Source organism: Mesosutterella porci (assembly GCF_022134585.1).
In the GTDB taxonomy this organism is placed as follows: domain Bacteria; phylum Pseudomonadota; class Gammaproteobacteria; order Burkholderiales; family Burkholderiaceae_F; genus Mesosutterella; species Mesosutterella porci.
Window position 1 is genome coordinate 55,368 of sequence record NZ_JAKNCT010000001.1, and the last position, 112,913, is coordinate 168,280.

The 112,913-nt window shown below is 63.1% G+C and carries 103 protein-coding genes and 2 tRNA genes (2 of these 105 cut by a window edge); 57 read left to right on the top strand and 48 right to left on the bottom strand.

What is annotated here, in order from left to right; all coding sequences use genetic code 11:
- Positions 1-1,223 carry the 3' portion of a polyamine export protein PaeA gene (paeA, locus tag MAF45_RS00280; protein WP_237977551.1) on the top strand. It extends 121 nt beyond the left edge of the window, so only the last 1,223 of its 1,344 coding nucleotides appear in the window; the start codon falls outside the window, past its left edge; it ends in the stop codon at positions 1,221-1,223.
- A gap of 488 nt (positions 1,224-1,711) precedes the next feature.
- Here the strand turns inward: paeA and MAF45_RS00285 are convergent, their stop codons facing one another.
- Positions 1,712-4,429, bottom strand: a complete 2,718-nt coding sequence (locus tag MAF45_RS00285) for a M16 family metallopeptidase (protein WP_237977552.1) — start codon at positions 4,427-4,429, stop codon at positions 1,712-1,714.
- A 394-nt stretch (positions 4,430-4,823) separates the two neighbouring features.
- Here MAF45_RS00285 and MAF45_RS00290 point away from each other — a divergent pair, with 394 nt between their 5' ends.
- The 3 genes from MAF45_RS00290 to MAF45_RS00300 all read left to right on the top strand — a co-directional run bounded on the left by MAF45_RS00290 (position 4,824) and on the right by MAF45_RS00300 (position 9,357).
- On the top strand, positions 4,824-5,462 hold the full coding sequence (locus tag MAF45_RS00290; RefSeq protein WP_237977553.1) for a septation protein A: 639 nt from the start codon (positions 4,824-4,826) through the stop codon (positions 5,460-5,462).
- Positions 5,463-5,480: 18 nt separating this feature from the next.
- Positions 5,481-6,263, top strand: coding sequence for a peptidylprolyl isomerase (locus tag MAF45_RS00295; protein ID WP_237977554.1), 783 nt, complete (start codon positions 5,481-5,483; stop codon positions 6,261-6,263).
- Between the two features lie 655 nt (positions 6,264-6,918).
- The gene (locus MAF45_RS00300) at positions 6,919-9,357 is read left to right on the top strand and encodes an autotransporter outer membrane beta-barrel domain-containing protein (RefSeq protein ID WP_237977555.1); all 2,439 of its coding nucleotides are present in this window, start codon (positions 6,919-6,921) and stop codon (positions 9,355-9,357) included.
- Between the two features lie 140 nt (positions 9,358-9,497).
- Here MAF45_RS00300 and MAF45_RS00305 read toward each other — a convergent pair whose 3' ends face one another.
- Complete coding sequence (locus tag MAF45_RS00305) at positions 9,498-10,145, bottom strand: LysE family translocator (protein ID WP_237977556.1); 648 nt, start codon at positions 10,143-10,145, stop codon at positions 9,498-9,500.
- Between the two features lie 111 nt (positions 10,146-10,256).
- Positions 10,257-14,219 (bottom strand): phosphoribosylformylglycinamidine synthase, encoded by a 3,963-nt coding sequence (gene purL / locus MAF45_RS00310; RefSeq protein ID WP_237977557.1) that lies wholly within the window; start codon positions 14,217-14,219, stop codon positions 10,257-10,259.
- Positions 14,220-14,524: 305 nt separating this feature from the next.
- Between purL and MAF45_RS00315 the strand changes: the two genes are divergently transcribed.
- Positions 14,525-15,748 carry an NAD(P)/FAD-dependent oxidoreductase gene (locus tag MAF45_RS00315; protein ID WP_237977558.1) on the top strand — a complete coding sequence of 408 codons (1,224 nt, stop codon included), beginning with the start codon at positions 14,525-14,527 and terminating at the stop codon, positions 15,746-15,748.
- 73 nt (positions 15,749-15,821) lie between these two features.
- On the top strand, positions 15,822-17,393 hold the full coding sequence (locus MAF45_RS00320; RefSeq protein ID WP_237977559.1) for an NAD(P)H-hydrate dehydratase: 1,572 nt from the start codon (positions 15,822-15,824) through the stop codon (positions 17,391-17,393).
- A gap of 220 nt (positions 17,394-17,613) precedes the next feature.
- Here the strand turns inward: MAF45_RS00320 and ltrA are convergent, their stop codons facing one another.
- The 11 genes from ltrA to MAF45_RS00375 all read right to left on the bottom strand — a co-directional run bounded on the left by ltrA (position 17,614) and on the right by MAF45_RS00375 (position 28,387).
- Positions 17,614-18,855, bottom strand: coding sequence for a group II intron reverse transcriptase/maturase (ltrA, locus tag MAF45_RS00325; protein ID WP_237977560.1), 1,242 nt, complete (start codon positions 18,853-18,855; stop codon positions 17,614-17,616).
- Between the two features lie 614 nt (positions 18,856-19,469).
- Positions 19,470-21,389, bottom strand: coding sequence for a SurA N-terminal domain-containing protein (locus tag MAF45_RS00330; protein ID WP_237977561.1), 1,920 nt, complete (start codon positions 21,387-21,389; stop codon positions 19,470-19,472).
- Between the two features lie 97 nt (positions 21,390-21,486).
- A tRNA-Asp gene (locus MAF45_RS00335) sits at positions 21,487-21,564 on the bottom strand.
- 50 nt (positions 21,565-21,614) lie between these two features.
- A tRNA-Asp gene (locus MAF45_RS00340) sits at positions 21,615-21,692 on the bottom strand.
- Positions 21,693-21,818: 126 nt separating this feature from the next.
- Entirely contained in the window at positions 21,819-22,793 is a 975-nt protein-coding gene (locus tag MAF45_RS00345; RefSeq protein WP_237977562.1) for an alpha/beta hydrolase, read from the bottom strand.
- An 88-nt stretch (positions 22,794-22,881) separates the two neighbouring features.
- Entirely contained in the window at positions 22,882-23,685 is an 804-nt protein-coding gene (locus MAF45_RS00350) for a MetQ/NlpA family ABC transporter substrate-binding protein (protein WP_237977563.1), read from the bottom strand.
- Positions 23,686-23,863: 178 nt separating this feature from the next.
- On the bottom strand, positions 23,864-24,646 hold the full coding sequence (locus MAF45_RS00355; protein WP_237977564.1) for an amino acid ABC transporter ATP-binding protein: 783 nt from the start codon (positions 24,644-24,646) through the stop codon (positions 23,864-23,866).
- Entirely contained in the window at positions 24,643-25,527 is an 885-nt protein-coding gene (locus tag MAF45_RS00360) for an amino acid ABC transporter permease (RefSeq protein ID WP_237977565.1), read from the bottom strand. Before MAF45_RS00360 ends, MAF45_RS00355 begins: the two co-directional genes overlap by 4 nt.
- Positions 25,528-25,637: 110 nt before the next feature.
- Positions 25,638-26,519 (bottom strand): ABC transporter substrate-binding protein, encoded by an 882-nt coding sequence (locus MAF45_RS00365; protein ID WP_237977566.1) that lies wholly within the window; start codon positions 26,517-26,519, stop codon positions 25,638-25,640.
- Positions 26,520-26,587: 68 nt separating this feature from the next.
- On the bottom strand, positions 26,588-27,400 hold the full coding sequence (locus MAF45_RS00370) for a nitrilase-related carbon-nitrogen hydrolase (protein WP_237977567.1): 813 nt from the start codon (positions 27,398-27,400) through the stop codon (positions 26,588-26,590).
- Positions 27,401-27,424: 24 nt separating this feature from the next.
- Positions 27,425-28,387 (bottom strand): substrate-binding domain-containing protein, encoded by a 963-nt coding sequence (locus MAF45_RS00375; protein ID WP_237977568.1) that lies wholly within the window; start codon positions 28,385-28,387, stop codon positions 27,425-27,427.
- A gap of 481 nt (positions 28,388-28,868) precedes the next feature.
- On the opposite strand from MAF45_RS00375, the gene htpG reads away from it, so the two are divergent.
- The gene (gene htpG / locus MAF45_RS00380) at positions 28,869-30,776 is read left to right on the top strand and encodes a molecular chaperone HtpG (RefSeq protein ID WP_237977569.1); all 1,908 of its coding nucleotides are present in this window, start codon (positions 28,869-28,871) and stop codon (positions 30,774-30,776) included.
- Between the two features lie 136 nt (positions 30,777-30,912).
- On the opposite strand, the gene MAF45_RS00385 is transcribed toward htpG, so the two are convergent.
- A complete protein-coding gene (locus MAF45_RS00385) occupies positions 30,913-31,833 on the bottom strand; it encodes a universal stress protein (RefSeq protein WP_237977570.1) in 921 nt (306 codons plus the stop codon).
- A 210-nt stretch (positions 31,834-32,043) separates the two neighbouring features.
- Entirely contained in the window at positions 32,044-32,322 is a 279-nt protein-coding gene (locus MAF45_RS00390; RefSeq protein ID WP_237977571.1) for a hypothetical protein, read from the bottom strand.
- 379 nt (positions 32,323-32,701) lie between these two features.
- Between MAF45_RS00390 and MAF45_RS00395 the strand changes: the two genes are divergently transcribed.
- The 6 genes from MAF45_RS00395 (at position 32,702) to MAF45_RS00420 (ending at position 39,377) form a co-directional block, all read left to right on the top strand.
- Positions 32,702-33,061: a hypothetical protein gene (locus tag MAF45_RS00395; RefSeq protein WP_237977572.1), complete on the top strand. Its 360-nt coding sequence runs from the start codon at positions 32,702-32,704 to the stop codon at positions 33,059-33,061.
- 11 nt (positions 33,062-33,072) lie between these two features.
- Complete coding sequence (locus MAF45_RS00400) at positions 33,073-34,872, top strand: sensor histidine kinase (RefSeq protein ID WP_237977573.1); 1,800 nt, start codon at positions 33,073-33,075, stop codon at positions 34,870-34,872.
- Complete coding sequence (locus tag MAF45_RS00405) at positions 34,869-35,525, top strand: response regulator transcription factor (protein ID WP_237977574.1); 657 nt, start codon at positions 34,869-34,871, stop codon at positions 35,523-35,525. The genes MAF45_RS00400 and MAF45_RS00405 overlap by 4 nt, the downstream gene beginning before the upstream one ends.
- A complete protein-coding gene (locus MAF45_RS00410; RefSeq protein WP_237977575.1) occupies positions 35,522-36,919 on the top strand; it encodes an FAD-dependent oxidoreductase in 1,398 nt (465 codons plus the stop codon). Before MAF45_RS00405 ends, MAF45_RS00410 begins: the two co-directional genes overlap by 4 nt.
- A gap of 221 nt (positions 36,920-37,140) precedes the next feature.
- Positions 37,141-38,850 (top strand): FAD-dependent oxidoreductase, encoded by a 1,710-nt coding sequence (locus MAF45_RS00415; RefSeq protein WP_237977576.1) that lies wholly within the window; start codon positions 37,141-37,143, stop codon positions 38,848-38,850.
- Between the two features lie 122 nt (positions 38,851-38,972).
- Entirely contained in the window at positions 38,973-39,377 is a 405-nt protein-coding gene (locus MAF45_RS00420) for a cytochrome c3 family protein (protein ID WP_237977577.1), read from the top strand.
- Positions 39,378-39,529: 152 nt separating this feature from the next.
- On the opposite strand, the gene MAF45_RS00425 is transcribed toward MAF45_RS00420, so the two are convergent.
- From MAF45_RS00425 to MAF45_RS00435, 3 genes are all read right to left on the bottom strand, one after another.
- A complete protein-coding gene (locus MAF45_RS00425; protein ID WP_237977578.1) occupies positions 39,530-40,510 on the bottom strand; it encodes a LysR family transcriptional regulator in 981 nt (326 codons plus the stop codon).
- A gap of 39 nt (positions 40,511-40,549) precedes the next feature.
- The gene (locus MAF45_RS00430; protein WP_237977579.1) at positions 40,550-41,287 is read right to left on the bottom strand and encodes a GntR family transcriptional regulator; all 738 of its coding nucleotides are present in this window, start codon (positions 41,285-41,287) and stop codon (positions 40,550-40,552) included.
- Positions 41,288-41,451: 164 nt separating this feature from the next.
- Entirely contained in the window at positions 41,452-42,882 is a 1,431-nt protein-coding gene (locus MAF45_RS00435; protein ID WP_237977580.1) for a DASS family sodium-coupled anion symporter, read from the bottom strand.
- Positions 42,883-43,317: 435 nt separating this feature from the next.
- Between MAF45_RS00435 and MAF45_RS00440 the strand changes: the two genes are divergently transcribed.
- Positions 43,318-44,598 (top strand): M20/M25/M40 family metallo-hydrolase, encoded by a 1,281-nt coding sequence (locus MAF45_RS00440; RefSeq protein ID WP_237977581.1) that lies wholly within the window; start codon positions 43,318-43,320, stop codon positions 44,596-44,598.
- Positions 44,599-44,705: 107 nt separating this feature from the next.
- Here MAF45_RS00440 and MAF45_RS00445 read toward each other — a convergent pair whose 3' ends face one another.
- Positions 44,706-45,803, bottom strand: a complete 1,098-nt coding sequence (locus MAF45_RS00445) for an amidohydrolase (protein WP_237977582.1) — start codon at positions 45,801-45,803, stop codon at positions 44,706-44,708.
- A 270-nt stretch (positions 45,804-46,073) separates the two neighbouring features.
- On the opposite strand from MAF45_RS00445, the gene queC reads away from it, so the two are divergent.
- On the top strand, positions 46,074-46,781 hold the full coding sequence (gene queC, locus MAF45_RS00450) for a 7-cyano-7-deazaguanine synthase QueC (RefSeq protein ID WP_237977583.1): 708 nt from the start codon (positions 46,074-46,076) through the stop codon (positions 46,779-46,781).
- A 6-nt stretch (positions 46,782-46,787) separates the two neighbouring features.
- On the top strand, positions 46,788-47,384 hold the full coding sequence (locus MAF45_RS00455) for a BspA family leucine-rich repeat surface protein (RefSeq protein WP_237977584.1): 597 nt from the start codon (positions 46,788-46,790) through the stop codon (positions 47,382-47,384).
- 30 nt (positions 47,385-47,414) lie between these two features.
- On the opposite strand, the gene MAF45_RS00460 is transcribed toward MAF45_RS00455, so the two are convergent.
- Entirely contained in the window at positions 47,415-47,999 is a 585-nt protein-coding gene (locus MAF45_RS00460; protein WP_237977585.1) for a DJ-1/PfpI family protein, read from the bottom strand.
- A gap of 424 nt (positions 48,000-48,423) precedes the next feature.
- Here MAF45_RS00460 and MAF45_RS00465 point away from each other — a divergent pair, with 424 nt between their 5' ends.
- The 3 genes from MAF45_RS00465 to MAF45_RS00475 all read left to right on the top strand — a co-directional run bounded on the left by MAF45_RS00465 (position 48,424) and on the right by MAF45_RS00475 (position 51,698).
- Positions 48,424-49,827, top strand: a complete 1,404-nt coding sequence (locus tag MAF45_RS00465) for a flavocytochrome c (RefSeq protein ID WP_237977586.1) — start codon at positions 48,424-48,426, stop codon at positions 49,825-49,827.
- A gap of 125 nt (positions 49,828-49,952) precedes the next feature.
- Positions 49,953-50,666: a Crp/Fnr family transcriptional regulator gene (locus MAF45_RS00470; RefSeq protein ID WP_237977587.1), complete on the top strand. Its 714-nt coding sequence runs from the start codon at positions 49,953-49,955 to the stop codon at positions 50,664-50,666.
- A 141-nt stretch (positions 50,667-50,807) separates the two neighbouring features.
- Positions 50,808-51,698, top strand: coding sequence for a DMT family transporter (locus MAF45_RS00475; RefSeq protein ID WP_237977588.1), 891 nt, complete (start codon positions 50,808-50,810; stop codon positions 51,696-51,698).
- Positions 51,699-51,747: 49 nt separating this feature from the next.
- On the opposite strand, the gene MAF45_RS00480 is transcribed toward MAF45_RS00475, so the two are convergent.
- On the bottom strand, positions 51,748-52,521 hold the full coding sequence (locus MAF45_RS00480; RefSeq protein WP_237977589.1) for a hypothetical protein: 774 nt from the start codon (positions 52,519-52,521) through the stop codon (positions 51,748-51,750).
- 322 nt (positions 52,522-52,843) lie between these two features.
- On the opposite strand from MAF45_RS00480, the gene MAF45_RS00485 reads away from it, so the two are divergent.
- Positions 52,844-53,812, top strand: a complete 969-nt coding sequence (locus MAF45_RS00485) for a LysR family transcriptional regulator (protein ID WP_283206939.1) — start codon at positions 52,844-52,846, stop codon at positions 53,810-53,812.
- Here MAF45_RS00485 and MAF45_RS00490 read toward each other — a convergent pair.
- Complete coding sequence (locus tag MAF45_RS00490) at positions 53,760-55,091, bottom strand: sensor histidine kinase (RefSeq protein WP_237977591.1); 1,332 nt, start codon at positions 55,089-55,091, stop codon at positions 53,760-53,762. The genes MAF45_RS00485 and MAF45_RS00490 overlap by 53 nt on opposite strands.
- Positions 55,092-55,112: 21 nt before the next feature.
- A complete protein-coding gene (locus MAF45_RS00495; protein ID WP_237977592.1) occupies positions 55,113-55,784 on the bottom strand; it encodes a response regulator transcription factor in 672 nt (223 codons plus the stop codon).
- Between the two features lie 160 nt (positions 55,785-55,944).
- Between MAF45_RS00495 and MAF45_RS00500 the strand changes: the two genes are divergently transcribed.
- The 3 genes from MAF45_RS00500 to MAF45_RS00510 all read left to right on the top strand — a co-directional run bounded on the left by MAF45_RS00500 (position 55,945) and on the right by MAF45_RS00510 (position 59,903).
- Entirely contained in the window at positions 55,945-57,606 is a 1,662-nt protein-coding gene (locus tag MAF45_RS00500) for a phosphoethanolamine transferase (RefSeq protein ID WP_237977593.1), read from the top strand.
- Between the two features lie 42 nt (positions 57,607-57,648).
- Positions 57,649-58,863 carry an MFS transporter gene (locus MAF45_RS00505; RefSeq protein ID WP_237977594.1) on the top strand — a complete coding sequence of 405 codons (1,215 nt, stop codon included), beginning with the start codon at positions 57,649-57,651 and terminating at the stop codon, positions 58,861-58,863.
- 80 nt (positions 58,864-58,943) lie between these two features.
- Entirely contained in the window at positions 58,944-59,903 is a 960-nt protein-coding gene (locus MAF45_RS00510; RefSeq protein WP_237977595.1) for a phospholipase D-like domain-containing protein, read from the top strand.
- A gap of 37 nt (positions 59,904-59,940) precedes the next feature.
- Here the strand turns inward: MAF45_RS00510 and MAF45_RS00515 are convergent, their stop codons facing one another.
- Both MAF45_RS00515 and MAF45_RS00520 read right to left on the bottom strand, forming a co-directional pair.
- Positions 59,941-60,594, bottom strand: a complete 654-nt coding sequence (locus MAF45_RS00515; RefSeq protein WP_237977596.1) for a ferric reductase-like transmembrane domain-containing protein — start codon at positions 60,592-60,594, stop codon at positions 59,941-59,943.
- Between the two features lie 100 nt (positions 60,595-60,694).
- Positions 60,695-62,104, bottom strand: a complete 1,410-nt coding sequence (locus tag MAF45_RS00520) for an MATE family efflux transporter (RefSeq protein ID WP_237977597.1) — start codon at positions 62,102-62,104, stop codon at positions 60,695-60,697.
- Positions 62,105-62,408: 304 nt separating this feature from the next.
- On the opposite strand from MAF45_RS00520, the gene MAF45_RS00525 reads away from it, so the two are divergent.
- The 4 genes from MAF45_RS00525 (at position 62,409) to MAF45_RS00540 (ending at position 64,097) form a co-directional block, all read left to right on the top strand.
- On the top strand, positions 62,409-62,588 hold the full coding sequence (locus MAF45_RS00525; protein ID WP_237977598.1) for a hypothetical protein: 180 nt from the start codon (positions 62,409-62,411) through the stop codon (positions 62,586-62,588).
- Between the two features lie 172 nt (positions 62,589-62,760).
- Entirely contained in the window at positions 62,761-62,934 is a 174-nt protein-coding gene (locus MAF45_RS00530; protein ID WP_237977599.1) for a type 1 glutamine amidotransferase family protein, read from the top strand.
- Between the two features lie 48 nt (positions 62,935-62,982).
- Complete coding sequence (locus MAF45_RS00535; RefSeq protein WP_237977600.1) at positions 62,983-63,366, top strand: winged helix-turn-helix transcriptional regulator; 384 nt, start codon at positions 62,983-62,985, stop codon at positions 63,364-63,366.
- Positions 63,367-63,566: 200 nt separating this feature from the next.
- Entirely contained in the window at positions 63,567-64,097 is a 531-nt protein-coding gene (locus MAF45_RS00540; RefSeq protein ID WP_237977601.1) for a DUF805 domain-containing protein, read from the top strand.
- Positions 64,098-64,137: 40 nt separating this feature from the next.
- On the opposite strand, the gene MAF45_RS00545 is transcribed toward MAF45_RS00540, so the two are convergent.
- Together MAF45_RS00545 and MAF45_RS00550 are read right to left on the bottom strand one after the other, a co-directional pair.
- Entirely contained in the window at positions 64,138-64,869 is a 732-nt protein-coding gene (locus tag MAF45_RS00545; RefSeq protein WP_237977602.1) for an acid phosphatase, read from the bottom strand.
- A 30-nt stretch (positions 64,870-64,899) separates the two neighbouring features.
- Positions 64,900-65,910: a LysR family transcriptional regulator gene (locus tag MAF45_RS00550; RefSeq protein WP_237977603.1), complete on the bottom strand. Its 1,011-nt coding sequence runs from the start codon at positions 65,908-65,910 to the stop codon at positions 64,900-64,902.
- A 213-nt stretch (positions 65,911-66,123) separates the two neighbouring features.
- Between MAF45_RS00550 and MAF45_RS00555 the strand changes: the two genes are divergently transcribed.
- From MAF45_RS00555 to MAF45_RS00570, 4 genes are all read left to right on the top strand, one after another.
- Entirely contained in the window at positions 66,124-67,023 is a 900-nt protein-coding gene (locus MAF45_RS00555; RefSeq protein WP_237977604.1) for an EamA family transporter, read from the top strand.
- A gap of 322 nt (positions 67,024-67,345) precedes the next feature.
- On the top strand, positions 67,346-67,579 hold the full coding sequence (locus tag MAF45_RS00560) for a hypothetical protein (protein WP_237977605.1): 234 nt from the start codon (positions 67,346-67,348) through the stop codon (positions 67,577-67,579).
- 85 nt (positions 67,580-67,664) lie between these two features.
- Positions 67,665-68,759 carry a threonine synthase gene (locus tag MAF45_RS00565; protein ID WP_237977606.1) on the top strand — a complete coding sequence of 365 codons (1,095 nt, stop codon included), beginning with the start codon at positions 67,665-67,667 and terminating at the stop codon, positions 68,757-68,759.
- A gap of 15 nt (positions 68,760-68,774) precedes the next feature.
- On the top strand, positions 68,775-69,914 hold the full coding sequence (locus MAF45_RS00570; protein WP_237977607.1) for a DSD1 family PLP-dependent enzyme: 1,140 nt from the start codon (positions 68,775-68,777) through the stop codon (positions 69,912-69,914).
- A 67-nt stretch (positions 69,915-69,981) separates the two neighbouring features.
- Here the strand turns inward: MAF45_RS00570 and MAF45_RS00575 are convergent, their stop codons facing one another.
- Genes MAF45_RS00575 through MAF45_RS00585 form a run of 3 tightly spaced genes read right to left on the bottom strand, consistent with a single transcriptional unit; the run spans position 69,982 to position 70,992 of the window.
- Positions 69,982-70,365, bottom strand: coding sequence for a C45 family peptidase (locus MAF45_RS00575; RefSeq protein ID WP_237977608.1), 384 nt, complete (start codon positions 70,363-70,365; stop codon positions 69,982-69,984).
- Positions 70,365-70,838 carry a C45 family autoproteolytic acyltransferase/hydrolase gene (locus MAF45_RS00580; protein ID WP_237977609.1) on the bottom strand — a complete coding sequence of 158 codons (474 nt, stop codon included), beginning with the start codon at positions 70,836-70,838 and terminating at the stop codon, positions 70,365-70,367. The genes MAF45_RS00575 and MAF45_RS00580 overlap by 1 nt, the downstream gene beginning before the upstream one ends.
- Before the next feature lie 4 nt (positions 70,839-70,842).
- A complete protein-coding gene (locus MAF45_RS00585) occupies positions 70,843-70,992 on the bottom strand; it encodes a hypothetical protein (RefSeq protein WP_237977610.1) in 150 nt (49 codons plus the stop codon).
- A 218-nt stretch (positions 70,993-71,210) separates the two neighbouring features.
- On the opposite strand from MAF45_RS00585, the gene MAF45_RS00590 reads away from it, so the two are divergent.
- From MAF45_RS00590 to MAF45_RS00610, 5 genes are all read left to right on the top strand, one after another.
- The gene (locus MAF45_RS00590) at positions 71,211-73,424 is read left to right on the top strand and encodes a molybdopterin-containing oxidoreductase family protein (protein ID WP_237977611.1); all 2,214 of its coding nucleotides are present in this window, start codon (positions 71,211-71,213) and stop codon (positions 73,422-73,424) included.
- A 3-nt stretch (positions 73,425-73,427) separates the two neighbouring features.
- Entirely contained in the window at positions 73,428-74,063 is a 636-nt protein-coding gene (locus tag MAF45_RS00595) for a 4Fe-4S dicluster domain-containing protein (protein WP_237977612.1), read from the top strand.
- Positions 74,064-74,155: 92 nt separating this feature from the next.
- Positions 74,156-74,752: a TorD/DmsD family molecular chaperone gene (locus tag MAF45_RS00600; protein ID WP_237977613.1), complete on the top strand. Its 597-nt coding sequence runs from the start codon at positions 74,156-74,158 to the stop codon at positions 74,750-74,752.
- A gap of 242 nt (positions 74,753-74,994) precedes the next feature.
- Entirely contained in the window at positions 74,995-75,189 is a 195-nt protein-coding gene (locus MAF45_RS00605; protein ID WP_237977614.1) for a hypothetical protein, read from the top strand.
- Positions 75,190-75,239: 50 nt separating this feature from the next.
- On the top strand, positions 75,240-75,428 hold the full coding sequence (locus tag MAF45_RS00610) for a hypothetical protein (protein WP_237977615.1): 189 nt from the start codon (positions 75,240-75,242) through the stop codon (positions 75,426-75,428).
- A 55-nt stretch (positions 75,429-75,483) separates the two neighbouring features.
- Here the strand turns inward: MAF45_RS00610 and MAF45_RS00615 are convergent, their stop codons facing one another.
- Positions 75,484-75,957, bottom strand: coding sequence for a NanQ anomerase/TabA/YiaL family protein (locus MAF45_RS00615; protein ID WP_237977616.1), 474 nt, complete (start codon positions 75,955-75,957; stop codon positions 75,484-75,486).
- A 121-nt stretch (positions 75,958-76,078) separates the two neighbouring features.
- On the opposite strand from MAF45_RS00615, the gene MAF45_RS00620 reads away from it, so the two are divergent.
- The 4 genes from MAF45_RS00620 to MAF45_RS00635 all read left to right on the top strand — a co-directional run bounded on the left by MAF45_RS00620 (position 76,079) and on the right by MAF45_RS00635 (position 78,860).
- Positions 76,079-76,876: an aspartate dehydrogenase domain-containing protein gene (locus tag MAF45_RS00620; protein WP_237977617.1), complete on the top strand. Its 798-nt coding sequence runs from the start codon at positions 76,079-76,081 to the stop codon at positions 76,874-76,876.
- A 16-nt stretch (positions 76,877-76,892) separates the two neighbouring features.
- Positions 76,893-77,195: a hypothetical protein gene (locus tag MAF45_RS00625; protein WP_237977618.1), complete on the top strand. Its 303-nt coding sequence runs from the start codon at positions 76,893-76,895 to the stop codon at positions 77,193-77,195.
- Between the two features lie 184 nt (positions 77,196-77,379).
- The gene (locus tag MAF45_RS00630; RefSeq protein ID WP_237977619.1) at positions 77,380-78,384 is read left to right on the top strand and encodes an alpha/beta hydrolase; all 1,005 of its coding nucleotides are present in this window, start codon (positions 77,380-77,382) and stop codon (positions 78,382-78,384) included.
- Positions 78,385-78,443: 59 nt separating this feature from the next.
- A complete protein-coding gene (locus MAF45_RS00635; protein ID WP_237977620.1) occupies positions 78,444-78,860 on the top strand; it encodes a MarR family winged helix-turn-helix transcriptional regulator in 417 nt (138 codons plus the stop codon).
- 92 nt (positions 78,861-78,952) lie between these two features.
- Here the strand turns inward: MAF45_RS00635 and MAF45_RS00640 are convergent, their stop codons facing one another.
- Together MAF45_RS00640 and MAF45_RS00645 are read right to left on the bottom strand one after the other, a co-directional pair.
- Entirely contained in the window at positions 78,953-79,714 is a 762-nt protein-coding gene (locus tag MAF45_RS00640) for an amidohydrolase family protein (RefSeq protein ID WP_237977621.1), read from the bottom strand.
- A gap of 868 nt (positions 79,715-80,582) precedes the next feature.
- The gene (locus tag MAF45_RS00645; protein ID WP_281069855.1) at positions 80,583-81,152 is read right to left on the bottom strand and encodes a ferritin family protein; all 570 of its coding nucleotides are present in this window, start codon (positions 81,150-81,152) and stop codon (positions 80,583-80,585) included.
- Positions 81,153-81,851: 699 nt separating this feature from the next.
- Between MAF45_RS00645 and MAF45_RS00655 the strand changes: the two genes are divergently transcribed.
- Positions 81,852-84,251: a DMSO/selenate family reductase complex A subunit gene (locus tag MAF45_RS00655; RefSeq protein WP_237977622.1), complete on the top strand. Its 2,400-nt coding sequence runs from the start codon at positions 81,852-81,854 to the stop codon at positions 84,249-84,251.
- Positions 84,252-84,271: 20 nt separating this feature from the next.
- Positions 84,272-84,883: a DMSO/selenate family reductase complex B subunit gene (locus MAF45_RS00660; protein ID WP_237977623.1), complete on the top strand. Its 612-nt coding sequence runs from the start codon at positions 84,272-84,274 to the stop codon at positions 84,881-84,883.
- Positions 84,884-85,042: 159 nt separating this feature from the next.
- Here MAF45_RS00660 and MAF45_RS00665 read toward each other — a convergent pair whose 3' ends face one another.
- The gene (locus tag MAF45_RS00665; RefSeq protein WP_237977624.1) at positions 85,043-85,960 is read right to left on the bottom strand and encodes a reverse transcriptase domain-containing protein; all 918 of its coding nucleotides are present in this window, start codon (positions 85,958-85,960) and stop codon (positions 85,043-85,045) included.
- 28 nt (positions 85,961-85,988) lie between these two features.
- Between MAF45_RS00665 and MAF45_RS00670 the strand changes: the two genes are divergently transcribed.
- Positions 85,989-86,132: a hypothetical protein gene (locus tag MAF45_RS00670; protein ID WP_237977625.1), complete on the top strand. Its 144-nt coding sequence runs from the start codon at positions 85,989-85,991 to the stop codon at positions 86,130-86,132.
- A gap of 273 nt (positions 86,133-86,405) precedes the next feature.
- Here the strand turns inward: MAF45_RS00670 and MAF45_RS00675 are convergent, their stop codons facing one another.
- Positions 86,406-86,846, bottom strand: a complete 441-nt coding sequence (locus tag MAF45_RS00675; protein WP_237977626.1) for a hypothetical protein — start codon at positions 86,844-86,846, stop codon at positions 86,406-86,408.
- 55 nt (positions 86,847-86,901) lie between these two features.
- The gene (locus MAF45_RS00680) at positions 86,902-87,726 is read right to left on the bottom strand and encodes a bifunctional hydroxymethylpyrimidine kinase/phosphomethylpyrimidine kinase (RefSeq protein WP_237977627.1); all 825 of its coding nucleotides are present in this window, start codon (positions 87,724-87,726) and stop codon (positions 86,902-86,904) included.
- Between the two features lie 226 nt (positions 87,727-87,952).
- Between MAF45_RS00680 and modA the strand changes: the two genes are divergently transcribed.
- The 3 genes from modA to MAF45_RS00695 are packed head-to-tail and all read left to right on the top strand — an operon-like array spanning position 87,953 to position 90,275.
- Positions 87,953-88,687 carry a molybdate ABC transporter substrate-binding protein gene (modA, locus tag MAF45_RS00685; protein ID WP_237977628.1) on the top strand — a complete coding sequence of 245 codons (735 nt, stop codon included), beginning with the start codon at positions 87,953-87,955 and terminating at the stop codon, positions 88,685-88,687.
- A gap of 22 nt (positions 88,688-88,709) precedes the next feature.
- On the top strand, positions 88,710-89,546 hold the full coding sequence (modD, locus tag MAF45_RS00690; protein ID WP_237977629.1) for a ModD protein: 837 nt from the start codon (positions 88,710-88,712) through the stop codon (positions 89,544-89,546).
- A gap of 24 nt (positions 89,547-89,570) precedes the next feature.
- A complete protein-coding gene (locus MAF45_RS00695) occupies positions 89,571-90,275 on the top strand; it encodes a molybdate ABC transporter permease subunit (protein ID WP_237977630.1) in 705 nt (234 codons plus the stop codon).
- 60 nt (positions 90,276-90,335) lie between these two features.
- Here the strand turns inward: MAF45_RS00695 and MAF45_RS00700 are convergent, their stop codons facing one another.
- Positions 90,336-91,562 (bottom strand): M20 metallopeptidase family protein, encoded by a 1,227-nt coding sequence (locus MAF45_RS00700; protein ID WP_237977631.1) that lies wholly within the window; start codon positions 91,560-91,562, stop codon positions 90,336-90,338.
- 124 nt (positions 91,563-91,686) lie between these two features.
- Between MAF45_RS00700 and MAF45_RS00705 the strand changes: the two genes are divergently transcribed.
- Positions 91,687-92,673 carry a LysR family transcriptional regulator gene (locus MAF45_RS00705; protein WP_237977632.1) on the top strand — a complete coding sequence of 329 codons (987 nt, stop codon included), beginning with the start codon at positions 91,687-91,689 and terminating at the stop codon, positions 92,671-92,673.
- A 43-nt stretch (positions 92,674-92,716) separates the two neighbouring features.
- Here MAF45_RS00705 and MAF45_RS00710 read toward each other — a convergent pair whose 3' ends face one another.
- From MAF45_RS00710 to MAF45_RS00720, 3 genes are all read right to left on the bottom strand, one after another.
- Entirely contained in the window at positions 92,717-93,529 is an 813-nt protein-coding gene (locus MAF45_RS00710) for a hypothetical protein (protein WP_237977633.1), read from the bottom strand.
- A gap of 8 nt (positions 93,530-93,537) precedes the next feature.
- Entirely contained in the window at positions 93,538-93,729 is a 192-nt protein-coding gene (locus MAF45_RS00715; RefSeq protein WP_237977634.1) for a hypothetical protein, read from the bottom strand.
- Positions 93,730-93,860: 131 nt separating this feature from the next.
- Positions 93,861-94,271 (bottom strand): cupin domain-containing protein, encoded by a 411-nt coding sequence (locus MAF45_RS00720; protein ID WP_237977635.1) that lies wholly within the window; start codon positions 94,269-94,271, stop codon positions 93,861-93,863.
- 480 nt (positions 94,272-94,751) lie between these two features.
- On the opposite strand from MAF45_RS00720, the gene MAF45_RS00725 reads away from it, so the two are divergent.
- Together MAF45_RS00725 and MAF45_RS00730 are read left to right on the top strand one after the other, a co-directional pair.
- The gene (locus tag MAF45_RS00725) at positions 94,752-95,900 is read left to right on the top strand and encodes a porin (RefSeq protein WP_237977636.1); all 1,149 of its coding nucleotides are present in this window, start codon (positions 94,752-94,754) and stop codon (positions 95,898-95,900) included.
- Positions 95,901-96,095: 195 nt separating this feature from the next.
- Positions 96,096-96,353: a hypothetical protein gene (locus MAF45_RS00730; RefSeq protein WP_237977637.1), complete on the top strand. Its 258-nt coding sequence runs from the start codon at positions 96,096-96,098 to the stop codon at positions 96,351-96,353.
- A 24-nt stretch (positions 96,354-96,377) separates the two neighbouring features.
- Here the strand turns inward: MAF45_RS00730 and MAF45_RS00735 are convergent, their stop codons facing one another.
- Both MAF45_RS00735 and MAF45_RS00740 read right to left on the bottom strand, forming a co-directional pair.
- Entirely contained in the window at positions 96,378-96,821 is a 444-nt protein-coding gene (locus MAF45_RS00735; RefSeq protein ID WP_237977638.1) for a peroxiredoxin, read from the bottom strand.
- A 42-nt stretch (positions 96,822-96,863) separates the two neighbouring features.
- Positions 96,864-97,814 (bottom strand): LysR family transcriptional regulator, encoded by a 951-nt coding sequence (locus tag MAF45_RS00740; protein ID WP_237977639.1) that lies wholly within the window; start codon positions 97,812-97,814, stop codon positions 96,864-96,866.
- A gap of 183 nt (positions 97,815-97,997) precedes the next feature.
- On the opposite strand from MAF45_RS00740, the gene MAF45_RS00745 reads away from it, so the two are divergent.
- Both MAF45_RS00745 and cuyB read left to right on the top strand, forming a co-directional pair.
- Positions 97,998-99,398, top strand: a complete 1,401-nt coding sequence (locus tag MAF45_RS00745; RefSeq protein WP_237977640.1) for an aspartate ammonia-lyase — start codon at positions 97,998-98,000, stop codon at positions 99,396-99,398.
- A gap of 158 nt (positions 99,399-99,556) precedes the next feature.
- Complete coding sequence (gene cuyB, locus MAF45_RS00750; RefSeq protein ID WP_237977641.1) at positions 99,557-100,672, top strand: cysteate racemase; 1,116 nt, start codon at positions 99,557-99,559, stop codon at positions 100,670-100,672.
- A 1,137-nt stretch (positions 100,673-101,809) separates the two neighbouring features.
- On the opposite strand, the gene MAF45_RS00755 is transcribed toward cuyB, so the two are convergent.
- The 4 genes from MAF45_RS00755 to MAF45_RS00770 form a co-directional block, all read right to left on the bottom strand.
- A complete protein-coding gene (locus MAF45_RS00755) occupies positions 101,810-102,019 on the bottom strand; it encodes a hypothetical protein (protein WP_237977642.1) in 210 nt (69 codons plus the stop codon).
- Between the two features lie 331 nt (positions 102,020-102,350).
- Positions 102,351-102,686: a hypothetical protein gene (locus MAF45_RS00760; RefSeq protein ID WP_237977643.1), complete on the bottom strand. Its 336-nt coding sequence runs from the start codon at positions 102,684-102,686 to the stop codon at positions 102,351-102,353.
- Positions 102,687-103,018: 332 nt separating this feature from the next.
- Positions 103,019-103,690, bottom strand: coding sequence for a protein-disulfide oxidoreductase DsbI (gene dsbI, locus MAF45_RS00765; protein WP_237977644.1), 672 nt, complete (start codon positions 103,688-103,690; stop codon positions 103,019-103,021).
- 15 nt (positions 103,691-103,705) lie between these two features.
- Positions 103,706-104,368, bottom strand: coding sequence for a thiol:disulfide interchange protein DsbA/DsbL (locus MAF45_RS00770; RefSeq protein WP_237977645.1), 663 nt, complete (start codon positions 104,366-104,368; stop codon positions 103,706-103,708).
- Between the two features lie 208 nt (positions 104,369-104,576).
- Between MAF45_RS00770 and MAF45_RS00775 the strand changes: the two genes are divergently transcribed.
- Both MAF45_RS00775 and MAF45_RS00780 read left to right on the top strand, forming a co-directional pair.
- A complete protein-coding gene (locus MAF45_RS00775) occupies positions 104,577-105,551 on the top strand; it encodes a LysR family transcriptional regulator (RefSeq protein ID WP_237977646.1) in 975 nt (324 codons plus the stop codon).
- 248 nt (positions 105,552-105,799) lie between these two features.
- Positions 105,800-106,357, top strand: a complete 558-nt coding sequence (locus tag MAF45_RS00780) for an integrase core domain-containing protein (protein ID WP_237977647.1) — start codon at positions 105,800-105,802, stop codon at positions 106,355-106,357.
- A gap of 586 nt (positions 106,358-106,943) precedes the next feature.
- On the opposite strand, the gene MAF45_RS00785 is transcribed toward MAF45_RS00780, so the two are convergent.
- The gene (locus tag MAF45_RS00785; protein WP_237977648.1) at positions 106,944-108,785 is read right to left on the bottom strand and encodes an aryl-sulfate sulfotransferase; all 1,842 of its coding nucleotides are present in this window, start codon (positions 108,783-108,785) and stop codon (positions 106,944-106,946) included.
- A gap of 379 nt (positions 108,786-109,164) precedes the next feature.
- Between MAF45_RS00785 and MAF45_RS00790 the strand changes: the two genes are divergently transcribed.
- The 4 genes from MAF45_RS00790 to MAF45_RS11375 form a co-directional block, all read left to right on the top strand.
- Positions 109,165-111,504 (top strand): molybdopterin-dependent oxidoreductase, encoded by a 2,340-nt coding sequence (locus MAF45_RS00790; RefSeq protein ID WP_237977649.1) that lies wholly within the window; start codon positions 109,165-109,167, stop codon positions 111,502-111,504.
- 83 nt (positions 111,505-111,587) lie between these two features.
- Entirely contained in the window at positions 111,588-112,154 is a 567-nt protein-coding gene (locus MAF45_RS00795) for a nitrilase-related carbon-nitrogen hydrolase (protein WP_237977650.1), read from the top strand.
- Positions 112,151-112,690 carry a YbaK/EbsC family protein gene (locus MAF45_RS00800; protein WP_237977651.1) on the top strand — a complete coding sequence of 180 codons (540 nt, stop codon included), beginning with the start codon at positions 112,151-112,153 and terminating at the stop codon, positions 112,688-112,690. The genes MAF45_RS00795 and MAF45_RS00800 overlap by 4 nt, the downstream gene beginning before the upstream one ends.
- A protein-coding gene (locus MAF45_RS11375) for an RluA family pseudouridine synthase (protein WP_237977652.1) crosses the window boundary here: on the top strand, positions 112,687-112,913 show its 5' portion. It continues 1,036 nt past the right edge of the window; only the first 227 of its 1,263 coding nucleotides appear in the window; it begins with the start codon at positions 112,687-112,689; its stop codon lies beyond the right edge, outside the window. The genes MAF45_RS00800 and MAF45_RS11375 overlap by 4 nt, the downstream gene beginning before the upstream one ends.

Genomic DNA, 112,913 nt, shown 5'->3' on the forward strand with positions numbered 1-112,913 from the left:
AAGGAGATTCCCGGGCCCGCGAGGTCATCGCTCTGAAGGCGAAGCCCGGAGCCATGTTCTCCATTGTCGAGATCGGCGTCAACGCCCTCGCGCTCGCGGGCGGCATCCTGGGCCAGGCGGCCTTCATTCCTCCCTTCACAAGGCTCTACAGCATGGTGGCTTCCCCCGAGGCCACGCACACCCTCGCCTTCTGGAGCGCCTACCTTCTCGCCACGCTCCTGTTCGTGCTCTTTGCAGACCTGATCCCGCGGCGCATGGCCATGGCGATCCCCGAATCCTGCGCGGTTCTCATCGTGCGGCCGATCTCGTGGCTCAACCAGGTGCTGCGTCCCATCGTCTGGTTTCTCAATACCATCACCACCCAGGTGATGAAGCGCACGGGGCTGCCCATCCACGCGAACGACCACGTCACCACCGCCGACGTGATGGCGACAGTCAATGCGGGCGTGCGCGAAGGGCTCATCGATCCCACCGAACGCTCTGTGATTGAAAACATCTTTTCGCTTGAAGACCGGACCGCAGGCACCGTGATGACCGACCGCGAGGACATCGTCTACTTCCTGCGCAGCGACTCCGACGAGAGCATCCGCCGCAAGCTGGCCGAGCATCCCCACCACCAGTTCCTCGTGTGCGACAAGACGCTCGACAACGTCGTGGGATACATCGACAGCAAGCAGCTGCTGCGCTACCTGGTCGAAGACAAGAAGCTCGACCTCGGCGAAAAAGGCATTCTCTCGCCGGTGAAGCTCATCCCGGAAACCCTTTCCATGTCGGAAGTGATCGAGGTGATCCGCAACACCTCCGCAGACTTCGTCGTGGTCATCAACGAGTACGGCGAAGTGGCGGGCCTCATCACGCTGAACGATGTCATGAACACCGTGATGGGTGAAATGGTCGGCATGGACGAGGACTCCCAGATCATCCAGCGCGACGAGTCCTCCTGGCTTGTGGAAGGCTCGACGCCGATCTACGATCTGCAGAACTACTTCGACCTGGACCAGATCGAAGACAACCCGCCCTATGAGACGGCGGGCGGCCTCATCATGTACCTGCTGCGCCGGATCCCGAAGCGGGCCGATAAAGTGCTTTTCAACGGCTACCGCTTCGAGGTGATGGACATCGACAAGAACAGGGTCGATCAGATGCTCGTGACGAAGCTGCCGGTCAGGCCCGCGGTCGAGGCCCAGGCCGCTCCGGCCGATCCGCCGAAAACAAACGGCTGAAACCGCTGACTGCGTTCTCAATAAGAAAAGCAGCGGCTGCGCCCGGCTCGGTTCTGGCGCAGCCTTTTTTTGCCTCGGGCTTTTCTGCCTGGGGCTTTCCGCAGGCCCCCGGGCTCCTCTGCCGCCGCGTCTTGTGGCGGACGATCCTTCGAAAAAGGAATCCTGCTCCCCTGCTCTGACGCTGACGAAGAAGCCCCCAAAAAGAAGAACCACGCCCGGGGTCCTCCGTGCGGTTTCTCCGCCGCGAGGGCTTTGTGCCGCCGGCATTTAACGCGCCATTCCCCTCGAGGGAATTCCCGCCTGGACGCCCGCTTTAAAAACGATCCGGCGGAATGCTCTGACTCAAAGCGCCTGACGGCGCTGCCTGCGCGTTTTTTTCAGCCGCCCGCTTTTAAACAATAAAAAAAGACGCCCTTTTGCAGAGCGTCTTCAACGGATCCCGCTGCGAAAGGGGGGCGCGCGGGCGCCCCCCGTTTAAGTGAACGCGGTCAGGGCATGGCGTCAAAAGGCTTGCCGGCCTTCTTTGCCTTGTCCTTGTCGCCCGCAAGAACGAAAGTCATTTCCGAGGGGACGATCATGCGTTGCACGGCGCGGTTCACGTCCTCAGGCGTGAGCTTTGCGATCGCCTCGTCGAGCTTCTTGCTCTTGCTCCAGTCGGCGCCCTCCTCCAGGTAGGAGACCCAGCCGCCGGCGATCATGTCGTCCTGGGAACGGTTGACGGCGCGGGACTGAAGCAGGCCCTTCTTCGCCTCCTCGACCTCCTTGGCCGTCACTCCCTCGCGCACGATCCGATCCATCTCTTCGCGCATGTCTTTTTCAGCGTGCGAGAGGTTCTGCGGCGCTGTGATCGCAAGAGCGATCCAGGAGGCGCGGTTGCCGAACGGGTGCAGCGACACGGAGCTGTACACGCTGTAGGACAGGCCGTCCTTCTGGCGCAGCCTCGTTGCCAGCCGGTTGGACAGTCCCGAGCCGCCTCCCATGATCCAGTCGGCGGTGATGAGCGCGGCCGCATCCGGATCGTCCATGTTCGCGGCGAAGTCCCGGCGCGCAATGATAAAGGCGTTCTCCTTCTGCGGCGCATCCATCACGATGCGGGCAGCGGCGACCGGCCGGTACTCGGCGTCGATCCTCTTGTACTGCACGGGAGCCTTCCTGGTGAAGGAGCTCTCAATCACGCGCCTGACCTCCTCGGGGTCGAAGTCGCCGACCACGGCGATATCGGCCTGAGCGGTCTGGAAGATCTGCTGATAGAGGGACTCAACATCAGAGCGCGTGAGCTTCGGTATCGCCTCGAGCGTCTCCTTCTTAGTGAGACGGGTGCGCGGGTCACCGAGCGGATAAGTCCTGAAGTGCATCTGCAGGGCATCGACCGCCATGCTGGTGGGATCGTCAAGCTTCGACTGCAGCGACGTGCTGATGACGCGCTTGAGCTTGTCGAACTCGGACTGGGGAATCGCAGCGCCGTTCATCACCCGCGCCACAAACCGGAGCGCCTCGGCGATATGCTCCCGGTCCGTAGTGAAGGACGTGACGTCGCCGTCGATCTTGAGCCGCGCGAACTCATCCGTAATCTGCTCGTAGGTGAGATCGCGGGTCCCGCGGGTCAGCATCGACTCCATGAAAAGCTTGGGCACCTGCCGGCCTTCCAGGGATTTCAGGTCTCCGCAGCGCGGCTTGATTTCAACCGTGACTACGCCGCCGCGAGTTTTTTTCGGCAGAAGCGCCATGCGAAGCGCGCCGGCGCGGACGACCTGGGTCTTCGCGTTGATATTGTCCTGGGAGGAGTCGAAGGCATCGACCGCCTGGCCTTCGGACTTGAAGGTATGCGAGGCGATGAGCTTCGGGATGGAAACCGGGGCGGGCATTTGAGCGCGCTGCGGCTTGTCTTCAGGCAGAAACATCCCGACCACGCGGTTGTCGCGCACGAAATAGCGCTGAACCGCTTCAGCCACGTTCTTCTCGTTGAGCTTCGCGAGCTCGTCGCGGTTCACAAAAAACAGCCGCCAGTCGCCCATGCCGATGTACTCGGACAGCTCAACGCCGAAATTCTCGGGATCGGAGAAGAGCCTGTCGTAGCCCGTGCGCTCATCCTGAACGGCGGTCTGAAGCTCCTGAGTGGTGATCGGCTTTTCGGCAAACGAGGACTCCAGCACTTTCAGCATCACCTGCTTCACCTTCTCCTCGTCGCCGTCCTTTTTCAGCTTGGCGCCGATGAAGACAAAGCCGGGGTCCTTGGCCGCAATGGAAAAGCCGAAGACCTGGCCCGCAAGCCCCGTATCGACGAGCGCCTTGTAGAGGCGTCCCTTGGGGCTGTCGGTCAGGATGGACAGGCCCAGGTCAACCTTGACGAAGTCGGGGCTGCTCGCTGCCGGGACCCGGTAGCCCACGGCGACCAGCTTCGCCTCGCCCGGGCGGCGGACGGTGAAAAAGCGCTCCCCGTCGGCGGTGGGCTCCACGGTCCACTCGTGAGGCAGCTTCCGCGCGGGCTTCGGGATCACACCGAAAATCCTCTCGATCTCGGAGAGGACGGCCTTCGGCTCGAATTTTCCGGACACCGTCAGAACCGCATTGTCCGGCTGGTAGTAGCGGTGATAAAACGCCTGGAGATTCTCTATCTCCACGTTCTCGATGTCGCTTCTCGCACCGATCGTGGGCTTGCCGTAATTGTGCCAGTCGAAAAGCAGGCACTGCATGCGCTTGAGCACCACGGACACGGGGCTGTTCTCGCCCATCTCGTACTCGTTCCGGACCACGGTCATCTCAGAGTCGAGGTCCTTGCGCGAGATGAAGGAGTTCACCATGGCGTCGGCCGTCCAGCGCAGCGCCCAGTCCATGTTGTCGTCGTTAGCCGTGAACGACACGTGGTAGTTGGTGCGGTCAAGCCAGGTCGAACCGTTCATGCGGAAGCCGCGGCGGGAAAACTCCGCCGTGGGCGTGGGGAAATTCTTGGATCCCTTGAACATCAGGTGCTCGAGCAGATGGGCCATGCCCGTCTCACCGTAGGATTCGTTCCGCGACCCGACCTTATAGGTCATATTGACGGTCGCCGTGGGCTTGGACTGATCAGGGAAAAGAAGCACGGAAAGCCCGTTGGAAAGGCGGTATTCCGTAATGCCCTCAACGGTCGCCACCTTGACCGCTGCAGGGGCGGGAGCCGCCCCTGCGGGTGCTGCGGCGAGTCCCGCAGCCACTGTTCCTGTAACCATGATGATTTTTAAAAATGAATTCTTCACTGTTAATCACGCCTCATCGGTGTAAATTCAGCCTGCGGATTCTGTGCAGCCGGGGCCCGTCAGACCGCCTCTGCGGTGCGCAGGCCGGCCGCGGACACAGAAAACTTCTGGAATTTTAAGTGTGAAGACGTGTATCCGGAAGTTGAAAATGTTACCGCAAGTTTTACACCGCCATGAGCGGCTGCAGGGCAGGAAAAGCACCCGGAACGCCTGAAAACAGGATCGGGGGCCCCGGCAGCCCGGCGCATGAGAGGCACAAATGCGGGGTTCCCGAGCCCATGCAGCCCCGCACTGATTGTGCTAACTTTCAAAAATCTCAAATCAGGTCCGGGCGTTTTTTTTCCGCCTGCCAAATGAAAGGACTGTCGTGAAGCTTTTATTTGACCTTTTTCCGGTCGTCCTGTTTTTCCTCACCTTCAAGGTGGCGCAGATTAAGATCGACACCGCCATGTCGGTCACGAACGCGCTGCTCGGAGGCGGCATTGATCCTGCTCAGGCCCCGGTGCTGTGCGCTACAACCATCGCCATCGCGGCCTCCGTCATTCAGGTCGCGACGGTGCTGCTGCGCGGCCGCAGGGTCGAGATGATGCTGTGGCTCTCCCTGGGCATCGTCACCATTTTCGGCGGGCTTACGCTCTGGCTGCACAACCCGCTTTTCATCAAATGGAAGCCCACCATTCTCTACTGGGTCTTTGCCGCCATCCTCACCTTCGGCAGCCTCACGCGCCGCAACTTCATGGAAAAAATCATGGGCCGGCAGATCGAGCTGCCCGGCAATGTCTGGGAAACGCTCCAGAGGGCGTGGATAGGCTTCTTCGCCGTCGTGGGCGTCATCAACCTTCTCGTTGCCTACAGCTTCTCGACTGAAACCTGGGTCAATTTCAAACTGTTCGGACTTCTGGGCCTCACCTTCGGGTTTGCGCTCATCATGGGGATCTATATGGCCAAGCACGCGCCGGAGGAAGCCGCGCAGGGTGCTAAAAAGCCTGTTCAAGACAACAACTGACTGATGGAAAACTCAATCATGCACAAGAAACTGGTAGTTCTCGCCGCGGCAGGCGTCCTGGCCGCACACAGCGCCCTGGCCGCCGTGACCGACGTTACGGTCAACGGCACGAAGATCTCTGCCGCGGCCCAGGAAAAAATCATTCAGGCCGCCATGGCCCAGGGGCAGGAGCGCACGCCCCAGCTCGAAAAGGACGTCCGCGAGCGCCTGATCGGCGAACAGCTTCTGGTGGATGCCGCTCTCAGCCAGAAACTCGACAAGGAGCAGCCTGTGATCGAGCTCCTCGCACAGAGCCGCAGCAACATCCTGGCAGGCGCCGCGCTCAACCGCTACCTGAAGAATCATCCTGTGACGGAAGCGGAAATCCGCGCCGACTACGACCAGAAGAAAGCGCAGTACGGCGCCACCGAATACCATGTCCGCCACATCCTCACGCAGACTCAGAAAGAGGCTGAAGACGCCCTGAAGCGCATCAGGGCGGGCGAAGACTTTGCCAAGGTCGCCCGGGAAGTGTCCATCGACAACGGTACCAAGGACAACGGGGGAGACCTCGACTGGGCCTCGCCCTCCTCGATGGTGAAGCCCTTCGCCGATGCAATGAAGGCGCAGAAGGTGGGAGAAGTCTCGAGCCAGCCAGTGAAGAGCGAGTTCGGGTACCACATCCTGCTGGTCGAGGCGACGCGCCCCGCCGAGCTTTTCCCGGCCTATGAGCACGCTAAGCCGACCCTGCGCCAGGAGCTCGTCCAAAAAAAGGTGTTCGAGTACATCGAGTCGCTTCGCAGCAAGGCGAGCATCCATTAATCCCCGCGCAGGAACGAACCTGCCCCGCGCTCATCCCGCAGCGCCCGATGCTCCCGCCGGAGCGCTCCCGGGGGGCTTGAGAGTTCAGGCGGGAGAGGCGGGGCCGGAAGCGGCGTAAAACACTCCCGCTGCTTTTTTTTGCCCTGGCAGCCGACAGCGAGGCAGGCCGGCCCACAGCCCGGAGCCGGGTTGTCTCAGGTCCCGAACCTCCCGCGCGCCTCTCGCAAAACTAATCGCCGGGGGCCCCGCTGCCTCAGGCTTCTTTCGCTCCCCTCCCCCAGAGCTTTGCACGCCCCTCCTCCGGCACTTCAGCTGCTTGTCTTTCTCTTCTTTCGGCTTTTTAAGCCATCCCTCCCTCTTTCGCGGCTCCTCATCCGTTTTGGCGCATGATCGTTAACACGAATATGATCATTGACGATGGAAATTTACAATCGTAAGAACTGGTTTACAAAGAGGAGAGCCTCTGAGGCCCACTTTCCTCAGTACCTGTTGAGCAAGGAACAAGCGCTCGCCACCTTCTCTTTATAGACCTTTATAGACAGCCTCGGAACTGTCTGACCGAGACTGTGCGGAGCCCCCAAACTCCTGAACAAAGTCCCTTCCAACTATTCCCTTACAAGATAAAAGCTTGATTATGATCAGATTCCACGAAAAAATGACAGCAACCCCAAGCAAGCCCCTGCTTGCGGCGGCGCTTGCTGCGGCGCTTTGCATTCTCTCCGCGCCGGCCTCGGCCGATTTCTCCTATTCGAACACCATCTCCAAGCCCACGGATCTTCCGGGGCATTACTATTTCGGATACCTGCCCGGCAAGGACTACCAGCTCGGAGCGGAGAACGGCACCTACCTGGCTGACCTGAAGATCAAGAACGGCTTCGTCGACAAATATGAAGAAACAACCTATTACCTCGCGAACTTCATTAAAGGCAACCTCCAGCAGGGCGGCGACGGAACCTTTCATTTCTCAGAAATGAACCTGAGCCTCACTGGCGACATTGTGAACGACAAGAAGTGGAAGAACGGCGTTGAGGATGAAAACGGCCGTGTGACGCCGGTGCGCACCGGAGGGCTGTACATCCGCTACTACTGGCGGGAAAGCGACCTGAAGCAGGCAGTCTTCAACATCGACAAATACAGCGCGAACCTTGACGTTTCGCTCAAAGGCTACCACATCAACCCCAACGCGCTCGGCGTTATCAATGACGGAGGCTATGCTCCTGTCACCGTCAATGTCGGCGACCTCAACATCCGCAGCATCGTCCGCGTCGACAGCGACTGGCAGGACAAGGCCGAGGTGGCCAACAACGGCGTTTACGCTTCCGGCACCGGCATTTTCGTCAACCTCAATGGCAACACCTACGTCAACACCAACCTGGTTGACGGCCTGGCGGAAGCCTACAGCTCCGACTACGGCCCCGGCATGAGCAAGAACGACGCCCTGTCGGCCAAATACGGCGGCACCGTCAACGTGAACCAGGAAGGCGGCCATACCGTGCAGCTGCTCGGCAACCTCGACGTGAAGAAAGGCACGATGAACGTGAAGCTCGACAACGCCGAATCCTACTGGCACGGCCACGGCACGAACCTCTCGGATAAGAGCAGCCTCACGGTCTCGCTCTCCAACGGCGCCCAGTGGGTTCCTGACCTGCCGGTTGAAGTGATGCAGAACCTCGAGGTCAAAGACGGAGGCATCGTCAACCTGCACGGCTTCAACCGCCACACGGGCAAGTCCGGCCTCACCCAGCAGCTCTCCATCTCAAGCCTCAAGGGCGAAGGCGGCGTTTTCCTCATGGACCTCACGGCTGCGAACAAGAGCGGCCCGCTCAAGGAGCCGGGCTACGAAGTCTCCGACAGCGACTGGGAGGGGAAGGACGCGAGCCACACAGCAGCGGAAGGCCAAAACGACTTCCTCTACGTGAAGTCCGGCAGCGGCTCCTTCAAGATCCTCCCCGTGGATCGCACGAAGCTTGAAGGGGTGAGCCTTGAGAACCCGATCTGGTTTGCCAACACGCCCTCCAGCGTCGCTTTCAGCGCCTACACCGAAAAAGCCGAGCTCTCCGACGGCTTCGTCTACGACTACACGCCGATCGTGGGCCAGGACGTCAACAGTACGGACGAAAACAAATACGGCACCAACTGGTACATCGTGGGGTTGCAGAAGGATCCCACTCCGGCCACCGAAGTCGTGATCGCCGACGCCTCGCTCAACTACGCCGCGGCCACTTCGTTCCTGGAGCTCGACACGCTCAACAAGCGCCTGGGCGAGATTCGCCGCTACGGCGCCGGCACCGCGGGCGTCTGGGTGAGGACCAAGGCCGGCCGCATGACGTCTAACGCGAACGGCAGCTTCCGCAACAACTACCAGTTCTACCAGCTGGGCGCCGACTACGCGTTCCGCCCGAAGAACGGCAATGGAACCTTCATTCTGGGCGGGGCCGTGCACACGACCGACAACGACCCGAAGTTCAAGAACGGTTCGGGCGACCTCGACTCCGTGGGTGCCTCGCTTTACCTCTCCTGGAGCAACGACGTAGGCTGCTACGCCGATATCATCGGAAAATACACGCACCTCAAGGACGACTACACGATCACGAGCGGCGGGCAGAAGGCCGATGCCTCCTACAGCAACAACGCGTGGTCTTTCTCTCTCGAGGGTGGCAGACGCTTTGACCTCCCCCACGGCTTGATGATCGAGCCCCAGGCCCAGCTCGTCTACACCTATCTCGACAGCGCGAACTACGGGCTGAGCAACGGCATCCGGGTCCACCAGGACTCCACCGGCAGCGTGATCGGAAGGCTGGGCGTGCGCTTCGGCCGCGACTTCCGGTTCTCCGAGTCGCTCGCGCCTTCGAAGGTCTACCTCAAGTTCGACCTCTACCATGAGTTCTCAGGCGACCGCAGCGTGGTGCTCACGGGCCGTGACGCGGTGTACCGCCGCGAGGCTGACGGCGGCGACACGTGGGTGAGCTACGGCATCGGCGCGGACTTCACCCTGCGCCGGAACGTCTTCCTCTACGCGGACCTCGAAAAGAGCTCGGCGGGCGACATCAAGACCAAGTGGCAGATGAACGCGGGCCTGCGCTGCGCCTTCTGATCTGCCCAAGGCCGGGGGCCGCATGGCCTTCCGCCTTAAGACCAACGGCCGGGGCTTCTTAGCAGAAAAAAAGAAGCCCCGGCCCTTTTTATTCGCCCGTCCATGCACCGCCGGCAGGAAAACTCTCTCTGCGGCTTTGCTCAGGCGACCCGCTGAACCATCTCCCAGAGGGCCGAAGTGGCCAGGAGAACAAAAACCAGCGCGGTGCCTCGGTTCATGAACTTCTGCCGGCGGGGATTGTTGAGCTTTGCGGTGAGAGCCCCGGCGAAAAAGGCGATGGCCGAAAACACCGCCAGAGTGCATGCGATGAATGTGACGCCCAGGACCGCCATCTGGCCCCATACGGGCCAGGCCTTTGCTCCCTGATAGAGGAACTGCGGGAAGAAGGCAAGAAAAAAAATCTGGACCTTCGGATTGGTGATGTTCATGATCGTGCCGCGCCGCCAGGCCCCCGCGGGCGTGAGAGAGACCGAGCGGGGCGAAGAGCCGGCGCCCTCGGCCGACACCGGAGCGTGCCAAGCGCCCCAGGCGAGCCAGAGGAGGTAAAGGGCGCCGGCCGCGCAGATCACGCCGAAAAGCCAGGGGCTTGCAGCCACGACCGCGGCAAGGCCGAGCGAAGCGCACAGGGTCTGGAACACGAGCCCCGTGCACAATCCGGTTACGACATAGAAGCCTGCGCGGAAACCGAAGGCCGCGGACTGCGTCATCACAAAAATATTGTCCGGGCCAGGCACGAAACTCAGAAAAAGGCTCGCGGACAGAAAAGCGAGCCATAAAGAGAAATCCATCAGGATCTCCTTAAAAAGGGAGGCCGCTGGATTCACCTCTTAATGACGGCCTTCCCCTTTCCACAAAGGGGAAGGCTGAACCGTCAGCTTCGGTTCTGAAGGGCGGTTATTCTACCCCACCCAGCGCCGGGCGTTCCAGAACATGCGCATCCACGGGCTCCACTCGCCGTCGAGCTCGGAAGAGCCCCAGGACAGCTGCACGGCCCTGTGCGAGCGCTCCGGGTGCGGCATCATCGCCATGAAGCGGCCGTCGGGCGTCGTGACCGCCGTGACGCCGGCCTGGGATCCGTTCGGATTGAAGGGATAAACTTCCGTCGGCTCGCCCTTGGGGTCCACGTAGCGCGCCGCCACCAGAGCCTTCGAGGCGTCCTCTTCGGAGCGCCACAGCACGCGGCCTTCGCCGTGCGCGTTCACGACCGGCATCGAGGAGCCCTCCATTCCCTCAAAGAAAATGGAGGGGCTCTTCTCGACCTTGACCTGAACGAGCCTCGCCTCGAACTGTTCGGAGAGGTTGCGGACGAACCTCGGCCAGTGCTCGGCGCCCGGGATCAGGGAGCGAAGCTCGGAGAACATCTGGCAGCCGTTGCAGATGCCCAGCCCGAAGGTGTCCCTGCGCTCGAAGAAGCGGGCGAACTGCTCGGCCAGCTTTTCGTTGAAGAGAATCGAGCGGGACCAGCCGCCGCCCGCGCCGAGGACGTCGCCGTAGGAGAAGCCGCCCGCCGCAGCGATGCCCTTGAGCCCGTCGAGCTGGACGCGCCCGGTGAGCAGGTCGGTCATGTGCAGGTCGCAGACCTCGAAGCCCGCATGCATGAAGGCCGCGGCCATCTCATGCTGCGAATTGACGCCCTGCTCGCGAAGAACCGCCATCCTGGGCTTCGCGCCGGTATTGATCATCGGGGCGGCGACATTGTTCTGCGGGTCGAAGTGCGTCTCGATGTAAAGGCCGCTGTCAGCAGGATTGTCGATGCGCGCGTACTCGGCGTCAGCGCAGGCAGGGTTGTCGCGGTTGCGGGCAATCTGCCAGGAGACCTCGCTCCAGGCTTTCTGGAGGTCGGCGCGGGTATCCGAGTAAAGTTCCTTGCCGTTGGCCAGAATGCTGAGGCGGTCATCGTTCTTCGGGGCCCCGACAAACACGGCCGCATGGTCGAGCCCGGCGGCGCGGAAGCGCTCCATCGCGATCTCCGCGTCCTCCTCCCGCACCTGCAGCAGCGCGCCCGCCTCTTCATTGAAGAGCGCGCGCAGCACCGACTCCTCGGAGCGGTCTCCGCCGCGCAGCAGCGGGGCGACGTCAAAGGACAGCCCGCAGTGACCCGCGAACATCATTTCGGCGACGGCCGCGGCAAAGCCGCCGTCAGAACGGTCATGGTAGGCGAGGATGCGGCCCTCGGAGGCGAGGGAGCGGATCACGCCGACTAAAGCCCGGAGCTTTTCCGGATCCTCCATGTCGGGGCAGTCGTCTCCGAAGCTCTGAACGACCTGAGCGAGGATGGAACCGCCCAGCCGGTCGCGCCCTTCGGACAGGTCCACTGCGATCAGCTTCGAGGCCGTCTCGGGATGCAGCTGCGGGGTGAGCGTGAGCCGGATATCGCCGACAGGCCCCGAGACCGAGGCGATCATGGAAACCGGAGAGGTCACGGACTTAGCCTCTCCCTTGTCGTCGGTCCAGCCCGTCTTCATCGAGCAGGAATCCTTGCCCACCGGGATGGAAACGCCCAGCGTGCGGCAGAATTCGCTCGTCGCCTTCACCGCGTCATAGAGCTTTGCGTCTTCTCCCTCGCTGCCGCAGGAGGCCATCCAGTTGGCGGAGAACTTCAGCGTGGAGATATCGATGTCAGCCGCCGCGGCATTCGTAATGGCCTCGCTGAAGGCCATGCGGCAGGCCGCCGGCGCGCTGATCACGGCCAGCGGGGTGCGCTCGCCGATCGCCATCGCCTCGCCCCTGTTGCTCAGGAAGGAAAGCGCGGTCACGGCGACATCGGACACCGGGACCTGCCAGGGTCCGACCATTTGGTCGCGGCACGTCAGGCCGCCCACGGCCCTGTCGCCTATCGTGATCAGAAAGGACTTGGAGGCGACGGTCGGATGACGCAGCACATCCTTCATTACCCCTGCCAGGGTGACTCCCTTGAGGGAAACCGGAGCGAGGGTGCGGCTCACGTGCCGAACGTCCCTGTGCATGCGCGGCGGCTTGCCCAGCAGGACGTCCATCGGCATGTTGACCGGGTCCTGGGTCCCGTCGCCGCGCGAAACGATGAGGCGCTGGTCGGAAGAAATGCGGCCGATGACGGCGTAAGGGCAGCGCTCGCGGCGGCAGAACGAATCGAACCGCTCCAGATCCTCCGGCAGGACCGCGATGACATAGCGTTCCTGAGACTCGTTGCACCAGATTTCGAGCGGGCTCATTCCGGACTCTTCGACCGGAATCTTCCTCATGTCAAAGCGCGCGCCGCGGCCTGACATCTCGGCAAGCTCCGGCATTGCGTTGGAGAGGCCGCCCGCGCCGACGTCGTGGATGGCGAGAATCGGGTTGCTCTCCCCGCAGGCCCAGCAGCGGTCGATCACCTCCTGAGCGCGCCGCTCCATTTCGGGGTTGCCGCGCTGCACGGAATCAAAGTCGAGAGCCGCAGAGTTGGAGCCGGTCGTCATCGAGGACGCCGCCCCTCCTCCCAGGCCAATGCGCATGCCCGGACCACCCAGCACGATGAGCAGGGCGCCTTCAGGCACCGGCAGCTTCTTCGTCTCATCGTCGCGGATGTTGCCGATGCCGCCCGCGAGCATGATGGGCTTGTGGTACCCATAGCGGATGCCGCCCACGTTCGCCTCGAAGACGCGGAAATAACCCGCAATGTTCGGGCGCCCGAATTCATTGTTGAAGGCCGCCGCCCCGATCGGCCCCTCGGTCATGATGGAAAGGGGCGAAGCGATGCGCGACGGCGCTCCGTACACGCGGCTCGTCTTCTCGCCGCTCACCACATCGGAGTCGTTCTCCCAGCGCTGGGGCGCATCCTTCAGATGAAGCGCTGAAACCGTGAAGCCGCAGAGCCCCGCCTTCGGGCGGCCTCCGCGTCCCGTGGCGCCCTCGTCCCTGATTTCTCCGCCGGAGCCGGTGGCCGCGCCCGGGAAGGGGGAAATGGCCGTCGGATGGTTGTGGGTCTCCACCTTGAAGACCGTGTGCGTGAGCTCGTTTTTTTCGGTGAAGTACTGGCCGAAAGGCGTGCCCTCGCCCGGCCTCGTGTAAAGGCGCGGAACCTGCGAGCCTTCATAAATGGCGGCGTTGTCGGAGTACGCCGTGATGGTGCCCTGCGGATGGGCCTTGTGGGTCTCGCGGATGTAGCCGAAAAGCGTCTGGTCCATCGGCTTGCCGTCGATCGTCCAGGTCGCGTTGAAAATCTTGTGCCGGCAGTGCTCGGAGTTCGCCTGCGCGAACATCATGAGCTCGGTGTCGGTCGGCCCCCTGCCCTCGGCCGCGAAGGCGCGGGCGAGGTAGTCAATTTCTCCCTCGGAAAGGGCGAGCCCCATTTCCTTGTTTGCACGCCGCAGCTCCCTGTGCACCTCCTCGGGGGTCGAGGCGTCAATCACGCTCATCGGCTTGCCGGGGAGCTCGGTGAAGAGCTTCTCGGGAGAAAAATCGGCGGGTACAACGGATTCAGTCATCCGGTCGTGGAGAACGGCCGTGAGCCGGGTGAGCGCAGCCTCGTCCGGTACAGCTCCCGAAAAGCTGATGCTGTAGCGGACGCCGCGCTCGATGCGCAGCACGCGCTCAAAGCCGCAGTTGTGGGCGATATCCGTCGCTTTCGAGGCCCACGGGCTGATCGTTCCCAGGCGGGGAATCACGAGAAAAGAGGCGTCTGCCCGCACATCGGGAGACTCAAAGCCGTAGGAAAGAAGCTGCGAGAGGCGGCCCCTGTCGGCTTCATCCATGGGCTCGGAGGCGTGAATGAAATGGACGTAGCGACCGCTCACGGCCGTGGCCCCAGGGCAGATGCCCTGAATCGCCGTCAAAAGCCGCTTGGCGCGGAAGTCAGAAAGAGCGCTCGAGGCTTCGAGCTTAAACATGCAGCCGGATGTAGTCATCGACAAAGCCTTATGCCGGCACCTGCGCAGAAAATCAGGCAGCCGGCGTGCAAGTGAGGGAAAATCAGAGGTTCCATTATAGATTGCCGGCCTGCGGTTCTCCTAGTGTCTTTGGGCGATGGCGGCCGGGCGGATCGTGTTTTCCGGCTCCGCACCGCAGCCCGCCCCGGCCGCCCTTTCAGGCGGCGCTCCTCCTGTTTCCTTCGGGCCTTCTTTCCGGCCCCGCCCCGAGTCCAAGCCCGCACCGCCCTCAGCCTTTAGAATGTTTCCTGTTTTTGTCTTTTTATTTGCTTTGGACATTCACCATGCATGCTGCAGTCGTGGGAGCAGGCATTTCCGGCATTGCCGCAAGCGCGGTTCTCGTCTCCAAAGGCTGGAGTGTTACGCTGCTCGAACAGGAAAAGGGCCCGAACCAGAGGCTCTCCTTTGCGCCGGGACTCCTCCAGGGGAGGGCGGTCGCGCTGCTGCGGAGCCTCGCGCCGGAGCCCGGAGTGCCGTTTGAGGCGAGCTTTTCCTCAAGGTTGCAGAACAGGCGTTTTCTGAAGAATTTAAGATATTTTGCAAACAAAGCAAATAAAAACAATAGTATTACAGAGAGTTTCTTCAAGTTTTCCTGCAATATTCTCAAATCGATGCTCGACCGCTTCGGCGTGGAGGACGAACGCATTGACGGACTCTGGGTGCTTCTCGGAGAGGCTGAGGAGCGAAGGCTCTCGGAGCCGCCCGAGGGGGTCGACGTCCTCAGCAGGCTGGAAGCGCTCGAGCGCGAGCCGGCCCTCTCAGAGGAGGTTCCCTTTTCTGCCGCCCTTTTCATGCCGGACGCGGGCTCGAGCAACGGCACCTTTCTGTCGCGGCAGCTGCTCGAGCAGCTTCTGGCCGCAGAGGGCGGGCGCTTCAGCTTCCGCCCCGGCAGCCGCGTAGCCGAAATACTGCAAAAAAGCGGCAGAGTGGCCGGCGTCAGGCTGGAAAAAGGCGGCGAGCTCCCCTGTGACGCTCTGGTGCTCGCCAACGCACGGGGAGCCGCGGAGCTTTTAAAGCCGCTCGGTCTGGAACTGCCCGCCGCGGGCCTCACGGGCGTCACCTTTACGGCAGAGGTTCAAAACGCGGAGTGCCTGCCTGCCAGCAGCATCGCTCTTCCCTCCTCGCCCTTCGTCCTGTGCCGGACCGACTCCCGCATCCGGGCCTGCGGCCGTTTCTTTCTGGGGGCGCAGACCGAAAAAGAGAAGAAGGCTGAATGCAACCGCCTCTACGATTCGGTGCTCGGCAGCCTCCTCAACATCAGGCTCGTTCCTGAATCCATCCGCTTTTGGAGCGGAGAGGTCGACGCGCTGCCCGACGGGCTGCCGGCGGCAGGAACGACCCGGGCCCTTGAAGGCCTCGCCCTTTCCGTCGCGCACGCAGACGGCGGGCTCTCGGGCGCCTGGGGCGCGGCTGCGATCTGCGGTGCAGCCCTCTCGGGAGGCTCTGCAGGATCCCCTGCCGCCGAAGCGCTGCAGAAGGCCTGCAGCCCGGACCGCTTTGCAAACTGAAAATGATCACAAGCAGGGGCGCTTCCCGCGAGGAGCATAGAATCAGGGGCGCACTGCAAGAAAGGAGATAAACATGTCAATCACCCTCCTGCCGCTTGAAGACCTGAGCGAAGTCGAACGCCGCCAGGCCTCGGTACTCGAGTCGAACACGCTGATGGAACGGGCCGGCCGCGACATAGCCGACCGGCTCGCCAGAGAGCTCCCTGAGAAGGGGTCGGTAACGATTCTGTGCGGCACCGGCAACAACGGAGGCGACGGCTTCACCGCCGCACGCTGCCTCAAGGCGCGCGGCTACCGCGTCACCTGCGTCATGGTGGGCGACGAGGCGCCGCACGCGCAGGAGGCAAAGGCCGCCTTCGAGGCCTGGAAGCGGGCCGGCGGCGCTGTCGTGCGCGATCCCGAGACGCTGCCGCGGGCCGACCTTGTGGTCGATGCGCTGCTGGGCGTTGGAGGGACCGGTCCCTTAAGGGGAGAAATGCTCGACGCCACCATCTGGTACAACGTCCAGAACTCGCTCAAGGTCTCCATCGACGTCCCGACGGGCCTCAACGCCGAAACCGGCTGCTGGAACGGCCGCATCCCGGGCTGCTCCTCCGACATGACGATCTGCCTGCTCTCGGTACACGCAGGGCTCCTGATGAACCAGGGGCGCGATGCCGCCGGACACATCTGCCTGTCCGAGCTCGATGTCTCCATCCCGCTCGCCCTGACGGGAATCATCGACGAGGACGACTTCAGCCACATTCTCGAGCCGCGCCGGCACTTCTGCCACAAAGGCACCTGGGGAAGCCTTGCCGTGGTCGGCGGCAGCGACGGGTTCCTCGGGGCCGCCCTGATGGCCGCCAGGGCGGGCCTGAGGCTTGGCGCCGGGCGCGTCACGCTCGAGTTCCTCGCCAAGGACGCGCCGAAAGTGATTCCCATGAGCCCGGAGCTGATGATCGCTCCCGGAAAGCTCGACCTGCCCTCCTTCACAACGATTGTCGCAGGCCCGGGGCTTGGCGGCGATGAAGAGGCGGTCGGCCGGCTCGCGGAGGCCATCGAATGCAAAGAGACGCCGCTTGTCATCGACGCCGGCGGCCTCAGGGCGCTGGCCGAACACCCTGAGCTGCAGGACCGGCTGCTTGGGCGCCGCGCGGGCACGGTGATCACGCCCCATCCGCTTGAGGCCGCGAGAATCCTCAAGGTGAAGGTCGACGAGGTCCAGGCCAACCGCATTTTCTGGGCCCGCGAACTCGCGCTGCAGACCAACGCCGTGGTGGTGCTCAAGGGCACCGGCACCGTGGTCGCCCTTCGCTCGGGGCGCGCCTGGGTGAATCCGACTGGGTCGGCGGCTCTGGCCACCGCAGGAACAGGCGACGTTCTGGCCGGCATGATCGGCGCCTTCCTCGCGCAGGGGTTCGACATCACCAGCGCGACGCTGGGAGCGGTCTGGCTGCACGGGGCCGCGGCCGAGGCGGCTACTATGCCGATCCCGGCCGATGAGCTCTCGGCTCGGGCCGCACGGGCGCTTTCGATGCTGCGCCGGGCGAAGCTGTCATGGGCCGAGGCGAAGGCCGATCCGCTCGATCCCTTCGGGTCCCTTGCCCTGCAGCCGGGGCAGCTTGTCCCCGCACCCGTCGAAATGATCGGGAAAGTCCGCCATTAAGACGTTCTCGTCCGCGCCAAAAGGCTGAGGCCCCGGGGAAGAAATCCCGGGGCCTCTAGTCAAAAGCCTCTTCCAGCCCCCCTGGCTCCCGCTTCCTCCTCGCCCTGAGAATCGGGAAGAGAGTGACCTCACGGTCACTCCCTCCCACACCGCATTGCCGCAGTGAGGGCTGCGGACATGCCGTTTGGCATCCGGCGGTTTTCAAACGTAAGAGGCGGGCTTACTGCATCTCGAGGACGCTGAAAAGCCCCGTCCGCTTGAAGAAGCTGTTGTCGAACGCTTGCCGCATGTGGAGGGCTTTCGAATTCCACCACGCCCCGCGGCCGTTGACCGAGCTCTTCCATGCTCTTTCGGGGGCTATGCCCCTTCTGATCAGATTTCGCTCTCTCGTCCGCGGGTTCTTCCATGCAATCCCTATGAGCTTGCGCAGATGTCGTCTGATGTGAATGTCGAGTTCCTCGAAAACGCCCTTGCGTTCGTCCCGTCTGAAGTACTGTCTCCATCCTCGCAGGACTGGGTTTAGTCGCGCGATGGCTGCGCGCAGGGAAGTTCCTCGCGCACAGTAGAAGATGTCCTTCAGTTTGTCACGGAGCCGTCCGAAGCTTTTCGGGTGCGCGCGGGGCGCACCTGTTGTGCCGACGAAGGTGCAGCCGAGAAATTTCGCTCTGTTAGGGCGAAACACGCCGCTCTTGCCGCGATTGACTCGCAGCTTGAGCGTCCCCTCTATAAAAGCGATTAAGTTCTCGAGCACTCGTTCCCCCGCTCTCCTCGATCTGACGTAAACATTGTTATCGTCAGCATACCGGGTAAATCTCAGGCCCCGCTTTTCGAGGTATTTGTCCAGTTCGTCCAGGACGATCAGGGACAGAATCGGGCTGAGCGGCGACCCCTGCGGAGTTCCTTCATCCCTCGCCTGTACCATGCCTTCCGTCATGATGCCCGTGCGAAGATATCGGCGGATGAGCCTCAGGAGCATCTTGTCTTCGATGTGCTTTTCCAGTTTCGACATCAGGCGATCATGGTTGACGGTATCGAAGAATTTCGCGAGGTCCATTTCCACCACGCAGCTGTACCCTTCGGCTATGTACCTTTGGGCCTGTTCGACGGCCTGACGGACACTCCTCCCGGGGCGGAATCCATAACTGAATTCCGAAAACGTCGGGTCGAAATGCTCAGTCAGCACCTGAGCGATGGCTTGTTGGATCACTCTATCCTGCGCCGTCGGGATGCCGAGCATTCGCGTGCCCCCGTTCGGTTTCGGAATGTCGACGCGCCTGACCGCGGCAGGTATATACCTGCCCTCGCGGATGTGCGCGCAGATGCTTGCTCCATGTCTTTCAAAGTGGGCCGGCAGTTGTCTGACGGTCGTGCCGTCACCCCCCGCGGCGCCCTTGTTTGCCATCACCCTGCGGCATGCTTCGCGCATGTTTTCGGGCGATAGGACTTCTTCCAGCGTTATCACTGGTTACCTCCTGTGTTCGTCCAGTGCACAGGCCCCGTCGCCCTTTCGCCCCATCTGGCCGCTCTCGTTCGGTTCCGGATTCCGTCCATTGCCGCCGGAGGCGATCTGCTTCCTATCGTTCGACTTTTACAGCTGCTGTCGCCGGGTTCGGTAGAGCTGTACGCTCTACTTACAAGTTCAAATTCGGCCCTTCGGCGCTTCCGCCTACTACGGCCTCCGCTGACTTCCTTGGCGATATCCCTTGGCCTCTCGACCGCGGCAGCCCTGCGGCATCGTCAAGGATCTCCCCAGGTCTCACACGTGCGCTTCTCGTCCTGTCTGCTGGATCTACGCCGGCTCTTTCCGTATCGATATGGGGTTAACAGAATCGGGCCTGCTCTCCCGGAATCGCCGCCTCATATCCAGTTCCTGTTCGTCAGGCTGACGTTTTGCTATCGGCTTCCTTCATCAGTTTGTTACCTCCCTGACTCTGCCGAGTCGCTAGTCCTTCCCTCGATCGGGCGGACGGTGGACTTTCACCACTGATCACACGTGCGCTGCTGGGCGCACCCAAAAAAAGGGGAAGGGCCTTTCGGCCTTTCCCCTCGGACTGATCCGGACTCAAGCCCGCCGCTTTACCTCGCGGCTTTGGAAGAAGCCGCCGCTTCAGCTTTCTTCGGGGGCAGATAGTCCTTGTTGTTGATCTTGGTGCCCAGCTTCTGCTCCAGCGCTTCGAGATAAGCCTGGGTTTCGGCCGCGCCGTGGAGCTTCGCAAGCTGCGCGGAAGCGCTCTTGCGCTCATCGTCCGTGAACTCGGGCACCTTGGAGGCGTTGATGCGCGAAACCACATAGCCGCCCGCCACCTGAGTGCCGATGAAAGCAGGCAGCTTGCCCGCCGGGACCCGCAGCTGCGCATTCACGAGCTCAGGCGGCAGCCCCATGGGCTCCTGGCGCGAGACCCAGACGGCGGGGGTGAAGCCAGCGTCCGATGGAGACTTCTTCAGCTCGGCAAGCTTTTTCTCGCCGGCGCTCTTTGCGGCAGCCAGCGCCGCCTCGCTCTTCAGCTTCGAGACGATCTTGTCCTTCACCTGCTCGAAAGGAATCTGAGCGGAAGGCCGGTGTTCGAGCACGCGCGCCGAAACGAGCACATTGGGCGAGACTTCGATCGCCTGGATGTTCTTCTTCTCGTTTACAGCTTCGCTCGAGAACAGCAGGTCGATCACGTGTGCGTTCAGGTACTTGCCCTGCTCGGACTGGGGGCTGAACCCGTTTTTGGTGACGTTGTCCACCTCCACGGGCTTGAGGCCGTAGCGGTCAATCACCGGCTGCAGCGAATCGGGCTGCTCATAGACCGTATTGGTGAAATTGTCGGCCGCCTCAGCGAATTTCTTCTGCGCCATCTGCTGGCCGTACTCCGCCTCAATTCTCGAGCGCACCTTTTCAAGCGGCGGCACCTCCCCGCCCCGGGTGTCGGTGACGCAGATGATGTGGAAGCCGTACTGAGTCTTCACGGGCCCCACGATTTCGCCCTTCTTGGCCGCGAATACAGCTTTTTCAAACTCAGGCACCATGGCGCCGCGTCCGAACCAGCCGAGGTCGCCGCCGTTGGCTGCGCTGCCCTTGTCGGTTGAAAGCGACCTGGCCTCCGCGGCGAACTTATCAGGATGCGCCTTGAGTTCGGCCACAAGGTCCTCAGCCTTCTTCTGGGCCGCTTTTTCGTCAGAGCCGAAGCCGATCAGGATATGGCTCGCCCGGCGCTCCTCCGGAGCGGCGAACTTCTTGGCGTTCTGCTCGTAGTAGGTTTTCAGATCCTGCTCCGAGGGCTTCGCAGTCTTGAACTGATCCGGAGTGAGAACGACGTACTGGACTTTTTCCGACTCCGGGCTCACGAATTCCTTCTTGTGACCGTCGTAATAGGACTGGGCTTCGGCATCCGACACCTTCACCTGCGAAAGGAACTGCGCGGCCGGGAAGGCGTAAAGCCTCACCTCACGGCGCTCGCGGAAGAGCCGGTTGAGTTGCTCGGCCGTGGCGCGGCCGATGGGCGAGGTGGCCTGCAGGTTGTCGACCATGATCTCGTTGGCGAGACTGCGCTGCAGCTCGGCCACAAAGCCCTCGTCGGTCTTGCCCTGGCTCGCAAGGAACCGCTTGTAGAGCTCAGGGTCGAACTTCCCGTTGATCTGGAACGCTCCGGCGTTCTTGATGACGCTGATCGCCGTGTCGCGGGACACCACGATGCCCTCCTTGGCCACTTCAACGCCGAGCGCGCGCTCGGCAATCAGACGGCCGAGGATCGCGGCACGAGCTTCCTGGTTGTCAAGGATGTCAGACTTGAAGGAGTCGCCCATCTGCTGGCGCAGCCGCTCGAGCTGCTCGCGCTTGGCCTGGTCAAACTGTTCGGGCAGGATCTTTGAGCCGTCCACCACAGCGAGCGCATTGTCCTCTGCATTGCTGCGGGAGTAGCTGTAGACGCCGGTCGCCACGAAGGCTATGGAAATCGGGCCGATGATGATCGCCATCATCCAGCGCTTATGATTGCGGAAACCCTGAAGCATTCGTCCCTCGATACTTGGCAGGAAAGCCGGATGAGAACCCGGCCTCCCGGGAATAAAAAAAGGCGAACATATTATATGTTCGCCTTTTCAGGAATAGTGGCGGAGTTGAAGGGGCTCGAACCCTCGACCTACGGCGTGACAGGCCGTCGCTCTAACCAAACTGAGCTACAACTCCCTGACAGAAATTATATCGTTGAGTCCTTCCCTGTCCAGAAGAACAATGAATGGCGGAGTTGAAGGGGCTCGAACCCTCGACCTACGGCGTGACAGGCCGTCGCTCTAACCAAACTGAGCTACAACTCCTCACTCACAACGAGTTATGAATTATACAAATATTTGGCGCTTTGTCCAGTTTTCGGGGATCTTCAGCCGCTTGAGCCCCGCAAACACGGTATTCCCGGCCAGGCACCCGAAGTCCGGATCCTCCCCTCAGTATCCGAAATACTCTCGGGCGAACTGCGCGAGCCTGTCGTGGTAGAGGACGGTCAGCTCGCGGTCGTCTGAGAGCAGGTGCCCGGAGTGCGGCAGCATGATGAGATCCGCCCGGACGCCGGCCTTCCTGAGCCTGGAGGCCAGGATCCGGCCGTTTTCAGGATTCTGGATTGAATCCTTTTCGCCGTAGGCAAGCAGCGTGGGCGGCGCCGAGGGCGTCACCGCATAAAGGGGGGAGAGGGAGCGGATCGCCGACTCGGCCGCTCCGGATCTGAATTCCTTTTCAGAAAAGCTGCTTCCAGTGCCCGCGTTCACAATCATCAGGGACACCCGGGGGCTGAAATGCGCACCCGGGAAGTCCCAGGCGCTCCAGTGGAAATCGATCGGGGCCACGTTGGCGGCGGCGAACTTCACCGGCAGGCTGTGGGGCCGCCCGTAGGCATAAAGAAGCGCGAGCTGGCCGCCGGCGGAGGTTCCCGCCACCGCCATCTGCGTGACATTCCAGCCCCGCTCATCAGACAGCCGCCGCACCTCCCGCACCGCCTCATCGATGTCGTCGAGCATGCGGCCCATGGTGACCGGAGCCGACGGGGTGTGCAGCGTGTAGTCCAGGTCCACTGCGATGTAGCCGCGCTTTGCATAACGATAGCAGTTGTGACGCTCAAAGGCGCGGGTTCCGCGCATCCAGCTGCCGCCGTGCAGGAAGAAAATAACGCCGTTGCCGCGGCCCGGATCGAGCTTTTCCGGCAGGCAGACGTCCATGCGGCCGCCGGCTCCGGGCTTGAAGGGCAGATCGGCCAGCAGCCTACCGTCCACGCCCTCGTTCCAGGTCTCGTCCATTCCCCGGTTGTGCTTGATCGTCCCAATGGTCGAGCACCCCGCGCTCAGAACTACGGCACCGGCTGCAAGCGCCAGGACCGCGGCCCGCAACAGCCGCGGGCCCCGGAAAGAACTGGAAAAACGGAAAAGCATCACTAACGCCCCCAAAAAAACATTCGCCGCTCCGGCGGGCCGGAGCGGCTGAGATTTTCTTGCCTGCGAAGGACAGAGCCGGTCTTTTTTACCAGGCGGGAACGATCGTGCCTTTGTACTTGTCGGCTATGAACTTCTTCACGGCCTCTGAATGATAGGCCTTTACGAATTTCTTCACCGCCTCGCTGTCCTTGTTGTCGGGGCGGGCCGCGATCACCATGACGGCGAGCGGCGCATCCTTGCCCTCAAGGAAGATGCCCTGCTTTGAGGGATCCAGCCCAGCCGACATCACGTAGTTCATCGTGATCGCGGCCGCGTCAAGGTCATCGAGAGAACGGGGCAGCTGCGCCGCCTCGAGCTCCTTCAAAACGAGCTTCTTCGGATTGTCCACCACATCTGCGACCGTCGCCTTGAACCCCGCGCCTTCTCTGAGCTTGATCAGGCCGGCCGCCTCAAGCAGCTGCAGGCCGCGGCCGCCGTTGGTCGGATCGTTCGGAATGCCGATGAGGGCTCCGTTCCTGAGCTCGGCGGGAGACTTCACCTTATTGGAGTAAATACCCATCCTCATCAGGATAGCCGGCCCGACCGACACCAGGTCCGTCTTCTGGTTCGCGTTGAAATTCTTGAGGAAAGGCTCATGCTGATAGACGTTCAGATCCAACGACTTCTCCGCAAGCGCCTTGTCCGGACCGAGATAATCGGAGAACTCGACCACCTGCACCTTGAGCCCGTCCTTGGCGGCCTCCTTGGCCGCAGCTTCGACCACCTCGGCGTGCGGACCGGCTGTAGCCCCGACTTTCACGACCGTTTCCTTCTTGCTGCAGCCTGAAAGCGCAAGAGCCGAAAGAAGCGGGACGGCGACAAAGGCCTTGAGTAGCTGACGTTTCTGCATGTTCTTTATTCCTTTTTGTCCACTGCCCCGGCAGGAGGGCCGAGGACGCCTCCTTCCCTGCCGGGAACTGATGTCCTTACTTTAACGCCTGAGGCCGGGCCGGGCGCAGGTAATACCGCACAGATAGTGAAAATAATCCGGCCGTCGAAAACGGCGGCCGGTCCGGGGCGGAAGCCCGTCAGAGGTAGCGCGACAGGAAAGTACGGAAGCGCTCGGTCTTCGGGTTGACCATCACGTCGGAGGGCTTACCCTCCTCCACCACGACTCCGCCGGTCATGAACACGACCCGGTCGGCCACCTCGCGGGTAAACGGAATTTCGTGGGTCACGATGATCATCGTGTAGCCCTGCCCTGCGAGGTCCTTCATCGTGTTGAGCACTTCGCCCACGAGCTCAGGGTCCAGCGCCGAGGTCGGCTCGTCAAACAGCAGGAGCTCGGGCTCGATCGCAAGCGCCCTCGCGATCGAAACACGCTGCTGCTGCCCGCCGGAGAGCCTTCTCGGGTACTGGTAGGCCTTGTCCGCCAGCCCCACCCGGTCGAGAATCTCCAGCGCTTTTTTCTGGGCCACGTCTTTGGGCACTCCGTGAACATGGACCGGAAACTCCATCACGTTCTGAAGCACCGTGAGGTGGGGGAAAAGGTTGAAGGCCTGGAAGACCATTCCGATTTTGCGGCGCTGCTTTGCCACAGTCGCGTAGGGCGCCTCCCAGAGTTCGCCGTTCCTCCACTCGTAGCCTATCGCCTCGCCGCCGACCGTGATGAGCCCTGAGTCCATGTTCTCGAGATGGTTGATGCAGCGCAGCAGGGTGGATTTCCCGGAGCCCGAGGGGCCCAGAATCACCAGCACCTCGCCCTTCTTCACCTCGAGGTTGATGCCCTTGAGGACCTCGTTCGATCCGAAGCTCTTCCTCACGTTGAGGCAGCGCACGAAAGCCTCGTCTTTCTTTTCTTCTTCACTCATGACTGGACCCCCTGCTCGGCGAGCGTTTCTTCAACAATATCGGCCTGACGGCTGCGTCCTTTGGAGAAGTGGCGCTCGATCAGCCACTGGAAGACCGACAGGACAGAGGTGATGATGAGGTACCAGATCACGGCCACGATCAGCAGCGGGATGATCTGGAAGGTGACGTTGTAGATCGTCTGCACCGAATAAAGCAGGTCATCCATGGCGATGATGGAGACCATGGCGGTCGCCTTCACCATGGAAATCACTTGGTTCCCGGTGGGCGGGATGATGGCCGTCATCGCCTGCGGGATCAGGATCCGGAACATGATCTGCACCCGGCTCATGCCGAAGGCCTGCGCAGTTTCCTTCTGGTTGGGGTCCACGGAAAGGAGCCCGGCGCGGATGATCTCGCCCATGAAGGCCCCTTCGTTCAGCGACAGACCCACGATGGCGGCCGTGAGCGGAGTGATGACTTCGTTGGTGTTCACGCTGCCCAGGCCCGGGAAGGACAGGGTCGGAAACAGGGCGGCCAGGTTGTACCAGAACAGCAGCTGCACGAGCAGCGGCGTCGAGCGGAAAAACCAGAGATAGACGTTGGCGAGGGCGTTGTAGTACGGGCTGTTGGAAAGCTTTCCGATCGCGCAGACCAGGCCGATCAGAATGCCCAGAGTCATCGAGATCACCGTGAGGCCCAGCGTCATCTTGATGCCGTGGAGAATGGACTCATCGGTGAAATACTTGGCGACGACATCCCACTCGAAATTGGGATTCTGCGAGCAGATCCAGAGGAAGTAGCCGATGACAACCGTGAGGATCGCGTAGATGATCCAGCGGACCAGGGGGACTCTGCGGCGCGCCCTGGAAACATCAGCCTGCTGGTTTTTGTTATCCGTCATGTTCTTCAACCATTTTGCTTGGCACTGCTGAAAGCGGCCCGGGGACGAAGCACCTCATGCCCCGGGCCGCTTCCAAATCATGGACGGCTCGCGCGAAGCCGTCCGCTTTGTCACTTCACATCGACGCCGAGATTCTTGCCGGGCTTGGGCGTCATGTTGTTCTTCAGGTCGTACTTCATCATGATCGCCTTGTAGGTACCGTTCTTGAAAAGCTCCTGGAAGGCGGCGAGTACGACCGGCGCGAGAGGCGAGTTCTTGGCGAACACCGCGCCCTGGTAAATATCGTTAAAGCCGTTCTTCTTGCCCACAGCGGCAAGCTCCAGATACTGGCGGTTCTTGGAGACGAAATACGTGAGCGGGGCCTGCGAGGAGAAGAAGGCGTCGGCGCGCCCGGAGCGCACCGCCAGAGCCGAAGTGGTCTGAGTGTCGAAGGACAGCACCGTGACCGGCGGCTTCTTCGCCTTGACGCAGACTTCCGAGGCCTTGCGGATCACGCGCTCGGCCGAGCCGCCCGCCATCACCGAAATGCGGTGGCCGCAGGTGTCCTCAAGTCCGTTGATCTTGAGCGGATTGCCCTTCTTCACGGCAAAGACCACGTACTCCTGGACATAGTCGACGAAGTCGTTCTTCGCCTGGCGATTCGGATAGTCGCCGATCGGCGCAAGCGCCATGTCGTAGCGTCCGGACTGCAGTCCGATCAGGGTGGAGGAAAGCGAGGACACGTTCGTGTGCTCAATCTTCACGCCGAGAATCTCAGAGAGCGCCTTGGAGAAATCCTGCACGGCACCGGTCACCTTCTTGTCAGGGGAAACGACGCTGTAGGGAGGGAAGGAGCCGTTCACAACGTCGCGGATCACGCCCGATTTCTGGATCGAGGCGGGCAGCCGATCGTGAAGGGCCTTGTTGAATTTCTGGGCAGGAATCCCGGCGGCAAGCGCACAGGCTGCAAAGCCGGCCAGGGCCAGAGCGGCGGCTATTTTCTGGAATTTCATGTTTTTTCTCCCATTATTTCAGCCCCGGCGGTGCCCGGGGCTTTTGTCAGTCAGTTAAAGCGATGCGGTTACTGCGCCTTGAGTTCGGGCCGTCCGAAGCGCATGTTTTCGAGAACCGGAAGGGCCCTGCGGGCGCGGTCGATCACGCCGCGGCTCATCTCTGCGAAAACCAGAGCCTCCTCGGCTCCGGCCCGGGCCACCGGCACCCCCAGGGGGTCGACCACCATCGAGCAGCCGATGTTCTTCGCGGAAATTTCCGAGAGCGCCGCGACATAGACCGTGTTCTCCAGCGCGCGGGCGCGGGCCATGATCTCCCAGTGCGACTCCTTCAGGGAACCGCGGACCCAGGCCGCCGGCAGCAGGAGCGCATCGGCCCCGTCGAGGGCGAGCCGCCGGGCGAGCTCCGGAAAGCGCACGTCGTAGCAGGTCATGAGGCCGAGCTTCCAGCCGTCAACCTCGACCAGCGGCGGCACTTCGGAGCCCGGGCAGACGTTGTCGCTCTCAAGGCCGGAAAAGGCGTCGTAGAGGTGCAGCTTGCGGTAGCAGCCGAGAAGCCTGCCCTGGTCGGCCACGATGTGGATGTTCCAGACCCGGCCGTCGGAAGAGCCCGAGGGCACGTGCACGGTGCAGGACACGGCAATCGGAAGCCTGCGGGTCGCTTCAAGGATCCCGCTCACGAAGGGCCCGTCGAGCGGCTCGGCATGCTTGCGGCTCCAGGACGAGTCGGCCGGGTTCCTCGCGATCACGCCTTCGGGGAAGACGATCATGCGGGCTCCGGAGCCGCTGGCGCGCTCCATCCAGCCGGTGCACTTCCTGAGGTTCTCCTCCGAGCTTTTCTCGACGGTGATCTGCCCCAGGGCGATTTTGAAGGTATCGGACATGACTGCTCCTTCGGCCTGGCGCTCTCAGAGCGTCTTGTAGGGGAAAAGAAAATCAGCGTCGCGCAGCTCTCCGGTGAGCTTCTGCAGGTACTGCTGGCGCGCGAACTCATTGAGCATCTCGCGGTTGGGCTCGAGCCCGATCGGGTCCCAGTCCTTGGGCAGCGCCCGGGCCATCTCGAGAAGGCTCGCGATCAGCCAGGGAGTCGACTCGAAGTACTTGCGGCGCTTGGCAAGCCACATGTCCTGGGAGCTGCGCAGCAGCTCGGCGAGCTGCCCGGGGGCCTCGGGATGGGCGTCGACGAAATCCTTCTTCATCGCGAGGATGTGGATGCCGGGCACGAAGCCCCAGCGGCCGTACCAGGCTTTTTCCTGCTCCACGAAATCGGGCTGGAGCTGGCGCAGGCCGTAGCCCTTTTCATAGAAGCCGGCGGGCATGAAGGCCTGGAAGATAGCGTCGATTTTCCCCGCCTTGAGCAACTCCACGAGCGGAGTCTCCTCGGGATCGTGGAACACGACCCGGTTGTCCCAGAACTCGCGGCCGCGGTTCATGTCGATCTTGTCGGCCGAGGTCATGCGCGAGAGCGTCCAGCGGATCGAGTCGACCGGCACGCCCTGCTCGATGAGCAGTGCGCGCGTCCAGGTGTTGCCGCTGTCCTGCCAGCCTGAAAGTCCTATTCTCTTTCCTTCGAGCTGCTTCAGCGTGGTGAGCGGAGAGTCCTCAAGCGTGAGAATGCAGCGGTTGCGGAACCCGCGCATGATGAAAAAGGGAATGCCGATCAGATTGCGGTCATTGCCGGTATTCCTGCGCATGGCATAGCGCGACAGACTCATCTCGGCCGCCTCGCAGTCAGGGTCTTCGGCGACGTTGTCGATCAGAGACATCACGCGCGTGAGCTCCAGGTCGATCTGATCGGACTTTACGTCCTTCAGAAGAATCGGAGTCCAGAAATCCCAGTCGCGGGTTTTCATGCGAATCTTTAATGCCATTGCCAATCTCCAGTGATTAATCCGTCTAAGCATGCATAAAGCATGCCAAAAGGCCTTCCAGCCGCACACGCCTCCAGACAAGCCTGCGGCGGCTCCCACAGCGCAGAAAGCGGGCAGCCGGCCTCGGATTCACAGTATTTTTACGATGCAAGTTACCGCTTTAAATTGTCCTTTTAAGGCATTATGCACCCTGTGCAGCGCATGGATCGCCCCAAGCCGGGTCTTCTAGGCTGTTTGCCCATTCCCTTTTCTTGTTATGCCACGCAGTCCTGCGCCCGGCGGCACCCCTTGATGCACCATTTCAAGGCAGAAAGAGCAGGATCTGCACCACTCTGGTGCGCGAGCCCTTCTCCTGTGCGCCCCGGCGAAACGGCCCCCTGAAGAGGCCGCCCCTTGAAAAAGCGGTTCCCCGCCCCCATGTAAACACTTATCTCAAGAAGACGCGCGCGCGTCTTCCGCTTCAAAGAAAGGACATCGATTCATGACTGCACAGGTTCACGGTTTTCAGACTGAAGTCACCAAGCTGCTGAAGCTGCTCGCCAATTCGCTTTACTCCAACAAGGAAGTCTTCCTGCGGGAGCTGATCTCGAACGCCTCGGACGCCGTCGACAAGCTGCGCTTTCTTTCCATCACGAGCCCCGAGCTCACAAAGGACGACCCCAATTTCTGGATCCGGGTCCGGGCCGATGAAAAGGCGGGCACTCTCACGATCTCCGACAACGGCATCGGCATGACGCTCAATGAAGCGAACGAGCATCTCGGGACGATCGCAAAGTCGGGCACCGAGGAATTCTTCAAGAATCTTTCGAAGGACCAGGCCAAGGCCTCGCAGCTCATAGGCCAGTTCGGCGTGGGCTTCTACAGCGCCTTCATCGTGGCCGACCGCGTCACGGTGCTCTCGCGTGCGGCTGGCTCGAAGCCCGAAGAGGGCGTGCGCTGGAGCTCGGACGGCAGCGGCACCTATGAGTCCGAGAACATCACGCGCAACGAGCGCGGAACCGACGTCGTGCTGCACCTGAAAGACTCGGAAAAGGAGTTCCTGAACGAATGGACGCTGCGCGAGACAATCACGCGCTACTCCGACCACATCTCCACGCCGGTGCTGCTCTGGTGCGAAAAGCACGAGCCGGCCTCGGAAAAAGACGGGGAGAAGAAGGAAGACAAGCCCGTCTGGGGCTGGGAGCAGGTGAACGACGCGAAGGCGCTCTGGACCCTCGCCCCCAAGGACGTGAAGGACGAGCAGTACATCGCCTTCTACAAGCATCTCACGCATGACTACGGCGACCCCCTCACCTGGGCGCACAACCGGGTCGAGGGTGACCTCGAGTACATTTCTCTGCTCTACATTCCGAAGGAAGCGCCCTGGGACCTGTATTCGCGCGATGAGAAGCACGGCCTCAAGCTCTACGTCCAGCGCGTGTTCATCATGGACAACAGCGAGGAGTTCCTGCCGAACTACCTGCGCTTCGTGAAGGGCCTGGTGGACACCACCGCGCTCGACCTCAACGTCTCGCGCGAGCTGCTGCAGAAGAGCCCCGTCACGAGGAAGCTGAAGCGCGCCCTCACGAAGCGGGCTCTGTCGATGATTGAGAAGCTTGCCGCCGACAAAGACAAGTATCAGATCTTCTGGAGCCAGTACGGCCGCGTCATGAAGGAGGGGCCGATCGAGGATCCCTCGGATCGCGAGCAGGTGATGAAGCTGCTGCGCTTCGCCTCCACGAAGTCCGGAACTGCGGCCCAGACGGTGAGCCTCGAGGACTACATCGCCCGGATGCCCGAAAAGCAGAAGAACATCTATTACCTCACCGCGGGCAGCTACGAGGCGGCGGCCAACTCCCCGTACCTCGAGACGCTGAGGAAGAAGGGAATCGAGGTGCTTCTGCTCACCGACCGCGTCGACGAATGGCTGATGGGCAACGTGCGCGATTTCGAAGGCCACAGCTTCGTGCCCGCCACGGCCTCCGACCTGCAGCTGGGAGACCTGGCCGACAAGGACGATCAGAAGAAGAAGGATGAGGCCGAAAAGGACAACAAGGGCGTCGTGGAGCGCCTGAAGAAGGCCCTCGAGGGGAAAGTGACTAACGTGCGGATCTCAACCCGGCTCGTGGACTCCCCCTCCTGCATTGTGGGCGAGCAGGACCAGATGCTCACGCCTCAGATGCGCCGCATGCTCGAGGCCGCGGGCCAGAGCGTCCCGGAGGAGAAGTTCACCCTCGAAATCAACCCCGAGCACCCGCTGATCCGCCAGGCCGCGGACGAAACCGACGAGGCTCGCTTCGGCAAATGGGCTGACTTCATTTACGGGCAGGCGCTGCTGGCCGACCAGGGGTCCCTGAAGGACCCGAGCTCGTTCGTGAAGATCATGAATGAGCTGATTCTGAAGAAGTAACCGCCCGCCCTGAAGGGGGCGGAGCAGGAGCTGTTTCCGCAGGCGCAAGCCTCCGGAAGCGGCCCCCGCCTGAGACCGGAGCCCGGGGATTCAAGTCCCCGGGCTCCGTTTTTTGTCCCTCGGTTCCGGCCTGCCGCTATTCGATCATCGGAGGAATATGGGTTTCGGTGCGGATCAGCAGGATCGGGACGTTGCCCTGGGCGGCCACGTGCGTGGCCACGGATCCCATGACCGCCGACTTGAAGTTGCCGTAGCCGTGAGAGCCCATGACGATGAGGTCGAGCCGGTTCTCCTCGGCATAGTCCGCGATCTGGTCGGCGGGATCTCCCGTGAGGCACACCTCCTTCACCTTGAGGCCGGCGGCCTTGAAGATCGGGCGGACCGTCTTCATCGCGTCGACAAAGTCCTCGTACTGGATGAGCTTCATGTCCTTTTTCGTAAGCTTCTCGTTTGAAACCGCGGCGACGACCGAGTAGTACTCCTTGTCGAGCGTGGTGACGACATTGATCGCGTGGAACTTCGCACCCTGTCCGAAAAGCTCGAGATGACCGACCACGTAGCGGGCCGCGGCCTGGCCGTACTCCGAACCGTCCACGGCGATCGCGACGCGGAGCGCGTCCTTGCGCGGTTCCTCCTTGCCCCTCACGATGAGAACGGGGGTGCGTGTGCGCGCGAGGACTTCCGTGGTCACCGAGCCGAGGATCAGGCCGGCGAAAGCCGAAAGGCCGCGCGAGCCCATCAGGATGAGGTCCGGCTTCTCGCGGGCAACGACCTCGGCGATCTGCTCGGCGGGGTCCCCCACAGCCTTCTGCTCGGTGAAGTCGACGCCCTCGGCCCGCAGCACCCGGCGCGCCGGGGCAAGCGCGCGCTCGGCCTCGGCGTCGTAGTAGGCCTGCTCGTCGCCCCTCACCAGAAGCCTGCGAATGGCCGACAGGGGCTGCTGAACAGTAAGGAGGACAAGCTGCGGGTGGGCCCCGCGCAGAGAGGTGCGCGATACAAAGAACTCAACGGCGTTGGTGCTGCAGGCGCTGCCGTCGGTGGGAAGGAGAATTTTCATATCAGCTTCTTAAGGGAAACTCAAAGCCGCCGGCGCTTTCCCGCTTCTGGAAAATCGCCGGCGGGGCGGCTCTATTTTATCTTTTTCAGAGGGCTGACTCCGGGGCCCCTCGCCGCCTGCGCCGCACGGCTCCCCAAAGCGCATAAAAAACCGCCGCTGTCCCCTGAAGGACAAACGGCGGTCTGAAGAAACCTCTGACTTAAGCAGAGATTACTTGGCAGCGGCGGCAGAAGCAGCCGGAGAGGCTTCCTCAGCCATCTTGGCAGCCTTCTTAGCAGCCTTCTTCGGGGCCTTCTTGGCAGCCTTGGCCTTCGGGGCAGCCTTCTTGGCGGCCTTCTTCACAGCCTTCTTGGCAGCGGGAGCAGGAGCAGCAGCGGCCGGAGAAGCGGCAGCGTCAGCAGCAGCGGAAGCAGCGGCAGAGGGGGCCGGAGCGGCGAAAGCAGCGCCAGCGGCGAGAATGGAAGCAAGAACGAGAACCTTCTTGAACATTTTGAATCACTCCAAATATTTTGTAATCTGTGTGGTCTCCAGCCTCTTCTTATTTTCGGGCTGTCCACGGAGCGAATATTAGGCTTGCGGCCTGACCTCAGCTTGAGAACAAACACTAAGCCCCATACCGCAAACAGGCGAGCTCCAGCTGCCGAAGCCGCCCCGCTCCCCGCCCTGGCAGAGCTTTCCCGCAGAAAAAAAATTTCCGGGGCGCCTCCTCCTTCCACCGGCAGGCCGCCTGACCGCCCGGAAGAAACCGGCGCCGATTCCGCCCTCCCTCGGAGCGCTTTGCGCCGGCCGCGCGTCCTCGCGGCTGCGCCTTGCGCAGGAGCTGCCCCCGTGATAGAAAGGCTCTTCAGCACCGGGAGAAACCAGAGTCATGAGTTCCAAAAAAGAAAAGCTCAGCTGGGCCGATTTCAAGAAAGCGTGGTCTGAAAAAGCAATCGTCGTCTCGGTCGACCCCTACAAGGCCATGAAGGCCTGGAAAGACGGCCTCATCCACACCTGGGCCCAGGCCGTCTGGAGCCTGGGTGCACTGTGCGTTCCTGCGGGCTGCCTCCTCGCCTTTTTCTACGGCTGGTGGTGGGTCCTCACGGGACTGGCGGCCTTCCTCGCGCTGCACCTGTGGTCCCAGCACCTGCGCTCCAGTGCGCTCACCCGCGCGATTCTCGAAGACGAGCGGCTCTACAGGATCGCGGTGGACAGCGGCTGGGTGCGGATCAGCCGCCTTCGTTCCTGAGGCCGGGGGCCATGGGGGCAGGAGCCTTCAGGAAAGCCGCCGCAGCGGCGCTGTGGGCGCTCGCGCTGGCGTGCGCCCAGGCTTCGGGCGCGCCGGGCGGGGCTCCGGACGCACCCGCGAGGACGATTACGATCGGGCTTGTGGACACCTTTTCGCCTGACTTCTATGTCCACACCTACTCGCCCACGCTCGACTACCTGGCGCAGGCCCTTCCGCGCTACCGCTTCAGATACACCGAGATCGACTACCGGGATGTCCCCGGCGAGATCGCGCGCAAGAAGCCCGACTTCATCGTCTCGACAGCCTCCACCTACGTCACGCTGCTCGACAGCCCCGGCGCCCACCAGATCGCCACGCGCCGGCCCGCGGGGTCCGTCGACGCAACCCACACCCTGGCCTCGGCCTTCGTCGTGCCTTCCGGCAGCCCCATCAAGTCCTTGGCCGGCCTGCGCGGCCACTCGGTCGCGATTGCCGACTCCAAAAGCTTTGACGGCTGGCTCATCGCCCAGGGCGAAATCGCCCGCCTCAACTACGACCCGAACCGTTTTTTCTCCTCGGTGACGGAGACGCACTACGGCATTCCGGGGGTGGCGGAGCTCGTGACGCTCGGCGCGGCCGACGCCGGAGTGCTTTCGACCTGCGAGTACGAAAAGCTCATCGAGAGCGGGCAGCTGCGCGAGGGAGAGCTCAAAATACTCGACGAGCGAGGGAAAGAACAGGGGGAAAGCTGCGTGAGAAGCACGGACCGGTACCCCGACGCCGTCATCTCTTCCCTGCCGTGGTGCCCCGCGGAAACGGTGAGCGACTTCACGATCGCGCTGCTGTCGATGCCGGCCAGGGGCCGGAACTTCCGCTGGGTGGTCGAAAGCAACTTCCAGCCGACCTGGGAGCTCATCAAGACGCTCGGGCTCGGCCCCTTCAGCCACATGAAGGACATGAGCCCGCGGGCGCTGTGGCGCCGCTACCAAACGGAAATACTCCTGGGGGCCGCGCTGCTGCTGGCCGTGATCTTCCACCTGGTGTCGGTTAACCTGCTTGTGCGCCGCCGCACGCGGCAGCTCTCGCTTGCGGTGAAGGCAACCGAAAAACTGCACGACGAGGCGCAGAAGACCCACATGAAGCTCGCGAGGCTCGAGCGCGAGAGCATCGTCTCGCAACTCTCCTCGATGTTCGCCCACGAGATCAAGCAGCCGATCATGAACATTTCGCTCTATGCCGGGGCGCTGAGGCTATACCTGAAGAAAAAGGGAGAGCTCTCGGAGAAGGCCCTCGACCTGCTCGAATCTCTTGAAAGCGAAGTGGAGCGCTCCTCCGAAATCGTCGAGCACGTCCGCTCCTATGCTAAAAAGCGCGAGGCCAGGCCCCAGGCTTCAGACCTGAAGACGATCACCGAGGCGGCGCTGCACACGTTCTCAAGTCTTCCGGACTTCGTGCGGTGCGACGACCTGCCTTCGGCCCCCGTCTGGGTGGACCCGTTTGAGATCCAGTTCATCGTCGCTAATTTCGTCAAAAACGCACTGAGCGCCGTCCAGACGGTGAAAAAACCCGAGGTGCGGATCAGCATCCGCCCTGAAGGAAGGAGCTGGCGGCTCACCGTGAGCGACAACGGGCCGGCCATTTCCGACGAGGTCTTTGAAAACCTCGGGACGGCCGGAACGAGCTCGAAAAAGGACGGGCTGGGGTTTGGGCTCGCGATCGCCGTGGCGATCGCCGAGCGCAACCGCGGGCACCTGGAGTTCAGGAAACGCCCGGAAGGCGGGCTGCTGGCCGCCCTGATCCTGAAGAGAAACGACAAAGAGGAAATACCGTGACCGCAGAAAACACCAAAATCTCCCCGGAGGCCAAAGGCCGCTGCACCATCAGGCTGGTGGACGACGATCCCTCGGTGCTGCGGGCGCTGCGGGCCTTCCTCACGATGGATGACTGGCAGGTTGAGTGCTACGCGTCGGGAAAGGACTTCCTCGCCTCCAGCCTGGAGGCCCCGGGCTGCCTCGTGCTCGATGTGCGCATGCCCGGTATGACGGGCATTGAGGTGCAGGAGGAGATGATCCGCCGGGGCGACCGGCTGCCGATCATCTTCCTGTCGGCCCACGGCGACATCGAGCTCGCCGTGGACGCCGTCAAGCGCGGAGCCCGCACCTTTCTCGTAAAGCCCCCGAAGCCCGGGAAGCTGCTCAGCGAGATCGAGAGCGCGTGCTACGCTGACATCGAGCGGCGGAAAATTGAGGCCTACAGCGAGAGCCTCGAGCGGCTCTGGAATACGCTCACCGCCTCGGAGCAGGAGGTGGCGCGGCTGGTGGCCAAGGGGCTGTCCAACAGCACGATCGGCTCCATCCTCAACATTTCCGAGCGCACCGTGCGCTCCCACAAGGAGGAGATCTATAGCAAGCTTGACGTCGCCAACGCCGTGGAGACCGCCGACTTCATCCGGGACATGGAGGCGAGCGCGGAGAAGCGGCCATGAAGCGGCGCACGATCCTTCTGGCAGGAGCGGCCGTTGCAGCGGCGGGCGCAGGCCTGTCGGCCTGGCGGGCCTCGCGTCCCCCCACCGGCTGGGATGAAGACTTCGACGTGATCGCCGTGGGAGGAGGCGCGGCGGGGCTGTCGGCCGCGGCGACCTCCGCGGCGGCCGGCGCCTCGGTCCTGCTGCTCGAAAAGGAGCCGCAGCTCGGAGGCGACACCCTGATTTCCGGCGGCAACTTCAATGCGGTCGTCCCCTCCTCGGCTCAAAACGGCCTGCCGCCCGATTCCGAAGCGCTCTTTCTCTCCCAGATCCTCGACTCCGGGGCGGGCCTCAACTCGCCTGACGTTGCCGCGGCTCTTGCCACCGGCGCCTCCGGGGCCCTCGCCTGGCTCAAAAGCCTCGGCATGCGGTTCCTGCCCGGGGTGAGGGAAATCTACGGAGGGCGCTTCCCGAGAGCCCACAAGCCGGTGCTGCCGCGCGGAGAAGGCTATATCAGAGCACTGCTTGCCGAGTGCGAGCGGCGCAAAGTGCAGATCCGGCTCTCCTCGCCCGTGCGCTCGCTCATCCGCGCGCAGGACGGACGGGTCCTGGGAGTCGCTGTGACCGACAACGGCGCCCCGAAGCTCATCCGGGCCCGCCGCGGCGTCATCATCGCCTCGGGCGGCTACGGGTCGAGCCGGGACATGCTGAAGACCTATGCCCCTGACTTCGCCGACCTGCCTCATGACAACGCCCCGGGAGTGACCGGCGAAATGATTCTCGCGGGCCGACAGGCCGGGGCCACGGTGATGAACATGAATCTCGTCGAGTGCATCCCGGGCAGCGGCCAGGACAGCGACGGACAGATCCGGCTCGACATCGCCCCCACGCGGATGATTATGGTCAACAGCCGCGGACGGCGCTTTGTGGACGAAACCGACTACCGGGCGCGAATCACCCAGGCCATTTTGAAGCTCACGCCGCGGCGCTGCTGGTCCATCGCAGACTCTGACACCGTCGCCTCCTACGACCTCGCCACCCAGAAGAGCCTGCACCGGGGGCTGCATGCCGGCACGATCTTCCGGGCCCGCACGCCCGGGGAGCTGGCCGCGCAGATCGGGGTCCCGCCCCGGGCTCTCGCCCAGACCATGAGCGAGATGAGGCTTCGGCGCGGCCTGCGCACCCCGCCCTTCTGGGCCGCTCCCGTGAACCTGCGCGTCCACGCAACCCTGGGGGGCCTCAAGATAGACAGCCGCGGCCGGTGCCTCGACCCCTCCGGCCTGCCCATCCCGGGGCTCTGGGCCGCAGGCGCCGCCACCGGCAACGTGCACGGCGCCAACCGCCTGGGAGGCAACGGCATCAACACCGCCGTGGTGTTCGGCCGGGCCGCCGGAGAGGACGCGGCTCGGGCGTAGCGCCCCAGGGTTCGAGCTCAGCCCCTGACGACCGGGTAGCCTACGGCATTATCACAAATTCATTTTTTTGTCAACGGCCTAACCGCCGGCGTGAAGATCGGGCATCTTACCTAAACTTAAGATGTATGCAAAAGGTGGAATCAAAGATCCTTCAGCATACCGATTCGAACCGACGGCAGAGAGGTTCAGATGCCGCCAGGTTACTTGATTAGGAGAGAATTATGCAGGCTTCACGTCGTAGTTTTCTGAAAGGCGCCCTCGGCACTGCTGCTCTTGCTGCAGGCACAATGGCTTCCATTCCGGCCGAAGCGGCCCGTGCTCCCAAGAAGTGGGACATCACCGCTGACGTCGTCGTTGTAGGCTTCGGAGGCGCCGGCGCCACGACTGCCATTTCCGCCGCCCAGAACGGCGCCCAGGTGGTCGTCCTCGAAAAGAATCCGGAAAACCACCACATCTCCAACACCCGCATGTCCGGCGGCATCTTCCACTGCCCGTTCAAGGACGGCGACAAGAAGGCGCTGCAGGATTACGCGCAGGCCATGTTCTCCGGCGAGAACATTCCCTGGAAGGAAGAAGGCGAAATTCCGGAAAGCTCGGTGGGACTCGCCAAGCTCTGGGCTGATCTCTCCCCGACGAACCTCGACTTCCTGCAGAGCCTGGACCCGGCCTTCATCGGCGGCTCGCAGCCTGGATTCAACAAGGCCTCCTTCCCCAACTTCCCGGGCGCGAAGGAGTGCAAGTACAACGCCTACCGCGCCACTTACCTGAAGCGCATGAAGTCCTTCAATGACGTCTCCTACGGGCTTCCGAAGGAGCAGACTAGTTCGGGCGAAGCCTTCTGGCAGTGCCTTGCGACCGGCGTGAAGAAGCAGGGCAAAAAGATCCGCGTGCTCTGGGAGACCCCGGGCAACCAGCTCGTTAAGAACGACCGCGGGGAGGTGATCGGCGTGATCGGCCTGCACAAGGGCAGGAAGGTCGCCGTGCGCGCCCGCAAGGCCGTGGTGCTCTGCGCCGGCGGCTACGAGTACAACAAGGCGATGCGCCAGGCCTTCCTCGAAGGCCCGGGCGTCTCCGGCTGGGCCTTCTACGGCACAACCTCCAATACGGGCGACGGCATCTCGATGGGCATGGCGGCCGGCGCAGGCCTGTGCAAGGTCGGCAAGGCGGCGGCCCGCGTGATTGTGCCGACGCTAGACACCTGCAACGGCATGCGCATCGGTTCCATCACTCCGTCGGTGGGCTCGCCGCACTCCATGGTGGTCGACAACTTCGGCAAGCGCTACGAGGCTGAAACGAAGGTGACCGACAACCCGAGCCGCTACTTCTTCTACAAGGCGGCCGTGCAGTTCGACATCAACACGCTCGCCTATCCGCGCACTCCTTCGTGGATGATTTTCGATGAGACGCTGCGCACCTCCAAGCCTCTGGTCGCCCTGGGCATCTCGGTTGTGGGCTTCGGCCTCACGAAGTGGAGCAAGGACAACATGTCCGCAATCAACTCCGGGCTGGTCCTCAAGGCTGACACGATCGAAGAACTGGCCGAGAAGATCAAGAACCATCCGGACAACAAGAAGCGCATGGTCCCGGCCAACCTCGTCGCGGAAGTTAAGAAGTTCAACAAGTTCTGCGACGAGAAGAAGGACGAGGAATTCAGTCGCCGCCCGGTCACGCTGGGCAAGATCGAAAAAGGCCCGTTCTACGCCATGCCGCTCGTGGCCGGCGGCCCGAACACCAAGGGCGGCCTGCTGATCGACGACCGTCACCGCGTCCTCACCTGGGAGCGCAAGCCGATTCCGCGCCTCTACACGGTGGGCGAAATGGCCTCTGTCCTGAAGTTCGTGTACCAGGGCGGCGGCAACCTCACGGAGTGCCTGGTCTACGGACGCAGCGTCGGCAAGGAAGTGGCCGGACTGCCGAACCTGAAGGCCTGAGGCGTCTGCGTCTGAGCGGGGGTTGCGGAGTTTCTTAAGCCCCGCCCCCGCCCGTCAAACGGCCGGAAACGGGGGACAGCCCGTTTTCGGCTGTCTGCTGTTTCAATAAGGAGAAAGACCCCATGTCACGTTTCCCAACTGTGCGGCGCCTGGCTGCCGCGGCCGCTGTGGCCCTGTTTCTCGCCTCTGCACCCTGCGTCCAGGCCTTTGCCGCCGACGCCCCGGCATCGGGGAAATTTCTGGCCGACCGCCATGTCGCACGGGGCATGAAGTGCGACGCCTGCCACGTATCAGCTCAGGGAGGAAAGCTCAAGGCCGAAAAATCGGACTACGGCGTGTGCGCGACCTGCCACGGCGATTATCAGAAAGTGGCGGCCCGGACCGAAGCCAAGTACAAGGACTCGGGCCAGCCCAACCCGCACAACCAGCACGACGGCGCCCTGCCCTGCACGGAGTGCCACAAGGGGCACAAGGCCGGCGTGAACTACTGCGCTCAGTGCCACAGCTACGTCTACAAGGTGCCGTGAGGAGCCGCCCGGGCGCGGTCCGGCCAAAGCGAAAGCCCGGCCGCCTGGCATGGAAAGGTCCTTTCGGAGCTAAGCTCTGAAAGGGCTTTTTCTTTTGCCCCTGAGCCCCAAAGCGCCTGCCGCTGAAGCAGTCCTCCGGTGCGCAGAATCCTTCAGCGAGCCGGGAGCCTCACATCGGCCAGCGGGATGCCGAAATGCCGGTACCAATGCTGCCACAGGCTCGTTTCGGTCTCGTCGCAGACCTGCCGCAGAAGCCGGGAGAGCTCCCCGAACAAGGGATCGGCGGCGTCTGCGGCCCGGAACGCGATGCAGTTTCTCCACGGCTCCCGGTGCCAGCCGGGAAGCACCGGCACCACCTCGCCCCGGGAGAGCTCCTCCTCGACCATGCCAAGCGCCACATCCACCGCGATCCCGCGGCCGGCCAGCAGCGCCTCCCTGCAGAAGACGGCGTCCCCCTGACGGCAGTCCTGGCCGGGGGCAAGGTAGTAAGTCCTCAGTCCTTTTTCGAGCCGCATCGAGAAGGACGGGTTGGAAGAGCTGCGCAACAGCACGGTTCTGCCCGAGAGCTCCTCGATCCGAGCCGGGGCGCCGTGCCCGGCGACATAACCGCGAGAGGCGAGCAGCATCGTCACGCTCGGAGCCGCGGGCAGCGTGCCAATCGAGGGATCCTCCGGCATATAGCCGAGAAAGGCGATGTCAGCCCGGCCTTCGAGCAGGCCCCTGCTGCCCACGTCGGCGCAGATCTCAAGCCTCAGCCCCGGGTGCGTGTTCTCAAAGCGCATGAGAAAGCTGTAGAAAACCGTCCGCCCCGCATTGGTCGGAATGCTGATGCGAAGCCTCCGGGAACACTCGGCGCCGGAACGCCCTTCGCTGCGCGCGGCCTGAAGGAGCTGCTCCCCGGCGCGAAGGAACTCGCGGGCGTAAGGCACCAGAAGCCTCGCACGGGCGGAGAGCACCGCGGGCTTTCTGGTGCGGTCGAGCAGCTCAAAGCCCAGCTCCTTTTCCATCTGACGGATCAGCCTGGAGAGAGCGGTGGTATCGAGCCCCAGCCGCCCGGCAGCGGCGCCGACCGACCCCTGGCGCCCGATTTCAAGGAGCGCCCTCCAGCTGTCTGTGTTTCGCAGGACCTTCATTGGAGACAACCCCGCAGAAGCGGGCGTACAGGCGGAGCCTCAGAGCTCATTCTGGTTGAAATTGAGAGAGAAGCTGTAGCGGTCGCCCGGATGCCAGGAAACGGAAATCTCCAGGGGCCTGCCCATTTCATCGAGATAGAGGCGGCGGATCCTCAACGCGGGGCAGCCCGCGGGGCAGCGCAGCCACATCGCCTGCTCGGCCGGCATCTCGACGGCGGAAATGTCCTGCTTCACCTCCTTGCAGACGACCCCGTGCAGGCGATTGATCAGGGCCGCCACCAGGGTGTTGGGCTCGCGCTGCGCCACGGCGAGGATGTCCTCCCACTTCTCCGGGATGTAGACCTGTGTGCAGACAATCGGCGGCTCGTCGGTCTTTGCGCCGTGGCGGATGTTGGTGAGCCTGATCCAGCGCGAGCCGATCTCCGCCCCCGTATGAGCGGCGAGCTCTCTGTTTACGATGATGCGCCGGGCCTGGCAGATTTCGCGGCTGTGGGTGTTGCTCAGCTTGTCGATGTCCCTGAAGGAGGACAGGTGGTAGGCAAAGCCCCGGCTCGCCCCCTGGGAGATTACCCTGGTACCCACGTGCGGCGTGCGCTCGATGATGCCGGAGCGCTGAAGCTGATCGAGGGCGGCGCGCACCGTATGGCGCGAGAGCCCCCGCTGCCTGCAGATGTCAAGCTCTTTCGGAAGGAAGCTGCCCACCGGATAGCGACCGACGGCAATGCTGTGAGCAATGTCCCGCGCAAGTTGAACCCAAAGCAGTTCCTTTTTCGCCATTTTGAGAACCTGAAACTCAGTCAGAGCGTGCATCACGGGCGCTGTCCACCGCCCGCACGGAGGCCGGCTTCCGGCGCCGAACCGGGCGGGCCGACCGGCCCGCCCGGGTTCATTTTAAAACACTGAAGGCCTGACGCCGAAGGCTCTGCGAAGCCGCGCTCTTCTTAGTACAGGCCGATCGCCTTCCACCATCCCAGGCCCGTGACGAAGACGATCAGAACATTGAGCGTCACGATGAGGAAATTGATCCTGTAGAAGCGGGGGCGCTCGAAATAGCCCTGGCCGAAGTAGATCGGTCCGGGGCCGCCCGCGTACTCCGTGATGCCCCACATGAAGTTCGAGAAAATCCCGAAGCAGACCGCGACCATGAGCGCGGGAGCCCCGCAGCCGATCGCAACGGCGCAGAACGGCACGTACATGGCGGCCACATGGCCCGAGGCCGTGGCGAAGATATAGTGGAGATAGATATAGGCGAAGCCCAGGATGACGAAAGCTGCGAGCCAGTCCGCGCCGACCAGCTGCGCGGCCACCGAAGCCGACATCCACTTGATGAAGCCGAGCTTCGTGAGGCCGCCGGCGAGCGAGATGATCACGCCGAACCAGATCACGGTGTCCCAGGCCGCCTTCTCGGCGAGGACATCCTTCCAGGCGATGGCGCCCACGATGAGGAGATAGGCCACCACGCCAAGCCCGATCGCATTGGCGTTGTAGCCGGTCACCATCGTGGTCGCCCAGCCGATCAGCGCGATGACAAAGCCGATCCCTACCAGCTTCTCCTGCCTGCTCATTGGCCCGAGCTCGGCGAGCTTGTCGCGCCCGAGCTGCTTCGCCTCGGGAGTCTTGTTGAGCGTAGGGCGCAGCAGCAGCCGCGTGACGTGGGGGAGGATCGCAAAGCAGACGAGCGCGGGCAGCAGCGCGGCCCACAGCCACACGCCCCAGCTGATGTCGATGCCCAGCGCGTCGTGGGCGAGCTTGGCGCAAAGCGGGTTGGCCGCCATGCCGGTGAGAAAGAGCGCGCCGGTAATTGGAGTGAACTGAAAGCAGGTCATGATGAGATAGTCGCCGATCCGACGCCCCGTGGGCCCGGGCCCCGAACCCATGACCGAGAGGATCGACTTCGCCACCGGCAGGATGATGCCGCCCGAGCGGGCCGTGACCGAGGGCATCGCAGGGGCCATCAGGAGATCAGCGATTCCCAGCGAGTAGGCGATGCCGGTGGACGAGTTGCCGAACTTCGAGAGCATCAGGTAGGCGATGCGCCGCCCGAGCCCGGACTGCACGAAGCCCAGCGAGAGCACGTAGGCCGAGAAGATCATCCATACCGTGCCGGAGGACAGTCCCGAGAGCGCCTGCCCCAGGGTAAGCGTGCCGGAGAAATACGACAGGGCCAGCGCGATCATCATGACCGCTCCCGAGGGCAGCGGGGCGCACAGGATGCCCACGATCGTGCCCACGAAAAGGCCCAGCATGTGGATGGCCTTCGGGTCAAGCCCCGCGGGCGCGGGCAGGAACCAGATCGCGAGGCCGACCGCGACGGGCACGATCCAGCGCCAGTATTCTGGCTTTTTTGCGGGAGAGGGAGCTGCAGTTGTCATTTTGTCTTCTCTCTGAAAGGACTGCGGGAGGCCCCTCACCCGGAACCGGCGCGCGGGGCCCTGAAGGCAATCTGCCCCGCTTTTAATGTCCGTACAAAAACTCTCTTCTTTTGTCCTGACCCAACCCGGCTGAGGCGAGGAGCCCGTGCGCCCCTACCCTCTGTTTTTAAGCGGAAAAATTTCAGCCTCCCCTTATGTCCGGCCCCTAAAAGACCGGACATAAGACGGAAAAGCCCGCAGGGCGGGGCTCCGCTCCCCGAGGCCATCCCGCCCGCAGCCGGACATATTCGGAAAAAAGAATGAGGCCGCCCCTGCGCCAAAAGGCTTACTCCCCCGGCTCAGCCCGGGGTAATATTCGAGGGTGCTTCAAAAGGAGACCCGGCCCCCTAAAAAACTGCGGCGGGCCGCCCTCCCCTGTTACGAAAAGGAGAAAAGATGCCTATTACCGAGATTGACAAGCTGCCGGCGCTGCCGGAGGAGTTTGTCGCCGCCCGTGACAAGCTGAAGTCGGACGCGGGCGTGCAGGCGCTTCTTGAGGCGATACGCGCCGATGACGAGCGCACCATGGAAGAGCAGATCAAGATCTGCGAGATTCCCGCCCCGCCCTTCAAGGAGAAGAAGCGCGGCGAATACCTGCTCGGGCTTTTCCGGCAGTACGGGCTGAAGGACGCCTACATGGACGAAGAGGGCAACGTCGTAGGCCGCAGGAAGGGCAGCGGCCGCGGACCCGTGGTGCAGATCGCCGCACATCAGGACACGGTTTTCCCGGAGGGCACCGACGTCACCGTCAAGCGCGAGGGCAACATCCTGCGCGCGCCTGGCATTTCGGACGACACCCGGGGCCTCGCCTCGATGCTGAGCCTGCTGCGCTGCCTCGAGGCAAGCGGCATCGAGACCGAAGGCGACCTGCTCTTCACCGCGAGCGTCGGCGAAGAAGGCAACGGGGACCTGCGCGGCCAGAAATACATGCACTACGTGAAGAAAGTCCACGTCGACGGCTTCATCGGGCTTGACGCCGCGAACGTCGGCCGCATTCTCGCCGGCGCGACCGGATCCCACCGCTGGCTCATCTCCTACGACGGCCCCGGCGGACACTCCTTCCACAAGTTCGGGATCGCGCCCTCGGCGATCCACGCGATGGGCCGCGCGATTGCGAAGTTCGCCGACCTCAACCCGCCCGAGGACCCGAAGACCACCTTCAATCTCGGCGTGATCAAAGGCGGTTCGACAGTGAACTCGATCGCCGCGCACTGCGAAGCGCAGCTCGACCTGCGCTCGGGCGACAACGGCCACCTGCTCGAGCTTGAGAAGACGATTCTCACCGCCTTCGACGAAGCGCTCGAAGAGGAAAACCGCCGCGTGAACGCCTCGGGCGACATGGTGCTCAAGCTCTCGAAGAAGCAGATCGGCGACCGTCCGGCCGGCCCCGGCGACGACATGAGCCCGGTGATCCTTGCGGCCCGCGCGGGCCAGCAGGCTCTCGGCATCAAGCTGGAGAAGTACACCTCGGCCTCAACCGACCACAACATCCCGCTCTCGCTGGGCATTCCGGCCACCACGCTCGGCGTGGGCGGCAAGGAAGGCAACAACCACGCGCTCAATGAGTGGTGGGAGCACGACAGGCCGTGGCTGTCCCCGCAGCTCGCGGGCTTCACCGCACTGCTGCTGACTGGCGTGAAGGGCCTCACGAAGCCGCTGCTGCCTGTGCGCGGCTGATTCCGGTCCGTTTAAGCTGAAGTCTGAAAGACGCGGGCCGCTTCCCTTTTGCGGGGAAGCGGCCCGTTTTTCGTTCCGGCAGCGGCTCCTGCCGGCGGCAGCCGAGCTCAGCCCAGGTGCTTCAGAACGAAGGCGGCGAACACCGCGGCCCCCACGGGCAGCAGCGTGTCGTCAAAATGCATGTCGCGGTTGTGCAGCCCCGGGGTGACGCCCACGCCCACTCCGAAAAAGCCCGTGCGGAGCTTCGGCATCGCGGTCTTGTAGAAATTGAAGTCCTCGCCACCACCGCCGCAGTTCGGCGCGAGGCGCCCGGGGGCGACCTCGTTGATGCAGTCGGCGAGCTCCTTGGTAATCTCGGGATCGTAATCCGGGGCTGGCCCCACCTTCCCCATCTCGATGTCGGCGGTGCAGCCCACGGCCTCTGCGCCGCCCTTCACGGCCTGCTTGAACTTGTCGAGCAGCCCGGTCATCACCTGGTTGCTCTTCGCGCGGATGTCAAAGCGCATCGTGCACACGGGCGGAATGATGTTCATCGCGCCGTCGGCCTTGATCTGGGTGGGCTTGATCGTCCAGTGCACGTCCGGGGTCATGTGGATCGAGTTCACCGCGGTGATGATGGCGTTCGCCCCATCGATCGCGTTCACGCCGAGCTGGGGGCGGGAGCCGTGTGCGGGCTTGCCGTGGACGGTGACGATCGGGAAGGCAAAGCCGCTGTACATGACGGCCGCGCAGAGCGTACCGGGCTTGAGATCCTGCATCGGGCGAACATGGGCGCCCACCGCAATGTCGACGTCGTCAAGCACGCCTTTCTCCACCATGAGGAGAGCGCCCTGCATGGTTTCTTCTGCGGGCTGGAAGAGGATCTTCAGCGTCCCGCGGCGGATTTTCCCGACCAGCCTCGAGGCGGCCTCAAGCAACATCCCCATGTGCGCGTCATGCCCGCAGGCGTGGACGGCGGTCACGCTGCCGTCGGGGTTCTTGAAAGGAAGCGCGTCCATGTCGGAGCGGATCAGCACGACCTCGCCGGGCTCGCTGCCGCGGATCACGCCGAGCACTCCGTAGCTCCCCGGCACGTAATCGGCTTCAATGCCCAGGGCGCGCAGCTTCTGCAGCACGAAAGCCGCGGTGTTCTTCACATCAAGCCCGAGTTCGGCCAGGCCGTGAAGCTCGCGGCGAAGCTGAGTGGAATTGTAAATTTCTGGCATCTTTTTCCTCTGTCTGAATCGCGCCGCGGGGCCGGACCTACCGGGCCCGGGGCGCAGGAGCGAGGTAATGCTAAGCACTTCCCCGGGCCGTGTAAAATCGCGCACCTCCCGCCTTTTCCCCTCAAGGCCCTACGGGAGGGGAAGCAGGCGTCTAGCCGCATGCTCTTATCAGCATGCTGATATACACAGCCGCAACTGACCGCTCCGGCCCCATGGCCGCGGCGGGGCGGTTTAAACTCTGCAGCCTGGATAATTGGAAAAGGAACCCCGATGAACAGCCGATCCTGCGTTGTCGTTCTCTCGGGCGGCCAGGACTCAACGACCTGCCTCGCCCTCGCCCTCAAAAGCTACAGCGCCGTCTACACCATTGGCTTCCAGTACGGCCAGAGGCACGAGGTGGAGCTGCAGTGCCGCAGCCGCATCCTGCGCTCGATCGAGTCCGTCGTAGGCACCCGTTCGCTCGGCCCCGACCTGCTCGTGGACATGAAGAGCTTCGGGGCGATCGCCTCCTGCTCCCTCACTGAACCGGGCGTGCCGATCGCCTTTGACGAACGGACGAAGCTGCCCAACACCTTCGTGCCGGGCCGCAACCTCGTCTTCCTCACCTACGCCGCCGCCCTCGCCTGGAAGGCGGGCGCGCGCGACATCATCACCGGCGTGGGCGAGGCCGACTACAGCGGCTACCCGGACTGCAGGGAAAAGACGCTCAGGGCGCTCGAGAAGGCGCTCAACCTCGGCATGCAGGCCGACTTCCGGCTCGTGGCGCCGCTCATGCACCGCACGAAAAAGCAGACCTGGGAGCTTGCAGAGGAAACGGGCGGGAGAGCGCTGGTCGACTTCATCCGAACCGAAACGCACACCTGCTACGAGGGCGACCACACGCACCTGCACGACTGGGGCTACGGCTGCGGGCGCTGCCCGGCCTGCAGGCTGAGGCAGAAAGGCTGGGAAGAGTACGCGGCCCCGCGCGGACTCTGAGGCTCCATGAACAATTTCTTCGCACCGAGACGGCGCTGGGCGAGCATTGCCGCCTCGGGCCTCGACACGCGGCGCTTTTCCGACATGAGCGGGCTGTTCTGCGACTGCAGGCGGCTCAGCACCGTCGACGTGTCGCGCTGGGACACCTCGAACGCGACCGACATGCTGCTCATGTTCCGGGGCTGCCAGAGCCTGCGGCGGCTTGACGTGTCGCGCTGGGACACCTCCCGCGTGAACAACATGGGCGAGATGTTCAAGGGCTGCCGCAGGCTTCAGGCCCTCAACGTCTCGGGCTGGAACACCTCCCGGGTTGAAAACATGATCGGGCTGTTCGAAGGCTGCGCGAGCCTCACGAGCCTCGACTGCTCGGGCTGGGATCTCTCCTCGGTCCCTGAGGGCGGGATCGGGCGGATGTTCCGGGGCTGCCGGTCGCTGCGGCGGCTCAAGCTCTCGGGCGGTTTCCTGCGGCTCTGCCCGGGGTGCGACCTGGGGCTGGGCACCTGCCCCGTGCTCTACGACATCCGGGTTCCGGGCGGCCTGCTGGCCGCCTTCAGGGCGGCGCTGCCGCTTTGCTCGACGCGCCTTCACGCCGCCGGGCGCTGAAAAAAAGATTCAGCGCCTCAGGCGGCCCTGTCAGGCGACGGCAAAGGGGTCGACCTGCGGGTCGGGATTCCTCACGTACTCGATGCGCCGAGCGATCGTGTCGGCCGCCCCGGCTCCCAGCCGGTCGGATACAAAACCCAGGGCCATGTCAATCCCGGCCGCGACCCCCGAGGCCGTGTAGAACTTCCCGTCCACGCACCAGCGGGCCTTCGGCTGCCAGAGCGGCCCCTTGAAGCCGCGCACCCAGTCAAACGAATACTTGTTGGAGGTCGCGCGCCGCCCGTCGAGAAGCCCCGTGCGGGCAAGCAGCACCGCCCCGGTGCATACCGACAGGACCCAGCCGGCCTCCACGCCCAGCGCCCGAAGCTCAGCGAGAAACGCCTCGTCTTCCGAGAGGGGGCGCGTGCCCATGCCCCCCGGAAGGAGCAGAACCCCGCTGCGGCTGATCTTTTGCGTGGAGACCGTCCCGATGCGGCAGCCCTGCGCGCTTGCGACTTCACCGCCCCGCAGGGAGCAGTACCGGAGAACCGCGCCGGGGACCCGGGCGAGGACATCGACGGGCCCGAAGGCATCGAGCGTCTGAAAGCCGTCGAAAAGAAGGATGTTGAAATCCATAAGAAAAAACTCTGAAAAAAAAGTCCCCGAAAAGGCGGGCTGTCCGGACCGAGTTTATCGCATTGAGGGGAGGAGCCGCAGGGAGAAAGATCGGGCGGGCGGCGCCGTCGACCGCCCCGGGCAGCTCGCCGCGCCGCAGCGTCGTCCAGTTCAGGAACCGGCTCGGGAAGGCCGCCCCCCGACGCTTCAAGATCGAGCCGGTCGAGCGGCCGCCGCAGCCGTGGTCCGCGGACATTGACGGCAAAGGTCCGCCCTCCCCTTTTTCAGCTTGTCCTGCTCGCGGGGGAGAATATCGGATATTTTCAAACCCGTAACTTAGGTTACAGATTTTCGGATAACCCGCGGGAATAATTTCACTCGGTAACCGGCGTCCCCCCCCTGTGAGCGGGGGCCGCACGCCCTTCAAAACCCAAAGGAGAAAACAATGAAGAAGTCCCTGATTGCAAGCGCTCTTGCGCTCATGATGGCCGTTCCCGCATTCGCGGAATCGACCGACATCGTTGTAATCGGCTCGGGCGGCGCCGGCCTGTCCTCTGCCATCATGGCCACGGAAGCGGGCGCGAAGGTGATCGTGCTTGAGAAGATGGCCTACTTCGGCGGCAATTCCACCCGCGCGGAAGGCGGCATGAACGCCGCGGGCACCAAGCAGCAGATCGCCGACGGCGTAACCGATGACTCGCCCGAGATCTTCTACAAGGACACGATGAAGGGCGGCCACAACCTCAACAACCCGGCGCTGCTGCGCACGCTCACGGAAAACGCTGCCGGGGCCGAGGAGTGGCTTCTGTCGCTCGGAGCGAAGTTCTGCCACAGGATGGGGCGCGGCGGCGGCCAGTCGAAGGCCCGCAGTCACGGACCGTGCGACGGCTCTCCGGTGGGCATTGAGCTCATGCGCGTGCTGGGCGAGCGCGCCGCCAAGGACAAGATCGACATGCGCAACCTCAACCAGGTCACCGACATCGTCATGAAGGACGGGAAGGTGGCAGGCGTCAAGGTGAAGACGCCCGAGGGCATGAAGACGATCGACGCGAAGGCGGTGATCCTCGCCGCCGGAGGCTTTGGCGCGAACCAGGCCATGGTGACGAAGTACCGCCCCGAACTCAAAGGCTTCTCCACGACGAACCATCCGGGCGCGACCGGCGACGGCATTGTGCTCGCTGAGAAGGTGGGGGCCTCGCTCACCGACATCGAGCAGATCCAGATTCACCCGACCGTGATCAAGAGAAACGGCGCGCTCATCTCCGAGTCGATGCGCGCCCGCGGCGGGTTCCTGCTCAACAAGAACGGCAAGCGCTTCACCAACGAACTGCTCACCCGCGACGTCGTGTCCGCCAATGAGCTGAAGCAGCCCGGCGGCGTTGCCTACCTCATCGTCGACAACTCGATCTACAAGAAGAACAAGATGCTCCGCAGCTACGTCTCCGAGAAGCTCATGACCCGCTGCGACACGATCGATGACGTCGCGAAGCTCATCAAGGCCGACCCGGCCGTGGTGAAGGCGAGCTTCGAGCAGTACTGGAAGGCCTACGACCAGAAGAAGGACGATCTCTTCGGGCGCCCCGAAATGGTGATCCGCATGGACCAGGCCCCCTACTACGTGGCCGAGGTGACCCCGGGCATCCACCACACGATGGGCGGCGTCACGATCGACCCGAAGACCGAGGTGATCTCCAAGGCGACCGGCAAGCCGATTCCCGGGCTCTTTGCAGCCGGTGAGGTGACGGGCGGCGTGCACGGCGGCAACCGCATCGGCGGCAACGCCGTGGCCGACATCGTGACCTTTGGGCGCATCGCCGGCGTGAATGCGGCGAAGTACGTCGGGAAATAACAGCTGCGCGCCCGGCCCCCTTCGGGGCGGGGCGTCCGCTGTTCCCCAAAAGGGAGGCGCTGATCCGCCTCCCTCTTTTTTTGCCTTAACATGGATGCAACCTCCTTTAAAAACGGAGAGCGTCCATGCAGTACGTCTACTCGAGCAGCCCCTGGCTCATCCCGCGTGACCCCGGGCCGGTTGCCGCGCTTTTTGCCCGCGGCGGCCGCCCGTGCACCTTCCGCGCGAGACACGTCTTCAATTTCGGCGAACAGCCCCGGGCCTACCTCATCGAAAGGGGGCTGGTGGGCACCTATGCAAGAAACCCCGAGGGAGAGCCGGTGCTGATCGCGCTTTTCTCTCCGGGTACCATCCTCGGGGCCGAAAAATCCCTGAAGGAGGAACACCTCAGGGTGAAGCCGCTTCAGGCCCGTGTGCTGCTGCCGGTGCGGGCGCTCGCGCTCGACTCGGCGCAGTTCACCCGGGAACTCGCAGAAAGCCCGGGTCTGCTCGAGCTCGCGCTGCGGGCCTTTCTCAGTCACGACGACAGCAAGATCGAGGGACTGCTGATCAACGGCACGCTCGATCTCCCCTCGCGGCTCGCACTCATGATCGCGACGCTCTTCACCGCCCTGGGGCAGCCTCTTGACGGCGAGCCGCGCCCCCTGCCGCGCCAGATCACGGTGACCGAGCTCGCCCGGCTCGTGCACAGCAGCCGCCCGGTGCTGAGCCGGGTGCTCTCGCGCTGGGCACGCGAGAAACTCATCGAGGGCACGCCCGGGGCCTATCTGTACAACCGCCGGCTCCTCGGCAGCGCTTCGGCGCAGCCTCTTCAGGGGAAAGAAGAGCTTTCTGCCTGACATCCGGCGCCCGCCCTCAGGGATTTTCCTAGCGGCTCTTCCTGCCGGCCGCCCCGCCGGAATGTTCTATACTGCGCAGTCTCGGCCGGGGAGAGCCGCCAGCACACTTCTTGCCGCTGCCATCCCTGCCAAGGTGCTTTCATGCTGAACCGAAACTTTAGCCGCGGGCTCGCGCTCGCGGTCTTTGCCGGCATCTGCTGGGGCGCGATGGGCGTGGCCGTCCAGTTCCTGCTGCAGCGAAATGGCATGTCCGCCCTCGATCTCGTGACGCTGCGGCAGCTCGCCGCGGGAATCCTGATGGTGGGGCTTTACATCCTGATCGACGGCAGGAAGGCCTTCGCGCTTTTTTCAAACCGCAGAGACCTCTTCGACGTCGCCTTAAGCGGCCTGCTCGTCTTTCTGTCGCACTACAGCTTCTTTCTTGCGATCAGCTATTCGAACGCGGGCACCGGCGCGATCTTCATCGCAACCGTCCCGCTCATTTGCGCGCTCTGGCTCGCTTTCTCCGAGCGCAGACCCGTGTCGGCGACCGAAGTCGTGTGCTTTCTGCTCGCGGTTACGGGCGTTGCGCTCATCGTGACCGACGGGGACTTCTCAAGACTGCAGTTCTCGCCCCTTGCCATCCTCTGGGGCGTGGTCTGCGCCGTTTTCGGGGCGTTTTACTCGATGCAGCCCCGGGACGTCATCAGGAGAATCGGCGTGAAGCCTGTCGTGAGCTGGGGCATCTTCTTCGGCAGCCTTGCGGCAAGCCTCATCGACCACCCTTGGAACGTGCAGCTGCACTGGGGCGCCACCGAGGCCCTCGCCTTCGCCTTCATCGTGGTGTTCGGCACGATCATCGCCTTCTGGAGTTATCTCACGAGCCTCAAGTACATCTCGCCCGTGCTGCTCGGGCTCATCAACTGCCTGGAGCCCCTGTCAGCCTTCGTCTTCTCCATTCTGCTGCTGGGCCAGGTGCTTGGGCGCTGGGAGGCGGCAGGCATCGCGCTTGTGCTCGCGAACGTGTGCCTGCTCGCACTGAAGAAAAAATAAGCCTGTTCCCTTTCGCGGTGAGTCCAGCGTCCCGGGAAATGCCTGGAGCTCAGAACTTCGCGTAGGCGCTGGGGCCCGGCTCGTCGTCCGCAGCTCCGGACTTCGCGGTGGCCGGAGCAGAACCCTGGTCGGCTGCGCCGGGCGACGGCATCTGAACGGCGGAAGCCTCCCCGCGGCCTTTCGACGAGCGGGCCGAACCGTAGAGCTTGAGCAGGACGTCGAGGAACCCCCTGCGGTCCTGCACTACGGCGCCAAGATAGGGCTCGTTCGCATAGAGGACCGAGAGCGTCTTCGGATCGTTTGCGGCCGAGGCGTGATCCTTCCCCCAGTAGAACTCCGTCTTGAAGGAAGAGAGCGTGAAACGCTTCGGGTCCGAGGAGTCGATGCTGAAATCGACCGTGATGTCGTTGCGGGTCACCTGGGCGGCGGCCGCGATGAACCTCATTTCCGCGTCCGCGTCAGCGGCCTCGCCCCCGTCGCCGAAAAGCGGCTCGAAGGCCTCGGAGAGCGACTGCATCAGCGCGAGCCCCGCCTGCGCGAGCGCGAGGTCACCGCGGTAGGGCGCGTAAAAGTCCTCCGTGCCCTTGAGGGTGCAGGTAAAGCGCACGGTCTTCGCACCGCCTTCGCCCACTTTGCTCCACTTCTTCGTCTTGTCCTCGCAGCCGCTGTAGCCGTCGAGCGCCTGCCCTACTTTCACCGTCTTTGAAAATTCCTCCAGGGTCCCGTCCTTCACGGTCTTCACCGGGTCATCCCCGCAGGCTGACAGTATGGCGGCGGAAATCGCCGCCGCAACGGCGGCAGCTGCCAGTCGACTCCATTTCATACGCGGCTCCTCATCTCGCAGTGGCGGAAAGCTTCAGGGGCGGACAGCCCGCGGCTGCCTCGCCTTCAGGGCTAAGAGTTTAATTCGCCTTCCGGCCTCAAGGGGGAAGATTCCCAGAAGGAAGAAGACTGATTGAAAGTTTAATAAGATTTATCTTATGTAAAGAACAGTTAATTAAAATCTAATTTAAAGTATTGAAAAGAACTCTTTTAAGAGAATCAATCTTTTGTGTTGAAGCTTCCGCGCACGGCTTCCCTGCAGTAATTTTTGCATAAAATAGGTATATTCTTATAAATTAGATTTCAAAACTGCTTCTTGGACCATGAACGCGAGACAGCTTAAATATTTTCTGAACCTCTGCGACACCCTGAGCTTCGTAAAGACCGCAGAAATGAACTTCATTTCCCAGTCGGCCGTATCCCAGCAGATCAAGAACCTCGAGACCGAGATCCAGGCCGAGCTCTTCAACAGGAGCAAGCGCAAGGTCACGCTCACGCCGGCCGGGCGCGTCTTCTGCCGCGAGGCCCGGGAACTGCTCGTCAAGCTGAACGGTTCGATCCGCAGGACCCGCACCGCCGCGCTCAAGTCCCAGATGGACGTCTCGATCGCGAGTCCCCAGGGGCTGCTGCTGCCCGGCTGGGACGTGTTGCTCGACATCAGGCGCGAGAACCCCAGGGTGTGCATCCGGCTCGAGCGCAACCAGGCCCAGAGCCTCTGGGAGAACCTCGCCTCAGGACAGCCCGACCTCGTGTTCGTCTACGCCGATCCCGCGGTGCCGATGCGACTCGGCTTCAAGGTGAAGGTTTTCGGCACTTTCGAGCTCACCGTGGCCGTGCCCGCCTCGCACCCGCTCGCGCAGAAACAGAGCCTCACGCGCTCGGACTTCGCCGAGGGTCCCATACTCTACGAGGACGCCGAGACGAGGCCCGGCGAATTTGAGGACGACCCTCGCCCCAGCTGGGGCACCGAGGCGGACCTCACCTCGGCCCTGATCAACGTCTCACTCGGCAACGGCTTTGCCATCGTGCCCCGCTTCAGCTCCGAGGAGAGGCGGCGGCGTGAGGGCTGGTCGCGCGACATCCGCTTCATCCCGCTCAAGGGCGAGCGCCACGAGGTGCGGCTCTGCGCGGTCTGGCGCCAGGAAAAGGAGAGCGAGCTGCTGCTCCAGGTGATCGGCCAGATCTACAGCGCTGCGCTGCGTCTGATTGAAAAATCAAAGACCTCGGCGCCAGCCCCCTCTAGGAAGCCGCCTTGCAGCCCTCTTCAGGGGCCTTGTCCCCGGGGCGCATGAGGACGCTAAAGCAGGCACCCCGGCCCGGAGCCCCGCCCGCCGTTACGATCCAGCCCTCGCGCTCGCAGATGCGCGAGACAATCGACAGCCCGATGCCCATGCCCGCGCCGCGGCAGCCCCGGCCGCGGTAGTGCGGCTCGAAGATCTTCTTCAGCTCGTCCTCGGCGATCCCGTGGCCGTCGTCGGTCACGCGGAATCCCCGGTCAGTCAGATCGACCGTCACGGCCCCCTCGTCGGTGTAGCGCACAGCGTTGCGCACCAGATTGTCGAGCACGAGCGTGACCATCCCCTCCGGGGCGAGCGGCCCCCCCGAGGTCGTGCCGTCCCGCAGTTCGAGCCTCACGCGCCCGCCGCGCAGGCCGCTGCGGGTCCGCTCGAGCACCTTCCGGGCGGCCCGGGACAGCGGCACCGAATCGGCTTCGGCCGACTGAATGTCCTTCGTACGGACGAGCGACAGCAGGGCGCGGATCACGAGCTGCATGTGAGCGGCCGCACGAGAAATCTTCTGCATCTGCGCGCTCTGGCGCGGCGCGAGACCCCCGGTCCCCTCGAGAAGCTCCGCGGTGGTGGAGACCACCGCGAGGTCCGTTCTCAGCTCATGGGAGAGGTCGGAGGCGAAGAGCCTCTCGCGCTCGAGCGTCTCATGCAGCCTCTTGAGCGATTTCTCGCAGACGCGTGCGAGGTACCCCACCTCGTCGTTGTCGGTGCGTACCGAAAGCGGCCGAAAGTCGGGCGACTCCGCGCAGCGCCTCACCTCCCGCGCGAGCTCGCGCAGCGGACGGGTGACCGTCCGCGCAAGCGCCCAGGCAAGCAGCAGGCTCAGCAGCAGCATGATGCCGGCGAAGACGTAGATCACGACGTTGAGCCTTTGCTCGATCTCCTCAAACTCCGTCTGATCGGTCTCGAGAATGTAGGTGACGCCGCCGCTGTCAATCCGGTAAAGAAAGGAAGCCTTCTGCGGGGTCTCGTATTCTGAGTAACCCTCGGGCACATTCCTGTAAGCCTTGGGGATCGGATCGAGCCGCACGCCGTTCACCTCCGTGCGGCTCGCGTAAAGGCGCTTGATCGGAATGAGCCGCGGATTGCGGCCCTCCGCTATGTCATAGTCGATCATGCCCTTGAGGGTGTAGTACTGGTTTTCCGCAACCAGGTGCTGCTCGGTGAACGGCACGACATAGGAGACCGGAATCAAGCTGGCCGCGATCACGGCGAGGGTGAAGATCCCGAAAGCCGCCATCAGGCGAAACCGCAGCCCGCCCGGCCTCCTCAGCTTCAGCATGGCCCCCTCCCTTCCCCTTTCTCAGGGCTCGATGGACCAGCCGAACCCCGGGTGGGTCTTGATCATCGGCTTTCCGAAAGGCTTGTCCACGACGCTGCGCAGCAGCCAGAGGTTCGTGCGCAGGCTGTCGGAATCGGGCCGGTCGTCACCCCATAGCTCTTCCTCAAGCTCATTGCGCGAGACGATGGCCGGGCTTTTGGACATGAGGATGCGCAGAATCCGGAATCCCACGGGCGAGAGGTGCAGGCTGCGTCCCTCGCGCTCGGCGCTGGCGGTGGACAGGCGCAGCACGAGCTCTCCCACCTTGAGGTCCTTCACTACCTTGCCCTCGGTGCGTCTCAGAATAGCGATGATCCTCGCCTCGAGCTCCTTTAAGGAAAAGGGTTTCACCAGGTAGTCGTCCGCGCCGCTCGAGAGCCCGGTCACGCGATCGTCCAGCTCGTCGCGGGCCGTGAGCATCAGAATCGGGGTCGAAAGCCCCTCCTCGCGGGCGCGGCGGCAGACCTCGTAGCCGTCCATGCCCGGCAGCCCGATGTCGAGTACGACCAGCGAGAAGGCCCCGGTTCGGATCTGCGCGAGCGCCATGGGCCCGGTCGAGGCCTCCTCGGTCGTCCAGTCCCTGGCCTGGAGATATTCCGTCACGTTGAGCCGCAGATCGTCGTTGTCATCCACCACCAGGATCCTATTTCCCATGCGAGCCTCTGTACAAAAGCAACGACCCCCATCATACTGGGTTTGAGCCAGAGGGGATGCCGCCCTGTCCGCAGACGCAGAATCCTTGACAACGTTTTGACGGCTCCCCCGACATAATGCCGGGGCTTTACCGAGGCTTTTGCCTCCTCTGAACGGACCTATGCTTAAGAAACCATCTTTCGCCGCGGCAAAGTCCGCCGTGAGCAAAATACTGGCCATCCCGCTGGTGTGCGCCTTCTGGTGGATCTGTGTCGACAGCTACCCCTTCTGGCGGCTGGCCATCAGCTCCATGGGCACGCCGCGTGGAGCGGACGCCTCCTTCTTTGCCGAGGCACTCGTCATCTTCATCTGCGCCGTGGCGGCCGTAATCGCGCTGCTGCAGGCAATGCTGGGCGTCCGGGCCGTGAAGGCGCTCCTTTCCCTCCTTTCGGTGATCGGGGCCGGGGGCTTCGCCTTCTCGGTTCTCTACAATGCCGTCATGTCGCCCGACATGCTGCGAAACGCGCTTGCGACCGACACCCACGAGGTGATGGGGCTCATGTCCCTGCCTCTCTTCGGCTATTTCGCGCTGGGCGCGGTTCCCGTCTGCGTCTTCCTTTGGTTCTTCCCGCGCGAAGGGCTCTCGGGCGGAGCCTTCCGGCTTAAAAGCCTCGGGCTTTCGCTCGCACTTTTTGCCGCGGCCGGGGCCACGCTTTACGTGAGCATGCAGGACTTGTCCTTCTTCATGCGCGGGCACCGGGAAGCGCGCTACCTGATCGCCCCCTTTAACGTCGTCTACTCCGCAATCCGCACCCAGGCGCACGACAAGAGCCCGGACTCGAATGCGCCGCGCGCCGTGGTGGACGCCTCGCCCGCTCTCGCCAAAACGCCCGGCTCGAAGCCCCTCGTCGTCGTGGTCGCCGTGGGCGAGACCGCGAGGGCCGCAAACTGGGGGCTTGACGGATACGCCAGGGACACGACCCCGGAGCTGCGGGCGCTCGGCGTCACCAACTATGCCCAGGCGAGCGCCTGCGGCACAAGCACCGATGTGTCGGTGCCCTGCATGTTCAGCCGGATCGGCCGGCGCAACTACGACCGCAAGCAGATCCTCGCCGAGGAGCCGCTCGCGCCGCTGCTCAAGCGCGCCGGAGTCTCCGTGAAGTGGATCGAGAACCAGAGCGGGTGCAAGGGTGCCTGCCTGGGCGTCGATCTGGACAGGCCGAAGGACCATCTGTCTGATGCGGACCGCGCGAAGCTCTGCCCCGACGGGCTGTGCTTCGACGAGGTCCTCACCCCCTACGTGAAGGACCCGGCAGTAGGCTCCGCCCCGGTCACGGTGCTGTTCCTGCACATGGCGGGCAGCCACGGACCGGCTTACGCTCTGCGCTATCCGCAGCAGCGCGAAAAGTGGGGCCCGGTCTGCAGCAAGGTGAACCTAAGCGACTGCGACCCCAAGGAGCTGCGCAACGCCTACGACAACTCGATCCTCCATACTGACCATGTGCTCGCGCAGTTCATCGGGGCCTTGAAGGACAAAAAGGACGCGGACACGGTTCTGCTCTACGCCTCCGACCACGGCGAAAGCCTGGGCGAAAAGGGAATGTACCTGCACGGGGCTCCCTGGTCGATCGCGCCTTCCGAGCAGACCCGGATACCGATGGTCCTCTGGATGTCGGACGGGTTTAAGAAGCGCCAGGGCATCGACGAGCGCTGCGTCGCCGAGCGCGCTCAGAAGCCCTCTTCACATGACAACCTCTGGTCCACGATCCTCGGGCTCGCCGGCGTGAGCTCCACGAGCTACAAGAGCGAGGACGACCTGCTCGGGGCCTGCCGCAGGCACTGAGAATTCCTTCACAGGATGGGAGGGGCGGCCGCAGGCCGCCCAATGTCATTAATGAAATTTCAGAAGCTGCCGCCCAAGGCAGTGCGCGAAGCGATCCCGCGCACCGTCTGGGCGTTGGGCGCTGTCTCGCTTTTCATGGACATCTCCTCGGAGATGATCCACGCGGTGCTCCCCCTTTTCATGGCCACAACGCTCGAGGCCTCGGCCCTTGCGATCGGCCTCACCGAAGGGGCGGCCGAAGCCGCGGCCCTCGTGACCAAGGTCTTTTCCGGGATGATTTCGGACCGCTTCGGGCACACGAAGCTGCTTGTCTTCGCAGGCTACGCGCTCGCGGTCTTCACCAAGCCCTTCTTCGCCCTCGCAACGACCGTAGAGCAGGTCTTCCTCTGCCGCTTCACAGACCGGGTGGGCAAGGGCCTGCGCGGCGCCCCGCGCGACGCGCTCATCGCCTCGGTCACACCGAAGCCGATCCTCGGGGCGGCCTTCGGACTGCGCCAGTCTCTCGACTCAGCCGGGGCCTTCATCGGACCCGCACTCGCGAGCCTGCTGCTCGCGGCCTTTTCCGAAAGCTACCGCTTCATCTTCTGGTGCGCGCTCATTCCCGGGATCATCTGCCTCGCGCTCATTGTTTTTGAAGTGAAGGCGCCGGAACCCAAAGCCGGCCGGAAAGTGAATCCGCTCTCGCGGGAGGCCGCGCGGATGCTGCCGATCTCCTTGTGGCTACTGCTCGCGCTTGCGGCGGTCTTCTCGCTCGCGCGCTTCTCCAACGCCTTCATCGTGCTGCGGGCCGCCTCCTGCGGCATCAGGCCCATGTACGTCCCGCTCGTCATGGTTGCGATGAACGCAGTTTTCGCCTTTTCCTCCTACCCCTTCGGGCGGCTCGCCGACCGGGTGCGGCCGACGCTGCTGCTCTCCTTCGGAGTCGCGCTTCTCGCGGCCTCCGAGGCCGTCTTCGCCGCAGCCTCGGGGCCGGTCTGGATTCTCGCGGGCGTCGCGCTCTGGGGGCTGCACCTCGGGACAACCCAGGGCGTCTTCTCGATGCTGGTCGCTAGCCTCGCCCCGGAAGCGCTCCGCGGCACCGCTTTCGGGCTCTACAACCTCGCCTCCGGCGGCGCGGCGCTCGCCGCGGGGCTTCTCGCAGGGCTGCTCTGGGACCGCTTCGGCAGCAGCGCCTCCTTCGCCGCTGGAGCTGCCTTTGCGCTTTTCACGCTCGCGCTGCTTGCCGTGATGAGGCGCAGGAGCCTCAGGGCGCTCTGAGCTATGATGCACTGAAGTTTCCTTTCCCTTAGCTTTACAAGGGGCGGCCCTCTCAAGGGGCGCGCCCTTTGAGCTACGCCATGAACCGCATCTTTGTCGAGGACATCGCCCGGGAGCTGCACGAGGCCGCGGAACGGGCCCGCACCATCGTGCTCGTCTCCCCCTACGTGAAGAAAAGCGCCCTCGCCGCCCTGCTGGACCCCGCGGCGCCCTTTTCACGCCTCACCCTCGTCGCCCGCGCCCTGATCGGGGACTTCGCGAACGGCTTTTCCGACCTGGAGGCGCTCTCCTACGCCGCGGGCCTCGGGGGCCGGGTGCTCACTCACCCGAGCCTGCACGCCAAGTACTACCGGTTCGACGACACGGTCTACATCGGCTCGGCCAACCTCACGGCAAACGGCACGGGGCTGGGCCTGCACGGCAACCTCGAAATGCTCGCGAGAATGGGCCGCAGCGATGAGACGGAGCGCGCTGAGCGGCTGATCCTTCGCGCCTCCGAGCCGCTCTCCGCGGAAGACTGGCGCTTTCTCAGGCGCAAGACGGAGGACGCCTCGCGGGCAGCAGACTACCGGGCCCGCGTCTCGGGCTTCCTCGAAGAGGGCGTGACAAGGCTTCCGACGCGGTGGCTGCCGCTTTGCACGAGGCCCGACCTCCTCTTTGAGATCATCGAGGGGCAGCCTCTGGGACGCTACCTGAGCCCGCAGGAAAACGAGAGGCGGATCGTGATCGAGGCCGAGGAGGATTTGAGAGCGCTCGCGCCGCCCGAATCCGCCCTCGCCTCGCGCCTCGGCTTCAACGCCTGGGCGGGCGCGTGTCTCTCGCAAAGCGAGATCGCGCGCACGATCGACCGGCTCTTCGAGCACTCGGGCTCTCCCGAGCCCGTGCTCGCCTTCGGCTTCATCAAAAGCGTGCTGGAGCAGGATTTCGGCTGCCGGGAGGCCTACTTCCGCGTGCAGTCGCTCACCCGCTGGCTCACGTACTTCCTGCACAGCACCTACTTCATCCCCGACACCGGGGCGCTGCTGCTCGCAAGGCGCTGAAAGGCGGCGCCGGGGCGGCCGGAGGGGAAAAGCGGCCTCAGGCCGGGGCGCCCCGCCGCGGCAGCAGCACCTTCACCGAGTACCAGAGCCCGGCCGCGGTCACCGCGGCGTTCACCCACCCGAGCGGAAGCAGCCAGTCGCCCGGCTCGAAAAGCCGCACGCAGTGCAGCGCGAGGACGATGAAGACGAGGGCGAAAAGCTTGTGAACCCGCGCCCACCACGGGGCCTTCAGGACCGGCAGGAGCGCCAGGGCAACCAGCACGCAGGCAAGCACCGTCGCCGCAACGGAGGACATCACCGCGGCCGGCCGCAGCGCCCCCCAGAGCCCCTGAAGGCCGCCAGAGGCTGCACCGCGGACGATCCTCGGCACGGGCTCGAGCGCCAGGGGCTGGACGAGCGGCGAAAAAAGAGGACGCGTAAAGGCGTGGATGACGGAGAGCGCGACCGCGGCGATGCCGATGCGCCGGTGCCACATCAGCAGATCGGGCGTGCCGGCTGCAAGCCGCATGAACCAGGCGGGCCGCGCAGCAATCAGGATCGGGAGCGCCATGAGGCCCCAGGCGATGACGCCGTTCAGGTAGTAGAGCTCGTGCATGAGCGAGCGCATGTTGCGCGTGGGGGGATCGATCCAGAGACCGGCAGCCCAGGCGAGGGTCGCCGCGAGGAAAAAGAAGACAAGGATTTTTCTCATTTGAGGGACCTTGGGTCGGGCAGAGAACCGCTCTGCCTGAAGTCAATTTAGGACCGGGAAGGCCCTCGCGGGGAAAACCGCAACGGATTGGCGATCTTATTTACTTATCTTTGGCCACTGTCGCATTTGTAACAGAGGCCGGGCGCCCGTCCAGCTTCGCAATGAAAGGCAGGAAAAGCGCGAGGCCTATCGAGCAGGAGATGAGCTCCGAGACGGGTACCGCGGCCGCGATTCCGTAAAAGCCGAAGAGCGAGGAGAAAAGCCACATGAGGGGCGCATCGATCGAGCCCTTGCGGATGAAGGCGAGGAAAAGCGGCCGCCAGCGCGCCCCGCAGGCCTGGAAGCCCGAAACCATCAGGTGCCCGATGATGGACAGGGGGCAGGCGACCGCGATGATCCGCACGCACTTCGAAGCGTGGGCGGCGGTCACGGACTCGTCGATGAAGGCGCGCGTAAGAGGCTCTGAAAAGGCGATGAGAAGCAGCGTGGCTGCGGCCGAGCAGGCGACGCCCCCTAAAAGGGCAGTCTTCACAACGCGCCGCAGCCTCTCGTGGTTGCCGGAAGAAAAGTTGTAGGCGATGAGAGGCAGCGTCCCCTGCGCGAGCCCGATCGAGCAGGAGAAGATCATCTGGTCCACCTGCTTGGCAATCCCCAGGCCCGCCACAGCGGGCGCCCCGTAGCCCGAGGCGAGGAAGTTAAGCACGGCGTTGGAGAAGCTCGCGAGCCCCGTCATCACGAAGGAGGCAAAGCCCACGGAGAAAATCTCGAAGGCCCAGGCGCTGCCCTCGCGCGCGAGCCGCGGCGAGAGGCTCACCACAGTGCCCCGCCCCTTGCGCATCAGCACGAAGCGGCCGATGTAGAGTGCCGAGACCACGTTCGAGATGAATCCCGCGATCGCCGCTCCCCGCACTTCAAGGCCCAGAGTGAAAATGAAAAAGGGGGCGATCAGGATGTTGAGCAGCCCGCCCAGCGCAATTCCCCGGCCCGCCACCCGGGCGTGGCCTTCTGAACGGACCAGATGGGCGAGCACGTTGGAGGCGACGAGCGGCAGAGCCCCGAGCCCGATCATCCAGGAAAAATAGGCGACCGTGGGTTCATAAGTCTCGGCGGTCGCCCCCAGAAGCGGCAGAAGCTCCTCTTTCATGTTCCACAGGAGCAGCGCGTAGACCACGGCCACAGTGACCCCGCACCAGAAGGCGAAGGCCGCGCAGCGCCTCGCCTTTTCCGGATTCCCCGCCCCAAGTGCGCGGCCGATGGCCGAGGAAGCGCCGATTCCAAAGAGATTGGCAAGAGCCGTGAGGAACAGAAAAGGCGGAAACGCGATCCTCACGGCCGCCACCTGCGAGGGATCTCCCAGCTGCCCCACATAGAAAATGTCCACGACCGCATAAATCACGGTGATCAGCTGCGCGGCGATCGTAGGCAGGGCAAGCTCAAGAATCGCTCTGCCCACCGGAGCGCTTCGAAACAGCTCTTCGTTCACCGAACCCGAATTCGGCCGTGATTGCATGGCTTTGCCCCGCCGAAATCTATTTGAAAAAAAGCCGCGGCCGATCTGGCTCCGCGGCAACCGTAAGCCACTCTACTCTTTTTGCCGTTCCGGCCGCGGGTCCCGTCTATAGTTTCTTTTTAGTAACTATGTAATTTTTTAGTATGTTATTGCTTTTTAAAATTATACGAACAAAATAACACCTATCAAAAACAACAGACCGGACGAAAAAGCCCGGAAGGAATCAGAAATGCTGAATGCAATCAACTGACCCGAAGGCTACCAGCCCGGGTTCACCGACAACTTCGCCTCCAACGAAACCATCGTGCGCGGCCTGAGTGCTGCGGAAGTCTTCGCGCTGCTGTGCAACGCAGGACTCTGGCACAGCTACTACACCAACGCCTCGGACGTGAAATTTGAGGGGCCTCCGACGGGCGCCTCGTCCTCGGACCGGGCACCCGCTTCCGCTTCAAGACCTTCGGCTTCCCGATCGCGGCTCAGGTAATCGAATACGAAGCCACGTCCGAGGGCCGTCCCGGCCGCCTCGCCTGGCACGGCCGGGCTGAAGGCGACGCGCAGCACCGCCTGGATGTGGTGCACGCCTGGCTCATCGAGGATCTGCCCCGCGGCCGCGTGCGCATCCTCACCCAGGAATCGCAGTCAAGAACGGCGCCCAGATGCCCTTCCACGTCGAGCAGGCGCTTCAGATCGCCGGCGCGCATATGGACCTCAACGGCATGTACCAGAGCCATGTGGTGCAGGACCGGGAGCTCATCACCGGCCAGAACCCGGCCTCGGACCTTGAGCTGGCACGCGTACTTGACCAGGCTTTGCAGACCAGGAAGCCCTGAAGCTATACTGCCCGAACAACCGCGAGAGGAGACAACCAAGCGATACCCTTGACGGCGAAAACGAGAACCTTTGTCTGCCCGGTGGATGCCGTAGTGCAGCTCATCGGCGGAAAATACAAATCAATGATTCTCTGGCACCTCGCGCAGAAGCCTCAGCGCTACAGCGAGCTCAAGCGCCTCGTACCCGCTTCGACCGCGAAAATGCTGACCCAGCAGCTGCGCGAACTCGAGGCCGACGACCTGGTGCACCGGGAGGTCTTCCCCGTGGTTCCGCCGCATACCGAGTATTCCCTCACGCCCTTCGGGCAGACCCTGGTGCCGGTCCTTCAGGCCATGTGCAGCTGGGGAAACGATTACGTCAAAAAAATCGAGAAGGAGCAGAGCTTCTCACCGCTCAAAGGCGGAGCCTCTTCCGGAGAGGAGGCCGCCTGATCGGGTAAGGCAGGGACCGCAGACAGCGGTCCCTGCCTGTTCCCTTCAGAAAAACGGCGGCCCGGCCGGCACCCGCCCTCTATCCGCACAAACCCCCGCAGTTTTTACTCGCCCCAAGAGACAAATCCGCTACAATCCATGGCCCGCCTCGTGAGGGAAGCGGACTTTTTGTCTCTGAACAGCCGGCCGGATTTTTCGCCATGACGCGTGAAAAAACTCTTTGGGAACTGTACAAATCGGGATTAACGAAGTATTTCGACTTTCGAAGCCGATCCACGCGCAAAGAGTTCTGGGTTTTTGTCCTGGCTACTCAGATGACCGTTGTCATCCTGACTGCCATCGACCCGCTGCTCGGCACCGTCGCGGCGATCCTCGCCTTTGTTCCCACCATTTCCGTCACCGCGCGCCGGCTTCACGACCGGGGCTACAGCGGCTGGTGGATTGCCCTTCCCTACGGCCTGATTTTCGTGGGCACCGCCCTGCTGTCAACCGAAGACGAGCAGACCTACCGCACTGCCAGCACGATTCTGGAAGCCACCGGGCTGCTCGCACTCATCTGGATCTGGGTCCAGTCCTTCATGCGCAGCTTTCCGCACGAGAATCCCTGGGGCCCGGTGCCCGACAATCTCAAGCGAAGCGCAGGCCCCGCACCCGATGACCTGAAAAACCTCCGCGGCGCCCCGCTCGAGGGACACGGCCCGGACTCGAACCTGCGGCCCCCGAAGCCCTGACCTCCCGGCAGAGGCTCCAGGCGTCCCGCCTGAAAAAGAATCAGCGCGCCCGCCTCGCCGCCTGCTCGGAGAGCTCCCTGCGGGCATCCTCCAGCAGCTTCAGGAACGCAGGGTCCGCCGTCAGCTTGGCAAACGCGGCCGAGGCGAGGATCCTTCCCGCCTTCGTGTCGCTCATCCAGTGTGCTCCGCAGATCCAGCGGCTTTCAGTTTCCTGAAGCCCCTCGCGCAGAATCGTCTCGGCCTTCTGCGGAATCAGCGAGGAGAGCACCAGGGCGTAGCCCCAGGCGCGCACGGAATGTCCCGAGGGATAGCTCATGCGCGGATTGAGATGCGGCTTCTGATCAGGGCGGCAGGTCGCATCCCCTTCGTGAACGGCGAAAGGCCTCGGCCGCATGAACTTCTTCTTCGCGCTTTTCATCGACTCGAGGATCGGTCCCATGGCCGCCTGCATCGCGAGCCGTGTCCTCGGCGTTTCGGACTTCGAGAGCCGGTAGCCCGTCACGGCGGAATAGCGCCGGTCAAAGCTGTCGAGCGACACAAGATCCGCGTCCTCCGCGGCCAGCCGGCCGCGGGGCGTATTCCGCAAAGTAAGTCCGTACTGATAAAAGACCTGGTCGGCTGCAAAGGCCGCGGAGCCCTCCGCGGGAGGGTTCTCGAGAAGCGCCGCACCGTCGACGTCCGTCAGATCTGCACTCTGCGCCGGGTTAAAAGCCATCAGAGTGCAGAGAGCCGCTGCTCCGGCCAAGCGTTTCCAATGTGCGAAGACTGTCATCAGCTGGTGTCCTTGAGGAAAATGCCAACACTATACCCTCGGGCCGGCCGTTTCGGCTTGTTCAGGCTGCGAGACCGCGCTCATGAATCCAAAATGCGCGTACCACCGTTTCCAGCGCTCCTCTGCCGTTTTGACAGCATGATCGCGAAGAATCCGGGCAAGCTCCGAAAAGGCAGGACGGCCGGCGTCCACTGCGCGGCAGACCACGGCATTGCGCCAGGGCTCCCGATGCCAGCCATCGAGCACGGGCACCACCCGTCCGTAGGCAAGCTCGTCCTCAACCGCTCCGAGCGCCACGTCAACCGCAATGCCCTCGCCCTGAAGAAGCAGAGCGCTGCAGAACAGGGGATCCCCCTGCCTGCAGGGCTGCGACGGGGATAGATAAACATACTGGCTCCCTCGCTCAAGCCTCGTTGAAAAACCGGCTGAGGCTGCGCTCTGCAGCAGCACGGTGTAGTTCTCCAGCTGCCCGATGCTCTCGGGCCTGCCGTGCTGCCTCAGGTATCCGGGGGTGGCCATGAGAAAGGTGTACTCGAGCCCGGCCGGAAAAAACGCGAGCTGTTTCGAGGCGGGATCGCAGGGCATGAGCGCCAGATCCGCCTGCCCGGCAAGCAGCCCCTCGGTCCCGCAGTCCGTCATAATTTCCGCACTGAAGCCCGGATGCCGCGACTCCAGCTCCTGCAGAAGCGCGAAATACGTGCTGCGGCCGGAATTGGCCGGAAGACTGATGCGGAAGTGGCCTCTGAGGGCGCCCGCCGTGCTCCCTGCTCCACTGCCCGAGGCCGAAGCTGCAGCCACGGCCTGCGCAGCGCGGACAAAATTCTCGGCAGCGGGCACGAGGGCCTTCGCCCGGGCCGTGAGCGCTGCGGGCCTGCGCGAGCGCTCCAGAACCAGAAAGCCCAGCTCCCTTTCGAGGCGGGCAAGGGTTCTCGAGGCTGCCGCGAGGCTGCAGCCTTCGCTGCGGGCCGCGGCCGACAGCGATCCGCTGCGGCTCAGCGCGAGGAAAAGCCTCCAGTAACCCACATTTTCAAGCGCATTCATAAGCCTGTCTTTATTAGTTCACATTTTTGATAAGTTAATTTTACAAAATTGTCAATTTTTTAGACGAACGTTTCCAATCCGCCTACATTTACATCACCAACCCGAAGTGCAGGCCTTCAAAACCTGCGCTTCACCCAATTTTTTTGAGTCTGGGGACCCGGGCCTGGAGCAGTGGTATGCCCCGCCCGCCTGGCCCGGTTTTCAGAGGTTGCCATGAAAAGCGCAAAACTCGGTGCGGCTCTCGCTTTTTCAGCGGGGGCCTGCTGGGGCATTATGGGCGTAACGGCCCAGTATCTCTTTGAATTTTTCTCCTTTACGGCCGAAGGGCTGGTTGCACTGCGTCTGATCGCAGGCGGTCTGCTCATTCTTGCGTTCGAGGCTCTCTGGTTCAGGAAAGACATCCTCGGGCCGATGCGCGACCCGCACAATCGCCGCGACATCTTTTTCTACGGCCTGGGCACCGGGCTGATGCAGTACACCTTTTTCCTGGCCATCGCGGCTTCCAACGCCGGAACGGCCGCCGTGCTGTCCGGGGCGATTCCCCTTTTCCTTCTCCTGTGGCAGGTGCGCGCCGAACACCGTCCCCCGCGCGTGATAGAGCTCGTCTGCGTGCTGCTGGCCGCTTTCGGGATCACTCTGCTCGTGACCAAGGGCAGCCTAGATGCCCTGGACTTCTCCGTGACCGGCGTGGCGATGGGGCTCGTCTCTGCTCTGTGCGGCGCCTTCTGCTCGATTGAGCCCCAGCGCGTCCTGAGGCGCGTGAGTCCCGTTCTGGTCACGGGCTGGGGGCTTTTCCTGGGCGGCCTGCTGATTCTGGCCGCGGCCCCCGGCGGACTGGCAAACGGGATCTGGAGTCTGCGCTCCCTCCTGTGTGTGCTCGTCGTGGTGGTCGTGGGCACCGTCACCGCCTTCGTCTGCTACCTCACCAGCCTGAGACTCATCACAGCGCCGACGGCCGGTCTGCTGTCCTGCAGCGAGCCGCTCACTGCCGTGGTGTTTACAGCGCTCGTCCTGGGCACCCGGTTCGAGCCTATGGAGCTCGTCGGGGCGGCCTGCATCGTGGGCTGCGTCCTGTTGGTCGACAAAACGGCCTGCAGTCGAAAGTCCGCTTAGCTTCCTGGGAATCCGACCGGTCCGGCAGACGATCTCCGGATCTGCGCCGGACTGCCCGTGGACAGGTTCCGCGCAGCGGCAGAGCCGGGAGAAGGAAAGGGGGCGGCCCGGGAGTTTTCCCCAGCCATCTTCCCGCGCTATACGCCGCGCGGCGCCTCGCGGGCATCGTCCAGCTCGTTTGCCTGGGCGTGAAGGCCCGGCGGCCCCGGCCGCCGCTCTGGTCCTGAAACCGCCGCGGGCTGCCCGGGACGGGACCCCGGCGCGATCTTTCCGCGGCCTTCTGGCTTCAGCTCTCCAATCCCCAGAGGCCGGCTTTCCTTCCATGCTGCCGCAGTTCTTCGATTCCCGGGTTTCCTATATCGGACAGGTCAGCGTGATGACGGCGGTGTACTCTATCTTTGTGTTTGCAGTGATGTCCGGCTGCAGATGGCTCGCCACAATGGCCGAAGTCTTTTTCTGCTCCGCGCATGCCGCGCGGCTGCTGCGCCGCGCGGGCACAACGCCTTCTCCAGCATCCGCCCTGCTGATCATCGCGGGCATGCTGAGACCGGACTGAGCGCCCGCGGTCCCTTTTTCCGCGCTTTGCGGAAGGCCGGGCCCTGCAGACTCACTCCTCAATTTAGCCACGGAGGTCCGAGCTCATGAACTTTGTCTGCACCCGATGCGGGAAAACCGCGCCGCTGTCCACTCTTTCGCCCTGCTGCAGCTGCGGCGGACTCTTCGAACTGGACTACACCCCTCCGGCCTGGGATCTCAGCCTGATTGACCGCAGCGCCTGGAACATTTTCCGCTACCGGGCCTTCATGGCGATCGAGGGCGACGCGTGGAGAGACGTCACCATGGGTGAGGGCCTCACAGCGGCCGTTCCTTTTGACCGCGATGTGCTCGTCAAGATGGACTATATGACCCCGACTCTGTCCTTCAAGGACCGGGGCGCCGCGGCCCTGGTGGCGCACATGAAGGCGATCGGGGTTCAGAAGTGCGTCCAGGATTCGAGCGGAAACGCCGGCGTTGCCGTCGCGGCCTACTGCGCACGCGTGGGCATCCGCTGCGAAATCTACGTTCCCGAGGGAACGAGCCCGAATAAAATCGCCATGATCGGCGCATACGGCGCGAAAGCCGTCGTCGTTCCCGGAACCCGCGATCACTGCGCCGACGTCTGCCGGGCAAAGGTCCGGGAAGAAGGTGCGTACTACGCCAACCATGTCTACAACCCCTTTTTCTACGAGGGCACCAAGACATACATTTACGAGCTGCTCGAGCAGCTCGGGCGAATTCCGGAGCATATTTTCATCGAAACGGGCAACGGCACGCTGCTCATCGGAGCGGTGAAGGCGCTCGAGCACCTGCTCGCCAGCGGTGCGATCGATCATTTCCCGCAGATCGTGGCTGTCCAGAGCGAGAACTGCGCTCCCTTTGCCGAAACGCTGCGCCAGAACGCCCGGCATCTCGTGCACATCACTCCGAAGCCCACGCTGGCCGAAGGCATTGCGATCGGCGTTCCCGCCCGAGCCGATGAAATCCTCGACATGATCCGCCGCCATTCCATCCGGATCGTCACGGCGCCCGAGGAGGAGATCCTGCCCGCGCGCGCAGCTCTTGCCCGGCGCGGCATTTATGCCGAGCACACGACCGCTGCGGCCCTGGCGGCCTACCGCCGCTACTGCGACCTCTACGGTCCGACGCCGGATTCGGTGCTGTCGATGTGCAGTGCCGGCATCAAGAGCGATCACTGATTGAAAGGAAGGTCCATGACAACACTGAATGATCTGCAGACCCCGGCTCTGATTCTGGACGCCGGACGGCTTGACCGGAACCTAGAGCGCATGGCCGCCAAGGCCCGCAGCCTCGGCGTGGCGCTCCGGCCGCACCTGAAGACCTCCAAAAGCTGGGACGTCGCAAAACGCCAGATGACGACCCCGCAGGGGCCGGCCACAGTCTCGACGCTGAAGGAGGCGGAGTATTTCGCGGCGCACGGCGTCAGAGACATGATCTACGCGGTCGGGATCGCCCCCTCGAAGCTGGCGCGCGTGGCTGCCGTGAACGCCCAGGGCGCGGACGTCAAGGTGATCTTTGACAACGAAGCCGCCGGCCGGGCGATCAGCGACTTCTGTGAAAAACAGGGCGTAACGATCCGCGCGCTGCTTGAAATCGACTGCGACGGGCATCGCTCGGGGCTTCCCCCGGACAGCCCCGAGCTGATCAAGGTCGCCCGCAGCCTCAGGCCCGGTTCCGGAGCCGAGCTCGCGGGAGTTCTCACCCACGCGGGCGGCTCCTACAACGCCACCGGCCCCGCGGACATGCTGCACCGGGCGCATGAAGAACGCGACGGCGTCGTGAGGGCCGCCTCGAGACTGCGCGAGGCGGGCCTGCCCTGCCCCATCGTGTCCGTCGGCTCAACTCCCACCGCGACGTTCGGCGACAATTTGGACGGCGTCACGGAGCTGCGCTGCGGCGTCTACGCCTTCTTCGACCTGTTCATGCTGGGCCTGGGCGTCTGCCGCCAGAGCGACCTCGCGCTGTCGGTGCTCGTCACCGTGATCGGGCACCAGAAGGAAAAGAACTGGGTGATCACCGACGGGGGCTGGATGGCGCTCTCAAGGGACCGCGGCACGGCCTCCCAGAAGCTCGACCAGGGCTACGGGCTCGTGGCTGACATCAACGGAGAGCCTGTGCCCGAAGACCTGATCGTGGTCTCCGCGAACCAGGAGCACGGCATCATCTCCTCGCGCGACGGCAGCGCCTTCGACCTCGGGCGCTATCCGGTGGGGACGATGCTGCGCATCTTCCCGAACCACGCGTGCCCGACCGCGGCTCAGCATCCGCAGTACTACGTGGTCGACGACGGCACCGAGGTCCGGGCCGTCTGGCCGAGGATCTACGGCTGGTAGGAAAAAAGGAGGCTCGGCAGGAGGGGCCGCCTCTTGAAAGGCGCGCCCTCTTCCTCCGGGCCTTTTTTCAGAGCCGGTAGGGCCTTGCCGCCGTGCAGCAGGGCGAACCTTCCGTGAGCCAGAGCGTGCGCTCGCTTAAGTCCATCACGAGAGACCAGAGCGAGCAGTGCCTGTGGTACTCGGGCAGCGGCTCGTCGTCGTGCCGGCAGACGCTGTCGGGACAGCCCGCGTGGTCCGAGAAAATCCGAAAGAGCGCCTTGCAGCGCAGGCTCCCCGCCTCGAGCGCCGAAAGGCGGCGGATCCGGTCAAGCCGCGTGAAGGTCGAGCTATAGCTGTACCAGGCGGCCTCCGGGCCTGCCGCGAGACGCTCCGAGAGCCAGTGGTTCGTGTGGCAGAGAGGACGGCCGCCGCCCGTGAGGACGGCAAGCCCCACAGGGGCCGCCTCCACCATCACCGCGTGCCCGTCGCCCGAAGCGAGTCCGATGCAGGCCGCGCCGGCGCGCTTCGCGCTCGCGATCGCCTCGATCGCCTTCGGACCGTCCTCTGCGAGAGGGCCGCCCGCAGCAGCACCTGCACCGGAACTCCGCCCCTGCCCTTTTTCACCGAGAGAGCGTTCATCGTGGGCCCGAGCCCGAACTCGTTCAACCCCTTGCCGCCCACGAGCCCCGCCTCGGTCACGATGAGGCAGCGCGCGAAGGGCTTCTGCTCGACCTCGAGCAGCACGGTCGTGCCCCGCCCGATCGACCACCAGTCCCAGTTCTGGCCAAGGTAGGTCCGGCCGTTGCCGGAAGCCTCGGGCGGCACCGCGATCGCGCTGCAGGAATCCTCGGGGACGCTCGCCGTCGCGGACATCTCCTCCGAGCTGCAGTAGAGCGTGAGAATGGAGGCAAAATCCACTCCGACGCCCTCCGCGATGCCCTTCATCTCTTCAATCAGATCCGGCCTGAAGCGGGCAATCGGCTCCTCGTAAGCCGCGGATCACGGCGCGGATCCGCTCTGCGGCCGCCCGGCCGTACTGCAGCCCCCGCTCCCGGGGCGCGCCTCGAAGCCTGATGTACTGGTGAACCGACTCGCTCATGGTTTTTCTCTCCTTTTTCCCCGAGGGGCCCGCAGCCCGGCAGCCTTGTCCGAAGGCGGGCATCCCAAAAACACGTGACAGGCCCTTGCCTTCACACCTACAATGAAAGCACAACCCCCGCGCGGCGCGCCTTGGCGCCGCGAGGCCGCAGAAACCCGCGCAGGCAAAACGCGGCGAGGCTCCGGAGGACATAAAAATAAAAAAACAAGGAGACCTGCATGACTGACGAAAAAAAGACGGCCGCAGGCATTTCTCGTCGCAACCTGCTTAAAACCCTCCCGGTCCTCGCCGCCGTTCCGGGCGCCGGAACCTTCTTCCTGCCCGGACGGGCCCTCGCCAAGGAGAAAAGCGCCGCGGGCTGGTCGATCTGCGACAACTGCAACCAGATGCCGATGTGCGGCATCCGCTTCCAAAGGATCGGAAACACCATCGTCTCGATCGAGAGCTGGAAGGAACACCCGCAGAAGATCCTTTGCAGCAAGGGGCTGGCCACGCTGCAGCGGCTCTACAACCCGGAGCGGCTGCTCCACCCGCTGAAGCGCACGAACCCCAAGGGCAGCCGCGACCCCGGCTGGGTGCGCATCTCCTGGGAGGAGGCCTACCGGACGATCTCCCAGAACTTCAACCACATAAAGAAGGACTACGGGGCCGACAAGGTGATGCTGATGTGCGGCGACCCCAAGGAGCCGCGTCCCGCCGTCATGCGGCTCGCGCGCTACTTCGGAACCTGGCACTACGCGACCGAGTCTTCGATCGCCTGCCGCAAGGGGACGCTGCTCGCCGAGACGCTGGTTTTCGGACAGGAAAACAGCGGCGGAGGCTGCGGCCCGCAGACAAAGTCCTACCTCGTCATGGCCACAAACGGCGCCTGGTCCAAGCCCCACGGGTGGTGGAGGATGATCACCGCGGCAAAAGCTCGCGGCGTCAACATCATCGTGGTCGACTCCCGGCGCACGAAGACCGCTGAGCTCGCCACGGTGCACCTGCAGCCCCGGCAGGGGACCGATGCTGCGCTCGCCGCGGGCCTCTGCCGCGTCCTCTTCGAGGAGGGGCTCTACAACAAGGCCTTCTGCGACAAGTGGGTCTACGGGGTCGAAGAGTACCGGGAGTACTGCCGGGACTTCACGCCCCAGAGGACCGAGGAGCTCACCGGGGTGCCCGCGGAACTCGTCGTGCGGGCGGCCCGCCTTTACGCGAAGGGTCCGGGCAGCTACGCGATGACCTCCCAGTCGCTCTCGCACACCCGCAACGGCGTGAACAACGCGAGGGCGCTGCTGTGCGTCCCGGCGATCCTCGGCTACATCGACTGCCCAGGCGGCGCGCTCTTTTCCGTGGGCCCGAAGGGCTACATCGTCCACGACAACGGCCTGACGAAGGACTTCGTCGACTACCACTGGTTCGAGGAGCATAAAAAGGACCGGCTCGACCGCGACTTCGTCCCGGTCTGGAACGCGACTCAGGTGCAGTGGAACCCAAACATGCTCCCCGAGTACGTGAAAGAGAAGAAAATCCGCGCCTTCGGGGGCTTCGGCGTGAACGTGATGATCTGGCCGCAGCCCCAGGAATACGCCCGGGCGATCCGCGACATGGAGTTTTCGTTTGCGACCGACTACTTCTACCGCGACATCACCCACCGCGACATGGACATCCTGCTGCCCGCCGCGATGAATTTCGAGCGCTACGCGCCCTTTGGCACGCACGGCGGGAAAGTGGCCGTGAGAACGCCCGTGAAGCCCATGGGCGAGGCAAGGGAGGACTGGCGGATCGCGCTCGAGCTGGGCTCGATCCTCGACACCCCGGAGCACTTCTTCAACGGAGACCCGGTGGCGGCCTGCGACTCGATCCTTCGGACCTGGGGGACCGACTACCGCACGGCACAGCGGAACCTCCCCGCGCTCACCTCCGTTCAGTCCCGCAAACAGGAGCCCTACAAGTACGAAAAGGGGCTGCTGCGGCCCGACGGCCGGCCCGGGTTCAACACGCCCTCGGGCAAAATCGAGCTCTCGTCGCTGGTCACGAAAAAGCTGGGCTTCGGGACGATTCCGCTCTACAAGGCGCCCTGGCAGCCCACGAGGGACTATCCGATCAAGCTCATCAACGGAACGAGGGCGCCCTACATCACGCACTCCAAGACCCGCTCGGACTGCCCCTACCTGCTCGAAATCGAGCCCATGTCCACCGTGGACATCAACCCGAAGGACGCCGCTGGCCGCGGCATCCGGGAGGGCGACCGGATCGTGATCCGCAATCCCTGGGGCGAGGCGCACGCCCGGGCCCGCGTCTCCATCATCGTGCCGCCGGGCACGGCAGGCATGCAGTACGGCTGGCGCGGGAACCAGAACTCCCAGGTTCTGATCCCGAGGCAGTTCGATCCGCTCTCGGGCTACGCCCCGTACTTTGAAACCTGCGTCCAGATCACGAAGGAGGGGTGAGAAATGAGCCGATTCGGACTGATTGTCGACATGGACAAATGCATCAACTGCCACGCCTGCTTCGTCGCCTGCAAGGAGGAGAACAAGGTGGCGCCGGACATCGAGTGGAACCAGCTGCACCGGACGGAAAACGAGCGCGAGCGCATCATCAGCTACTTCCGCGTGGGCTGCATGCACTGCGAGGAGCCCGCCTGCCTGCCCGCCTGCCCCGCCAAGGCAATCCGGAAGGGAGAGAACGGCGAAGTGCTCGTGGACGACTCGAAGTGCATCGCCTGCGGAGCCTGCCGCGAGGCCTGCCCCTGGAGCGTGCCGCAGTTCAACCGGACGGGCCGCACGAACTACTTTGCGAAGGCGCCGCTCGAAGCCGGGCCGCTGCTGCCGCACCAGAAGAGGATCCCGGGGAAGGCCGAGCGATGCACGCTCTGCGCGCACAGGACTTCCCGCGGGCTTGTTCCGAAATGCGTAGAAGTATGCCCGACGGGCAGCCTCGTCTTCGTGGACTACGACCGCCTGACTGAGCCGCAGAAGAAGCTGCTCGAGCGCTCCAGGCCGCTCGGAGGCCGCGCGGAGCGCCGCCCCAAGGTCCTTTACGCCTCCACGCACGCCGATCCCGCATCGCTTAAGGACAAGATGCGGTAAGACGCGCATCAACCGCGCGAAAAGGGACTCTTCCCGGAGCGGCCCCGGGCGGGCGCTCCGGGGGAGCGGGTCAAAAAGTCAGGAGCGAGTCTATGCAGGGTGGCGATCGAAAGGAAATCCGGGCCGGCCTGAAGAGCACCCGGGCCAGGCTCTATGAGTTTTTCTCTGTCTTTTTCAGGGGACCGCGGAGCGCCGGGCTTCTCGCACTCTGGCCCGGAGTGGAGGAGTCGGTTGCGGCGCTGTGCGCCGCCCTGGGCAGCGAGCCGCCCGAGCTCTCGGGCACCCTGCCGCCCGAGCCGGACGAAGAGCTCGAGCGGGAGTTCGCAAGGCTCTTTTACGGCGTGGGACGGTGCACCGTCGCCCTCTCGGAGTCGGTCTACACGAGCCGCGAGGCGATCCTCTGCCAGGGCGCCCTGCGCGAGGTGAGCCGCATCTACGACGAGGCGGGCGTGCGGCCCGCGGGCGACCTGCGCGAGGCCGACACCCTGCCCTTCGAGCTCGCCTTCGCGGCCAGGCTCGTCGAAGCGGAGCGCCCGGAGCTCGAGCGGACCTTCATCACGGAGCACGCCGCGCCGCTCGGCCTGAGCGTCTGCGCCGAGATCGAAAAGGCGCCCCCGGAGCCCCGCACAAGGCGGGCCGCACGTCTGCTTCGAGCCTTCCTCAAGGCCGAGCGGGCCCTTCTTGCCTGAAAATCCCCGCTCATAGGGGGCGGGGAAAAAAAGGGAAAGCGCCGCGGCGGGCCTATCCCGCGACCCGTTTTCCCCTCTTTCACACGACCCGGATTCGTCCGCCGCATGATTAGCTTAGCCTTAAGTTAAAGGCGAGCTGGTCCTAAGATCCCTGAGCTTTCCGGGGCCTCCCCCTGTAATCTTTCCCCCGTTCCCTGAAGCGGCGGGCTTCAGGCTGAAAGGAAAAGAAACGGGAGGCAGCCATGAACGGCAGCGTGTACGACGACCAGATTGCAAACCTCGCAAGGCTCGAGGCTCAACGCGAGAAATTGAATTCCGACTACGAGGCCTTCAGGGAGCAGGCGGAGCTCTTCCACTCCGAGCTCGAGAAGCTCGGCGACAAGCAGAAGATCAGCGAGGCTCTCCGCGCTATGCACGAGGCGGACTTCGCCCTGTAAACCCGTCTTGATTAGGCCGGGCTTTAGAAAGAACGATGAAGGAGACTGACATGAACGAATACTTCGACTACTGCCTCGAAAGGTATGACTCGGTCCGTTCGCGCGCCGAGCGGGTGGCGCGCGAGCTGCGCGCCCTGGACGAGCAGATCAGGGCCCTGCGCCGCATGCTCTCTGAGAAAGCGGGCGAAAAGAGGCTCGAGAAGGCCCTCGAGGACTACCGCCGCCCGGACTTTCTCTGAAGCGCTCTGAAACACTGCACCTCAAAGCGCCCTCCTTCAAAGGGGGGCGTTTTTTTCAGCCGAGAAGCGCGGCGCGGATCTTGATCACGGCTTTTTTGTGCCAGGAGGGCTCGCCGCAGGCGAGGTTCGGGGCGTGGGGCTCGCCCGGCAGGAATACGGCAAAGTCCCCGGCTCCGAGGAGGACGGTCTGGAAGCGCTGCGGGTCCGGGTAAAAGGCGATGTCACGTCCCTCGAAGTCTTCCTCCAGCGCGGGCTCCGTAGGCGGCACAACCGCGCAGTCCATCCGCTCCTCGCCCTCGAGCACGATCTGCACGTCGACGAAGGCGCGGTGCATCTCAAAGCGCCTCTGTTCCGGCGGCCGGGTCTCGCCCTCCTCCACGTTCACGTAGATGTCGCCGCCTTCGAGCTCATGCCGCCCGAGGGGCAGGGCCGCGCCCCCTTTCTGCAGAAAAAGCGCCATCGCGCGGGCAAAGGCCGGATGCAGGCTCACACTCTCCTTGCCCCAGCGCTGCAGGCTTCCAACGAACATTTCCTTCTCCTTGACCGGACAGACACAGCACGATCCTAGCAAATCCGGTTCGTCCCGGAGGGGCCCGCCCGCTTAAAATAGGCTCTGTCTTTCAGCCATTCCGACACATATTCAGACCGCCATGAAAAAAATCGCCGTCATCGGAGCGGGCTCGCTCGCGCATGTTTTCTGCCGCCACTTTGCCGACTCGCTCGGGGGGCGCTGCAGGCTCGAAGGGATCATGAGCCGCACGTACGGGAAAACGCTCCCGCTGGCCGAAGAGTACGGCGCCAGGGCCTGCCGGACGCTCGAAGAGCTTCTCGCGCTAGAGCCCGACTACGTGGTCGAGTTCGCGGGCGTTGCGGCTCTCAAGACCTACGCCCCTCAGGTGCTTCGCAGCACGAGCCTCCTCGCGGTCTCGGCCGGCGCGCTCGCCGACCCGGACTTCCGCGCTGCGGCGCGCTCAGCCGCCCTCGCCGGCGGCACCCGCCTCATTATCGCCAACGGCGCAATCGGGGGCCTGGACCTCTTGCGCACCTACGCGCTCATGGGCGGCGCGAAGCTCGATTTTGAAAGCCGCAAGGCCCCGGGAAGCCTCAACGGGGCCCCGGGCCTCGCGGGCCGGGAACTTTCGAAGGAGCACGAGGAAGTCGCCTTTTCAGGCCCGATTGAAGAGGCGATACGGGAGTTTCCCAAGAACGTGAACGTCGCGGTGGCGGCCCGCTTCGCAAGCGGCGCCGATCAATCGAGCATGACTCTCACGAGCGTCCCGGGCTTAAAGGAGACCACCCACAGGATCCGGATTAAGAACGCGCTGCTGCACGCAGAATTAAGCTTCTCCTCGCGGCCCGACCCGGACAACCCCCGCTCGTCGGTTTCCGCGGCCTGGAGCGTCCTCGCGTGCCTGGACGAGCTCACTGCTCCGATCGCGTTCTTCTAAGGGGCGGACAGAGACGATGAAGTTAAAATTCATGCCGGCTCTTGTCGGGCTCATGGTGGGGCTCATCGCCGCCTGGTTCACCACGTTTTTCACCGACAGCGTCCTCACGATCGCCTGCGTCGGGATCCTGGGCTTCATGTTCGCAAGCGGCAAGTGCGTGATGGACGACCGCGAAAAGGAGCGTCAGGCGCGCGAGGCCGAACGCAAGGCGGCCTACGAAAAGCTCCCCCGCAGGGCGAGGCGGAAAATCGAGCTGTCGCTCGAGGCGGGCGAAGGCCCCTCCAGGCCCGCCGACCCGAAGAAGGGCTCCCAGCCCTGAACGAGAAGGCCTGCCGCCCTCTCCGCGGCAATCCAAAGCCGGGCCCCAAGCGCAGCCGCGCCTTTATAAGCAGACAGCCGGGCACTCCTTCTTTTTCTCTTTTTTGCAATTACTACGTTATCGTATTAATATCCCGGTGCTTAATTAATTCCATATCGTAGTATTACCCATAAGAAGACGCGCGATGAAAAAAGCGAAACTGACGGCTTTTGCCGCGGCCGGCTGCCTTTTGATGGCAGGCAGCGCGCTGGCAATGGAAGTGAACGTGGATTCAGCCACGAAGAATATGCCCGGGAAAGTGGAAAGCCCCGAGCTTTCCGTGGCAGTGAAAACACCGCTCATCAACCAGATTTCCAATGTTGTCTATGAGCAGGTGCCCATGAGGGGCTACCCGAACGTGGCCATGAAAATGGACATCCTCCAGCCGAAGTCTGAGAAAAAGCTGCCGGCCATCGTTTATGTCACAGGCGGCGGCTTCATCAACGCCAACAAGGACAACGGCATCCAGCTTCGCATGCATCTGGCCGAAGCTGGCTACGTAGTGGCGTCCATTCAGTACCGGGTCGCTCCCACCGTCCGCTTCCCGCAGCCGCTCGAAGACGTCAAGGCCTCCATCCGCTTTTTGAAGGCCCATGCTGACCAGTTCGGCATCGACCCTGAGCGCGTGGGCATCGTAGGCGGCAGCGCCGGCGGGTATCTGACCGCCATGGCCGGCACCACCAGCGGCACCACCGCCTTTGACAAAGGGGACAACCTGAATTTTTCGAGTTCTGTGAAGGCTGCCGTTGACCTTTACGGCCTCTCAGACCTCACCCGCATTGGCGACGATTACAGCGGCGCCGTCAAGAAGACCCACCAGTCCGCCGGAGCCACCGAAGCCCTCTGGGTGAACGGCTCTCCCGTTTTCGGTGGAAAGGACGGAGGCATCCTGGCTGACAAAGAGGCGGCGGAAAAAGCGAACCCCATTTCCTACATTTCCAAAACGAGCGCCCCGATGCTTCTCATGCACGGGACGAAGGACACCGTGGTTTCTCCGAGCCAGACGGACCTCCTCTTTCAGGCTCTCCAGAAAAACCGCATTCCTTCCAAGCGCTATCTCGTGGAAGGAGCCGCCCATGGCGGCATCTACTGGAACCAGAAAGAGGTCTTGGACATCATCACCCGGTTCTTTGATTCCTATTTGAAGTAACCGGGAGGGGGCGGGAGCGCACGCGGCGCTCCCCGGGTGCTCCCCTTAAAGGAGTGAACATGGAACTGGACAGCACGCTGGGGTTCATCCTGGGCCGGGTTTCCCGAAAGGTCCATTACCGGCTGGATGACATTTTCAAGTCCCGCCATATGACCATTGAACAGTGGGTGGGGCTTCGCATCATCCATGAGGACGGCCCGCTCTGCCAGAAGAAACTGGCCGACCGCATGGAGAAAAACCAGAATACGACGAAGGCGCTGGTGGATCGACTCGAGGACAAAGGCCTCATCCGGAGGACCGTGGATCCCGGCGACAGGCGCAACCTGACCCTCACCCTCACAGATCAGGGGCTTGACCTCTTGTGCTCCCTCTCTCCCCTGGAGGCCGAGGTGAACGCTCTCATTGAAGGCTCACTCACGCAAAAGCAGACGGAAACGTTAAAAAATCTTCTGCTGAAGCTCGAAAAGAAGTTGTAAAGCAGGGTAAAAATGCCTTCATGAAGGCTGCCGCCCCGGGCACGCCCTCTCCGCGGAGCGAGGCCTCCCCCAGGGGAAGGCCTCACCTGGGGTCAGGGGCGGCGGCGCAGGGTCGGAATTCCGCCGCGGACGACGACCGCCTCGAGGCCCGCCGCCTCGACTCTCGAGCGGCCCGACTCGGTGCAGATCACCCGGCCGGGCTGTCTGGCGACTGTCCCCCTGAACAGAACCTTCCTGCCCTCGACGAGCGTGAGCACGGCCTTTTGCGACACGGGGTCGTAGACGGTGACGTCTGCGTCAGCCCCGGGCGTGAAATGTCCTTTCCGGCCTTCGAGTCCGAGCATCCGGGCCGGAAGCAGCGAGGTCTTCAGAGCGAATTCAGCCAGCGTCATGCCGGCCAGCTCCTGAATGCACAGCCCCTGCTCGAGGATCACGTTGCAGGCGATGCCCCCGCCGTCCGTTGAAATGGCATCCACCAGAAAAGTGCTGTCCGAGCGCCGTGCGGCGGCCAAAAACACGCGAGAAGAAAACGGGGTGACGCGGTCGAACGCGCAGCCGCATCCCGGGTGACTCTCCAGCCACTCCACACCCTCGTCTCCCGAGACGAGCCCGATCGAGCCGCGCGAGTCGGGCTTCACGAGCTGAAGGACATGGTCTCGTATGGCGCGGCTGACCTCCCGGCGGTCGCACCCGTAGCCAAAGCGCGCCGGCGTCCTGCGCATGACGTGCGAGGCGACCAGGCCGTTCCCGTCAAACGACACCATCCAGCCGCTTCGATCAGAGACATAGCTTTCGCTCACGATTTCAGGATGCACTTCCAGAAGAGCGCTCGCGCGGCGGAATTCGGAGAGCACATCGTCGACATAGCCCCTGCAGTAGGCGTTGATGTGCGCCAGGTGCTTGCTCCATGTCTTTCAAAGTGAGCCGGCAGTTGTCTGACGGTCATGCCGTCAACCCCCCGCAGCTCCCTTGTTTGCCATCACCCTGCGGCATGCTTCGCGCATGTTTTCGGGTGATAGGACTTCTTCCAGCGTTATCACTGGTTACCCCCTGTGTTCGTCCAGTGCACAGGCCCCGTCGCCTTTTCGACCCGTCTGGCCGCTCTCGTTCGGTTTCGGATTCCGTCCATTGCCGTCGGAGGCGATCTGCTTCCTATCGTTCGACTTTTACAGCTGCTGTCGCCGGGTTCGGGAGAGCTGTACGCTCTACTTACAAGTTCGAATTCGGCCCTTCGGCGCTTCCGCCTGCTACGGCCTCTGCTGACTTCCTTGTCGATATGCCTTGGCTTCTCGACCGCGGCAGCCCTGCGGCATCGTCAAGGATCTCCCCAGGTCTCACACGTGTGCTTTGCGTCCTGCCTGCTGGATCTACGCCGGCTCCTTCCGTATCGATATGGGGTTAACAGAATGTGGCCTGCTCTCCCGGAGTCGTCGCCTCATATCCAGTTCCTGTTCGTCAGGCTGACGTTTTGCTATCGGCTTCCTTCATCAGTTTGTTACCTCCCTGACTCTGCCGAGTCGCTAGTCCTTCCCTCGATCGGGCGGACGGTGGACTTTCCCCACTGGTCACACGTGCGCTGCTGGACGCACCACAAAAAAAGCAGCGGGAATTACTCTCGCTGCTTTCTGCCCTGTCGCTTCGCCAAGGACGGACCCGGTGGACCTTCAGGGCGGGCTCAGAGTCCTGAGGGCCCGCGGCTGCGGGGCTTCAGGACGCATCGCATTACTTGCCGAAGTAGCGGTCAAGCAGGCCCTTGAAGGCCCTGCCGTGGCGGGCTTCGTCGCGGGCCATCTCGTGGACCGTGTCGTGGATCGCGTCGAGATTAAGAGCCTTCGCGCGCTTGGCGAGGTCGGTCTTGCCGGCGGTCGCGCCGTTTTCGGCCTCAACGCGCATCTCGAGGTTCTTCTTGGTGGAGTCCGTGATCACTTCACCCAGCAGTTCGGCGAACTTCGCGGCGTGCTCGGCTTCCTCGTGAGCGGCCTTCTCGTAGTACAGGCCGATCTCGGGGTAGCCCTCGCGGAAAGCGACGCGGGACATGGCCAGATACATGCCGACTTCAGAGCACTCGCCCTGGAAGTTGGCGCGGAGGTCGTTCTTGATGTCCTCAGGGACGTCCTTGGCAACGCCCACCACATGCTCGGCGGCCCAGGTGAGCTCGCCCTCGACCGGGACGAACTTGGACTTCGGCTGATGGCAGGTCGGGCAGGTCCAGGTATCCGGCAGGTCGGCGAACTTCACGCCTTCCTTTTCCTCGTCGTAGATATGGCCGCAAACAGTGCAACGGTATTTCATAGGTTCTCCTTTATGAGTTATTTTCCGGCCTCGCCGGCTGCTCGTCCGGCCGCTTCCGGGCTCTGCCCGGAACCGGGGCCGCAACGCTCTCTTTCCGGCGCGGCTGCAGGGCAGTTTATCAGTCCCACCGGGGCTCAAAGAGACTTTTGTGTAACTTTTCGTACTGAAGAAAATCCGACCGCTGCCGCCTCCCGTCCCAATGGCCTCCCCTTAAGCCGGAAGACCGAGAAAAGGCCTGATTCTTTCGTCGCCCGGACAACGCCCCGCCCTTTTGCTTCTTCTCCCCTGCGAAGCCCGGAGGAAAGGCGCTTTCCGGCCCGGTCCGGGAAGGACACCGCCGGAGCCTCAAGATGAGATTAATTTTCAATTAATTAATGAAGACTCTCCGCGGCCACGTCCGCCTACGAATCATCGGAAAGCCTGTCATACGAAGGGTCTAGGCCTTCTGCGCTGCGACTCTGGCGAGGACAGCCCAATGTCAAAAATTAAAAACCGCTCTCTGCGGACTGTCAAATTTGACATTGGGGACGGGGAATGTCCTCTTTTGCAAAACTCCCGGGCCCGCAAGAATATCCCCGCCAATGCGATCCCGCGGCCCGAAAGAGGCCCCAGAAGAGACGGATCGCCCGAGACTTCCCGCTTTTTCCGGATGCGGCTCCCCGCGCCCTTCCCGAAAACCGAACACAAGGAGACAACAACATGGGCGTTGATTTTTTTCACCCCAGAACAGACCGGAGAACTTTCCTTAAGTCCGCCGCCGCGGCAGGCGCCGCGCTGGGGCTTCAGATGATGCCGGTCCCCCGCGCGGTCGCTGCCGCCGTGGACGAGCTGGGCAGCTACAAGTGGTGCGCCTGCGTCATCAACTGCGGGCAGCGCTGCCCGGTGCGCTGCTTTACCCGCAACGGTCAGGTGATCCGCATCGAAACCGACAACTCCCAGCCCGACGGCAACGTCCCGCGCCAGATCCGCGCCTGCCAGCGCGGCCGCTCGATGCGCCAGCGCATTTATTCCCCCGACCGTCTGCGCTACCCGATGAAGCGCGTGGGCGAGCGCGGCGACGGGAAATTCCAGCGCATTTCCTGGGACGAGGCCGTGAAGACCATCGCCTCCGAATGGAAGCGCATCAAGGCCCGCTACGGCAACGAAGCCATCTACTGGCAGTACTGCTCGGGCCAGCAGTCGCTCGTGAGCTCGCGCCGCGCCTGGCAGCGCCTCATGAACCTGATGGGCGGATACCTGAAATACTACGGCTCGTACTCGAACGCACAGCTTTCCGCCTCCTTCCCCATGACCTACGGCGGACGCCCGGCCTCCCTGCCCTCCGAGATCGCGCACGCCGAACTGTACGTGCTCTTCGGCAACAACCCGCTGGTCAACCGCCCCTCGGGCGGCGGCAAGGGCTACCAGATTGACCTCGCCCGCGCGCGCCATCGCCCGCGCATGATCCTCATCGACCCGGCCTTCACCGACACCGCGACGTCCCGCGCCGACCAGTGGATCCCGATCCGTCCGGGCACGGACGCCGCCCTGGTCAACGCCCTCGCCTACGAGTTCATCATGCACAAGTGGATTGACCAGGCCTTCCTCGACAAGTACTGCGTCGGCTTTGACGAGAAGACGCTGCCGAAATCCGCTCCTGCGCATTCCGACTACCGCTCCTACATTATGGGAGAAGGGCCGGACAAGACCCCGAAGACGCCGGAATGGGCGGCTCCGATCACGGGCATCCCGGTCGACGTCATCCGTAACCTCGCCCGGGAAATGGGCACCACCAAGCCTCTGTTCGTCTCTCAGGGCTGGGGTCCGCAACGCCAGGCCAACGGCGAGGAAACGGCCCGGGCCATCGCGATGGTGCCGATCCTGCTGGGCCAGATCGGCCTGCCCGGAACCAACTCGGGCGAACACGAAGGCAACACACCCTTCCCTGCCGTCTACCTGCCCGTAGGCAAAAACCCCGTGAAGGCCAGCATTCCGGTCTACCTGTGGACCGACGCCATTTACCGCGGCAAGGAGATGACCCGCAGAACCGACGCTCTGAAAGGCGCGGAAAAGCTCACGCAAAACATCAAGATGATCGTCAACTCCGGCGGAAACACGATGATCAACCAGCACGGAGACGTGAACTGGACCGACAAGCTGCTGCGCGATACGAGCAAGCTCGAGTTCCTCGTGGTCTGCGACAACATGATGACGCCTTCAGCCCGCTACGCGGACATCCTGCTGCCCGACACGCTCGGTCCTGAAACCGATGACATCGCCAGCAACGGCGGCAGCCACGGCGACGTGGCCGGGCTGCTCGCGATCCAGAAGGCGGTCGAGCCGCAGTTCGAGCAGCTTCCGTCCTGGGAAATCTGCCGCCGCATCGCCCGGGAGCTCGGGCTCGAAGACAAGTACACCGAAGGCCGCACCCAGATGGACTGGGTGAAATGGTGCTATGTGGAAACCCGCAAGAAGGTGAAGCAGCTTCCGGACTTCGACACTTTCTGGAAAAACGGCATGGCCAAGGTCTGGGGCTACCGCAAGGACCCGATCGCCCTCGAGAAATTCCGCGAGGATCCGGCCAAGAACAAACTGAAGACCCCCTCGGGCAAGATCGAGATTTACTCCGAACGGCTTGCCAAGGAGGTCAAGGACTGGGTGCTGCCCAAAGGCGACGGCATTTCTCCGATTCCGGTTTTCCGCCCGACCTGGGACATGCCCGGGGACCCGAAGGCAAAGAAATACCCGCTCCAGTGCTTCGGCTTCCACGGTCACGGCCGCATCCATTCGACCTTCCACAACCTGCCCTGGCTGCGCGAGCTGCATCCCGACGTGGTTTTCATGAACTCGCTCGACGCTGAAAAGCGCGGCATCAAGGACGGGGACAAGGTGCACATCTTCAACGGCCGCGGCATCGTGGAGCTCCCCGCCCGGGTGACCCCGCGCCTCATGCCCGGTGTCTGCACCATCCCGCAGGGGGCCTGGTACAAGCCCGTGATGGAAAACGGCCGGAAGGTGGACGTTGGCGGCTGCATCAACACGCTGACCGCGCACCGCCCGAGTCCGTATGCAAAGGGCAATGCCCAGCACAACATTCTGGTTGAGATTCGAAAGATCTGATGCAACGGGAGACTATCAGCATGACACAGAAAGGCTTTTACATTGATACGACCCGCTGCGCGGGCTGCAGGACCTGCTCGGTGGCCTGCAAGGATCTGAAGAACACCCCGGCGGGGATGAACTTCCGGCGCGTGACCGAATTCGAAGGCGGCGGCTGGCAGAAGAACTGGGACGGAACCTGGCGGCAGGACGTCTTTGCCTATTACATTTCAATCAGCTGCAACGAATGCTCGGATCCGGCCTGCGTCAAGGTCTGCCCGACCCACGCGCACCACAAGCGCGCCGAGGACGGCCTGGTCGTCATCGACCAGGAGAAGTGCATCGGCTGCGGGGCCTGCGCCAAGGCCTGTCCCTACGGCGCGCCGCAGCTCGACCAGGCGATCGGGAAAATGCGCAAGTGCGACGGTTGCGTTGACCGCACGAGCCGCGGGCTTCAACCCGTTTGCGTCGAGAGCTGCCCGGAGCGGGCCATCGAGTTCGGCGACATCGATATGCTGAGAAAGAAGCACGGAGAGTGCGCGGAAATCGCGCCTCTGCCCTCGGCCTCCCTGACGAAGCCCAACCTCGTGATCAAGCCGTGCCGCACGGCCAAGCCCGTGGGCTTCAAGGGCGGCACCGCGCATAAATTCTGATTTCCGAAAAGCGCGCCGAGGCGCATGTCGCCTTGGCGAAGCGGTCGAAATCGGGTAGAGAGTGACCTCACGGTCACTCCCTCCCACACCGCATTGCCCCAGTGAGGGCTGCGGACATGCCGTTCGGCATCCGGCGGTTTTCAAACGTAAGAGGCGGGCTTACTGCATCTCGAGGACGCTGAAAAGCCCCATCCGCTTGAAGAAGCTGTTGTCGAACGCTTGCCGCATGTGGAGGGCTTTCGAATTCCACCACGCCCCGCGACCGTTGACCGAGCTCTTCCATGCTCTTTCGGGGGCTATGCCCCTTCTGATCAGATTTCGCTCTCTCGTCCGCGGGTTCTTCCACGCAATCCCTATGAGCTTGCGCAGACGTCGTCTGATGTGAATGTCGAGTTCCTCGAAGACGCCCCTGCGTTCGTCCAGTCTGAAGTACTGTCTCCATCCTCGCAGGACTGGGTTTAGCCGCGCGATGGCTGCGCGCAGGGAAGTTCCTCGCGCACAGTAGAAGATGTCCTTCTGTTTGTCACGGAGCCGTCCGAAGCTTTTCGGGTGCGCGCTGGGCGCACCTGTTGTGCCGATGAAGGTGTAGCCGAGAAATTTCGCTCTGTTAGGGCGAAACACGCCGCTCTTGTCGCGATTGACTCGCAGCTTGAGCGTCCCCTCTATAAAAGCGATTAAGTTCTCGAACACTCGTTCCCCCGCTCTCCTCGATCTGACGTAAACATTGTTATCGTCAGCATACCGGGTAAATCGCAGGCCCCGCTTTTCGAGGTATTTGTCCAGTTCGTCCAGAACGATCAGGGACAAAATCGGGCTGAGCGGCGACCCCTGCGGAGTTCCTTCATCCCTCGCCTGTACCATGCCTTCCGTCATGATGCCCGTGCGAAGGTATCGGCGGATGAGCCTCAGGAGCATCTTGTCTTCGATGTGCTTTTCCAGTTTCGACATCAGGCGATCATGGTTGACGGTATCGAAGAATTTCGCGAGGTCCATTTCCACCACGCAGCTGTACCCTTCGGCTATGTACCTTTGGGCCTGTTCGACGGCCTGATGGGCACTCCTCCCGGGCGCCCTCACCAAGGAGCTGCTGTCGCGCGGGAAGGACGTGCAGGTGATTCACGGCTTCGATACGGTCGAACACGCAAAAGCCTACCTTGTGAGCGATCTTTTCAAGAACGACGTCTTCGTGAGGCTGGAGCCTACCTGGAGCGCTGAGCCCGAGGTAAGGATCTATAAGGTGGCCGGCTGAGGCCGGAGCCGGGGAGTGGACCGGGGCACCAGCCAGGGAAACTTTCAGCTGATCGAAAACGGCCCGGGCCGAGCCCATAACAAAAATCCCGAAGGAAGTCCTTCGGGATTTTTTGTGTTAACTGCCTGGCCGGAACACCCCCGGACGCTCTCTCCTATACGGCGGAGGCGGTTCCAAGGCTCTTGCAGTGTAACAAAATGTATTATGGCTTAAAACCGGCTGAAGGAACAGTTCGGGAAATCCGGGATTTCCTTGAAGCCGGAAAAAGACTAGTCAGCCCGCCTTGACCGGTGTCTTTGCGGCAGAGCGCCGGCGCCCGCGCCTGCGGGCCGCGGGCTTCGCACCGTCGCTGGCCGCCGCGGCCTTCTCTTTTTCCTTTTTCGGCTTTTCCTCGCCGCGGGGCTCCTCGCCCAGGCCCTCCGTGAACTCCATCTTCACCTTGAGCACAGGAGTCTTTTCCATCAGCTTGCGAAGCTGCTTCGCGCTCACTTCCTTCAAGCCGTCGAACTTTACGCTCGCCTCGGACTGCCCGGGAACGGCGCCCGTGATCGCTTCAATCCTGCGATTCGCGCTCTCGAGGACCTTGAGAACCTGACGCGACTTCTCCGGATCCATCCCCTGCTTCAAAAGCCTGAAGAGGCGGTTCACCGCCATGCCGGTTTCAATCCAGAGCTGCAGCGCCTCGGGAATCTTGCTTGATCTGCTCTTTGCCATGACTGAGCCTTAAAGAAGAAAAAATGAAAGGAAAAGGGAAAAAACTTGAGCCAGGCTAGTACCGGTCGATCACCTCGAGCGAGCTCTCAACCTGCACGCCGCGGAACTTGTCGGGGTTGCCGCGGTTGATCGCCACCAGGTCGTGCACCACGTTCATCGCGGCGCGGGTCGCATCCTCGAGCCCGCGGCCCTCCATCATCCGGCCCATGAGGACCGAGGAGAACATGTCGCCGGTGCCGGGGAAGAACACGGGGATCTCCTCATAGGGGATGAGAAAGCTGCCGCCGCTCGCGGCATCATACCCCGCGACCTGGGGCAGGCCGTCGACCAGCGCGCTCGTGATGACGACGGACTTCGCGCCAAGACTGCAGACGCGCCCGACGAGATCAAGGGCCTCGCTTCGGGTGAGGCTCTCGCGCCGGTAGGGCGTGTCCGTGAGCAGGCACGCCTCGGTGTAGTTGGGGACCGTGACGTCGGCCCCTGCGACGAGCTCCCGCAGGTACCCGACGGTCTGGCCGGTAAGCCCAAGATAGAGCGAGCCCTGATCCGCCATGATGGGATCGGTGAAAACCTTTGCCCCGAGCCCGGACTGCTCGGCGCAGAAGCCCCGCACGAGGTCGGCCTGCGCGCGCGAGGCCGTGAAGCCCGTGAACACCGCGTCGAACCGAAAGCCGAGCTCGTGCCAGATGCGGAGCGTGTTCTCCATGTACCCGGTGGTATCGAGCACCTCGAACTTTCCGTAGTTGAATGTGTTTGAGACGAGGGCCGTGGGCAGGTTGTAAATCGAGTGCCCCATGTGCGAAAGGATCGGGAGCATCGCCGAGAGGGCGACCTTGCCGTAGCCGGCCATGTCGGTGATCAAAAGGATCTGAGAACTCATTGCCTTGTGCGTAAAAGGGCGGCAGCCTAAGCGCCTACTGTGCGACATTATGGCAGAAGCGCAGGGCGCCGGGCCCCGGGACGAAGACCAAAGAGGGAACGGGCTTCTCATCCCCCCTCCTTCGCCTCGTGTCTTCAGCGGGAGTCCCCGCTTTGTGATTAAATATCGCTATTCATCTTCATCGTATCGTTATTTGAATAGCGAAATCTACAAAGGAAAACTCCAGATGCTGAGAAAAATCATCGTCGCAGCAGCTTTCGCGGCGCTCTTTGCCTGCGGCGCGGCCCGGGCCGAAACGGTTTCCGTCACGACCGGCGCGGGCTACGTCCCGATGTCGAAGGCGCTCGTCGCGGCCTGGAAGCAGAAGTCCGGCGCGAGCGTCTCTGAAAGCTACGGCGGCAACATCGGGCAGATGCTCGCTCAGATCGCCTCGGGCAGCTACGTGAACGTCGTGATCACCGACAAGGGGACGCTCGAGCGGCTGAAGACCCCGGTCAAATTCTCCACGGAGCAGAACCTCGGGCGCACGCCGCTCGTGCTCGTCTGGAGAAAGGGGCTCTCGCTCAAGAGCCCGGACGACCTGCAGGGCTCCGCCGTGAAGACGATCGCCCTGCCCGACCCGAAGGCTGCGGTCTACGGGCGCGCGGGCGCGGCTTACCTGAAGAGCCGCGGCTGGGATCAGTCGCTCAAGGCGAAGACGATGCAGGTCGCCAACGTCCCCCAGGTCTTCTCCTACGTTTCGCGCGGCGAGGTTGACACGGGGTTCGTGAACCGCCAGGTCGTCTCCCACGGAGCCGGCAAGATCGGCGGTTCGCTTGAGATCAAAGACGGGTATCCACCGATCGACATGGTGGCCCTCGTGGTCTCGGGCCACGAAAAGGACGCCAACGTGAAGGCCTTCCTCGGCTTTCTGAAGACCCCCGAGGCGAAGCGCATCCTCAAGAATTTCGGCATCGACTGAGCCAGAAGGAGGAAGAGCGATCATGTTTTTCATTCCGGACAGTTTCCTCGACGAAGTCCTCTCCGAGGACATACCCTACGGCGACCTTACGGTGAAGCTGCTCGGGATCGAGAACCGGCGCGGCCAGGTGCGCTGCTACCCCAAGGCCGACGGGGTGGTCTCGGGGATCGATCCTGCCGCGCGGATCTTCCGGCGCGCGGGGCTTGACGTGCAGGTGCTTCACGCCGACGGCGACCGGGTGCCCAAGGGCGAGCCCGTCATCGTTGCCCGCGGCAGCGCGGGCGCGATCCACGCCGTCTACAAGACGGCCCAGAACATCCTCGAGTACAGCTCGGGAATCTCGGGGCGGACCCGCGCCATGGTCGACGCGGCCCAGGCCGAAAATCCCCGCTGCCAAGTCGCCCTCACGCGCAAGCACTTTCCCGGTACGAAGCTGCTCTCGCTCTACGCGGGGCTCGCGGGCGGTGCGGTCGTGCACCGGATGGGCCTCTCGGAGTCCGTGCTCGTCTTCGACCAGCACCGCGTCTTCCGGCCCGACTTTCTCGACTGGCTGCAGGCGGTGAAGGCTCAGGATCCGGAGCGGAAGATCGCAGTTGAGGCCTCGAGCCCGGAGGAGGCCTTTGCCTTCGCCCGTCATGGCGCTGACATCGTTCAGTGCGAGCGCTTCTCGCCCGAGGCGCTGCGCGGCTTCATCGGACAGGCGAAGGCCGAGCGCCCGGGGCTGCTCGTTTCCGCCGCAGGCGGCGTGAAGGCGGAAAACGCCGGCTTGTACGCAAAGGCCGGGGCGGACTTCCTTGTCACCACCTGGCCCTACTTCGGGCGGCCTTTCGACATCAAGATGGAAATCACCGCGGACTGAAGGGATTAGGCGCATCCTCAAACCATGGCCGATTCCCTTCAGATGCTCGAGCTCCTGCGGGAAAGCGACCTCGTCTTCCCAATGGCGCTCACCCTCAGGGCCTGCGCCGCGAGCCTCGCGCTTTTCCTCGCCGTGGGGCTGCCGCTCGCCTGGTACTGCGCAAGAAGGGACGGGCCGCTCCCGCGCTGCCTGATGTTCGTCTCGACGCTGCCGCTCGTCTTCCCGCCGATTGCGCTCGGGTATCTGCTGCTTCTGCTGCTGGGGCGAAACGGGCCTCTGGGCGGACCGCTTTACAGCTTCTTCGGACTGAGGCTCGTCTTCTCGCCCCTCGGGGTGTACCTCGCCGCCTTCATCGCAGGGCTACCGCTCGTGCTGCGGCCCCTGAAGGTAGCGCTCGAGAGCCCTTCGCTGCGAAACCTGGAGGCCTGCGCGCTCACCTGCGGGGTGAGGCCGCTCAAGGTCTTTTTCCTGGTCACCCTCCCCCTCATCCGCAGCAGTCTCGCCGCCTCGCTCCTGCTCGGGACCGCTCGGGCCTCGGGCGAAGTGGGAATCACGATGATGCTGGGCGGCAACATCGAGCAGAAGACGAGCACGCTCTCGCTTGAGATCTTCAACGCAGTCGGGCGCGGCGACTTCGACGCAGCCACGGCGCTCTGCCTCGTGCTCGGGGTGATGGCGCTTGCGATCTACGCGCTGCTTGAGCTCGTCCGGGGCCGCCAGACGATTTAAAAGGACGAGCCCGGGGCGCCCCCTCCGACAGGCTTTCGGACGGGCTCCCCTCCGCTTTTTTTATAACTGCCCGCAGGGCTCCTCGCCCCGGGCGAGCGTCTCAAGCCTGTCCTTCGCGAGAGCCGCAAACACGGTCGAAGCCGCGGGCAGCACCTCATCGTTGAAGTCGAAGGTCTGGTTGTGCAGGGGCACCGTGTGGTCCTTGTCGCGGATTCCGAAGCGCATGATGCAGCCCGGCACCACCCGCTGGTACTCGGCGAAGTCCTCCGAACCCATCATGGGGTCAATCGAGGGACGCACGTGCTGCGAGCCGAAGAGCCCGGTCACGACGCGGATCGCCGCCTCGGTAAGCGGCCTCGAGTTGTTCACCGCGCAGATGAGGTGCGTGTAGGTGATCTCCGCGGTGCAGTCGTTTGCCTCCGCGACCCCGTTCACGATCTTCTTGAACTTCTCCTCGACCAGACGCCGGATCTCGGGGTCGAACGTGCGCACGATGCCGCTGAAGGTAAGCATGTGGGGGATCACGTTGAGCGTCTCGAGCCGCCCCGCGTTGAAGGAGCAGACCGACACCACGGCGGTCTCGATCGGGTTCACGCGGCGCGAGACGATCGTCTGCAGCTCGCTCACGATCGCACAGCCCACGGGAATCGGATCCACGCCCTGATGCGGGCGGCCGCCGTGGGTGCCGACGCCGCGCAGCGTCACCTGGAACGTGTCGGAGGCCGCCTGCAGCGGCCCCGCCCGAAAACCGAAGACCCCCTTGTCGAGGAACGGGTCGTCGTGCGCACCGAAGATCTCCCTCACGTTGTATTTCTGGAAGAAGCCCGACTGGATCACCGCGATCGCCCCCTTGCCCGGCTCCTCGGCGGGCTGGAAGAGCCCCACCACGCGGCCGGGGAAGCCGCGCTTCAGCCGCAGGTAGCGCAGCGCCCCGAGCAGCCACGTCTGATGCCCGTCGTGCCCGCAGGTGTGCGCGTGCCCTTCGATGCGGCTCTTCCAGGGCTTGCCCGAGCAGTCCTCCATCGGCAGCGCGTCGATGTCGGCGCGCAGCGCGATCGTGGGCCCGGGGCGGCTGCCGTCGACCACCGCGGCAACGCCGCCGGGCACCGTCTCGGTGTCCACTCCCGTGATGCCCCAGGACTGCAGGCACTTCACGATCCTCGCCACGGTAAAGGGCGTGTCAAAACCAAGCTCGGGCGTCTCGTGTATTTCGCGCCGGATGGCTGCAAGCTCATCGGCCCACGCGGCGATTTCGGGATAGACCCGCTCCTTCAAAACAATTTCCATCCTGCGCTCCTAGGGGAGGGAAGAAAAATTTCCCATGCATTGTAGGACAGTCCGCGCCGCCCGAGGGACGGACGGCGCCCCGCTATAATCGCCCTCGTCAGTGCCAGACCCTGAGGCCTCTTCCATGGTTCAGAACGAACACGCCGCGCTGCCCAGCTCCGAAGATCTGGAGCTTCTCGCCGGACTCTTCAGGACCGAGTCGCTGCGCGACGCCGCGGCAGCGCTTCGGATCTCGAACTCGACCGCGAGCCGCAGGCTCGCCGAAATGCGGACCCGGTTTTCCGATCCGCTCTTTGTCCGAAGCGGCAGCCGCCTGCTGCCCACCCCGCGGATGAAGGAGATCGCAGCAAGGCTTTTTCCTCTCCTCGACTCCCTCGAACACTTCTACGATTCGAAAGCCTTCGAGCCCTCGCGGCTCAAGGGCCAGTTCCGCATCCTCATCACTGACAACAACTTCCTCAACATCCTCGCGCCGGTGCTGCCGCGCATCAGCCGCGAGGCCCCGCAGCTCGAGCTCGAGGTGATGTCCCTGAGGCGCAACGGCATGTGGCAGCTCATCTCGGGCAAGGCCAACCTCGCGATCTACGCCTTCCCGGAGTACAGGAGAGAAATCCGGGCCGCTCCCCTCGAAAAGGACCGCTACTGCCTGCTGCTAAGGCGCGACCACCCGGCGGCAAGGCTCTGGCTACGGCAGGGGGAGCTCACCCTCGGGGCCCTCTCGCCCTACACCCAGATCATGAACCCGCGCTTTTCGCGCACGCTCCGCGACCCCTGCGGCTACGAGCGCGGCCCCGGGCAGAAAAGGCTCTATTCGCCCTTTTTCAACACCAATCCGGCCCTTCTGCTTGAGTCGGACTTCGTGCAGTGGACGCTAGAGTCGGCGGCGCGCCGCGCGATCGACGCAACCGAGGACGAGCTGCTCATGATCCCGGCCCGCGCCTTCACCGACTACGGGCCGACCGACACGGTCACATCGCTGCTGCTCTGGGCAGCGCGATCTGAAAACGACCCGCTCAGCCAGTGGATGCGCTCGATCATCATCGGAGCAGCAAGGGAAAAGAATCCGGGCGGCACGGGGCTCCCGCTAACAGGCAAAAGCGAGACGTCCTGAAAACGAGAAGCCCAGGCCGGCTGGAACGAAAAGACCTCCGCCCTTAGAGCGCCTCGCGAAGACGCCTGAGCAGCCCCCGGGCGGGAAAACCGGGCCGGTGGACGGGAATGCCCTGCTTCTTGTCCGATTCGCAGCCCGCGGAAGCCGCCGCGGCCATCGCCGCGTGCCTTGTGGCAAGGAAAAGTCTCAGGACGACCCGGTCGTAGGGCTCAAGCGCTCCGGCCTCTGTGGCGCACCTGCGGCCCAGGGTTCCCCAGCCGCCCCGGTGCTCGAAGACGTCGCTCGCGAAGGCGGCGTCAAAGAGACGTCCGGCCGCACCCCCGAGAACGGGCCAGAAAGGCCGCGCCGGCAGGCCCGCCTCTCCGCGAAGAATCGCGAGGGCGCGCCCGAAGCAGGCGCTGTAAGCCTGAAGCCCGAGCCGGGCGGCGAGCGCCGCCGACTCCTCAAGGGCCGAGCGCAGTTCGAGGGCGGCCCGCTGGGCTTCCTGCAGCGGCTTTTCGCCTTCGCCGTGCCGCTCCTGGAAGGCGACGGTGTAGCGGCCCTCTGAAGCCTTGAACCAGCGGGCCGCAAAGGCCGAGCGGCGGCCGTCTGAAAAATCGACGAGGACGCGGGCGGGAGCAAGGCTCCCGGGCTCGAGCGGAAGCTCGCAGCCGAAGCGCTGCGCGCCCATTGCGAGGCAGCGCTCAAACCACTCCGAGGGGCTCCGGGCGGCGAACTGGCCGCCCGAGACCGGCAGGAAGCGAAACAGAATCGACTCGGCTTCGGGTGGAGCCCTGAAGGCAAAGTCCGAAGAGGAAGAGCGCGAGGCCTGGGCCTGAGCCGCAAGCGAGGCGGCGAGGAAGTTCTCTCCGTTCATGGCGCTTTTCAGCCGAGAATCGACTTCATGACCTGCTCCATCGCAGCGTCATCGAGCCCAAAGCGCTTCTCAAGCTCCTGGAGATCGGTGTAAAGAGCGGCAAGATCCGCGGGCTTCAGGGCGCAGAAATCTTCCGACGTCTTCACCGCGTAGCCTTCCAGAAGAAGCTTTTCGGTCTCCTGCTTCACCTTCTCGTCCATCGGGATGGTTCCTCCTGAAATTCGCCGGCTTTCCCCGAGCCGAATAAAAAACAAGCGCAAACTCTAACGCAAATTTCAGGTAAGCGAAATAGCTTAGATCAGAGAAGGTTCAACAGAGGGGCCTCAGCCGGTCAGCCCAGCTTCGCGTAATCCTCGTCCGAAACCGGCTCGCACCACTCCGTGCGGGTGCCTTCGCCCGGCACTTCGATCGCGAGATGCTGGAACCAGCTGTCCTTCGCAGCCCCGTGCCAGTGCTTGACGCCCGCCGGGATGTGAACGACATCGCCCGGACCGAGCGCGCGGGCGCTCTTTCCCCACTCCTGGTACCAGCCCCTGCCGGCGGTGACGAGAAGCATCTGTCCGCCGCCCTTGACCGCGTGGTGTATGTGCCAGTTGTTGCGGCACCCGGGCTCGAACGTCACGTTGCCTACCGTCACCTGCTCGGTGGAAAGCATATTGAGGTAGCTCGTCCCGACGAAGAACTTCCCGTAGGGGTTCACGCCGCCCGCGGGGAAGACGCTCATTTCCTTCTTTTCTGCCATTTTTTTCCTGTGCTCCCAAAAGAAAAGCAAAGCCTGCGGGCATTCTAGGCAGAGCGCGCATCAATGTTAAATGCCGATTCATTATCGGCTTTCATTGCAATTTTGCATGTCAGGACGCGCTCCTTCGGTTCTTCCCCGGCCGGTCCTTCGCTGCGGGCTCCGCCCCTTCCGAGACTCAGTCCCGGCCGCCTGCGCCGCCAGCCGGTAGACCGCCCGGCGAAGCTTTGGCGGCCTTCTCAGGGACTTGCTGAGGCAGACGCCGCACACAGGCCCATGGATGCGGGGCTTCGGGCTCATCGATTTTCCGCCCGGGCGGGACAAGGCTTTTTTTGCCTTTTTCTACAATTATTTCTTTCGCTTTGAGCCATTTTGTACAAAACGCCCCATCCGTAGAATCGAAAAGCGTACTGCAGGCAGGAAAGCATCAAAGCACCTGCCCCTCGAAACGCACAGCAGGAATTCCAAGGAGAGAACAACAGCATGAAACTCGCGAAACTATTTCTCGCCGCCGCAGCAGCGGCCGCGGCGAGCGCTCCGGCCGCAGCTGCGAGCGTCACGGTCTACGGCGTCATCGATCTCGGCGTGGGCGTCGCCCACACCTCGGGCTCCAACGCGGACGGCAGCCGCGTCGACTCGAGCACAGCCACGTCGCTCAACAGCGGCATGCGCAACAGCTCCCGCATCGGCTTTAAAGGCACCGAGGAGATCGGCGACTACAAGGTGGGCTTCATCCTCGAAAACCAGTTCAAGGCGGACGACGGGACGCTACAGACCTCCGGGACGCTCTGGGAGCGCGAGGCCTCGCTCTCGGTGGCCGGCCCCTTCGGCAAGGTGAGCGCCGGGCACCTGGGGCTGCTCAAAGGCGTGGTGGGCTCCACCTCGCTCATGAACTCTTACCGCGTGAACCCCTTCGGCTCCAACCTGAGCAAGTTCGCCGGCGGCTACAAGGCCTACACGACCGGCACGGCCTGGTACGCGGACAACGCGATCGTCTACTCGACCCCGAAAATGGGCGGGCTCGACCTCCACTTCCAGTACTCCAACGCCTATTCGGGTCAGGAAGGCGCCACGTACAACAACAAGGCGCGCTACTTCGCGGCGGCCGCCCGCTACATGTCCGGCCTGCTCTTCCTGCAGGCGATCGCCGACACGACGAACCTGGGAAGCGAGGCGGGCGGAGCCTCGATCGCCCAGACCGACCGGGTGAGCCGCGACCCGATGTCGCTCAACGTCTCGGCCGCCTATGACTTCGGCGTCGTCAAGCCCTATCTCATCGCCGAAGTCTTCAAAGACAGCACGCTCAATTCCGTGGGCGGCTGGATCGCAGCGAAAAGCGGCAAAGGCTATGACGGCGCGGGCGGCACCTTCGTGCTGCAGTTCCCGGCCTTCGGCGGAAAGGCGAAAATCGGCGGCGGATTCATGAAGGCGGAGCTCTCCGAGTCGACGCCGAATCTTAAAAAGAGCGACATCCGCCGCTGGGGCGTGAGTGCGGGCTTTGACTACGTGCTCACGAAGAGGACCCACCTCTACACGAACGCGGGCTACGTGGACCAGAAGGAAGAGGTCTCAAACGGCACGAACCGCAGGCACGGCGCGGAGTTCGTGGTGGGCACGGTGCACTACTTCTAAGGCGCCGTCCGAGGGCTCGGAGGAAGGGAACAGCCGGAAAGCCGGCCTTCCCGTCCGCCGGCGCCCTTCCCGCCCCGCCTCCTCGAGGGGCGGGCGGAAAAGCTCCCCTTCCTCCCGCCGATGCGCTATGTTTGATTCAGCGCCGCAGGCAATGCGCCCCCGCATTTCCTCACGGGCATCGGGGAGGGAGCTCTCATGAAATGCTTCAATCTATTCTTTGATGCAGCCGCCGTCGTGTTCCTCACACTCTTCAACCGCTTCGTGCTGCATGACATCATCGCGCGCGACGGTCTGCTGCGCTATGTGCCGCCCGACTGGGTCTCGGGCTCCAGGGGCTTTGTGATCGCGGTGCTGGGCGGCATCGCATTCATCGTCGTGAACGGCGCGGCCTTCTGCTGGGCAAGGCGCGAGCTGCGGGCCCGCGGCGGGCGCTTCTCGCGGCTTCTCGGCTGAAAAAAGGTGCGGGGCGCCTGCCCCTCAGGCCCCCTTGACGGCCTCAAGCACCTGCGCGGCGTGCCCCGCGGCCTTCACCTTCCTCCATTCAAAAACAATCTTCCCGTCCTTCCCGATCACGAAAGTGCTTCGCACGACCCCCTGCACTTTCCGGCCGTACATATTCTTTTCATGGATGACATCGAACTGCCGGCAGACCTTTTCCTCCGGGTCCGACAGCAGCGTGATCCCGAGCCCGTAGCGGCAGATGAAGTTCTGGTGGCTCTTCTGGGAGTCCCGCGAGACGCCCGCCACCGTGTAGCCCAACTTCCGGAACTCCCCGGCAAGCTCCGTGAACTCGCGCGCCTCCGTCGTGCAGCCGCTCGTGCTGTCCTTCGGATAGAAATACAGCACCAGGGGAAGGTGCTCTGAAGCCTTGAACTCGGCTCCATCCGAGTCCGGCAGCGTGAAATTGGTGTTCTCCGTCATAGCCTCCTCCGGCCTTGTGGTTTCGATGACTCCAGTTTATCCTCAGGCGACCCAGCGGTATTCCTTTGCGGTGTGCTCCATCATGCGGTTCACCCGGGCCTCGAGCCAGTCGAGAAAATAGCGCACGCGCCGCTTCCTGTAGGCGTTTCCCGGCGCGAAGAGACAAAGCATGCGCGGGGGGCGGCTCCAGCCGCGCATCACGGGCCGGATCTGTCCGTCATGCAGCCCCTCGATCGCGAAATAAAAGGCGAGGTCAGGGATGATCCCGCCGCCCAGCACCATGGCGTCCCTCGCGTTGATCTGGCTGTTGAAAGTCATCGAGCGCTTCCACTCGAGCTTTTCGGCCACAGAGCCGTGCGTGAGGTAGGTGACGGAGCGGCGGTTGGGCATGTTGAGCAGCACCCCGAGGTGCTGCGCGCAGGCCGAAGGGCTCTCGGGCTCGCCGAAGCGCTGCAGATAAAGGGGCGAGGCGCAGGCAATGAAGGGCATCTCGCCGCACTCCCGAACGACCATGCCGGGAGGCAGCTCCTCGGTCGGCATGTAGGTCATCACGACGTCGTTGCCCGAGGCGGCCGAGAGCACGTCCATCACTCCGGTCGTCATCTCGTGCAGCTCGAGCACGATGTCCGGATTCGACATCTGGAATTCGACGAGCGCGGGGGTGAGGAAGACCTGGCGGAAGCCCGCGGTGGAGGAGACGCGGATGCGGCCCGCAAGCTTGTCCACGTCGTCCTCGAGCTCGGCGAGCATGTCCTGGTTGAGCTTCGTGATCCCGGAGGCGTAGCGGTAGAAGATCTCCCCTTCCTTCGTAAGCCTCATCGGCCGCGTCTGCCGGTTGAAAAGCGGCACCCCGACGTCATGCTCGAGTTGCCGGATCGTTCGGAACGCGTTGCTCGGCTCCACCCCGAGCTCGAAGCTCGCCCGCTTCACACTCATGAAGTTCACCGTCTCGCAGAAAATCTTCAGGTTTTCAATGTTTTCATATTTTTTCATTTAGTGATCAATTTTGATTTATTAATGGCTTAATTTACCCTTTACTAAACCATGTTTGATATACAGAATATGTCCTAGGCGATAAGGATTAGGCCGGTTCGGATAGTCCCGCCTGAAAATCTATATCACGGACGGCTCTCCGCGCTGCGGCGCGCAGGCCATCAGTTTTAAGGAGATGAAGAAATGTCTCGTATCGAACACGATTTCCTTGGCGACCTTGAAATCCCGGACAATGTCTACTACGGCGTGCAGTCGCTGCGCGGCAAGGAGAACTTCCACATCACCGAGCACTCCATGCGCGAGGACAAGTACTTCATCGAGGCCTTCGCCCAGGTGAAGAAGGCCGCCGCCCGCACGAACAAGGAGCTGGGCACGATTCCGGCCAACGTCGCCGACGCCCTCATCTCCGCCTGCGACGATCTTCTCGCAGGCAAGTACCACGACCAGTTCGTGACCGACTGGCTGCAGGGCGGCGCGGGCACCTCCACCAACATGAACACGAACGAGGTGATCTGCAACATCGCCTGCGAGAAGCTGGGGCTGCCCAAGGGCTCCCAGAAGCAGGTCTCGCCCAACGACCACGCGAACTTCGGCCAGTCCACGAACGACACCTATCCGACCGCGCTGCACCTCGCGATGTACCTGCGCTCCGAGGATCTGCTGAAGGCCCTGGAGCAGCTGCGCGACTCCTTCTACAAGAAGGCTGATGAATTCAAAAACGTGCTCAAGATGGGCCGCACCCACCTGCAGGACGCCGTCCCGATGTCGATGGGCCAGGAGTTCCACGGCTGGGGTCGCACGATCGAGGACGAGATCGAGACGATCAAGGACGCCCAGAAGCATCTGCGCGTGATCAACCTGGGCGGCACCGCCATCGGCACCACCGTCACCTGCCATCCGGACTATCCGGCGAAGGCCGTGAAGTACCTCTCCGAGCAGACCGGCATTGACTTCCACAACAGCACGGACCTCATCGCCGCCACCTCCGACTGCGGCGCCTACGTCGCGATTTCCTCGGCCCTGAAGAGCCTCGCCGTGAAGCTCACGAAGGTCTGCAACGACATCCGGCTGCTCGCCTCGGGTCCCCGCACGGGTCTGTCCGAAATCAACCTGCCGATGCGCCAGCCCGGCTCCTCGATCATGCCGGGCAAGGTGAACCCGGTGATCCCGGAAGTGACCAACCAGGCCTGCTTCCTCGCGATCGGCCTTGACACCACCGTGATGCTCGCCGCCTCCGCCGGCCAGCTCGAGCTCAACGTGATGGAGCCGGTGATCTCGTTTGCGGTCTTCACCTCGATGAAGGTCCTCACGAACGCCATGATCACGCTGCGCGAGAAGTGCGTTGACGGCATCACCGCGAACGCCGAGCACACGAAGGACCTCGTCATGAACTCCCTCGGAATCGTGACGCTGCTCAAGCCCCACTTCGGCTACATGCTGTGCGCCGAGATGGCGAAGGAAGGCTACCTGCAGCACAAGTCTCTGCACCAGATCGTGGTTGAAGAGCGTAAGCTGATGAGCGAGGAAAAGTGGAACGAAGTGTTCTCCTTCCAGAACCTCATCGCTCCGAAGTTCGAGATGTAACTTCGGCGGCGGGGAGCCCTGAAGAAGGCCTGAAAAAGGCCTTCAGGCTCCGGCCGGAGGGCGGAAGGGTCCGCCCCTCCGGCCTCGCTTTTTGGCTGGATCAGGCGCAGTCCGCTTTTCCAAGGGGACTGCGCTTTTTTATAAGGAATCAGCTCACGATGAACACACTGAAGATTGGCGTTGTGGCGGGAATCCTGCCCGCCAGGGCGTATGAATTCACTTCCGCGGTCGAGGAAGTCTCCCGCGAGACGGGACGCGAGGCCGAAATCCTGCATGACTGGGAGGCCCTGCGGACGGACGGAGATGACGAACTCACGAGACTGCGCGACGAGAAGATGCTCGCCTGCGACTCCGCGCTGCGGCTCCAGGCTAAGGGCGCCGACGTGATCGTGATCCCGAGCGCCCGCGTCTCCGGGTACCTCGAGGAGCTGCAGGCCGAGCTCACCACGCCGGTGGTCGCCCTCGGGCCCGAGGACTGCCCGGACTGCGCCGCGAAGAAGCTCTTCGAGTCCGCTCCCAAGCCTGTCGCCCGCGGCTTCAGGCTGGGCCTGATCGGCGGGCTCGGGCCCGCGGCCACCGTGGACCTCTTCAACAAGATCGTGAAGGCAACGCCCGCGAAGACCGACCAGGAGCACTTCAAGCTCATGATCGACGAGGATCCGCAGGTTCCTGACCGCACGGCCTGCCTGCTCGCCGGCGGCACCGATCCGACGATCGCCCTCTACCACACCGCGAAGCGCCTGCAGGACAACGGGTGCGACGCAATCATCATCCCCTGCAACACGGCTCACGCCTTCCTGCCCTATATCAGGCGGCGCATCCGCGTGCCCTTCATCGACATGCAGGTGGCGGCGCTCGAAGACATTCAGAAGCGCTTCAAGGAGCCCCGCATCGGGCTGCTTGCCACCTCCGGCACCGTGAAGACCGGCATCTACTCGAAGAAGGCTGAAAAGATGAGACTGCCGCTTTTCGTCCCCGACGAGGAGAATCAAAAGCTCGTGATGTCGGCGATCTATGGCCCGAAAGGAGCCAAGGCGGGCTACACCGAGGGCGAATGCCGCGATCAGCTGCTGGCGGCTGCCGAGTACATGGTCCGCGAGAAGGGCTGCAACGTGCTCATTCTCGGCTGCACGGAGCTGCCGCTGATTCTGGACGAGACCGACGCCTTCCCGATTGCCGGGACCACGGTCGCGATAGTCGACCCGACCGCAGTGCTCGCTCGCAAAGTCGCCAAGCTCGCGATGGACGAGAACGCGAAGCGCGGGGCGAGGTAATCGGCTCCGCATAAGCGCCTCCTCAGGCGCTTCGGGCCCCGGGACTCGGGGCTCGCACCCCGCGGGAGCTTTCCCCGCGGGGATTTTTTTGCTTTTCTCACGGCCGCCCCCAACCGGCCGCGCACTCCTTCCTTTTTAATCGAATTGTTTCCGCTTTGTATCCCGCAGAACACTCCGTAGCACTTTTAAACCCTTGATTCCATACTGCTCCGGTAAAGTTCTTTCCGTGCGATGGGACAGCGCACGGTGCTTTCCCACCGGCCCTGCCGCCTACAGGGCCCAGGCGCATGAGGCAATCTCTCCTTTGGATATGGTCGGTATAGACCTGACTTTAAGCGTGGCATGAAGCTTGCCACGCTATTTTTTGTCTCCTTTCTGCCCGCGCAGAATCCGCGGCGACAGGAAGGCTGCGCTTCCCCAGTAAAACCGCGGACTGCGGCGCTCCCGGCACGAACAGATGCTTTCGTTTGCAAAAAACGCTTCCCCGGGGAAAAGGAGAAGCGCTGAAATAAGGGGACAGAGACAGGCGCGAGCGTCACAAAAGGCGAGATTGAGTTCGGTCAGAAATTGTGGTGCAGGCCCACGATCACCTCGTTCGTGCTCGGATTATCGTAACGATGGCCGCTCGAGCTCGTGAGGCAGGAGCTGTAACGGTTACCTCCCGCCACGGCGCAGATCGTCGTTCGCTTTGAGAGCGGGAATCCCAGGTGGCCGCGGCCTTCCCGCTCAAACCCCGGTTCCCAATGATTTGTTTCTACGTCGTATCTGGGAAAACACTTGGTAGCACTTTTAAACCCCTGATTTCAGGCTGCTCCGGTAAAGTTCTTTCCGTGCGATGGGACAGCACGCGGTGCTTTTCCACCGGTCCTGCCGCCGACAGGGCCCAGGCGCATGAGGCAATCTCTCCTTTGGATATGGTCGGTATAGACCTAATTTTAAGCGTGGCATGAAGTTTGCCACGCTATTTTTTTGTTTCCCAACGCGTTTTTATATTTATTTCTCAAATTCCTTCGGGTGCACTCCCCTTCCTGCTTCAGAAGCCGCAGGCCTGAGTGTGCCCGGCCCATGCCCGGCCGATCCCGAAGCCCTTCTCATCCGGGCTCGTGCAGGGCAAGCACAGGATCCTGTCGGTCTGGATCATCTGCGCCCGGATCGCCGCGGACTGACTCCTGCCTGGGCAAACTTCGCGAGAAGCTTGTTCGCGATCTCGGAGCCGCTGCCGTTGATCGTGCTGAGGCTACGAGGCGCCGGGCGGTCACTCTCGTGCTTGAGAAGCGTGCCGCTGAACTTCACGCCAATCTCGTCCACCAGCTTCCGGTTGGCTCCGTAGGCCTCCCTGCAGAGCATGCACACTTTATCGGCATGGTTCAGGCCCAGGCGGCCGTCGTTCCGAGAAAGTGCCTGCGGTTGATTTCCTGTGTACCCATGCTGTCTCTCCATAACTAACGAGCCACGCTTTCACTGAAACAAAGGGGAGATGCCGCGGAAACCCGTCCCGCACAACGCTTTTTGAATGCGGTGCAGCATGCCGCGGAGAGCCGAAAGAAACGCTGAGAGGCTTTAATGGCAGAAAAAAGCGCCGGCTCCTCTTTTCGGAAAAGAGAAGACCGGCGCCCTGATTTCCAGTCCCCTGCCCTGAAAGGAGCGGGCGGGCCGCGGCCTTCAGGGAGTCAGGGAATCAGAGAGCGGACTTGATGGCGCGGCGAGTGGCCTTGGTGGCCGCACGACTGGCGGCGCGCTCGGCAGTCCCGGTCGGGTCCTGCGCCGCGTCGCGCACTTTCTTCGCCTTCTTCATCGCCTTGCGGGCGGTCTTCGCATCCTGAACCGCGTTCCGTCCGGCAACGCTCTGCTCCACCTTCTCGCGCGCGGCCTGCTTGGCCTGGCTCTGAGCCTCGGTCTTTGCCGCCTGGACGGCGGCATCGGTCACGGAGCCCACGGCAGACGCGAAGGCGCCCGTGCTGTAAAGAATCGCGGCCGCCGCGACCGCGGCGGTGCAAATCGTCTGTTTCATCATGGTTTTCTTCTCTATTTCTGCAGAATCCGGGACTCAGACCTCAAGGAAAGGCCTCCCGGTCCCGCCCGGATCGATTCCGGACGGACCGTCCATTATAGTTTTCGGAATTCAGACAAACGAACCCGAACGGAACCGGAAAACCCTGAATTCCCGGAGAAAACGGAAGTCCCCACGATCTGGATGATTTCCTCGGACAGGGCGGCCCCGGCCGGGGCCGGAGAAACCGTCCGCATCAGCAGGTTCTGAGAGACCGCGGCGGCGGAATGAAAAAAGCCCTCCCCCCGGAAGGAATCCTCCGGGGGAAGGGCCAGCCGCTCTTGGAGAGAGAAGAGTCAGGCAGTCTTGCGCTTAAATCTGACGTAGAGGAAGCTGGCTGCCATCGCGACCAGGATCACCAGCATCAGGCCGAAGGCGAGCTCGCAGCACTGGGCCATGCTCATGAACTTCCACTTCGGAATCAGGTACCACGAATCCGAGCTGTTGTACATGTTGATGAACCACTCCTGCAGAGAGGAGAGCTGAGTACCGTCCGGCACCACCGCGAGGTCATAGCCGCAGTCTCCCGTCGGCTTGAACCAGTCCGGGGCCCAGTCGGCCAGCGGGAGGTCAAACGGATAGTGCGGGTCGGTGGAGCAGCCCTGCATGCCGAACATCGCGGCCGGATCATCGCTGTGCACGGCGTGGTGAATGGCTGAAAGCTTCACGGAGCACTTGAGCCCGTAGATGGCCCCCGCGATGGCAAAAACATAGCCCAGCACCTTGAGCACGAGGTTTTTGGGAGAGATCAGGCAGAGGATCCCGCCCACGGCCATCGTGAGGAAGCCGAACCGGATGTAGACGCACTGCTCGCAGGGAGCCATGTAGAGCCACACCTGGAACACGTAGTGGGCGATGAGGACAAGCAGCACGCACACCACGGTCATCAGGGCCCAGGGCCAGCGCATGTCCTGCCAGGAGGCTATGGTCCCCACCGGGTCGCCCTTCAATTGATCAAACCATTTCATTGCTGTGCCCCGCCGTTACATCTTGGAGAGCTTCTTCACAAGGGCCACAAAGCCGTCAATCGACTTGATCGACTTCGTCATCACCAGCCACTTGCCGTTCACGACATAAGCCGGAATGCCCTGAATCTTCGCCACGGGGTAGACGGATTTCCAGGAATCGGCGAGGCTCTTCACGGCAGCGCTCTTGCGTTCCTTCGCGAAGTCTGCCGCGGAGATGCCGGTCGCGGCGGAAAGCGTTCCAATGAAGGCGTCCTCGCCCTTCGTCCAACGCTCCCCCTTCCTGTGGTAGGCCTGGTACACAGCGTCCTTCGCCTTCTTGAAAAGAGAATTCGGGGCTTCAATCGAACGCCCGGCCTTCTGGTCCATCAGGATGCACATCGCAAAAAACTCCGAGGCGCAGCGGCCGTACTTACCCTTCGTCTCAAGGTGGCGGGGCTCGAACTTGATCCCGGCCTTCTCGATCATCGGGACCGCCTTCGGATCTACGCCGATGTCATAGCGGAAGCAGAAGGGGCAGTCGTAAGAGAAGATCTTGATCAACTTCCCCTGGCCGCCCGCGAGCGGGGTGCTGAGCTTCTGGTAGTCAACCCCTTCCTTGAAGTCCTCCGCAAAAGCGAAACCCGGAACTGAGGCTACGGCCGCTGCGACGACGGCGGCTATGAAAGAACGACGCTGCATTTTTTTCTCCTTTAGAAACTGTCAAATTCAAAACATGTCAAATTCAAAAACTGGGTTGAGGCGCTCGGCCCGCGGTCCGTTTGTTCTGGGAAAATTTTCTACCTGCCCCCCCTTTTCCGTTAGTGACAAATTCCCCGCCCATATTGAGAGAAAAAGGATTCATAATTGCAAAATATGAAAAGATATCCTTCACATCTTTTTTAAATCCATGCCCACCAATTCCAAAAACCCGACCCTGTCTCTGTCCAGGCTGCAGCTCCTAGAGTCGATTTTCAGGAACCGTTCGCTGTCTGCCGCCGCGAAGGAATGCGGACTGTCGGTTTCGGGTGCGAGCCGCCAGCTCTCCCAGGCGAGGGAGGATTTCGAGGACGAACTTTTCGTGCGCTCCGGCTACGACATGATTCCCACCGATCGGATGAGCGAGCTCGAGGAGGAGCTCGCCCCGCTTCTGGCCAGGCTGCAGGCGCTCACGGATAAGGACGACTTCGATCCCTCGAAAATCCAGAAGACCTTCCGCATCATGACGGCCGACAACGGCTTCATCGCCTTCATTGCCCCAGCCCTCCACGACATTAACCAGCAGGCTCCGAGGGCGAGCTTCGAGATTCTCAACCTCAGCCCTGACAAATTGGGGGAGTTTCTCCGGGAGGGACGGGCTGATCTCGCCATCATGCCCCGGGTGCCCGCGGCCGCAGACCTCGCCTCCCTGCCCCTGGCCAGAATCAAGAAACACATCATGATGCGTCGAGGTCATCCCCTTGCGCTCGATCTGATCCGCAACGGGGTTTCCAGCCTCACGATTGATAAAATTATCCAATGGCCGCAGGCCTACACCAACCTCACCCCTCAGGCCAAAATTTTCAAGCCCGAGGCAGCCCCCTGCCACCTGAGCTTTCCCTACCTGAACTCTTCGCCCGCCGTGCTGCTTGACACGAACTACATCGACTGGGTGCCCGAGTCGTCGGTGAAATACTGGGAAAGAATTCCCGGGCTCATCAGCTTCGAGCTGCCAGACTCCATCTGCCCCCCGTTCACGCCCAATCTCATCTGGTCGCGGCGCAGCAGCGGCAACCCGGAAAATGTCTGGCTCAGAAGCCTGATCATCGGAAAAGCCCGAGAAAACTACGGGCCGGCGCCGGAGGCCGAAAAAACAGAGCAAGCCTCCCGCAGTCCCTCGGCTTGAAGCGGCGCTCCAAATCGAGCAGGAGGCGGGCGGTTAACCCGCCGTCCTCTCACACCATCGTCCGCACCGGTCTGGCAGGCAGGTCTCGCGGCCTGTAATGGGATGGTCAGCCCCTGCAGCGGAGCATTATTCAGCGACCATCCATCATGAAACCTTCATTAGAAAGCAAAAGGAGCGCCCTTGTTTCTCAGAAGATAACCCAGCCCGGGGTTATAACTGAGTTATCCCCAAAAGAGGAGCGCTCCACCATGACTTCTACCTTCTCAGGCAACCCCGCTGTTGTCATCGGCATTGATCTTGCCAAAAGCCATTGCGATGTCGTCGGCTGCGACAAGGACTGGAAGATGGTGCTGAGACGCCCCCGCATCCCACACAGGAAACTGCTTGAGATGCTCTCAAACATGCTCCGCGCCGTTGTGCTGATGGAAGTCTGCGGCGGGAGCCACTGCTTTCGTCCGCAAGGTCAAGGCGCTGGGGCACGACGGCCGGCTTCTGAACCCGGCGATCCAAAGGACAACGCACAGGCGGAACGCATCAATAACACGATGAAGAACGAGCTCCTGAAGGGCGTCCGGTTCGAATCCATCCAGGAAGTAACGAAGGCGGTTGAGAAGGCCGTCAGGTTCTACAACGAGGAGCGTCCTCGCATGAGCGTAGACACGAAGACACCAAGAGATGCTGCGGGCAACGTTGGAGATATTCCTAAACGGTGGACCAGCCGCAGGGAGATGCACTTGAAAAATCAGCGCGACGCTTGCAATAACCCTGAGATATGTTTACTTTCGGATTCGTGCCGGCAGGGTTAGTACAGTCGGCACTTTGGCAGTCAACCTCCGAAAGGAATAAGGCGACGGCAGTCAACTTATTTCGGGGTTAGGAGAAAGAAGTCAACTTTCTTCCGTTTTAGCAACTTAACCGAGTCAAACTTTTTAAGGGTTAAGAGGCAAAAGTAGTCAACCTATTTCAGGAAACTACACTCTCGACCGCGGTAGCCCTGCGGCATCGTCAAGGATCTCCCCAGGTCTCACACATGCGCTTTGCGTCCTGCCTGCTGGATCTACGCCGGCTCCTTCCGTATCGATATGGGGTTAACAGAATGTGGCCTGCTCTCCCGGAGTCGTCGCCTCATATCCAGTTCCTGTTCGTCAGGCTGACGTTTTGCTATCGGCTTCCTTCATCAGTTTGTTACCTCCCTGACTCTGCCGAGTCGCTAGTCCTTCCCTCGATCGGACGGACGGTGGACTTTCACCACTGGTCACACGTGCGCTGCTGGGCGCACCACTGAAAAAAGCAGCGCTGCAGACCAAGTTGCAGCGCTGTTTTTTTCGTTCGGAATCGGTTTGCTCAGGTGGGAGGAGCCTGCCTTGCGCCAGCTCCTGCCCAAAGCGAAACTCAGAGGTTTCCGTCCGTGTGGTGGAAGGCCTTCTGGATGCGGAAAGGCATCGCTTGGTATCCCATGGAGCCGAGGATCCGGATCTCGAACGCGGGGGTCTTGGAGCCGTAGTTGAATTCCATCAGATACGGATTAGGCGCGCCAACGGCCTTTCCGTGCTCAAGCTTCATCTCCGGCGTGGCGGAATAGACCATGATGGAGTCCTTGTCCGCCTCGTACTGCACCAGTGAAGTCACCGGGCTGTACCACTTGTGGCCCAGCTCCTTGCCGTATTCCCAAAGCTGCTGAACCGTCCTCTTCTGCTGATCGATCTTGTAGATGACGGCGCGGCTGTACTTCATGTCGGCCAGGGCTGGCTGCTCGAAATGGCGTCCGTCGCCGTTGTCGAACACAGAAAGATAGATGAACCGCTTGTCGGACTTCTCATCGATGCGGAAGGCCGTGTGCTGGGTCCAGGTCCAGTCGAAATCTGTGTTCTCACAGGCCCCGTGCTCACACTTGAGCGGCTTGCCGTCCTTATCGACCGGCGTAAGGGTGAGACGCGCGAGCTCGGGCTTCCAGCCGTCGGGCGCGCCGAGAATCCACTTCACCTTCTTATCGCGGCCAATCTTGACGATAGCGGACTGGTGACGCGACGAAATGATGATGGAGTCATCCGTCGGATCATAGTCGACGGAGTTCACGTGCGCCCAGTTGCGGCCGATGCCGACCCCGGTGATGTCGCCCCACTTATCGCTCTTGTCCTGCTCCGCGAGATCCTTGGCGGAGAGCGTCTTACCGGCCGCATTGGCGTCCAAATTGAGGCAGACCGCACCCTGGTCAAGCGACTTGATCACGATAGAACGATAGGGGTCGAGAATATCAAACAGACGCCATTCGTCCACCACCCGGCCGTCCGCAGAGAGCTCCGTGATCACGTCGCGCACGCTCCTCACGTTCTTGCCGTCGGCGCGCTTCACGTCGCTGCTCGCAACGCGCAGGAAGTAATGACCGTTCTGCGCCTGGTCCATGGAGTGGGAGAAATCGTTGTAGCTGATCGGCAGGCGACGGTTGAAAATCTTGCGTCCCATAATGTCGTACTTCACGTAGCGCTGTCCGTAGCCCCAGGTAAGGGCCCCGTCCTTGCCCTGCTGGAACCCCATCATGACCCCGGCATGGTACACGCTCGCCATATCATAGATGCTGTCCGGATTGAGGTACCAGCGCACCTCTCCCGAGGCGTCAATGATGGCATTCTGCGGATAGAAGGACCATTCCAGGGCACCGCCCGCGGGGTTGTTCCAGATCACCCGGGATCCCTTCGGGGGAGACACCAGGAGATTGTTCACCAGATAGAGCCGGTCCTTGAACTTGGGATCGCTCTTGACGACGCAGGTCTTGAACATTGTGGACTTCATGCTGACCGTGCCGTTTACTTCCGTGTTGACCGGCGGAGCGTAAAGGGTGTATTTCTCGGAAATTGCCTTCCTCTCTCCGGTCTCCGAAATCCGGGTGTAGGAGACCTCGACCGTGTTCACATAGTCCGGATAGAGCCCGAAGACCGGGATTCCGCCGTGCGTGCGCAGTTCAGAGTCATCCACCATGTACTTGATCTCGGAGCCGTTCGGCTTGGGCACAATCCTCACGGTGACGCCGGTGAGCTGGTATCCCCCGTTCTTGATGATTGCGGTGAGAGGAGCGATCTTATAGGGGTTGGTGACGACTTCACCGATCTGCCCCTGCTTGGCATAACGCACCTGAGCTCCTGAGGAGCCGCCGGCCGCATAGGCTGCGGTCCCGGTCGCCAGAGACAGCACAACGGTTGCGCAGGCCACTAAAACAGGTTTTGCGCGGAACATCATGAACTTCTCTCCTTAAAAAATCATTTTAAATTTCAGGCTGCCCGTTCCCTGCGGCAGCCCCGTCCTGCATGGGGAAAATTTTCCGGCGCATCAGGCTGAGAAAACAGAGAGAAATTCACTGCCATATTTGCAAAATAACAAAAAGATCTTTTCTATTTTCTCAACATTTCGTTAATTTCTTTTCAAACCCCTGTAAACAAACGGCTTGATCTACAAATAAATGTAAAAATAAAAATTTAAATATTGACTATTGTGCAAGCATTCAATCTCCTCCCGCCTGGCTGGCCAGTCCGAGTTCTTCCGCGGGAGATGAGAGCTCCGGAGCGCGCACGAGCTTCATGAATGACGGAAAATAAAGCCCGAATACGAGCAAGCGACCATGAGCACTCACGAGCCTATTTCACAGGGACTGACCACCGCCTCGCACTGGGGTGTTTTCCGCGCCTGGCCGCAGTCGGGGAAAATCGCCGCCCGGGCCCTCGAAGAGGACCTGCGCGGCATTTCCAACCTGCAGGCGGTCACGGAGCTGCCTTTTCTGGACAACCGGATCCGTACGCCCGCAGCGCGGGCTTCCTTTCTTGAGAAGCGGGCCGGCCACACCCACCTGCGGGGCGAGGACCGCTGGGTGAGCCTGTCCTGGCAGGAGGCGCTCGACCTCGCCGGCTCCGAGATCAACCGGATCTACGACCTCTACGGACCCTCGGCCGTCTTCGGGCACTCCTACGGCTGGAAATCCTCGGGGGCGCTGCACGCCCCGGCCGCCCTCATCCGGCGGATGCTCGCCCTGCGGGGCGGGTACGTGAGGGGCGAGAATAACTACTCGAACGCCGCGATGCGGAAGATCCTTCCCTATGCGGTGGGTCTGAAGCACCCGCAGCCGCAGAGCCTCGAGGTGATCGCCCGCTGCACCGAGCGGCTCGTCTTCTGGGGAGCGGACCCCGAGATCACGAACGACATCGACTGGTTTTCAACGGTCCACTCCTCCGAATCCGCCTGGTGCGCTCTCGAGGAAAAGGCGCGCTCCGGGGCCCTGCGCACCTTCGCCGTGAACCCGGTGCGGCCGCTCTCGGCCCAGCGCTTCCGCTCCGAGTGGCTGCCCGTCAGGCCCGGAACCGACGCCGCGCTGATGCTCGCAATGATCCACGTGCTCGACCAGGAGAACCTCTGCGACCGGGATTTCCTCCGGACCCACGTCCACGGGCTTGAGGCTTTCCTCGACTACATCCGGGGGCGCGAAGACGGCTGTGCGAAGACCCCGGGCTGGGCCGAGCCGATCTGCGGCCTGCCCGCGCAGACGATCGTGCGGTTTGCCCGCGAGCTCGCCGCCAACAGAACTTTCCTGATGCTGGGCTGGGGCCCGCAGCGGGCGCGCTTTGGCGAGCAGTTCCACTGGGCGGGCTTCGCGCTCGCCGCCTTTCTGGGGCAGATGGGGCTGCCGGGCGGAGGCGTCTCGGGCGAGCACCATACGGGAAGGGGCGGCGCGCCGGCCACCCGCGGCCCCTATGTGGAGAACCTCCCGCTGCCAGACAGCGCCGCGGTCTGCCCCGTGATCCCGGTCGCACGCTTCGCCGACTGCCTCCGGCACCCGGGCCGCACGATCGACTTCAACGGGAGGAGCTGCACCTACCCCATGCTGAGGCTCATGCTCTGGGGCGGGGGCAACCCCTTCGCGCACCAGCCCGACTCGTTCGGGCTCTACCACGCCTGGCGCTCCCAGCAGATTGAGGCCGTGATCGTCTGCGACACGCACTGGAGCGCGACCGCGAGGATGGCCGACCTAGTGCTGCCCGCCTGCACGTTCCTTGAGAGAAACGACATTTCGGGCGTGGGCGAGTACTCGAGGGACGGGATCTCCGCGATGCACCGGATCATCCCCCCAATGTACGGCTCGCGCACCGACTACTGGATTTTCTCCGAGCTCGCGAAAAGACTGGGCGTGGGAGAGGCATTCACCGAAGGTCTGGACGAAGACGGGTGGCTTCGACGGCTTTACGGAGAGGCGGCCGACCGGGCCCGCGGAAACGGGCTCACCCTCCCCTCGTTTGACGAGTTCTGGGAGAAGGGCTGGGTCCCCTTCCCGGTCCCGGAGGAGGCCCGGGACTTCGTCGACTTCGCCGACTTCCGCTCGGATCCGGACAAGCACCCGCTGCCCACGCCTTCCGGGCGCATCGAGCTATTTTCGGAAAAGATCGCCTCCTTTGGCTACAGGGACTGCCCGCCGCACCCCGCCTGGCTCGATCCTGCCCCGGGGGATCCGCGCGTGCGAAGCCGCTTTCCGCTGCGGCTTGTGAGCCCGAAGAGCCGCTTCAGGCTGCACAGCCAGCTCGATCCCTGCCCGAGAAAGGACCGGGGGCCCGCGGACCCCGAGTGGCTGCGGATCAACCCTCGGGACGCCTCCGCCCGCGCAATCGCCCAGGGCGACCTCGTGCTCGCCCGCAGCCCCCGCGGCGCCCTTGTCGCCCGGGCCTCGGTCACGGAGGATGTGATGCAGGGCACCGTCGCGCTCGCGCATGGCGCGTGGTTCGAGCCGGAGTGGATCGGCGACGAGCTTGTCGACCTCCACGGCTCCTCCAACACGCTCACGGAGGACGTCCCCACCTCGGCGCTCGCCTGCGGGAACACAGCCTCGGCCTTCGATGTCGAAGTCTGCCGCTGCCGCGAGCAGGACTTTCCCTTCAGGACCTTCACTCCCCCGCTCCCCGAAGGCCTGGCGCACTGACAGGCGCCCTTTTTTCCCCGGCGGACGCCCCGGGGCGATAATCTGATGGTTCCGCAATTCCTTTTTTTGCAGAAGGAGCCCCCTTGAAGGATCTGAAGAAAAACTGTCGCGCCGCGGTCATCCAGTGCGCCCCCGTGCTTTTTGACAAAGAGGCCTCGGCGCGCAAGTGCGCGGACCTGATCGCCGAGGCCGCGAAGGAAAAGCCCGACCTCATCGTGCTCCCGGAACTCATCGTGCCGGGCTATCCCTACGGCATGACCTTCGGCTTCACGGTGAGAAGCCGAAAGGAACCGGGGCGGAGGGACTGGCTGCGCTACGCGAAGAACTCGGTCCTTGTGCCCGGGCCCGAAACGAAACTTTTGGGCGAGGCGGCTCGCTCCGCCCGCGCCTGGATGAGCGTCGGGATCTGGGAGCGCGACGCTGTGACCGAGACCCTCTACAACAACGTGTTCTTCGCGCTCGAGGGGTGCTGCTACGTGATCAACTGCGACCAGTTCTTCCGGAAGTCCGACTACCCCTCGGACCTCGAGGAGCGGGAGGCCCTGCAGGCCCTGCCCGAGACGGTCTGCAGAGGCGGCAGCTGCGTGGCCGATCCCTTCGGGCACTACGCGCGGCCCGACGTGCTGCGGCTTGAAGTGAACGACAAATGATGAGCGGACAACTTGGAACTCCGGCCATGGACACGAGGGCAAACCAGCAGGCCGTAATCAGCTTTTTAGAGCAGGCAGGCATCCCCTTTGAGCGGCTCGACTACGAGCCGATCCACACTGCCCAGGAAGGGCTTGAGATCGCGCGCCGCCTGGGGTCGTTCTGCTGCAAGAACCTCCTTTTTAAAAACAGGAAGGGGGAGTTCTTTCTCTTCATGATCCCGGGCGCGCGCCGCTTTCCCTCGGGCGCAGTCGCCCGGCAGCTTGGCACCGGGCACCTCTCCTTTGCCGCCCCGGAAGAGATCGAAGAGCTACTTCACGCCTTTCCAGGCTCCGTGGGGCCGCTCGGCCTCATCTTCGACCGGGGCCCGCGCGTGCGGCTCGTCATCGAGGAATCGATCCTTCGCGAGCCCTTCATCGACTGCCACCCCTGCGACAACGGATGCAGCCTGAAGCTCTCCGTTCAGGACTTCACCGGCCGTTTCCTGCCCGCCTCGGGCCACGGCTTCATCACCTTCAGACTCCCGGAGGACGCGTGATCGGCTTTCCTTTCTGCGAGCCCCCGGCCCCGGAGGCTAGGGCGGCCTCCCGGCTTGCCCCCGCCCCCGCGAGCTTTCGCGGGCGAGCCGGGGTACTGGTGCTGCGCCGAGGAGCCGACTGCCTGTACCGCTTTGCCTTCGAGCCCCTGGAGGGCACCCCCGGGCGCTGGGAGGAGATTGACGGGAGCCGGCTCTGGCCCGAGCGCACGGAACCCGCGATGCC

Coding starts and splice junctions, on each gene's coding strand:
- MAF45_RS00720 (WP_237977635.1), bottom strand. CDS start 94,271: ATGGCAGAAAAGAAGGAAATGAGCGTCTTCCCCGCGGGCGGCGTGAAC.
- MAF45_RS00790 (WP_237977649.1), top strand. CDS start 109,165: ATGAGCACTCACGAGCCTATTTCACAGGGACTGACCACCGCCTCGCAC.
- MAF45_RS00600 (WP_237977613.1), top strand. CDS start 74,156: ATGCAGGGTGGCGATCGAAAGGAAATCCGGGCCGGCCTGAAGAGCACC.
- MAF45_RS00710 (WP_237977633.1), bottom strand. CDS start 93,529: ATGAACGGAGAGAACTTCCTCGCCGCCTCGCTTGCGGCTCAGGCCCAG.
- MAF45_RS00615 (WP_237977616.1), bottom strand. CDS start 75,957: ATGTTCGTTGGAAGCCTGCAGCGCTGGGGCAAGGAGAGTGTGAGCCTG.
- MAF45_RS00635 (WP_237977620.1), top strand. CDS start 78,444: ATGGAACTGGACAGCACGCTGGGGTTCATCCTGGGCCGGGTTTCCCGA.
- MAF45_RS00415 (WP_237977576.1), top strand. CDS start 37,141: ATGCAGGCTTCACGTCGTAGTTTTCTGAAAGGCGCCCTCGGCACTGCT.
- MAF45_RS00530 (WP_237977599.1), top strand. CDS start 62,761: ATGCCCTTCCACGTCGAGCAGGCGCTTCAGATCGCCGGCGCGCATATG.
- cuyB (WP_237977641.1), top strand. CDS start 99,557: ATGAACACACTGAAGATTGGCGTTGTGGCGGGAATCCTGCCCGCCAGG.
- MAF45_RS00800 (WP_237977651.1), top strand. CDS start 112,151: ATGATGAGCGGACAACTTGGAACTCCGGCCATGGACACGAGGGCAAAC.
- MAF45_RS00605 (WP_237977614.1), top strand. CDS start 74,995: ATGAACGGCAGCGTGTACGACGACCAGATTGCAAACCTCGCAAGGCTC.
- MAF45_RS00675 (WP_237977626.1), bottom strand. CDS start 86,846: ATGGCAAAGAGCAGATCAAGCAAGATTCCCGAGGCGCTGCAGCTCTGG.
- MAF45_RS00470 (WP_237977587.1), top strand. CDS start 49,953: ATGCAGTACGTCTACTCGAGCAGCCCCTGGCTCATCCCGCGTGACCCC.
- MAF45_RS00745 (WP_237977640.1), top strand. CDS start 97,998: ATGTCTCGTATCGAACACGATTTCCTTGGCGACCTTGAAATCCCGGAC.
- MAF45_RS00645 (WP_281069855.1), bottom strand. CDS start 81,152: ATGAAATACCGTTGCACTGTTTGCGGCCATATCTACGACGAGGAAAAG.
- MAF45_RS00440 (WP_237977581.1), top strand. CDS start 43,318: ATGCCTATTACCGAGATTGACAAGCTGCCGGCGCTGCCGGAGGAGTTT.
- MAF45_RS00330 (WP_237977561.1), bottom strand. CDS start 21,389: ATGCTTCAGGGTTTCCGCAATCATAAGCGCTGGATGATGGCGATCATC.
- MAF45_RS00610 (WP_237977615.1), top strand. CDS start 75,240: ATGAACGAATACTTCGACTACTGCCTCGAAAGGTATGACTCGGTCCGT.
- MAF45_RS00455 (WP_237977584.1), top strand. CDS start 46,788: ATGAACAATTTCTTCGCACCGAGACGGCGCTGGGCGAGCATTGCCGCC.
- modA (WP_237977628.1), top strand. CDS start 87,953: ATGCTGAGAAAAATCATCGTCGCAGCAGCTTTCGCGGCGCTCTTTGCC.
- MAF45_RS00285 (WP_237977552.1), bottom strand. CDS start 4,429: ATGGTTACAGGAACAGTGGCTGCGGGACTCGCCGCAGCACCCGCAGGG.
- MAF45_RS00295 (WP_237977554.1), top strand. CDS start 5,481: ATGCACAAGAAACTGGTAGTTCTCGCCGCGGCAGGCGTCCTGGCCGCA.
- MAF45_RS00585 (WP_237977610.1), bottom strand. CDS start 70,992: ATGAGCGAGTCGGTTCACCAGTACATCAGGCTTCGAGGCGCGCCCCGG.
- MAF45_RS00680 (WP_237977627.1), bottom strand. CDS start 87,726: ATGAGTTCTCAGATCCTTTTGATCACCGACATGGCCGGCTACGGCAAG.
- MAF45_RS00630 (WP_237977619.1), top strand. CDS start 77,380: ATGAAAAAAGCGAAACTGACGGCTTTTGCCGCGGCCGGCTGCCTTTTG.
- MAF45_RS00715 (WP_237977634.1), bottom strand. CDS start 93,729: ATGGACGAGAAGGTGAAGCAGGAGACCGAAAAGCTTCTTCTGGAAGGC.
- MAF45_RS00385 (WP_237977570.1), bottom strand. CDS start 31,833: ATGAAAATTCTCCTTCCCACCGACGGCAGCGCCTGCAGCACCAACGCC.
- MAF45_RS00480 (WP_237977589.1), bottom strand. CDS start 52,521: ATGAAATGGAGTCGACTGGCAGCTGCCGCCGTTGCGGCGGCGATTTCC.
- MAF45_RS00695 (WP_237977630.1), top strand. CDS start 89,571: ATGGCCGATTCCCTTCAGATGCTCGAGCTCCTGCGGGAAAGCGACCTC.
- MAF45_RS00375 (WP_237977568.1), bottom strand. CDS start 28,387: ATGGCATTAAAGATTCGCATGAAAACCCGCGACTGGGATTTCTGGACT.
- MAF45_RS00555 (WP_237977604.1), top strand. CDS start 66,124: ATGAAAAGCGCAAAACTCGGTGCGGCTCTCGCTTTTTCAGCGGGGGCC.
- modD (WP_237977629.1), top strand. CDS start 88,710: ATGTTTTTCATTCCGGACAGTTTCCTCGACGAAGTCCTCTCCGAGGAC.
- MAF45_RS00565 (WP_237977606.1), top strand. CDS start 67,665: ATGAACTTTGTCTGCACCCGATGCGGGAAAACCGCGCCGCTGTCCACT.
- MAF45_RS00655 (WP_237977622.1), top strand. CDS start 81,852: ATGGGCGTTGATTTTTTTCACCCCAGAACAGACCGGAGAACTTTCCTT.
- MAF45_RS00345 (WP_237977562.1), bottom strand. CDS start 22,793: ATGCTTTTCCGTTTTTCCAGTTCTTTCCGGGGCCCGCGGCTGTTGCGG.
- MAF45_RS00390 (WP_237977571.1), bottom strand. CDS start 32,322: ATGTTCAAGAAGGTTCTCGTTCTTGCTTCCATTCTCGCCGCTGGCGCT.
- MAF45_RS00435 (WP_237977580.1), bottom strand. CDS start 42,882: ATGACAACTGCAGCTCCCTCTCCCGCAAAAAAGCCAGAATACTGGCGC.
- MAF45_RS00355 (WP_237977564.1), bottom strand. CDS start 24,646: ATGAGTGAAGAAGAAAAGAAAGACGAGGCTTTCGTGCGCTGCCTCAAC.
- MAF45_RS00420 (WP_237977577.1), top strand. CDS start 38,973: ATGTCACGTTTCCCAACTGTGCGGCGCCTGGCTGCCGCGGCCGCTGTG.
- MAF45_RS00495 (WP_237977592.1), bottom strand. CDS start 55,784: ATGGGAAATAGGATCCTGGTGGTGGATGACAACGACGATCTGCGGCTC.
- MAF45_RS00780 (WP_237977647.1), top strand. CDS start 105,800: ATGACTTCTACCTTCTCAGGCAACCCCGCTGTTGTCATCGGCATTGAT.
- MAF45_RS00430 (WP_237977579.1), bottom strand. CDS start 41,287: ATGGCGAAAAAGGAACTGCTTTGGGTTCAACTTGCGCGGGACATTGCT.
- dsbI (WP_237977644.1), bottom strand. CDS start 103,690: ATGAAATGGTTTGATCAATTGAAGGGCGACCCGGTGGGGACCATAGCC.
- MAF45_RS00515 (WP_237977596.1), bottom strand. CDS start 60,594: ATGAGAAAAATCCTTGTCTTCTTTTTCCTCGCGGCGACCCTCGCCTGG.
- MAF45_RS00445 (WP_237977582.1), bottom strand. CDS start 45,803: ATGCCAGAAATTTACAATTCCACTCAGCTTCGCCGCGAGCTTCACGGC.
- MAF45_RS00300 (WP_237977555.1), top strand. CDS start 6,919: ATGACAGCAACCCCAAGCAAGCCCCTGCTTGCGGCGGCGCTTGCTGCG.
- MAF45_RS00465 (WP_237977586.1), top strand. CDS start 48,424: ATGAAGAAGTCCCTGATTGCAAGCGCTCTTGCGCTCATGATGGCCGTT.
- MAF45_RS00520 (WP_237977597.1), bottom strand. CDS start 62,104: ATGCAATCACGGCCGAATTCGGGTTCGGTGAACGAAGAGCTGTTTCGA.
- MAF45_RS00305 (WP_237977556.1), bottom strand. CDS start 10,145: ATGGATTTCTCTTTATGGCTCGCTTTTCTGTCCGCGAGCCTTTTTCTG.
- MAF45_RS00360 (WP_237977565.1), bottom strand. CDS start 25,527: ATGACGGATAACAAAAACCAGCAGGCTGATGTTTCCAGGGCGCGCCGC.
- MAF45_RS00315 (WP_237977558.1), top strand. CDS start 14,525: ATGCATGCTGCAGTCGTGGGAGCAGGCATTTCCGGCATTGCCGCAAGC.
- MAF45_RS00510 (WP_237977595.1), top strand. CDS start 58,944: ATGAACCGCATCTTTGTCGAGGACATCGCCCGGGAGCTGCACGAGGCC.
- htpG (WP_237977569.1), top strand. CDS start 28,869: ATGACTGCACAGGTTCACGGTTTTCAGACTGAAGTCACCAAGCTGCTG.
- MAF45_RS00785 (WP_237977648.1), bottom strand. CDS start 108,785: ATGATGTTCCGCGCAAAACCTGTTTTAGTGGCCTGCGCAACCGTTGTG.
- MAF45_RS00365 (WP_237977566.1), bottom strand. CDS start 26,519: ATGAAATTCCAGAAAATAGCCGCCGCTCTGGCCCTGGCCGGCTTTGCA.
- MAF45_RS00770 (WP_237977645.1), bottom strand. CDS start 104,368: ATGCAGCGTCGTTCTTTCATAGCCGCCGTCGTCGCAGCGGCCGTAGCC.
- MAF45_RS00505 (WP_237977594.1), top strand. CDS start 57,649: ATGTCATTAATGAAATTTCAGAAGCTGCCGCCCAAGGCAGTGCGCGAA.
- MAF45_RS00560 (WP_237977605.1), top strand. CDS start 67,346: ATGCTGCCGCAGTTCTTCGATTCCCGGGTTTCCTATATCGGACAGGTC.
- MAF45_RS00425 (WP_237977578.1), bottom strand. CDS start 40,510: ATGAAGGTCCTGCGAAACACAGACAGCTGGAGGGCGCTCCTTGAAATC.
- MAF45_RS00370 (WP_237977567.1), bottom strand. CDS start 27,400: ATGTCCGATACCTTCAAAATCGCCCTGGGGCAGATCACCGTCGAGAAA.
- MAF45_RS00590 (WP_237977611.1), top strand. CDS start 71,211: ATGACTGACGAAAAAAAGACGGCCGCAGGCATTTCTCGTCGCAACCTG.
- MAF45_RS00760 (WP_237977643.1), bottom strand. CDS start 102,686: ATGATGAAACAGACGATTTGCACCGCCGCGGTCGCGGCGGCCGCGATT.
- MAF45_RS00595 (WP_237977612.1), top strand. CDS start 73,428: ATGAGCCGATTCGGACTGATTGTCGACATGGACAAATGCATCAACTGC.
- MAF45_RS00730 (WP_237977637.1), top strand. CDS start 96,096: ATGAAATGCTTCAATCTATTCTTTGATGCAGCCGCCGTCGTGTTCCTC.
- MAF45_RS00660 (WP_237977623.1), top strand. CDS start 84,272: ATGACACAGAAAGGCTTTTACATTGATACGACCCGCTGCGCGGGCTGC.
- MAF45_RS00755 (WP_237977642.1), bottom strand. CDS start 102,019: ATGCTCTGCAGGGAGGCCTACGGAGCCAACCGGAAGCTGGTGGACGAG.
- MAF45_RS00350 (WP_237977563.1), bottom strand. CDS start 23,685: ATGCAGAAACGTCAGCTACTCAAGGCCTTTGTCGCCGTCCCGCTTCTT.
- MAF45_RS00580 (WP_237977609.1), bottom strand. CDS start 70,838: ATGAAGGGCATCGCGGAGGGCGTCGGAGTGGATTTTGCCTCCATTCTC.
- MAF45_RS00395 (WP_237977572.1), top strand. CDS start 32,702: ATGAGTTCCAAAAAAGAAAAGCTCAGCTGGGCCGATTTCAAGAAAGCG.
- MAF45_RS00570 (WP_237977607.1), top strand. CDS start 68,775: ATGACAACACTGAATGATCTGCAGACCCCGGCTCTGATTCTGGACGCC.
- MAF45_RS00460 (WP_237977585.1), bottom strand. CDS start 47,999: ATGGATTTCAACATCCTTCTTTTCGACGGCTTTCAGACGCTCGATGCC.
- MAF45_RS00700 (WP_237977631.1), bottom strand. CDS start 91,562: ATGGAAATTGTTTTGAAGGAGCGGGTCTATCCCGAAATCGCCGCGTGG.
- MAF45_RS00705 (WP_237977632.1), top strand. CDS start 91,687: ATGGTTCAGAACGAACACGCCGCGCTGCCCAGCTCCGAAGATCTGGAG.
- MAF45_RS00485 (WP_283206939.1), top strand. CDS start 52,844: ATGAACGCGAGACAGCTTAAATATTTTCTGAACCTCTGCGACACCCTG.
- MAF45_RS00775 (WP_237977646.1), top strand. CDS start 104,577: ATGCCCACCAATTCCAAAAACCCGACCCTGTCTCTGTCCAGGCTGCAG.
- MAF45_RS00320 (WP_237977559.1), top strand. CDS start 15,822: ATGTCAATCACCCTCCTGCCGCTTGAAGACCTGAGCGAAGTCGAACGC.
- MAF45_RS00735 (WP_237977638.1), bottom strand. CDS start 96,821: ATGACGGAGAACACCAATTTCACGCTGCCGGACTCGGATGGAGCCGAG.
- MAF45_RS00575 (WP_237977608.1), bottom strand. CDS start 70,365: ATGGTGGAGGCGGCCCCTGTGGGGCTTGCCGTCCTCACGGGCGGCGGC.
- MAF45_RS00540 (WP_237977601.1), top strand. CDS start 63,567: ATGACGCGTGAAAAAACTCTTTGGGAACTGTACAAATCGGGATTAACG.
- MAF45_RS00620 (WP_237977617.1), top strand. CDS start 76,079: ATGAAAAAAATCGCCGTCATCGGAGCGGGCTCGCTCGCGCATGTTTTC.
- MAF45_RS00740 (WP_237977639.1), bottom strand. CDS start 97,814: ATGAAAAAATATGAAAACATTGAAAACCTGAAGATTTTCTGCGAGACG.
- queC (WP_237977583.1), top strand. CDS start 46,074: ATGAACAGCCGATCCTGCGTTGTCGTTCTCTCGGGCGGCCAGGACTCA.
- purL (WP_237977557.1), bottom strand. CDS start 14,219: ATGACTACATCCGGCTGCATGTTTAAGCTCGAAGCCTCGAGCGCTCTT.
- MAF45_RS00625 (WP_237977618.1), top strand. CDS start 76,893: ATGAAGTTAAAATTCATGCCGGCTCTTGTCGGGCTCATGGTGGGGCTC.
- MAF45_RS00725 (WP_237977636.1), top strand. CDS start 94,752: ATGAAACTCGCGAAACTATTTCTCGCCGCCGCAGCAGCGGCCGCGGCG.
- MAF45_RS00475 (WP_237977588.1), top strand. CDS start 50,808: ATGCTGAACCGAAACTTTAGCCGCGGGCTCGCGCTCGCGGTCTTTGCC.
- MAF45_RS00410 (WP_237977575.1), top strand. CDS start 35,522: ATGAAGCGGCGCACGATCCTTCTGGCAGGAGCGGCCGTTGCAGCGGCG.
- MAF45_RS00400 (WP_237977573.1), top strand. CDS start 33,073: ATGGGGGCAGGAGCCTTCAGGAAAGCCGCCGCAGCGGCGCTGTGGGCG.
- MAF45_RS00550 (WP_237977603.1), bottom strand. CDS start 65,910: ATGAATGCGCTTGAAAATGTGGGTTACTGGAGGCTTTTCCTCGCGCTG.
- MAF45_RS00500 (WP_237977593.1), top strand. CDS start 55,945: ATGCTTAAGAAACCATCTTTCGCCGCGGCAAAGTCCGCCGTGAGCAAA.
- MAF45_RS00490 (WP_237977591.1), bottom strand. CDS start 55,091: ATGCTGAAGCTGAGGAGGCCGGGCGGGCTGCGGTTTCGCCTGATGGCG.
- MAF45_RS00545 (WP_237977602.1), bottom strand. CDS start 64,869: ATGACAGTCTTCGCACATTGGAAACGCTTGGCCGGAGCAGCGGCTCTC.